This is a genomic window from Nocardia sichangensis (assembly GCF_047200615.1).
GTDB lineage: Bacteria > Actinomycetota > Actinomycetes > Mycobacteriales > Mycobacteriaceae > Nocardia > Nocardia sichangensis.
Map to the genome: position 1 here is coordinate 230,687 of NZ_JBJZOK010000007.1, position 94,880 is coordinate 325,566.

General features: G+C 68.3%; 87 protein-coding genes and 1 pseudogene (1 of these 88 cut by a window edge). 40 read left to right on the forward strand and 48 right to left on the reverse strand.

What is annotated here, in order from left to right:
- From ACL03I_RS12755 to ACL03I_RS12765, 3 genes are all read left to right on the forward strand, one after another.
- Nucleotides 1–752, forward strand: the 3' portion of a protein-coding gene (locus tag ACL03I_RS12755) for a phytoene desaturase family protein (protein WP_355075399.1). 655 nt of this gene lie to the left of the window's left edge; 752 of the gene's 1,407 nt are visible here — the last part of the coding sequence; its start codon lies beyond the left edge, outside the window; the stop codon is at nt 750–752.
- A gap of 115 nt (nt 753–867) precedes the next feature.
- Nucleotides 868–1,161 carry a hypothetical protein gene (locus ACL03I_RS12760; protein ID WP_412805994.1) on the forward strand — a complete coding sequence of 98 codons (294 nt, stop codon included), beginning with the start codon at nt 868–870 and terminating at the stop codon, nt 1,159–1,161.
- An 83-nt stretch (nt 1,162–1,244) separates the two neighbouring features.
- Nucleotides 1,245–1,817: a GNAT family N-acetyltransferase gene (locus ACL03I_RS12765; protein WP_355075402.1), complete on the forward strand. Its 573-nt coding sequence runs from the start codon at nt 1,245–1,247 to the stop codon at nt 1,815–1,817.
- 16 nt (nt 1,818–1,833) lie between these two features.
- On the opposite strand, the gene fadD11 is transcribed toward ACL03I_RS12765, so the two are convergent.
- Genes fadD11 through ACL03I_RS12795 form a run of 6 tightly spaced genes read right to left on the reverse strand, consistent with a single transcriptional unit; the run spans nt 1,834 to nt 9,601 of the window.
- Nucleotides 1,834–3,663 carry a fatty acid--CoA ligase FadD11 gene (fadD11, locus tag ACL03I_RS12770; protein WP_412805995.1) on the reverse strand — a complete coding sequence of 610 codons (1,830 nt, stop codon included), beginning with the start codon at nt 3,661–3,663 and terminating at the stop codon, nt 1,834–1,836.
- The gene (locus ACL03I_RS12775) at nt 3,660–4,625 is read right to left on the reverse strand and encodes a short-chain dehydrogenase/reductase (RefSeq protein WP_412806041.1); all 966 of its coding nucleotides are present in this window, start codon (nt 4,623–4,625) and stop codon (nt 3,660–3,662) included. The genes fadD11 and ACL03I_RS12775 overlap by 4 nt, the downstream gene beginning before the upstream one ends.
- Nucleotides 4,626–4,633: 8 nt before the next feature.
- Nucleotides 4,634–6,100, reverse strand: a complete 1,467-nt coding sequence (locus ACL03I_RS12780; protein ID WP_412805996.1) for a flavin-containing monooxygenase — start codon at nt 6,098–6,100, stop codon at nt 4,634–4,636.
- Nucleotides 6,097–7,599: an aldehyde dehydrogenase family protein gene (locus tag ACL03I_RS12785; RefSeq protein WP_412805997.1), complete on the reverse strand. Its 1,503-nt coding sequence runs from the start codon at nt 7,597–7,599 to the stop codon at nt 6,097–6,099. The genes ACL03I_RS12780 and ACL03I_RS12785 overlap by 4 nt, the downstream gene beginning before the upstream one ends.
- A 59-nt stretch (nt 7,600–7,658) precedes the next feature.
- A complete protein-coding gene (locus ACL03I_RS12790) occupies nt 7,659–8,711 on the reverse strand; it encodes a PDR/VanB family oxidoreductase (RefSeq protein ID WP_412805998.1) in 1,053 nt (350 codons plus the stop codon).
- Nucleotides 8,708–9,601, reverse strand: a complete 894-nt coding sequence (locus ACL03I_RS12795; protein WP_356965823.1) for a metal-dependent hydrolase — start codon at nt 9,599–9,601, stop codon at nt 8,708–8,710. The genes ACL03I_RS12790 and ACL03I_RS12795 overlap by 4 nt, the downstream gene beginning before the upstream one ends.
- A 96-nt stretch (nt 9,602–9,697) precedes the next feature.
- Between ACL03I_RS12795 and ACL03I_RS12800 the strand changes: the two genes are divergently transcribed.
- Both ACL03I_RS12800 and ACL03I_RS12805 read left to right on the forward strand, forming a co-directional pair.
- Nucleotides 9,698–10,330, forward strand: a complete 633-nt coding sequence (locus tag ACL03I_RS12800) for a TetR/AcrR family transcriptional regulator (RefSeq protein ID WP_356965825.1) — start codon at nt 9,698–9,700, stop codon at nt 10,328–10,330.
- A 563-nt stretch (nt 10,331–10,893) separates the two neighbouring features.
- Nucleotides 10,894–12,420 (forward strand): flavin-containing monooxygenase, encoded by a 1,527-nt coding sequence (locus ACL03I_RS12805; protein ID WP_412805999.1) that lies wholly within the window; start codon nt 10,894–10,896, stop codon nt 12,418–12,420.
- Between the two features lie 28 nt (nt 12,421–12,448).
- Here ACL03I_RS12805 and ACL03I_RS12810 read toward each other — a convergent pair whose 3' ends face one another.
- The 4 genes from ACL03I_RS12810 to ACL03I_RS12825 are packed head-to-tail and all read right to left on the reverse strand — an operon-like array spanning nt 12,449 to nt 15,742.
- A complete protein-coding gene (locus tag ACL03I_RS12810; protein ID WP_355075416.1) occupies nt 12,449–12,829 on the reverse strand; it encodes a VOC family protein in 381 nt (126 codons plus the stop codon).
- A gap of 34 nt (nt 12,830–12,863) precedes the next feature.
- The gene (locus tag ACL03I_RS12815) at nt 12,864–13,811 is read right to left on the reverse strand and encodes an alpha/beta hydrolase (RefSeq protein ID WP_412806000.1); all 948 of its coding nucleotides are present in this window, start codon (nt 13,809–13,811) and stop codon (nt 12,864–12,866) included.
- Between the two features lie 18 nt (nt 13,812–13,829).
- Complete coding sequence (locus ACL03I_RS12820) at nt 13,830–14,588, reverse strand: glucose 1-dehydrogenase (RefSeq protein ID WP_364436805.1); 759 nt, start codon at nt 14,586–14,588, stop codon at nt 13,830–13,832.
- Between the two features lie 26 nt (nt 14,589–14,614).
- Complete coding sequence (locus ACL03I_RS12825; RefSeq protein ID WP_355075421.1) at nt 14,615–15,742, reverse strand: LLM class flavin-dependent oxidoreductase; 1,128 nt, start codon at nt 15,740–15,742, stop codon at nt 14,615–14,617.
- A 218-nt stretch (nt 15,743–15,960) separates the two neighbouring features.
- Here ACL03I_RS12825 and ACL03I_RS12830 point away from each other — a divergent pair, with 218 nt between their 5' ends.
- From ACL03I_RS12830 to ACL03I_RS12845, 4 genes are read left to right on the forward strand one after another with little or no spacing between them, the layout of a single operon-like run.
- Entirely contained in the window at nt 15,961–16,716 is a 756-nt protein-coding gene (locus tag ACL03I_RS12830) for a glucose 1-dehydrogenase (RefSeq protein ID WP_355075423.1), read from the forward strand.
- 14 nt (nt 16,717–16,730) lie between these two features.
- Nucleotides 16,731–18,440, forward strand: coding sequence for a 3-oxosteroid 1-dehydrogenase (gene kstD, locus ACL03I_RS12835; protein ID WP_412806001.1), 1,710 nt, complete (start codon nt 16,731–16,733; stop codon nt 18,438–18,440).
- The gene (locus ACL03I_RS12840) at nt 18,440–19,171 is read left to right on the forward strand and encodes a glucose 1-dehydrogenase (RefSeq protein WP_412806002.1); all 732 of its coding nucleotides are present in this window, start codon (nt 18,440–18,442) and stop codon (nt 19,169–19,171) included. The genes kstD and ACL03I_RS12840 overlap by 1 nt, the downstream gene beginning before the upstream one ends.
- A gap of 58 nt (nt 19,172–19,229) precedes the next feature.
- Entirely contained in the window at nt 19,230–20,048 is an 819-nt protein-coding gene (locus tag ACL03I_RS12845) for an SDR family NAD(P)-dependent oxidoreductase (RefSeq protein ID WP_412806003.1), read from the forward strand.
- Nucleotides 20,049–20,393: 345 nt separating this feature from the next.
- Here ACL03I_RS12845 and ACL03I_RS12850 read toward each other — a convergent pair whose 3' ends face one another.
- Complete coding sequence (locus ACL03I_RS12850) at nt 20,394–21,980, reverse strand: FadD3 family acyl-CoA ligase (RefSeq protein WP_412806004.1); 1,587 nt, start codon at nt 21,978–21,980, stop codon at nt 20,394–20,396.
- Between the two features lie 366 nt (nt 21,981–22,346).
- Here ACL03I_RS12850 and ACL03I_RS12855 point away from each other — a divergent pair, with 366 nt between their 5' ends.
- Together ACL03I_RS12855 and ACL03I_RS12860 are read left to right on the forward strand one after the other, a co-directional pair.
- Nucleotides 22,347–24,509, forward strand: a complete 2,163-nt coding sequence (locus ACL03I_RS12855; protein ID WP_412806005.1) for a pyruvate, phosphate dikinase — start codon at nt 22,347–22,349, stop codon at nt 24,507–24,509.
- Nucleotides 24,499–25,284, forward strand: a complete 786-nt coding sequence (locus tag ACL03I_RS12860; protein ID WP_412806006.1) for a tyrosine-protein phosphatase — start codon at nt 24,499–24,501, stop codon at nt 25,282–25,284. The genes ACL03I_RS12855 and ACL03I_RS12860 overlap by 11 nt, the downstream gene beginning before the upstream one ends.
- A gap of 46 nt (nt 25,285–25,330) precedes the next feature.
- Here ACL03I_RS12860 and ACL03I_RS12865 read toward each other — a convergent pair whose 3' ends face one another.
- The 3 genes from ACL03I_RS12865 to ACL03I_RS12875 all read right to left on the reverse strand — a co-directional run bounded on the left by ACL03I_RS12865 (nt 25,331) and on the right by ACL03I_RS12875 (nt 29,310).
- Nucleotides 25,331–25,531, reverse strand: coding sequence for a DUF7489 domain-containing protein (locus tag ACL03I_RS12865; protein WP_364436780.1), 201 nt, complete (start codon nt 25,529–25,531; stop codon nt 25,331–25,333).
- Nucleotides 25,532–25,867: 336 nt separating this feature from the next.
- Entirely contained in the window at nt 25,868–26,773 is a 906-nt protein-coding gene (locus ACL03I_RS12870; protein ID WP_355075437.1) for a tyrosine-protein phosphatase, read from the reverse strand.
- An 80-nt stretch (nt 26,774–26,853) separates the two neighbouring features.
- Nucleotides 26,854–29,310, reverse strand: coding sequence for a PEP-utilizing enzyme (locus ACL03I_RS12875; RefSeq protein ID WP_412806007.1), 2,457 nt, complete (start codon nt 29,308–29,310; stop codon nt 26,854–26,856).
- A gap of 103 nt (nt 29,311–29,413) precedes the next feature.
- Here ACL03I_RS12875 and ACL03I_RS12880 point away from each other — a divergent pair, with 103 nt between their 5' ends.
- From ACL03I_RS12880 to ACL03I_RS12890, 3 genes are all read left to right on the forward strand, one after another.
- The gene (locus ACL03I_RS12880) at nt 29,414–30,895 is read left to right on the forward strand and encodes an FAD-dependent oxidoreductase (RefSeq protein ID WP_412806008.1); all 1,482 of its coding nucleotides are present in this window, start codon (nt 29,414–29,416) and stop codon (nt 30,893–30,895) included.
- A 97-nt stretch (nt 30,896–30,992) separates the two neighbouring features.
- Nucleotides 30,993–32,156, forward strand: coding sequence for a 3-hydroxy-9,10-secoandrosta-1,3,5(10)-triene-9,17-dione monooxygenase oxygenase subunit (gene hsaA / locus ACL03I_RS12885; protein ID WP_355075442.1), 1,164 nt, complete (start codon nt 30,993–30,995; stop codon nt 32,154–32,156).
- On the forward strand, nt 32,156–33,010 hold the full coding sequence (locus ACL03I_RS12890) for an alpha/beta fold hydrolase (protein ID WP_412806009.1): 855 nt from the start codon (nt 32,156–32,158) through the stop codon (nt 33,008–33,010). The genes hsaA and ACL03I_RS12890 overlap by 1 nt, the downstream gene beginning before the upstream one ends.
- Nucleotides 33,011–33,030: 20 nt before the next feature.
- Here the strand turns inward: ACL03I_RS12890 and ACL03I_RS12895 are convergent, their stop codons facing one another.
- The 4 genes from ACL03I_RS12895 to ACL03I_RS12910 form a co-directional block, all read right to left on the reverse strand.
- Entirely contained in the window at nt 33,031–35,310 is a 2,280-nt protein-coding gene (locus tag ACL03I_RS12895) for a helix-turn-helix transcriptional regulator (protein ID WP_412806010.1), read from the reverse strand.
- Nucleotides 35,311–35,448: 138 nt separating this feature from the next.
- Nucleotides 35,449–36,678 carry a bifunctional 3,4-dihydroxy-2-butanone-4-phosphate synthase/GTP cyclohydrolase II gene (locus ACL03I_RS12900; RefSeq protein WP_412806011.1) on the reverse strand — a complete coding sequence of 410 codons (1,230 nt, stop codon included), beginning with the start codon at nt 36,676–36,678 and terminating at the stop codon, nt 35,449–35,451.
- Nucleotides 36,679–36,739: 61 nt separating this feature from the next.
- Nucleotides 36,740–37,315 carry a PadR family transcriptional regulator gene (locus tag ACL03I_RS12905; protein ID WP_355075449.1) on the reverse strand — a complete coding sequence of 192 codons (576 nt, stop codon included), beginning with the start codon at nt 37,313–37,315 and terminating at the stop codon, nt 36,740–36,742.
- 37 nt (nt 37,316–37,352) lie between these two features.
- Entirely contained in the window at nt 37,353–38,186 is an 834-nt protein-coding gene (locus ACL03I_RS12910; protein WP_412806012.1) for an IclR family transcriptional regulator, read from the reverse strand.
- 224 nt (nt 38,187–38,410) lie between these two features.
- Here ACL03I_RS12910 and ACL03I_RS12915 point away from each other — a divergent pair, with 224 nt between their 5' ends.
- The 5 genes from ACL03I_RS12915 to ACL03I_RS12935 all read left to right on the forward strand — a co-directional run bounded on the left by ACL03I_RS12915 (nt 38,411) and on the right by ACL03I_RS12935 (nt 42,431).
- The gene (locus tag ACL03I_RS12915) at nt 38,411–38,917 is read left to right on the forward strand and encodes a flavin reductase family protein (RefSeq protein ID WP_412806013.1); all 507 of its coding nucleotides are present in this window, start codon (nt 38,411–38,413) and stop codon (nt 38,915–38,917) included.
- Nucleotides 38,918–39,010: 93 nt separating this feature from the next.
- Nucleotides 39,011–40,153: a Rieske 2Fe-2S domain-containing protein gene (locus ACL03I_RS12920; RefSeq protein ID WP_412806014.1), complete on the forward strand. Its 1,143-nt coding sequence runs from the start codon at nt 39,011–39,013 to the stop codon at nt 40,151–40,153.
- A gap of 10 nt (nt 40,154–40,163) precedes the next feature.
- Nucleotides 40,164–40,391, forward strand: coding sequence for a hypothetical protein (locus tag ACL03I_RS12925; RefSeq protein WP_412806015.1), 228 nt, complete (start codon nt 40,164–40,166; stop codon nt 40,389–40,391).
- A gap of 53 nt (nt 40,392–40,444) precedes the next feature.
- On the forward strand, nt 40,445–41,527 hold the full coding sequence (locus ACL03I_RS12930) for a 2Fe-2S iron-sulfur cluster-binding protein (RefSeq protein WP_412806042.1): 1,083 nt from the start codon (nt 40,445–40,447) through the stop codon (nt 41,525–41,527).
- Nucleotides 41,528–41,543: 16 nt separating this feature from the next.
- The gene (locus ACL03I_RS12935; RefSeq protein WP_355075457.1) at nt 41,544–42,431 is read left to right on the forward strand and encodes a VOC family protein; all 888 of its coding nucleotides are present in this window, start codon (nt 41,544–41,546) and stop codon (nt 42,429–42,431) included.
- Here ACL03I_RS12935 and ACL03I_RS12940 read toward each other — a convergent pair.
- From ACL03I_RS12940 to ACL03I_RS12950, 3 genes are read right to left on the reverse strand one after another with little or no spacing between them, the layout of a single operon-like run.
- Nucleotides 42,420–43,910 carry an AMP-binding protein gene (locus tag ACL03I_RS12940; RefSeq protein ID WP_412806016.1) on the reverse strand — a complete coding sequence of 497 codons (1,491 nt, stop codon included), beginning with the start codon at nt 43,908–43,910 and terminating at the stop codon, nt 42,420–42,422. The genes ACL03I_RS12935 and ACL03I_RS12940 overlap by 12 nt on opposite strands.
- Nucleotides 43,903–44,736 carry an enoyl-CoA hydratase gene (locus tag ACL03I_RS12945; RefSeq protein ID WP_412806017.1) on the reverse strand — a complete coding sequence of 278 codons (834 nt, stop codon included), beginning with the start codon at nt 44,734–44,736 and terminating at the stop codon, nt 43,903–43,905. Before ACL03I_RS12945 ends, ACL03I_RS12940 begins: the two co-directional genes overlap by 8 nt.
- The gene (locus ACL03I_RS12950; RefSeq protein ID WP_412806018.1) at nt 44,733–46,226 is read right to left on the reverse strand and encodes a carboxylesterase/lipase family protein; all 1,494 of its coding nucleotides are present in this window, start codon (nt 46,224–46,226) and stop codon (nt 44,733–44,735) included. The genes ACL03I_RS12945 and ACL03I_RS12950 overlap by 4 nt, the downstream gene beginning before the upstream one ends.
- Nucleotides 46,227–46,368: 142 nt before the next feature.
- On the opposite strand from ACL03I_RS12950, the gene ACL03I_RS12955 reads away from it, so the two are divergent.
- Nucleotides 46,369–46,974 carry a QsdR family transcriptional regulator gene (locus ACL03I_RS12955; protein ID WP_397277682.1) on the forward strand — a complete coding sequence of 202 codons (606 nt, stop codon included), beginning with the start codon at nt 46,369–46,371 and terminating at the stop codon, nt 46,972–46,974.
- A gap of 65 nt (nt 46,975–47,039) precedes the next feature.
- A complete protein-coding gene (locus tag ACL03I_RS12960) occupies nt 47,040–47,186 on the forward strand; it encodes a DUF1059 domain-containing protein (RefSeq protein WP_379253700.1) in 147 nt (48 codons plus the stop codon).
- A gap of 147 nt (nt 47,187–47,333) precedes the next feature.
- Here ACL03I_RS12960 and ACL03I_RS12965 read toward each other — a convergent pair whose 3' ends face one another.
- Nucleotides 47,334–47,933: a TetR/AcrR family transcriptional regulator gene (locus tag ACL03I_RS12965; protein ID WP_355075468.1), complete on the reverse strand. Its 600-nt coding sequence runs from the start codon at nt 47,931–47,933 to the stop codon at nt 47,334–47,336.
- 65 nt (nt 47,934–47,998) lie between these two features.
- Between ACL03I_RS12965 and ACL03I_RS12970 the strand changes: the two genes are divergently transcribed.
- The 3 genes from ACL03I_RS12970 to ACL03I_RS12980 all read left to right on the forward strand — a co-directional run bounded on the left by ACL03I_RS12970 (nt 47,999) and on the right by ACL03I_RS12980 (nt 52,695).
- Nucleotides 47,999–49,297, forward strand: a complete 1,299-nt coding sequence (locus ACL03I_RS12970; protein WP_412806019.1) for a YhgE/Pip domain-containing protein — start codon at nt 47,999–48,001, stop codon at nt 49,295–49,297.
- A gap of 187 nt (nt 49,298–49,484) precedes the next feature.
- Nucleotides 49,485–49,721 carry a TetR family transcriptional regulator C-terminal domain-containing protein gene (locus ACL03I_RS12975; protein ID WP_412806020.1) on the forward strand — a complete coding sequence of 79 codons (237 nt, stop codon included), beginning with the start codon at nt 49,485–49,487 and terminating at the stop codon, nt 49,719–49,721.
- A gap of 67 nt (nt 49,722–49,788) precedes the next feature.
- A complete protein-coding gene (locus ACL03I_RS12980; protein WP_412806021.1) occupies nt 49,789–52,695 on the forward strand; it encodes a UPF0182 family protein in 2,907 nt (968 codons plus the stop codon).
- A 25-nt stretch (nt 52,696–52,720) separates the two neighbouring features.
- On the opposite strand, the gene ACL03I_RS12985 is transcribed toward ACL03I_RS12980, so the two are convergent.
- The 5 genes from ACL03I_RS12985 to ACL03I_RS13005 form a co-directional block, all read right to left on the reverse strand.
- The gene (locus ACL03I_RS12985; RefSeq protein ID WP_412806022.1) at nt 52,721–53,302 is read right to left on the reverse strand and encodes a DUF2165 domain-containing protein; all 582 of its coding nucleotides are present in this window, start codon (nt 53,300–53,302) and stop codon (nt 52,721–52,723) included.
- Between the two features lie 301 nt (nt 53,303–53,603).
- Entirely contained in the window at nt 53,604–54,119 is a 516-nt protein-coding gene (gene msrA, locus ACL03I_RS12990; protein ID WP_356965888.1) for a peptide-methionine (S)-S-oxide reductase MsrA, read from the reverse strand.
- On the reverse strand, nt 54,116–54,571 hold the full coding sequence (gene msrB, locus ACL03I_RS12995; RefSeq protein ID WP_355075479.1) for a peptide-methionine (R)-S-oxide reductase MsrB: 456 nt from the start codon (nt 54,569–54,571) through the stop codon (nt 54,116–54,118). Before msrB ends, msrA begins: the two co-directional genes overlap by 4 nt.
- 139 nt (nt 54,572–54,710) lie before the next feature.
- Nucleotides 54,711–55,871 (reverse strand): hypothetical protein, encoded by a 1,161-nt coding sequence (locus tag ACL03I_RS13000; protein ID WP_412806023.1) that lies wholly within the window; start codon nt 55,869–55,871, stop codon nt 54,711–54,713.
- Nucleotides 55,872–55,882: 11 nt separating this feature from the next.
- Nucleotides 55,883–56,809, reverse strand: coding sequence for a metal-dependent hydrolase (locus tag ACL03I_RS13005; RefSeq protein ID WP_412806043.1), 927 nt, complete (start codon nt 56,807–56,809; stop codon nt 55,883–55,885).
- 230 nt (nt 56,810–57,039) lie between these two features.
- Between ACL03I_RS13005 and ACL03I_RS13010 the strand changes: the two genes are divergently transcribed.
- Nucleotides 57,040–57,675 (forward strand): TetR/AcrR family transcriptional regulator, encoded by a 636-nt coding sequence (locus tag ACL03I_RS13010; RefSeq protein WP_356965893.1) that lies wholly within the window; start codon nt 57,040–57,042, stop codon nt 57,673–57,675.
- Between the two features lie 51 nt (nt 57,676–57,726).
- On the opposite strand, the gene ACL03I_RS13015 is transcribed toward ACL03I_RS13010, so the two are convergent.
- Complete coding sequence (locus ACL03I_RS13015; RefSeq protein ID WP_412806044.1) at nt 57,727–58,077, reverse strand: hypothetical protein; 351 nt, start codon at nt 58,075–58,077, stop codon at nt 57,727–57,729.
- Between the two features lie 233 nt (nt 58,078–58,310).
- Between ACL03I_RS13015 and ACL03I_RS13020 the strand changes: the two genes are divergently transcribed.
- Together ACL03I_RS13020 and ACL03I_RS13025 are read left to right on the forward strand one after the other, a co-directional pair.
- Nucleotides 58,311–59,534 carry a cytochrome P450 family protein gene (locus ACL03I_RS13020; RefSeq protein ID WP_355075486.1) on the forward strand — a complete coding sequence of 408 codons (1,224 nt, stop codon included), beginning with the start codon at nt 58,311–58,313 and terminating at the stop codon, nt 59,532–59,534.
- A gap of 353 nt (nt 59,535–59,887) precedes the next feature.
- Nucleotides 59,888–61,690 (forward strand): CocE/NonD family hydrolase, encoded by a 1,803-nt coding sequence (locus ACL03I_RS13025; RefSeq protein ID WP_364436727.1) that lies wholly within the window; start codon nt 59,888–59,890, stop codon nt 61,688–61,690.
- An 86-nt stretch (nt 61,691–61,776) separates the two neighbouring features.
- On the opposite strand, the gene ACL03I_RS13030 is transcribed toward ACL03I_RS13025, so the two are convergent.
- Entirely contained in the window at nt 61,777–62,511 is a 735-nt protein-coding gene (locus ACL03I_RS13030) for a 2OG-Fe dioxygenase family protein (protein ID WP_355075489.1), read from the reverse strand.
- Between the two features lie 26 nt (nt 62,512–62,537).
- Nucleotides 62,538–62,657: pseudogene (locus ACL03I_RS13035) on the reverse strand (SDR family NAD(P)-dependent oxidoreductase); the annotation flags it as partial.
- Between the two features lie 65 nt (nt 62,658–62,722).
- Between ACL03I_RS13035 and ACL03I_RS13040 the strand changes: the two are divergent.
- From ACL03I_RS13040 to ACL03I_RS13050, 3 genes are all read left to right on the forward strand, one after another.
- Nucleotides 62,723–63,406 carry a TetR/AcrR family transcriptional regulator gene (locus ACL03I_RS13040; protein WP_355075491.1) on the forward strand — a complete coding sequence of 228 codons (684 nt, stop codon included), beginning with the start codon at nt 62,723–62,725 and terminating at the stop codon, nt 63,404–63,406.
- Between the two features lie 164 nt (nt 63,407–63,570).
- Nucleotides 63,571–64,866 carry an FAD-binding domain-containing protein gene (locus ACL03I_RS13045; protein ID WP_355075493.1) on the forward strand — a complete coding sequence of 432 codons (1,296 nt, stop codon included), beginning with the start codon at nt 63,571–63,573 and terminating at the stop codon, nt 64,864–64,866.
- Between the two features lie 95 nt (nt 64,867–64,961).
- Entirely contained in the window at nt 64,962–65,525 is a 564-nt protein-coding gene (locus tag ACL03I_RS13050; protein WP_355075494.1) for a hemerythrin domain-containing protein, read from the forward strand.
- Nucleotides 65,526–65,631: 106 nt separating this feature from the next.
- Here ACL03I_RS13050 and ACL03I_RS13055 read toward each other — a convergent pair whose 3' ends face one another.
- Entirely contained in the window at nt 65,632–66,522 is an 891-nt protein-coding gene (locus ACL03I_RS13055) for a manganese catalase family protein (RefSeq protein ID WP_364439009.1), read from the reverse strand.
- A 149-nt stretch (nt 66,523–66,671) separates the two neighbouring features.
- Nucleotides 66,672–68,297 carry a glycoside hydrolase family 13 protein gene (locus tag ACL03I_RS13060; RefSeq protein WP_355075496.1) on the reverse strand — a complete coding sequence of 542 codons (1,626 nt, stop codon included), beginning with the start codon at nt 68,295–68,297 and terminating at the stop codon, nt 66,672–66,674.
- A gap of 155 nt (nt 68,298–68,452) precedes the next feature.
- On the opposite strand from ACL03I_RS13060, the gene ACL03I_RS13065 reads away from it, so the two are divergent.
- Nucleotides 68,453–69,280, forward strand: coding sequence for an SDR family oxidoreductase (locus tag ACL03I_RS13065; protein ID WP_412806024.1), 828 nt, complete (start codon nt 68,453–68,455; stop codon nt 69,278–69,280).
- A gap of 81 nt (nt 69,281–69,361) precedes the next feature.
- Here ACL03I_RS13065 and ACL03I_RS13070 read toward each other — a convergent pair whose 3' ends face one another.
- From ACL03I_RS13070 to ACL03I_RS13095, 6 genes are all read right to left on the reverse strand, one after another.
- Nucleotides 69,362–70,711 (reverse strand): family 1 glycosylhydrolase, encoded by a 1,350-nt coding sequence (locus tag ACL03I_RS13070; protein WP_412806025.1) that lies wholly within the window; start codon nt 70,709–70,711, stop codon nt 69,362–69,364.
- Nucleotides 70,712–70,844: 133 nt separating this feature from the next.
- Nucleotides 70,845–71,426 carry a TerD family protein gene (locus tag ACL03I_RS13075; protein WP_355075501.1) on the reverse strand — a complete coding sequence of 194 codons (582 nt, stop codon included), beginning with the start codon at nt 71,424–71,426 and terminating at the stop codon, nt 70,845–70,847.
- A 123-nt stretch (nt 71,427–71,549) separates the two neighbouring features.
- Nucleotides 71,550–72,473, reverse strand: a complete 924-nt coding sequence (locus ACL03I_RS13080; protein WP_412806026.1) for a phytoene/squalene synthase family protein — start codon at nt 72,471–72,473, stop codon at nt 71,550–71,552.
- Nucleotides 72,474–72,484: 11 nt separating this feature from the next.
- Nucleotides 72,485–74,017 (reverse strand): phytoene desaturase family protein, encoded by a 1,533-nt coding sequence (gene crtI, locus ACL03I_RS13085; protein ID WP_412806027.1) that lies wholly within the window; start codon nt 74,015–74,017, stop codon nt 72,485–72,487.
- Nucleotides 74,018–74,034: 17 nt separating this feature from the next.
- Nucleotides 74,035–75,150: a polyprenyl synthetase family protein gene (locus ACL03I_RS13090; protein ID WP_412806028.1), complete on the reverse strand. Its 1,116-nt coding sequence runs from the start codon at nt 75,148–75,150 to the stop codon at nt 74,035–74,037.
- 65 nt (nt 75,151–75,215) lie between these two features.
- Nucleotides 75,216–75,710, reverse strand: a complete 495-nt coding sequence (locus ACL03I_RS13095) for a DUF6764 family protein (protein ID WP_355075507.1) — start codon at nt 75,708–75,710, stop codon at nt 75,216–75,218.
- A gap of 123 nt (nt 75,711–75,833) precedes the next feature.
- On the opposite strand from ACL03I_RS13095, the gene ACL03I_RS13100 reads away from it, so the two are divergent.
- Nucleotides 75,834–76,691 carry a MerR family transcriptional regulator gene (locus ACL03I_RS13100; protein ID WP_412806029.1) on the forward strand — a complete coding sequence of 286 codons (858 nt, stop codon included), beginning with the start codon at nt 75,834–75,836 and terminating at the stop codon, nt 76,689–76,691.
- A 145-nt stretch (nt 76,692–76,836) separates the two neighbouring features.
- On the opposite strand, the gene ACL03I_RS13105 is transcribed toward ACL03I_RS13100, so the two are convergent.
- The gene (locus tag ACL03I_RS13105) at nt 76,837–78,204 is read right to left on the reverse strand and encodes an NtaA/DmoA family FMN-dependent monooxygenase (protein ID WP_412806030.1); all 1,368 of its coding nucleotides are present in this window, start codon (nt 78,202–78,204) and stop codon (nt 76,837–76,839) included.
- Nucleotides 78,205–78,215: 11 nt separating this feature from the next.
- On the reverse strand, nt 78,216–79,430 hold the full coding sequence (locus ACL03I_RS13110) for an LLM class flavin-dependent oxidoreductase (protein WP_412806031.1): 1,215 nt from the start codon (nt 79,428–79,430) through the stop codon (nt 78,216–78,218).
- Nucleotides 79,431–79,797: 367 nt separating this feature from the next.
- On the opposite strand from ACL03I_RS13110, the gene ACL03I_RS13115 reads away from it, so the two are divergent.
- Nucleotides 79,798–80,829, forward strand: coding sequence for an aldo/keto reductase (locus tag ACL03I_RS13115; RefSeq protein ID WP_412806032.1), 1,032 nt, complete (start codon nt 79,798–79,800; stop codon nt 80,827–80,829).
- Between the two features lie 54 nt (nt 80,830–80,883).
- Here ACL03I_RS13115 and ACL03I_RS13120 read toward each other — a convergent pair whose 3' ends face one another.
- The 5 genes from ACL03I_RS13120 to ACL03I_RS13140 all read right to left on the reverse strand — a co-directional run bounded on the left by ACL03I_RS13120 (nt 80,884) and on the right by ACL03I_RS13140 (nt 86,123).
- Nucleotides 80,884–81,942 (reverse strand): LLM class flavin-dependent oxidoreductase, encoded by a 1,059-nt coding sequence (locus tag ACL03I_RS13120; RefSeq protein WP_412806033.1) that lies wholly within the window; start codon nt 81,940–81,942, stop codon nt 80,884–80,886.
- Nucleotides 81,943–82,354: 412 nt separating this feature from the next.
- Nucleotides 82,355–82,696, reverse strand: coding sequence for a hypothetical protein (locus ACL03I_RS13125; protein ID WP_355075516.1), 342 nt, complete (start codon nt 82,694–82,696; stop codon nt 82,355–82,357).
- The gene (locus ACL03I_RS13130) at nt 82,687–83,322 is read right to left on the reverse strand and encodes an MspA family porin (RefSeq protein WP_355075518.1); all 636 of its coding nucleotides are present in this window, start codon (nt 83,320–83,322) and stop codon (nt 82,687–82,689) included. Before ACL03I_RS13130 ends, ACL03I_RS13125 begins: the two co-directional genes overlap by 10 nt.
- Before the next feature lie 114 nt (nt 83,323–83,436).
- Nucleotides 83,437–85,380: a glycoside hydrolase family 15 protein gene (locus ACL03I_RS13135; protein WP_355075520.1), complete on the reverse strand. Its 1,944-nt coding sequence runs from the start codon at nt 85,378–85,380 to the stop codon at nt 83,437–83,439.
- A gap of 161 nt (nt 85,381–85,541) precedes the next feature.
- Nucleotides 85,542–86,123 (reverse strand): TetR family transcriptional regulator, encoded by a 582-nt coding sequence (locus ACL03I_RS13140; RefSeq protein ID WP_355075522.1) that lies wholly within the window; start codon nt 86,121–86,123, stop codon nt 85,542–85,544.
- A gap of 91 nt (nt 86,124–86,214) precedes the next feature.
- Here ACL03I_RS13140 and ACL03I_RS13145 point away from each other — a divergent pair, with 91 nt between their 5' ends.
- The 3 genes from ACL03I_RS13145 (at nt 86,215) to ACL03I_RS13155 (ending at nt 88,175) form a co-directional block, all read left to right on the forward strand.
- A complete protein-coding gene (locus ACL03I_RS13145; RefSeq protein ID WP_355075523.1) occupies nt 86,215–86,685 on the forward strand; it encodes a DUF4334 domain-containing protein in 471 nt (156 codons plus the stop codon).
- A 6-nt stretch (nt 86,686–86,691) separates the two neighbouring features.
- Nucleotides 86,692–87,780 carry an NAD(P)-dependent alcohol dehydrogenase gene (locus tag ACL03I_RS13150; RefSeq protein ID WP_355075562.1) on the forward strand — a complete coding sequence of 363 codons (1,089 nt, stop codon included), beginning with the start codon at nt 86,692–86,694 and terminating at the stop codon, nt 87,778–87,780.
- Nucleotides 87,781–88,034: 254 nt separating this feature from the next.
- A complete protein-coding gene (locus ACL03I_RS13155; RefSeq protein WP_355075525.1) occupies nt 88,035–88,175 on the forward strand; it encodes a hypothetical protein in 141 nt (46 codons plus the stop codon).
- Nucleotides 88,176–88,372: 197 nt separating this feature from the next.
- On the opposite strand, the gene ACL03I_RS13160 is transcribed toward ACL03I_RS13155, so the two are convergent.
- Together ACL03I_RS13160 and ACL03I_RS13165 are read right to left on the reverse strand one after the other, a co-directional pair.
- Complete coding sequence (locus ACL03I_RS13160) at nt 88,373–88,618, reverse strand: hypothetical protein (protein WP_355075527.1); 246 nt, start codon at nt 88,616–88,618, stop codon at nt 88,373–88,375.
- 487 nt (nt 88,619–89,105) lie between these two features.
- Complete coding sequence (locus ACL03I_RS13165) at nt 89,106–89,837, reverse strand: IclR family transcriptional regulator (protein ID WP_412806045.1); 732 nt, start codon at nt 89,835–89,837, stop codon at nt 89,106–89,108.
- A gap of 195 nt (nt 89,838–90,032) precedes the next feature.
- On the opposite strand from ACL03I_RS13165, the gene ACL03I_RS13170 reads away from it, so the two are divergent.
- The 4 genes from ACL03I_RS13170 (at nt 90,033) to ACL03I_RS13185 (ending at nt 94,131) form a co-directional block, all read left to right on the forward strand.
- Nucleotides 90,033–90,857 (forward strand): 2-keto-4-pentenoate hydratase, encoded by an 825-nt coding sequence (locus tag ACL03I_RS13170; RefSeq protein WP_412806034.1) that lies wholly within the window; start codon nt 90,033–90,035, stop codon nt 90,855–90,857.
- 4 nt (nt 90,858–90,861) lie between these two features.
- Complete coding sequence (locus tag ACL03I_RS13175) at nt 90,862–91,845, forward strand: acetaldehyde dehydrogenase (acetylating) (protein ID WP_355075533.1); 984 nt, start codon at nt 90,862–90,864, stop codon at nt 91,843–91,845.
- Nucleotides 91,842–92,867: a 4-hydroxy-2-oxovalerate aldolase gene (dmpG, locus tag ACL03I_RS13180; RefSeq protein WP_355075535.1), complete on the forward strand. Its 1,026-nt coding sequence runs from the start codon at nt 91,842–91,844 to the stop codon at nt 92,865–92,867. The genes ACL03I_RS13175 and dmpG overlap by 4 nt, the downstream gene beginning before the upstream one ends.
- Nucleotides 92,868–93,192: 325 nt before the next feature.
- Nucleotides 93,193–94,131, forward strand: a complete 939-nt coding sequence (locus ACL03I_RS13185; protein WP_355075536.1) for an undecaprenyl-diphosphate phosphatase — start codon at nt 93,193–93,195, stop codon at nt 94,129–94,131.
- Between the two features lie 49 nt (nt 94,132–94,180).
- Here the strand turns inward: ACL03I_RS13185 and ACL03I_RS13190 are convergent.
- Nucleotides 94,181–94,880, reverse strand: a 700-nt coding sequence (locus ACL03I_RS13190; protein WP_412806035.1) for an AMP-binding protein, incomplete at its 5' end; no start/stop codon positions are given.

Genomic DNA, 94,880 nt, shown 5'->3' on the forward strand with positions numbered 1-94,880 from the left:
CCGACGCCATGGCGGCGGCCCTCGGCGACCTCGGCGGAAAGATCGAAACGGGCGTGCGGGTGCGGTCGGTGTCCGATCTGCCGCCGGCGGAACTGACCATGTGGGACCTGGCGCCGACCGCGGTCGCGGAGATCCTCGGCGACCGCCTGCCGCCTCGAATCCGGAAGTCGTATCAAGAGTTTCGTTACGGCCCGGGTGCTTGCAAAGTCGACTTCGCGGTGCACGGCGGCGTGCCGTGGACGGCGGAGGCGGCGCGCCGGGCGGGGACGGTGCACCTCGGCGGCACGTTCGCCGAGATCGCCGCCACCGAACGCGAGATCCATCGCGGTCGCATGCCCGAACGACCTTTCGTACTGGTGGGGCAGCAATATCTCGCCGATCCGCAACGTTCGGCGGGCGACATCCATCCGATCTGGGCATACGCTCATGTCCCGCACGGCTATCCCGGCGACGCCACGGCGGAGATCACCGCCCAGATCGAACGCTTCGCCCCCGGTTTTCGCGACCGCATAGTCGGAACCAGCGTGCGCAGCGCGGCGGAATTCGCCGAATACAACCCCAACTATGTGGGCGGCAACATTATGACCGGCGCGAAGGACATCACACAGCTGCTGTTCGGTCCGCGTAGGACCCTGCAGCCCTATGACGTAGGCGTGCCGGGTCACTACCTGTGCTCGGCGGCCACACCGCCGGGCCCAGGGGCGCACGGGATGTGCGGCGTGAATGCCGCGCAGCGGGCGCTCCGGCGTTGACGAGCCCGGCCATCGTCTCGATCCTCGCCCTGGCCTGACGCTGCCGCGGCGACACCACCGGCTGGTCCGGGGTGACCAGCGGTTTCCCGCGGGATCACCCGGGCAATCGGTCACCATGGATGCGGAAAACACCAATGCAGCAGACACGTCGTCGAGCAGCGCACAGCGTTTCGGCCGAGTCACGGCGGATGATCTACGCCGGTTGCTGGCCACCGGCCAACCGGACGCGTACCTGGTCCTCGAGGAAGGGCAGATCAGAATCGAAGGTGCCTTCGGGTCCGAGCCGCAAGGAATGCTCATCCTGTCGCGGGCCGAACTGGCCGCCCGGATCGGAGGGGACCCGGACGCCGCCGCACTGACCGAGACCGCCGCCGAACTGGACACCGAAGTTCGTCTCCGGGGTGCCTGAAACGTCGGCGGCCCGTGCGGCCGGCTATGGATCTGCCGGAAATCGCTTTGCACGGTCACGTGCCGGATGGCCACGATATCGGTATGAGCATCGAACCGTGCTCGGCGCTCGCACCGGGCGTCGTGCCACCGGAACGGATCGAACTGGACGAGCTGCTGTTACGGCGATGGCAGCCGGAGGACCTGCTGCCGCGACTCGAGGCGATCAACGCCTCGTTCGACGAGATCCACCCCTGGATGGACTGGCTCGCCGAACCGGCGACACTGGAGAGTCAACGCGCTTTCGGCCGGGAGACGGACGAGAGCTGGCCCAGCGCCGCAGGCAGTTTCAACTTCGGCATCTTCGCCGCCGACGGCAGCGTGCTCGGCGCGGTCGGTCTGCACGATCGGCTCGGCTCGCGAGCTGTGGAGATCGGCTACTGGTGTCACACCGCGCACTCCGGCCACGGGGTGATCACTCGCAGCGCAGCTGCCTTGACCCGTATCGCCTTGGCACTGCCGGGCGTCGACCGTGTCGAGATCCACTGTGACGAGGCGAATGTCCGCAGTGCCGCGGTAGCCCGGCGGCTCGGCTACCGGCTGGACCGGATCGAGCCACGCGAAAAGCGTGCGCCCGCGGAGTCCGGTCGTGGGATGTACTGGATCAAGGAGCGATGATCAGCCGCCGGTTCGCTCAGCCGGTGGCAACCGGGGCGGCGACAGGCCCGGCGGGTTCGTGGACATCCAGGCCGAGGTCAGTTGCGTAGAGTCCGGCGATTTCGGTGGCGTATTTCTCGGCGATCACCCGGCGCTCGAGTTTCATCGTAAGGGTGACTTCGTCGCCGCCCGCTTCCCAGAAGGTGGGCAAGACGCGGAACCGCTTGACTTGCTCCACCCGCGAGAGCTTCGCATTGCCTGCGGCGATGCCTGCGGCGATCTGCTCGATGACGCCGGCGTCGGCCGACAAGGCCGCTGCCGAGCAATCGGGCAGGTCGTGCCGCTCGGCGTACGGTCCGGCGGTTTCGGCATCGAGGACGAGGAGCGCGGTGTTGTAGGGGCGGCCGTCGCCGATCACCGCGATCGCCCCGATCAGCGGTGTCGCCGCCTTGATCGCGTTCTCGATGTTGGTGGGGGACATGTTCTTCCCGGCGGAGTTGATGATCAACTCCTTCTTGCGGTCCACGACCCTCAGATATCCGGCGTCATCGATGGTGATCACGTCGCCGGTGCTCAGCCAGCCCTCGGAGTCGACGGCCTCGGCGGTCTTGCCGGGCTCACCGCGATAGCCCTTCATCACGAGCGGGCCGCGGACGTGGAGTTCACCGTCGTCGGCGATCCTGGCCCGCATGCCGGGCAACAGTTTGCCCACGGTGCCGAGTCTGGCGTCGCCGGGGTGGCTGACGCTGCAGATGCAGGTGAGTTCGGACATGCCCCAGATCTCGGCGATCGGGATCCCGAGCCCGGCGAAGAATCCGAGCGTTTCGGCGGGGATCGGCGCGGCGCCGGACATCGCCCAGCGGACGCGGTCGAGACCGAGTTTCGCGCGCAGCCCGGACAGGACGAGTCGATCGGCGCGTGTCCACTCGGCGGCGACGGATTCGGGCACCGCCTCCCCGGCCGATTGATGAGCGCTGCGCTGGGCGGCGACCGCCAACGCCCACCGCAACGCGGCCTGGCGCTGCTCGCCGGGCTCGTTGGCGACCGCGAATTCGATTGCCGCTTTGAGCTTTTCCCATACCCGGGGCACGGCGCCCCAGATCGTGGGGTGCAGGTCGGCCAAGGCGGCGCTGATCCCCGTCGGATCGGCGACGCAGGTCACCTGGGTACCGAAGACCTCCTGGAAGTACAGCGCGGTCAGCCGGTCGGCGATGTGCGCGGTGGGCATGTAGGACGTGATGGTGTCCCCGAACCGGATGCCAAGCACCTGATCGACGGCGTAGCACTCGAACATTAGGTTCGCGTGCGTGGTCTCCACCCCTTTGGGATCGCCGGTGGTGCCCGACGTGTAGATCAGCGTCGCGACGTCATCGGGCTGGACCGCGCGCCACGCGGCGTCGAAGTCGAAGTCTCGCTCGCCCGCGGCGATGACGTCAGCGACCGACAAAGTGCCCTCCGGGGCGTCGTCGACGCAGACGATGTGGTCGAGTTCGACGCCGCTCGCGCGGACCTGTTCGACATATCCGGGCTCACAGATCAGCACGCGCACACCGGCGTTGTCCAGAACGTACGCGATCTGCTCCGGCGACGCGGTGTTGTACACGGAGAAACTGGTGGCGCCGAGATGCTGCGCCCCGACCTCCAGCGGATAGAACTCGATGCGGTTGGACATCATCAGGGCCACCGTGTCGCCGCGCCGGACGCCCAGTCCCGACAGCCCGGCGGCGATCAGCCGGACCCGCGTCGCGTACTCGCGCCAGGTGAGGGTGGCGGCGTCGCCGGGAGTGCGGAGCGCGATCGCGTCGGGATCGACGGCCGCGTTGTGCTGGAAGGCGGCGGGGAGCGTGTCGAAGCGTGGAGTGCTCACGAGAGGGATTCCTTCGGGTCGGACGGCGCATGCTGCGGCCGGACCGTGCTGAGTGGAGATGCGATGGGCGACCTGGAGCCGTCGTGACCGGCATACGGCGACGCTGTCGTGCGTGCTTCGACCTTGCGCAGCAGGTCGTGCACGCGGCGGTCGTGAGCGAGTGCGCTGTCGAGCACGACATTGACCGCCCCGCGCAGCAGCGCGTAGGGCTCCCACCCTGCCGGTGCGATGGTGCGCGCGGCGCGACGCTCGATGCCGTCCGCGATGGTCCTGGCCGCTTGCGCCGCCGAGATGCGCGTGTTCAACGGCCACGGCAGCAGGTCGTCCAGCTCACGGCCGAGTTCGTCGTGATCGAGGGTGTCGTGGGTCATCCGGGTGTCGACGATGCCGAAATAGGCGATGCCCGCCGAAGCGCCGAAGGGCGCCAGTTCCACCCGCAACGCCCGACCCAGCTGTTCGACCGCGGCTTTGCTGATCATGTACGGGGCTCCCGCCATGCCGGGAGCGAACGCCGCGCACGACGACACCACGACCACATGACCTTCGGCGGCGACGACGTGGTCGAGCGCCGGGCGCACGGTGTTGAACACACCGGTGAGGTTGATGTCCATCACCCGGTCGAAGTCCTGCCCGTCGAGCGTGCGCACCGTCGCCGGGCGGGGCACCACGCCCGCATTGGCCACCACCACGTCCAAGCGGCCGAAATGGTCGGCGGCCCGGTCGATGACCGCCCGCATCGCCGAGCGGTCGGCGACGTCGGCGGCGATGGCGAGGGTTCGATCGCCCAATGCGGCGGCTGCCGCGTCGACCGCGTCCCGGTCGAGATCGACCAGCACGACCGAGGCCTGCTTGTGGTGCAGCAGCGCCGCCAGTTCGCCGCCGATGCCGCGCCCCGCGCCGGTGATCAGCACGGCCCTGCCCGCGACCGAATATCCGCGCCGCCCCCTGGCGATCCGGAGCATGTCGCCGATCACCGGGTCACCTCGTAGGCCGCGGTGTCGAATCGGCTGGTGCGCTGCCGGTATTCGAAGCTCCAGTTCGGGTAGAGACCGGCATTGAGCCCGTCCGGCGTCTGGTAGTAGCTCTGGCATCCGCCCGTGAGCCATACCGTCGACGAACTGCGGCGAGCCATCTCCGCGACGAAATCGGCCTGCGCTGCCGGTCGCACCTCGATCCGGCGCGTTCCGCGGGAGCGCGCGTCGCGTAAGGCGTCGACGATGTAGGCGATCTGGGATTCGATCATGTAGATCGCGGACTGGTTACCGGCGGCGCCGAACGGACCGAGCGTGCAGAAGAAATTGGGGAACCCGGACAGCGCGACACCGAGATAGCTCTGCGGTCGTTCCCGATAGAGCTGCGCCAGCGTTCGCCCGTCGCGCCCGACGTAGCGCTCGTAGGCGGTCGGGATCGAGGTGAAACCGGTTCCGAAGATGAGGGTATCCACCGCGTGCTCACTGCCGTCGCGCAGCAGAATCGAGTGCGGCCGGATCTCGGCGATCGGCTGGGTGACCACGTCGACGTTCGGCTGGTCGAGTGCCGGTAGGTAGGTGTCGGAGAAGATCGCTCGTTTGCAGCCGATGACGTAGTCGGGGGTGAGCTTCTTGCGCAGCTCGCGGTCGCGGACCTGCCGCAGCAATTGCAGTCGGCCCAGCGCTTCGTACGGGTGCCGGAAGCGCTGATCGACCAGCGAGATGAGCCCGAAGGTCTCGATCGCCGCGTAGAACCCGCCGCGAATGGCGCGCTGCGCCAGCGGGATACGGCGCAGCAGCCGTCGCTCGAGTTCGAGGGTGCTGCGATCCATGCGCGGGACGATCCAGGGGGCCGATCGCTGGAACAGCAGCAGCTGGGCCACCTTCGGCTGGATCTCCGGCACGAACTGCACCGCCGAGGCGCCGGTGCCGATCACCGCGACCCGCTCGCCGCTGAGATCGTGATCGTGGTTCCAGTGCAGCGAATGGAAGGACGTGCCCGCGAAGGAGTCGATGCCGGGCAGCCGGGGATACTTCGCCTCCGCGAAGAGCCCGGTGGCCGAGAGCAGGAAGTCCGCGGTCAGCGTGCCGCGCGAGGTCTCGATCCGCCAGAGCGAACCTTGCTCGTCCCACCGGGCGTCGAGCAGTTCGGCGCCGAACCGGATGTGGCGGACGACATCGTGTTCGATGGCCACCGAGCGGATGTAGTTCAGGATTTCCGGCTGCCGTCCATAGGTGCGCGACCACTCCGGATTGGGTGCGAAGGAGTAGCTGTAGAGGTGGGACGGCACATCGCAGGCACAAGCGGGATAGGTGTTGGCCCGCCAGGTGCCGCCGAGGTCGTCGGCGCGTTCGAGGACCACCAGATCGTCGAATCCGGCCTCGCGGAGTTTGATCGCCAGGCCGATGCCGCCCAGACCCGCGCCGACGATCGCGATGGGGGTGTGTTCGATCGGATCGGAGGTCACTGGCGCTTCCTTCCGTGTAGGACCGCGATGAGCAGGTCGACGACCATGTCCACGCGGTGGTCGCGCCGGAACGAGGTGAGCGGCAACGGGGACGGGAAACGCTGGCGCGTGGTGGCTTTGGCGTAGGTGAATTCCCTGAGCCCGTCCGGCCCGTGCACGCGGCCGAATCCGGAGGCGCCGACGCCGCCGAGCGGCAGCGCGGGAATGGTGGCGTGCGCGACGAACGCGTTGATGGAAATGCCGCCCGCCCGGATGCGGTCGGCGATGTCGCGCCCGTTGCGGCGGGCGAACACGGTGCCGCCCAGCCCGTAGGCGCAGCGGTTGACCAACTCGACGGCCTGGTCCATGTCCCTGACCTTGGTGACCGTCAGGGTGGGACCGAAGGTCTCCTCCGTCACCGCGGACGCGTCCTCGGGGACGTCGACGAGGATGGTCGGTTGGACGAACTGACGATCGATGGCATCCGGGCCGCCGAGCACCGCCCGGGCGCCGCGCGCGACCGCGTCCTCGATGTGGCGGCGAATGATCGCTAGTTGCTTCGGCATCGTGATGGGGCCGATCTTCGAATCCGCCCTACCGGCGTCGATCTGTCCCGCCGCCGCCACCAGTTCGACGAGGAAGTCGTCGTAGACGTCGGCGTGGACGTAGACCCGCTCCACGGCCAGACAGGTCTGCCCCGCGTTGGACAACCCGCCCCACACCGCCGCGCCGGCGGCGGCGGAGAGGTCGGCATCGGCGTCGACGATCAACGCGTCCTTGCCGCCGCACTCCATCAGCACCGGCGTGAGGTTCTCCGCGCACGCCGCGAGGACGAGTTTGCCGGTGGCCGTGGATCCGGTGAACCCGATTTTGCCGACGCCGCTGCGGCACAGAGCGTTTCCGGTGTCGCCGAGCCCGGTGATCACTTGCAGCACCGGCTCGGCGGGCATGGTGCGTGCGAATGCCTCCGCGAGCCACAGCCCGACGCCGGGGGTGTATTCGCTGGGTTTGAACACCACCGCGTTCCCGGCGGCCAGCGCGAAGGAGATGGAGCCGAGCGGAGTGAAGACCGGGTAGTTCCACGGTCCGATCACGCCGACCACGCCGAGGGGGAGGTATTCGACCGTGGCCGCGTGGTTGAGCGTCAGCATGCTCGACGGCACGGAGCGACGGCCGAGCACCTTCTCGGCGTTGCGGGCCGCCCATCGCAAGTGTTCGAGGGCCATCGCGATCTCCAGTTTGGCGTCGGAGACCGGCTTGCCCATTTCCCGGTGGATGATCTGGGCCAGTTCGTTACGGCCGGTGGCGATCTGGGCGCGCCAGGCGTCCAGATGCCGAGCGCGTCCGGCGAAGCCGAGATCGTGCCACCAGGTCGCGGCCTCGTGGGCGGCGGCGACGGCGGTGTCCACGGCATGGCGGTCGTGGACCGGGTAGGTTCCGACCACCTCGCCGGTGGCCGGATCGCGCACGTCGAAGGTCGACACGGCCGACGGTGCGTGGTTGTCGGTGGAGACGCTCATCGGGTCGTCTCCCTCGATCGGCAACGCATAGACAACGCTGTCCCTTTCGTATGACGGTCTCAGAGGTCGACCACGAGGTGTTCGCCCGCGGCGCGGGAGACGCAGACCAGCATCTGGTTCTCGCGTTCGGCCGCGGTGAGCACACGATCCCGGTGGTCCACGGCGCCGGAGACGACCGCGACTTTGCAGGTGCCGCAGAAACCCTGTCGGCAGGAGTAAGGAGTGTCCGGCAGTGCGCGATGAATCGCGGTGAGCGCCGTTTCGTCGGCCGCGACCCGGACGGTGGTCGCAGTGCGCGCCAGAGTGAGGTCGAATTCCGCGCCGTCGGCGACCGGAAGCGCGGAGAACCGTTCGGTGTGCAGCGAGGCCGTCGGGTCGAGTTCGAACAGGCACCGTTGCGCCGCCTCGAGCATCGGCGGCGGCCCGCACACGTACACCGCCGCACCGGGTTCTGCGCGCGCCAGCAGTGCGGCGACATGCGGAGGGCCGAATTCGTCGTCCGGCCTGACGTCGGCGCCGGGCAGGTCGGCCAGGAACGGCATGGTCTCGCGTGAGCGGCCGACGTACACCAGGCGTCCACGCGCGCCCGCCGCCTCGACCATCGGCATGATCGGGGTGATGCCGATGCCACCGGCCAGGAACAGATACGACGGCGCCTCGACGAAGGTGAACGCGTTGCGCGGCCCGCGAATGCGCAGACGGTCGCCGACTCGCAGCGAATGATGGATCTCCCGCGATCCGCCGCCCCCGTCGGGAATGAGCCGCACCGCGATGCGATACCGGAACCGGTCGCTCGGGTCGCCGCACAGCGAGTACTGGCGCTGCCGTCCCGAGGGCAAGAAGACATCCACGTGCGCGCCCGGCCGCCAGGTGGGCAGCGGACCGCCATCGGCCGCGCGCAGTGTCAGGCTCACCACGTCGGCGGCTTCGCGTTCGATCCCGGCGATCGTTACGTCCGTATCGAAGCCCGTGCGGCGCACCGTGTTCGGGCGGGACAGGAGTGCGGCGGTGCGTCCGGTGACGAACACCTTCCGATAGATGTCCATGACATCGCCGATCAGGCGCAGTCCCCCGGTCGCCGAGCGCTCGGCCAGGGTGGGTGATCCGTTCATCGGTGCGCCGCCCGCGCGGCAGGCGAGTGCGCCAGATAGCGCAGGGCCTTGTCCATCGGACCCAGCTGGGACGGATGGAAACCCGGCCGCAGGTACCGCGGCATCTCGGTGACGAAGACCGTCCACTTCGGGATGACGCCACGCCGGGTCGCGCTCCAGAACTGCAGGCCCCAGAACCGGCCCTTCTGCGGCGACGGATCCTTCCGGTAGAGATAGGCGGTGGAGACGATGAACAGCGGAAGCAAGGTCGCGCTGGCCAGGATCGCCGTGCGGGCTTTCCGTGCGTAGCTGCCGTCGATATGCATGAAAGCGTCGTAGACGACGCTGCGGTGCTCCACCTCTTCGGCGCCGTGCCACCGGACCAGGTCCAGCATCGCCGGATGCATGCCCTTCTCCTCGAGGATGTCCGCGTTGAGCAGCCATTCCCCGAGCACCGCTGTGTAGTGCTCCATGCCCGCGAACAGACCCAGCCGTTCCTTGAGCCACTCCTCCCGCGCCCGGCCGGTCAAGCCGTGGTCACCGAGGATGCGATCGACCAGCCAGGCGACTTTGCCGACGTAGGAATCGACGTCCAACCCGATCGATCGCAGGTGGGCGCGCGCGGCTTCATGACTGTTCGCGTGCATGGTCTCCTGCCCGATGAACCCCGTGACCTCCTCCCGCAATCGTTCGTCATCGATGTGCGGCAGGGCTTCGGCCAGTGCCTGCGCCATGGCTCGTTCCCCTTCGGGCAGCACCAGGTGCATCACATTGACGATGTGGGTGGCCAAGGCCTCGCCCGGCACGTAGTGCATGGGCACGGAGTCGAAATCGAAATGGACGTCGCGCGCATGGATGGCATGCGCTTCGTCGCGATACCGGCGCTGCGTCGCGCCTGCCTGCTCAGCCATGACCCGACCGTACAGAACAACAAATTGCATTGCAATGTTGCAGCAACAACTCGGGCTGAATGTTGCACGATGGATCCGTTTTGCTAGCGTTGGCCCATGCCCACCGCGTCGAAGGCCACTGCGAGCAGCGAGAACGTCGCCGGCACCCTCGTCACCCGGATCCTGGACGCGGCTCTGGTCCTCTTCGAGCAGGTCGGCGTCAAGAAGACGACGATCGAGGAAGTGGCGCGGAAGGCGGGCGTGGACCGGGTGACGGTCTATCGCCATGTCGGTGGTCGCGACGACTTGGTGCAAGCCGTGATCAGCCGAGAGGTGGCCGCGGTGCTCGCCGAGATCACCCAGATCGCCGACCGGCACGACGAGCTCGGCGATCTCGTCGCCGACATCTTCGTCACCGTGATCACCCGCTGGCGCACGAATCCGCTCGTCGACCGCATGCTGGCGCTGGAACCGGCGCGCGTTGTCCTGAAACTCACCGTCGATGGCGCGGGCCCGTTCGCGATGTCCGTCCACGCGACGGTCACCGCGCTCGAGCGCGCTGTCGAACGGGGAATCCTGCCGCCCGCAACGGATCTGACCACTCGTGCGGAAATCGTGTGCCGGATCGTCCACTCGCTGATCCTCGCGCCGCACGGGCTCACCGAACTCCGGACCGACGGGCAACTCGACGATTTCGCGCGCACATACCTGGTACCGGTGGTGGCCGGACCGAACGTCGCGCCCCGCTGACACCGGACGCGCCGGGCCGGTCGCTCCGTGGAATGCCGCGCGCGGATGTCCAACGGGCGAACGCTCAGTTGTATCGCGGCAACCGCATTCGCCGGCTTGTAAGGCGTGTCTGTCGATTCGTCCGGTGTCCCCGCGAAAAACGCTGCGCCGCAATTCGTTCAGAAGACGCCTTCGTCCACTTGGCGATCCCGGATGTGCCGTTGACCAGCGCCACGTCGAATCCGTCGCGTTCGGCGAAACGGTCCTCGGCATCTCCCGCGCTCTCGTTGCGACGGGACGATCGGCCGTACCTGCGACAAGGCCCGGCAAATAGCGGAGAGTGTGCTATTTGACGGGCGATCGATCGCGAATGACCGCGTGGTGAATGGAGGACCGCGACAGTCAGCGGATCGTCGAACATCGTCCCGTTGATCATGTGATGCGCGGTGTTTCACTGTGGCCCCGTACTTCTGGCCTACGCCGTCCAGCGGTCAACCACTCGGAAGTGTTTCCATCCAGAAGCCTTCAGCCAACGAAGAGATGAGGTAGCTGCATGTTGACTGTGTGACGATGAAGGAGGAGGGGTGGCGATCTCGATGACCTACAAGGTGGCTGTCGTCGGAGCGGGCTTCGGCGGCATCGGGATGGGAGTCGGGTTGCGGCGAGCCGGGATCACGGATTTCGTGATCTTCGAGCGGGACGGCGACGTCGGCGGGGTTTGGCGAGACAACACCTATCCGGGTTGCTCCTGTGATGTGCCGTCCCACTTGTATTCGTTCTCGTTCGCGCCCTACCGAAGTCGGCGCATCCGATATCCGCGCCAGGCGGAGATCCTGGAGTATCTGCGCCGGGTCGCCGCCGACCACGGTTTGGTTCCGCATCTGCGATTGGGCACCGCGATAAGGGAAGCCAGCTATCTGGAAACCGAGGGCGGGTGGGAATTGACCACCTCCGACGGGCGGCGTGTGGTCGCCGAGGTGGTGATCTTCGCCGTGGGCCAGCTGCACCGGCCGAGCATTCCCGATCTCGCGGGCCGGGCGGATTTCGCCGGACCGTCGTTCCATTCCGCGCGCTGGGACCACGACCAGGACCTGCACGGCAGGGACGTGGCGGTGATCGGCACCGGCTCCAGCGCGGCACAGATGTTGCCGACCCTGGCCACGAAAGCCCGGCGGGTCCGCGTCTTCCAGCGCACGCCGCACTGGGTACTGCCCAAACCACCCGCCGACTTCGGGCCGCTCGCTCGAACGGCGCTGCGGCTGCCCGGCGCTCACCATCTCTATCGCCGAGTCCTGTACTACGGCTCCGATGCCGTGCTCGCGCCGATCATGCGCCGAGGTTGGTCGGCGCGGCCCGCCGAATGGGCTGCCCGGCGGTACCTGCACAACCGGATCGCGGACCCGCGGCTGCGGGCGAAACTCACCCCCGACTATCCGATCGGGGGCAAGCGCATCATCTTCGACAGTCACTATTATTCGGCCTTGGCCCGCGAGAACGTCGAGCTGATCACCGACCCGATCGCCCGGATCACCCGTGATGGAGTGCGCACCGCCGATGGTGCACACCATGCCGCGGATGTGATCATCTACGCCACCGGTTTCCGTGCTCCGGAGTTCCTGGTCCCGATCACCGTGCGTGGACGCGGGGGCGTGCTGCTGCACGACCAGTGGCGTTCCGGTGCGACCGCGCTACTGGGCATGGCGGTCCCCGGCTATCCGAATGCCTTCCTGATCGCCGGGCCGAACAGTTTCAACCCCGCGGGCAGCAATCCGGGAATGAAGGAGTGTCAGGTGGACTACATCGTCCGTTGCCTGCACTGGCGTGATCGGATCGGCGCGTCCGCCATCGAGGTCAGGGAAACCGCGATGCGGGAACATCAGCAGTGGCTCGAGCAAGCGGTCACCAAGACGGTGTGGCCCGCGATGGGACCGAACTGCTGGTACAAACACGACAGCGGGCGCGTCACCAACCCGTGGCCCGCCTCGGCGCGTGCCTTCGATCGCGCCTTACGGCGACCGCCGTCCGAATCGTTCCGTGCGGTTCCCCCCGATCCGGCGAACCCGACAGATCCGGCCGCATCGGAACCGGCCGCCGGAATCCACTCCGAGTGACAATGCCCGGCCGAGCCGTATTTCGTTGCTACTCGGATGTTTCCGCTCGCTGGGCCGGATTCGCACCCGAGATCGGTTCATAGAGGGCGATGTGCCAGGCGGAGCCGGGCGTCGGCCGTATCACGGCGCGGCGTTCGTGCGGTCCGATGACCGGCTGCGCGGCTTCGAAACCTCCGGCGCGCAGCCGGTTCAACGCGGCATCCAGGTCGTCCACCTTGATCGCGAGGAACGGGCTGTCGTCCTCGCGGTCGGTGCCCGCGAGCATCACGCGGACGCCATCGCTGTCGAACTGGGCCCAGCGGTCGCCGTCGACGACGGTGGGTTCGGTAGCGAGGACGGCGGCCAGCAGTGCCACCGTGGCGGGCAGGTCGTCGGTGGGGTAGGCGGGGCCGATCCGTTGGATGGTCATGGGTGGGTCCTAACAGTGCGTGGTGCGGGCTCGTTCAGGAACGCCGCTCGGCGTGGGCGGCGCGTACGACCTCGTAGGTGGCGGTGTTGGCCCGGACCGCCTCGGGCAGGTCGTCGGCCATGCTCAGGAAGCCGTGGAACATGCCGTCGCAGCGGTGGATCGCCGCCGGGACACCGGCTCGCCGCAGCCGCTGCCCGTAGTCCTCGCCCTCGTCGCGCAGCGGATCGAACTCCGCGGTGACGATGTGTGCGGGCGGGAGCCCGGCCAGGTCGGCGGTGAGTGGGTTGGCGTACGGATCGGCGCCGTCGTGCGAGCCCAGGTACTGACGCCAATACCAGCGCAGGTGGGCGGCGGTGGTGAAATAGCCGTCGGCGTTGTCGCGGTAGGACGCCGTGGCGCAGGCCGGATCGAGCATGGGATACAGCAGCAGTTGCCGGGCGATCTCGGGGCCGCCTCGATCGCGTGCCATCAACGTGGTCACCGCGGCGAGGTTGCCGCCCGCGCTGTCCCCGGCCACGACGAGGCAGGCGGGATCGCCGCCCAGCGATTCGGCGTGGTCGGCGACCCAGCGCAGCGCCGCGTACGCGTCCTCGGCCGCCGCGGGGAACCGGTGCTCGGGCGCCTGCCGGTAGTCCACCGACACCACGATCGCCTCCGCCCCGACGGCCATGGCCCGGCAGAACCGGTCATGGCTGTCGAGACTGCAGATCACGAATCCGCCGCCGTGGCAGAAGATCACGATCGGAGGCGGCTGCACCGCCGCGGCGGGACGATAGACGCGGACGCGGATCTCGGGTGTGCCCGGCGGGCCGGGAATCAGTCGATCCCACACCTCGGCGACGGGAATCGGATCGATGACCGGCGCGGGACGGGCGGCGAGCAGCCGCCGGGCCTCGGCGGCATCGAGCACTTCGGTGCCCAATTTCGGGAACGCGGCGCCCGCGGCCTCGACGATCGCCCGCGCCTGTGGTGTCAGCGGCATCGCGGCTCGCCCCTTTCGCTACTGCTCGAGGTCCGGTGGCAGGAACTTGCCCGCCGCCAGGCCGCCGTCGATCGTCACCTCGGCGCCGGTGATGTAGGCCGAGGCGTCGGAAGCAAGGAACGCGACCAGCTCGGCGACCTCCTCCGGCGCGCCGGTGCGTTGCAGCGGCAGGGAGGGGAAGCTGCCGGGGCCGGTGGTCAGGTACGGGACCATCGGGGTCGCGATCGGGCCAGGATGCACCGAGTTGACCCGGATTCCGGCCGGGCCCAGTTCGAGCGCGGCGGTCTTGGTCAGCCCGCGCAGGCCCCATTTCGAGGAGCCGTAGGCGGAGTGACCCATCAGCCCCTCGAGGCCCGCCTGCGAGGAGATGTTGACGATCGAGCCGCCGCCCGCCCGCGTCATCGGCCCGATCGCCGCCTGGATGCCGCGGAACGGACCGACCAGATTCACCCGCAGGATTCGCTCCAACTCCTCCGGCGCGGTGTCGCTCAGCGGCTTCGCGGTGTAGATGGCGGCGTTGTTCACCAGGACGTCCAGCGTGCCGAACGCCGAAACCGCCGTGCCGACGGCGGCCTCCCAGTCGTCACCGCTGCCGACGTCGTGCCGGACGAAACGTGCGGCGGCGCCCAACGATTCGGCCAGTTGCGCGCCTTCGGCTTCCAGCACGTCGGTGATCACCACCCGGGCGCCGCGCTCCACGAACAGCCGCGCCTCGGCGGCGCCCTGTCCTCGGGCGGCGCCGGTGATCAGGGCGACCTTCCCACTCAGGTCAACCATGTCGAACTCCTCGTTGTCTTGCGGGGTCAGCTGTTGCGGAAGTGGGGGATGACCTTCTCGCCCCAATGCCGGATGGTCTCCAGGCAGGCCTCCTGCGGCACGGTGCCCATCTGGATGAGGCAGAGGATCTCGTCGGCGCCCGCCGCCTGCAGACGCTCGACGTAGGCGATGGCGTCCTCGGGGCTGCCGTAGGCGTGCTCGACGTTGAAGACCGAGGTGGCGCCGGTCTTCACGGGGATCTTGGCCTCATGCAGGTAGGCCACGTGGTCGTCGGCGGCCTGCTTGATGGCGGCGACTTCGTCCGCGTTCGGGTCCACGGCCTCGTCGGGAGCCGGACCCGCGCCGTAGTAGTGCTTGATGGACTGGGCGAAGAAGCGCTGTCCGCGGGCGCCGATCTGCTGGGCCTTCTCCCGGTCGTCGAGGACGATGGTGGGGCACAGCGCCGCGAAATGATCGTTCACGACGGTCGAGACGAAACGCTCACCGGTGCGCGCGGCGATCGCCTCGTCATAGGTGCGCCGCAGTTCGGCGATCTCCTCCACGCCCGCGAAACCCAGCACGAGCGCGCCGATTCCGTAGTCGGCGGCCATTTTCAGCGTGTCCTTCTTGGTGCACGCCATGAACAGCGGCGGATGCGGCAGCTGCTCCGGCCGCGGCAGCAGCGAATGCGGCGAGACCTGCAAGAGTTCGCCGTTGTACTCGAATTCGGCCTCGGGATCCTGCCATGCCTTGCCGATCATGCGCAGCGACTCCTCGACCTCCTGGTAGGTGCGCTCGGGGTCGACACCGCACATGGAGGTCTCCACCGGCGTCGCGCCGCGGCCCGCGCCGAGGTTGAGCCGGCCGCCGGACAGCACGTCGAGCATCGCGGCGCGTTCGGCCGCCCGCACGGGGTGGTTGAAGTTGAACGGCATGCACACCACGCCGTGCCCGATCCGGATCCGTTCGGTCTTGGCGGCCACCCAGGTCAGGAAGACCTCAGGGGCGCTCATGTGCGCATACCACTTCAAGCCGTGGTGCTCGACCGCCCAGACGGTGTCGAATCCCATCTCGTCGGCGAGTACCGCCTGCTCGACACAGTCGCGCAGCACCTGGTGCTCGTGCTCACGCGAGGGGTTGGCCATCTGGGCCTCGAAGATCATCGAGAACTTCATCCGGTCTCCTTCTCGACGCCCGATCGGGCGTTTCCGGTTTCGTCGGGGTGATTCGTCCCGCTGCGGGACAGTCGGAAGCTGTATGCCTAATCGAAATATGACCGCTGGAATTTCTCAGGTCAGGAGCTAGTCCCGGTGGCCGGGACCGTCCGGTGCCGTGCCCCCGGTGGGCGACCTAGCGTCGGTGCGCAAGGGACGGTCAGAGAGGACGGAAATCGGTGGGACAACTCGACGGCAAGGTGGCGCTGGTCACCGGCGGGGCGCGCGGGATGGGCGCCGAGCACGTACGGCAGTTCGTGGCCGAGGGCGCGCGGGTGGTGTTCGGTGACGTGCTCGATCACGAGGGAACGGCGCTGGCCGCGGAACTGGGTGACGCCGCGCGGTACGTGCACCACGATGTGACCAGCGAGGCCGATTGGTCCGCCGCGGTGTCGGAGGCGGTCGGCCACTACGGGCGGCTGGACGCGGTGGTGAACAACGCGGGCATCCTGCGGTTCGTGCCGATCGCCGAAATGGCTCTGGCGGATTTCACCGCGATCATGTCGGTCAACGTGACCGGCACCTGGCTGGGCATCAAGACCGCCGCACCGGCGCTGGCCGAGACCGGCGGCGGTGCGGTCGTGAACGTCTCCTCGGTGGAGGGGTTCGTCGGCGCCGCGGGCCTGTCCGCCTACAGCGCGAGCAAGTTCGCGATCCGCGGCATCACCAAGTCGGCCGCCCGCGAGCTCGGCCATCTGGGTATCCGAATCAACTCGCTGCACCCGGGCGGCATCGCCACGCCCATGACCGCGGCGGTGTCCGGTGCGTCCGGCGTCGACGGCGACGGTTTCTTCGCGAGCCTGCCGATCCCGCGCTGGGGGCAGCCCGTCGAGGTCTCCCATGTGGCGGTGTTCCTGGCCTCGGACGCGGCGAGTTATTGCACCGGAGGCGAATTCGTGGTCGACGGCGGCATGCTCACCGGCTGCGGCTACTGACGGGAAGCGACGCGATGACTCAGGAATTCGAATTCGACGTGGTGGTCGTCGGTTCCGGCGCCGCGGGCATGACCGCCGCCCTCACGGCCGCCTACCGTGGACTTTCGGTGACGCTGATCGAGAAAGGCCGAGCGTTCGGCGGCTCCACGGCACGGTCCGGCGGCGGCATCTGGATCCCGAACAACCCGGTACTCCAGCGCGAAGGCGTGCCCGACAGCCCGGAACTTGCCCGCACCTATCTCGCGGCCGTGGTGGGCGATCGGGTACCGGAGGCCAGGCAGCGGGCGTTTCTCGAGCGCGGACCGGAGATGATGCGCTACCTCGGCGCTCGCAGCAAATATTGGGAATTCGTCTACGACCGTGGCTATTCCGACTACCACCCCGAGTTCCCCGGTGGTCTCGCCCAGGGACGCAGCATCGAGCCGGCCCCGCTGGACGGACGGCTGCTCGGCGGCGACCTGCACAAGATCAACCAGCCGACCATGTCCGGTCCCAAGGGCATCGCCTTCACCGTCAGCGACTTCCACGATCTGAACATGATCGCCCGCACCTGGGCCGGGAAGCGCACCGCGATCAAGGTCGGTATCCAAGCGGTGGGGAACAAGCTGCGCGGACGGCTGCCGCTGAGCCTGGGCAAGGCCCTCGCGGCCCGGCTGTGGCTGTCGCTGCGCGACGCCGGGGTGCCGGTGTGGCTGAACACGCCGCTGACCGAACTGATCACCGAGGGCAACGCGGTGGTCGGCGTACGCGCCGAACGCGACGGGACGCCGGTGGTGATCAAGGCGCGCCGCGGCGTGGTGCTGGCGGCGGGCGGCTTCGAGCACAACCTGGAGATGCGTCGGCAGTACATGAGCGGCCCCCAGTCCACCGAATGGACGGTGGGCGCCACCGAGAACGTCGGTGAGGGCATCGTCGCGGGCCAGAAGGCTGGCGGCGCGGTCGATCTCATGGACGACGCCTGGTGGGGACCGTCCGTGCGCAATCCCGACGGGCCGCCGTTCTTCTGCCTCGCCGAGCGCTCCCAGCCCGGCGGCATCATGGTGAACCACGCGGGCGAGCGGTTCGTCAACGAATCGGCCCCCTACGTCAACGTCGTGCACAAGATGTACGAGCAGGAAGCGGCGGGCGTCGGGCACATCCCGGCGTACTTCATCATGGACCAGCGGTTCCGGGACCGGTACCTGTTCCTGGGCAACTTCCCGAAGCGTCCGCTTCCGCAGAAGTACCTGGATGCCGGGATCATCCAGCAGGCAGACACTTTGGCCGAGCTCGCGGCGAAGATCGGCGTGCGGCCCGCGGCGCTCACCGCGACGGTGGAGCGCTTCAACGGTTTCGCCCGTGCCGGTCGCGACGAGGACTTCCGCCGTGGCGATTCCGCGTACGACCGCTACTACGGCGATCCGACCGTGCGCCCGAACCCGTGTCTGGCGCCGCTCGAGCAGGGGCCCTTCTACGCCGTCGAGATGGTGCCGGGAGATCTGGGCACCAAGGGAGGTCTGGTCACCGACGAGCACGCGCGCGTCCTCGACAGCGACGAGCAGCCCATCCCCGGCCTGTACGCGGCGGGGAACAACTCGGCCTCGGTGATGGGCAACGACTACGCCGGCGCGGGCGCGACCATCGGTCCCGCGATGGTGTTCGGCTACATCGCGGCCGGTCATATCGCAGGGAACCAGCCGGGAACGACCGAACGTCGGGCGCAGACATCGGAAGGAGCGCGTTGATGGGACGCGTCGAGGGTAAGAACGTGATCGTCACCGGCGGCGCACGGGGAATGGGTGCGGCCTTCGCGCGGCGGCTGGTCGCCGAGGGCGCCAGCGTGGTGATCAGCGACGTCCTGGTGGACGATGGCGTGGCTCTGGCCGCCGAGTTGGGCGACGCGGCGACCTTCCTCCCGCTCGACGTCACCGACGAGTCGGCCTGGAACGACGTGGTCACCTACACCGAGAAGGTCTTCGGGCCGGTCTCGGGCCTGGTCAACAACGCGGGGATCGTTCATGTCGATCCGATCGAGAAGCTGTCGGAAGCCGATTTCCGCAAGGTGATCGACGTCAACCAGGTCGGGGTCTTCCTCGGCATGAAGGCGGTGCTGGGGTCGATGCGCCGGGCCGGAGGCGGCTCCATCGTCAATATCTCCTCGATCGGCGGCATCATCGCCTTCTCCAACATCCTCGGCTACACCGCGTCCAAATGGGCCGTGCGCGGCATGACCAAGACCGCCGCCCAGGAGTTCGCCGCCGACGACATTCGCGTCAACTCGGTGCACCCCGGTGTCGTGGTCACCGAGATGACCGCGGATTCCGCACGCTCACAGGGCATGTCGGGCAATCAGCCGATCCGCAGGGCCGGCCGTCCCGAGGAACTGGCGAACCTGGTGCTGTTCCTGATCAGTGACGAGTCGAGCTTCAGCACCGGCTCGGAATTCGTGGCGGACGGCGGCTACACGTGCCTGTGAGGACCACCGGCAGAGCAAACCGGCGGGCCGACCGCCGAGCGAGACAAGGAAATCGACCGTGAAGAATTTCGAGGGCAGGACCGCGGTGATCACCGGCGCGGGCGCGGGAATCGGCCGGGCGTTGGCGGTCGAACTCGCCCGCCGCGGCGCTCGGCTGGCGCTGTCGGGCCGCAACGTGGAGAACGTCGCCGAGACCGCGGCGCTGTGTAGCAAGGAAGGCGCGCAAGCCCGCGCGTACAAGCTGGACGTGACCGACCGGGCGGCGGTGTACCGCCACGCCGACGAGGTGGCCGAGGACTTCGGCGGGATCAATCTGGTGGTCAACAACGCCGGAGTCTCGCTGACCGCGAACGTGGAAGAACTCGGCTGGGCCGACTTCGAATGGATCGTCGGCATCAACTTCTGGGGCGTCGCCTACGGCACGAAGGCGTTCCTGCCTCATGTCATCGCCTCCGGTGACGGCCATATCGCGAACGTGTCGAGCATGTTCGGCCTGGCCGCCTGCCCAAGCCAGGGCGCCTACAGTGCGACGAAATTCGCCATTCGCGCCTTCACCGACGCGCTGCGGCAGGAGATGAACATCGCCGGGCACGCGGTGGGCGTCAGCAGCGTGCATCCGGGCATGATCAAGACCGAGATCGCCTGGAAGGCGCGGGCGGGCGGCGATCGCGATCGCGACGCGCTGGCCGCCAACTTCGACCGCCTGGCCAAGACCACCCCGGAGCACGCCGCGCGGGTCATCGTGAACGGTATCCGCAAGAACAAGGCGAAGATCTTGATCGGCGCGGACGCCCACGTCATCGATTGGTTGCCAAGGCTTTTCGGATCCGGATACCAGAAGATCCTCACCGCGCAGATGAAGAACGAGGTCGCCTGACACGCGGCGCGCAGATCCTGTGGGCGGCAGGTGCGTGTCAGCAGCCGGACACGTTCTCGCTGATCACCCACTGCACAAGGTGGTCCTACCGAACCGGGTCCTTCGCGACCTGGGCGGGTAGGACCGCCTTGCTCGTTTCCGGCGCTTCGACAAGAAGGACGGCCCATGCTGAGGGGATGGCAATGGAGCGGGCTCGAGACGGTGGCGCTCCAAGAGGCGATGCAGCGGTCTCCTGACCCATATAGCTATCCTGCCGCGTGGGGGATGGTGCAACGGTGGATTGGGGTCACCTATAGGTTCGCCAGCGGCCTGGGAGGCGATTACCGGGGTAGAGGCCGGGAATGCTCAGGGCTGGGCACCCTGCGAACGCAGGACCCGTTTGAGGACCTTGCCTGCAGCGTTTCGAGGTAGTGCCGCTACGACCTCGATGCGACGCGGGGCCTTGTAACCGGCGATACGGGTCCGGGCCCAGGCGAGGATCTCTGTCGGGTCGATTTCGACGGGGCCGTCGGGGACGACGAAGGCGTGGCCGACTTCGCCGAGACGAGCGTCGGGGACACCGACTACTGCGGCTTCCGCGATCTCGGGATGGTCGAGGAGGATTCGCTCGATCTCGGCGGGGTGGACGTTGAACCCGCCCACGATGAACATGTCCGCGCGGCGGTCGGCGATGCGCAGGTAGCCGTCGGTGTCGAGGGTGCCGATATCGCCGGTGTGCAACCAGCCGCCGGAATCGATGGCCGCTGTTGTCGCTGCGGGGTCGTCGAGGTAACCGTGCATCACGTTGGGACCGGAAATCACGATCTCGCCGGGCTCACCCGCCCGCACCCGTCGCCCGGAATCGTCCACAACCCGAATCAGCGTGCCGGGCAGCGCTTTTCCTACGGTGTGCGCCAGGAGGTGCGCCGGTGCATCGGGTGCGCAGATCGTGGCGACGCCGGTCGACTCGGTCAGTCCGTACCCGGTGAAGATGTTCTCGGCACCCAGTTCACAGCGGATCCGCTCCACCAATTCGGTCGGCACGCTCGAACCACCCGTGCCCGCCAGCCGCAGGGAACTCAGATCGTGGGCGGCGCGTCGGTGCGTGAGCAGGTCGTGGAAGAGGGTCGGTGGGCCGGTCAGCACGGTGATCCGCTCGCGCTCGATGGCGCTGAACACACGCTGCGGATCGAATCGGTCCACCGGCACCATGGTGGCGCCGCGTAACAGGCACGCGATGATCCCGGCCTTGTAGCCGAAGGTGTGGGAGAACGGGTTCACCAGCAGATACCTGTCGTCGCCGGAGAGAGTGACCGCATCGGCCCAACGGCTGAACGCCTCGATGGTCTGCCGGTGGGTGGACGGCACGCCTTTCGGCACTCCCGTGGTGCCGGAGGTGAACAGGATGTCGGAGACCGACTCCGGGTCCACGGACGCGATCCGCGCGTCGGCGTCCGCGACGGGAACTTCGGCGCCGAGTGCGAGAAATCGGGACCACGAGAGTTCCGCGGCGGTGTCGTCGAGCACGACGGTGGTGTGCAACTCCGGCAGCGCGCCCCCCGACTCCCGCAGCATCCCCGGGTAGTCGGTGCCGAGGAATCCGGCCACGGTGAGCAACATGCGGCACCGGCCGCGAGCGAGGATGTCGGCCGCCTCGCGACCGCGCAGCCGAGTACTGATCGGGACGAGCGTCGCGCCCGCACCGAGCACGCCGAGCGCGGCGGTCACCCAGCGCGCGGTGTTGGGCGCCCAGATCGCCACCCGATCGCCGGGCCGCACCGATCGTGCCAGCAACGCCCGTGTGACCCGCCGCGCCGCGACGGCGAGTTCGGCGTAGGTGAGCTGACCCTCCGGCGCCACCACCGCGACCCGCGCGCCGTGCCGCCGTGCCCGGTCGGCCAGTACCGCCGGAATGATCGCGAGCTCACCGGTCGCCGCGCGCCGTCGATCCATGCCCCGATCGTGCCGTACCAGTCGTTCGCTGCGGACCGATCGCCGCCGAACATCCCGCTGACCGGGAATTCTCTCCCGGTCAGGAGTTCGCAGGTACCGCGTATCGCCCATCGGTACCGGCGCGGTCGCCATATGGCACGTCGAGCGGTCGAGGGCGGCGACGACCGGCATGCCGCCATCCGGTCGGCTCACGCGGGATCGCTGGTCCTGCTCAGCGGGACCACGGGTACGGCAGGTGACCGGTGGCACGGCAGGCTCGAAACGAGCGACAGGTGTGTGCGCCGCGGTTCGCGCCGCGCACGGCCCGGTGTACGAGATCCGAATCGCGCTGAGGCGCGGAACGTTCAGTGATTGCCAAGGAGTGACATGACGGCCGGAGCAGAGCTAGTGGAGCGAAACGACGAGGCAGCGGGCGCGGGGCCGGTCGTCGAACTCGACGGCGCCTGTTCGCTGTCCCGGGAACGCATCGGCGGCAAGGCGTGGAGCGTCAACCGCATGCGCGCGCTCGGCCTCTCGGTGCCGCCCGCGTTCGTGATCACCGTCGAGGGCTGGGCCGACTTCTCCGCGCGCGGGGAGATCGGCGAGGACATCTGGCACGGTGTCCGGGCGGGCATCGCCGCTGTGGAGCGCGGCACCGGCCGCATCTTCGGATCCGGCACCCGCCCGCTGCTGGTGTCGGTCCGCTCGGGCGCGGCGGTGAGCATGCCGGGGATGATGGACACGGTACTCAACCTCGGCATGAACGAGGCGGTCGAGCGAGCGCTGGCGGCGGAGACCGGGAATCCGGGCTACGCGGCCGATACGCGGGAGCGGTTCCGTACCCAGTATCGCGAAACGGTGCTGGGTGATCCCGCCGGTGCGGTGCCGGAGGACCCCTGGGAGCAGTTGCGGGCGGCCATCAGTGCGGTGTTCCGGTCCTGGGATTCGCCACGGGCGCAGACGTATCGGCGCAATCGCGGCGTGTCCGCAAGCCTCGGCACGGCGGTGACGGTGCAAGCCATGGTGTTCGGCAATCTCGACGAGAAGTCCGGTACCGGTGTGCTGTTCAGCCGCAACCCGAACACCGGAGAGCGCGCGACGTTCGGCGAGTGGCTGGTCGGCGGACAGGGTGAGGACGTGGTGTCCGGCCGGACCACCCCCCGGCCGCTCGACGAACTGGCGACGCTGTCACCGCAGGTGCACGCCGAACTCATCGCGGCGGCCGACCTGCTGGAACGCGACGGTCGCGATATCCAGGACATCGAATTCACCGTCGAGTCCGGCGCCCTGTGGCTGTTGCAGTCGCGGTCGGCCAAGCGCTCGGCGCGGGCGGCGGTGCGTGCCGCGGTCGCGATGGCCGAGGAAGGGCTCATCGGCACCGACGAGGCGCTGAACCGGGTCACCGCCGACCAGGTGCGCACCGTGCTGCGCCCGGCGACCGGGGAGTACACCGGGACACCGCTCGCACGCGGCGAAGCGGCGTGTCCGGGCCTGGCCTCGGGTGTCGTCGTCACTGATCCGCACGAGGCCGAGCGTAGGGCGGAGACGGGCGAGGACGTGATCCTCGTCCGCCCGACCACCAGCCCCGACGACCTGCACGGCATGATCGCCGCCCGCGCGATCGTCACCGAATTGGGCGGCGCCACTTCGCATGCCGCACTGGTCGGCCGCGAGATCGGCAGGCCCTGCGTGGTCGGCTGCGGCCCCGGCGTCGTCGCGGCCCTCGCCGGTCAGGTGGTGACCGTGGACGGCGGTGCGGGCAGCGTCTGGCCGGGCCGGGTCGAAGGCAAACCCGTCGATGCGAGCACCCTCGCGGACGTCGGCCGATTGGCCGGGTGGGCGGGCACCGACGCCGACCGGTTGGCGGCGTGGCTCGACGCGCGCGCGACCGATGTCTCGGTGAAAGTAGATGTGGCATCCCCGGCGACCGTGACGGATATTCCCGACCTCGATTTGCTGCGGCTGATCGGGATCAAAGGCCGGGCCGCCCATGACGCGCTGGCCGCGGGCGTAGCTGCGTCTGCCGAGACGGTCGCCGCTCGATGCGAACAGCTGGTAACCGCGGGATGGTGCGCCGCGACACCGATCGGAGTGCGCCTCACACCCGAGGGCAGACAGCACCTGGACGGCCTGCTGGCGGCGGAGCGACGGACCGTCGACCGTGCCGCGATCGCCTCTGTCTACGCCGAATTCTGCGATTTCAACGGTGTTTTGAAAGAAGTCGTCACCGCCTGGCAGATGAAGGACCCGGCCACCGTCAACGATCATGCCGACGCCGACTACGACGGTGCGGTGCTGACCCGGCTGACCGACCTGCACGGCGCCGTGCAGCCACTGCTGCGGCGGATCGGCGACGTCGCGCCCCGGCTGGCACGGTACCGCGCCCGCTTCGCACACGCCGTCGAGCGGATCGCCGATGGTGACCACGCTTGGGTCGCACGTCCGGTGCTCGACAGCTACCACACCGTGTGGTTCGAGTTGCACGAAGACCTGATCGGACTGTGCGGCCTGAGCCGCGCCGACGAGGCGGCGGCCGGCCGTGCCCACTGACAGCACGGGCGAAGCCACCGTGCCCGGTGACCGGTGGGTCGAGTTCGCCCAGATCGACAACGTCCGCGACCTGGGCGGGCTGCCCGTGCAGAACGGCGGCACAACCCGTTTCGGCGTCGTCTACCGTTCCAGCACGCCGCAGAATCTCACCGAGTCCGACATGGCGAAGCTGCTCGGACCGATCGGTCTGCGCACACTGATCGATCTCCGGCTGCCCGACGAGGTGGAGCGCGAGGGCTACGGCCTGCTGGCCACCGCCGACGTCCGGCGGGTCTGCCTCCCGGTGCGGAAATCACCGCAATCCTCGCTCGCCGCACGAGATCTGGTCCCCGACTCGAGCCGGGTGGATCTGGTCGACTTGTACGACAAGCTGCTGGCGGGCAGCGCCGAGTCCATCGTCGCGGCGGTCCGGCTCGTCATCGACGCAGGCCACCACTCGGTGCTGTTCCACTGCGCCGCGGGCAAGGATCGCACCGGAGTGCTCGCAGCGGTGCTCCTGGACGCGGTGGGCGTGCCGCCGGAGGCGATCGCGGCCGATTACGCCCTGACCGGCGAACGCATGCACCTGGTCCGTGACCGGCTCGACGCGCTTCCGTCCTACGCGGGGCTGCCCCCGGTCAGCACCGGCATTCTCGGCGTCGAGGCCGAAGTGATGCGGCGTTTTCTCGCGAAACTGTCCGCGGACCACGGCGGCGCGGCCGAGTGGTTGCTGGCCGGCGGGCTCACCACAGGGGAGCTGGCACGACTGCGTGCCGTGCTGATCGCGCCGGAATAGGACATCGCGGCCCGGTCCGGCGCGCTCACCGAGCCGCTCCGGCAGGTCAGTCCTTGACCGGGTCGGCTCCGGCCCGCTTGATCACCGAGTCGCCGACCTCCAGCACCTTCCACAACGTCCGGTCCACGCGGATCTTCATCGTGCTGCCATCCTGCAACCGGACGTGCAAGCGCCGATACAGATTCGCGCCGTCCAGCAACCCACGCGACTTCTTCACGACCGTCCCGCGCCACTCCTGCTGTGTCACTGATCGACTCCTCACTCGACTGGGCGCCGACGCTGTAGCGATTCCCCGACCGGCGTGGTTCCAGTGTCGCCACCCACCGCGCTGGAAACATCACCATTCAGAAGTAAGTCCGCTGTGCCGGAAGTCGCACACCCCATCGAACGGTCGGTTGATGCCGCATGCCACCGGAGGGTGGTTATGGGTCCGGGCGACACCCTCCGCGTGCTGATGGCGGCCCGATCCTCGAGCGCGAATTCGTGACCCGCATCCGCTCAGCGGCGCGGTCGTCCGGTGGGTCCCGAAACGACTGAGCGGGTCGGGTGGGTCACGATCCACCCGACCCGCTCCGGTCGTCGACTACCGCGGCAACAGTTCGGCTTTCAGCGCTTCCAGCGTGGCACCATCGACGCCGAGTCCGTCGGTGACGAACCGGTCGAACGATCCGAAGGACGCGGCGGCCTGGTCGAAGGCAGCGTCGAGGTATTCGGCGCGCACGCCGAGGATCGGATCGAACAGCGCCGGATCGGTGACCAGCCCCTTGGCCACCAGCCCGTCCATCGTCGTCTTGTTGCTCGCGGCCAGGTTGTCGTTCGATTCCAGATAGTCCTTGTACACCTGGCCTTTCGGCACACCGAGCGCCGTCATCAAGATCGCGGTCATCCAACCGGTGCGGTCCTTGCCCGCGGTGCAATGGAACAACACCGGTCCGTTCGCGTTCACGATGTCCCGGATGGCGGCCCCGAACTGCGCGCGAGCCGCGGCGTCGGTGACCAGCCAGCGGTAGTAGTCGCGCATGATGCCCGCGGCCTTGCCGTCGCCGAACATCTGCTGCTGCACGGCGGGACCGCCCTGCACCGCCTTGCCCACCATCAGGTAGAAGTCGTTGCCAGGGTCGTACACCGGACGCGCGAGCGCGGGAATCGACGCCGGAAGCTTGTCGGGGTTGGCCCCGGACTCGTTCGGGCTGCGGAAATCGATCACCGCGGTGATGCCCGACGTGACCAGCTTCTGCTGGTCGGCGGCGGTGAGTTTGTCCAGGGCGTCGGTGCGGAACACCACGCCGGTACGGAGTTTGCCGTTGCCCTGGGTGGGATAGTCACCGATGTCCCGCGCATTCGGCGCCGACGACAACTGCATGGAGCGGTCGTGCACAGTGTGCACCAGTCCGGGCCCCGCCACTGCGGTGGTGGTGGACGGGAACACGGCGATCAATGCGGCGGCGACACCGGTCACCGCCCCGCGAACAACACGCGAAATCGTCACTGGCTCATTCCTTCCATAGAGTCGCGGCCCGGCGACGCCGAGCCGGCAAGTGGGCCGGAGTGTGCGACCCCGGCCACGGCTCAGGCGTCGGCGAGCAGGGTGACCGTGCCGGCCGCCCCGTCGACCCGCACCCGTTGCCCATCGGCCAGCCGGGTGCTGGCGGTCTTGGTGTCCACGACGCAGGGGATGCCGAATTCCCGGGCCACGATGGCCGCGTGCGAGGCGGAGCCGCCGATGTCGGTGACCACCGCGGCGGCGTAGGCGAACATCGCGGTGTGCCCGGTGTCGGTGACCGATGCCACCAGGATGTCGCCCGGCTCGATGTCGTCGTCCAGGGACAGGACGCGTTTCACCGTGCCTTCCACGACGCCGGGGCATACCCCGATGCCGGTCAGGCCGTCTCCGGGCGTCAACGCGTCCGCGTTCGGCAGCGGCTCCCAGTCACCTGCGATCACGTCCGGCATGCGGACGCCGCGCAACCGGCTCAGCTCGGCTCGGCGGCGTGCCACCCGTTCGGTCAGATCGGCTGGCGCCCAGAGGATTTCGTCGAGCGTGAGAAAGCAGGCGTCCTCGGCCTGCTGTAGCAGCCCCTGCCGGATCAGCCGTTCCGCCCGCTCCCGCACGGCGAGGCGCAGGCAGTGGGTGTACCGGACCACGGCGTCGCGGACGCGTTCGCGCGCCATCGTCGCTCCTGCCGCCATCCGTGCGGTGCGGCTCGGCGCCGGGTCGACCGGTTCCCGCTTGGGCGCGGGCATCCGAGCGGCGCGTGCGGCGGCGGTCACCAGCAGCTCCGGCCGGTCGCCGAAGGTCGGGTTGAGCAGCTCGCACTCGCCCGGTCCGCGATGTCCGATCCGCCGCAGCTCCTCCTCCAGCGCGGCGGCGAACGCCGGGGAGATCGTCCGCGCCGCGGTGACGTCGCCCGCGTGCGCCGCGTCGTGCAACGCGGTGTCGGCCCGGCACAAGGCGGCGAGCCGTTCTACCGCGAGCATGGTCCTGGCCGACTCCAACCGCTCCAGATCGATGGGCACGGTCGCCGCTTCCTTGCCGCGGGAGTGGATGGCGGTGGCCGCGCCGGTCATCATCACCCCGATGGACGCCGCCGCCCAGGACTGATTCAGCCGATCCCGCCACAGCAGGGCGCGGGCGTGCAGTTGTTCATCGGTGAGCTCGCGAATCGCCGCGGCGCCAAGGGATTCCTGATGCGCGGCGGCATTGATGCCGTCGGTGGTCTCGCGGTAGCGCAGCGCGGTGCGCAGCACCCGGCCCGCCGCGCGCCAGGTGGCGCGGGTACTGGCGAATCCCGTCGGTGTGGGTGGCTTGCCGTGCGGGGTCAGCGAGATCTCGGGCGGGATGTTGCCGTAGACGTCGCGGCGGATGCTCTGCTCGTCCCAGCCCGGCATGTTCTCCGCGGCCAGCACGCCGATGGAGGCGTTGATGTAGATGTGGTGCCCGAGCACCGTGGTGACCCGGCTGGTCCAGTGCTCCAGCGCGATGCCGTCCAGCGCGATCATGGTGCCCATCGCGGCATTGGCCAGCCGGATAGCGCCCGCTTGGAGATCCACCGTCAGCGGGGTGAGCGGTCCGGGCAGCGCCTCGGATGTATTGGTCGCGGTGTGCACCGGATAGGCCGGGTCGACACGATCGTCGAACTCGCCCTCGAGACCTTCCGGCGCGACCGACACCAGCGCGTGTCCGTCCGAGGTGGCCGCGCGGGTGGGTATCAGGTAGCCGGGCAGCGGGATGGCGCCGGGCCTGGCGACGAACTCGTCGCCGTCGAGTCTGCGACCGGTCAGTCCGCGGACGATGTCGGTCGCCACTTCGGACGCGGTCCAGCCGCACCGGAATCCCCATTCGTCGCGTGCCACCCTCGGATCCACCTGCGGTGGCGTGCCGGACGTCCGCCGCGACTGCCGTGTTCGGGCCGCCTGGCGGATGCGATGCGCGTCCGCACTCGAGACCACCCCGGGCGCGGCCAGTTCGACCAGGCCGGTGCGCTCGGATTGCGCGGCCAGCACCAGGAAACGTTCGAAGTCGTCGGTGTGCAGCACCTGGAATCCGCCCGCTCGGCGGGAACCGAGCAGCCCGCGCAGGATTCGCCAACTCGCGCCATCGACGCGCCTGCCCGCGACCGGCGCGGTGCGCACGATCAACGCCGCCGCCCCGCTGGACCGCACGACGTCCTCGGCGATCGATTCCGGCCCCGCGATCACCGGAACGACGATTCGCGCCCCGGCCGCTCGGGCCGCCGTCGCGATGGCGGCGAGCGAACCGCCCAGATGCACTACCGACGCGCAGTCGGCGACAGCCCGTGCGCACAACGCGGGCTCGGCGGGGTCACCGGTGATCACCTCGACCCGAGGGTCGACGTACCGGTGCCGCGCGCGGTCCAGCCCGACCACGTCGTGGCCCGCGGCCAGCAGCATGCGCGCCACCGCGCGACCGGTCGGATCGGAAACTCCGGTGACCAGGACCCGCATGAAATCTTCCTCCTCGCTGGCGCCCATACAGACGTGACGCCGTTCACACACCATCGCCATACGGCGAGCCTGCGGCCGACCACAGTCCCGATGAACGGGACCGGCGGGTCGCTCACCAAGACGGGCGGCCCGCCATCGCGACCGGCGCGGGAAGGTCGACCCCATGAGTGATCGGTATTCGGTCGCGCCTCGGGAGGCCGCCGACGTGCGCGCCTACGACCTCGAGACCGATGTGCTGGTGGTCGGTTACGGATGCGCCGGAGCGGCGGCGGCATTCGAGGCGGCGGCGAGCGGCGCGCAGGTGCTGGTGCTGGATCGGATGAGCGGTCCCGGCGGCGCATCCGCCCTCTCGGGCGGTGAGATCTATCTCGGCGGCGGCACACCGATCCAGCGGGCCTGCGGATTCGACGACGACCCGGGAGCGATGGCCGCGTTCCTGTCCGCCGCGCTCGGTCCGGGGGCGGATTCGGCCAAGATCGCTCGCTACAGCGAGGACAGCGTCGCGCACTTCCACTGGCTCGCCGACCGCGGCGTGCCGTTCAAGCCCACACTGTGGGACGCGCCGACGTGGGTACCGCCGACGGATGACGGGCTGATGTGGCTGGGAGAGAACAGCAAGCCGTTCTCCGACCTCGCCGGTCCCGCGCCCCGCGGGCATCGCCCGGCCACCGCCGACTTCGGCGGCAAGCTGCTCATGGACTGTCTGGCCGAGGCCGCGCGATCCGCCGGCGCGACAGCGCTTTTCGATACCAGGGCGACCTGCCTGATCCTGGCGGCCGACGGCACCGTCGTCGGTGTGGTGGCCCGGCGGTACGGAACCGAGCTGACCATCCGGGCACGTCGCGGCGTCGTGCTGACCACCGGCGGATTCGTGGACAATGACGCCATGCTCGCCGCTCACGCACCGAAACTGCTGGGGCACACCAAGGTCAGCGCGGGCACCGACGACGGAAGCGGGATCCGGATGGCGCAGGCGCTCGGCGCGGCCGTGCGGCACATGTCCACGGGCCAGGTCGGCATCTCGCTCGTTCCCGGCCTCGCCGCGCGCGGCATGGTGGTCAACGGGCACGGGCAGCGGTTCGTCAACGAGGACACCTATCCCGGCCGGATCGGCCAGGCGGCGCTGTTCCGGCACGGCATGCGGACCTGGGTCGTGCTGGACGAACGAGCCTTCGAGGAAGTGCCGGAACCACAGCGGTGGGGTGTGCAGCCGACCCATGTGGCGGAGACCGCCGAGGAACTCGCCGACCTGATGGGCGTACCGGCGGCCGCGCTGGCCGACACCGTCCGCCGGTACAACGACTTCGCCTCGGGCGGGGTGGATCCCGAGTTCGGGAAAGCGCCGCGCTGGGTGCGGCCCCTCACGCCGCCGCTCGCCGCGATCGACGTGCGGGCGGGGGTGCGGCCACCGTCGGAATCCGGTGATCGCCGTGGGACCGGTGCGTCCGTGTTCACCCTCGGTGGTCTGCACACCTCGCTCGACGGCGCCGTACTCGATGTCGACGGCGCCCCGATCCCCGGTCTGTTCGCCGCGGGCCGTGCCGCGAGCAACCTGCACGGCGAGGGCTACATCAGCGGCACTTCGCTCGGCGACGGCACCTTCTTCGGCCGCCGCGCAGGTACCGCCGCGGCCCGCACCAGCTGATCCGGACGGCGGGTTCCGGTCATCGGGATGGATCGGACCGGACGGCGCCGCACCGGCCTAGCGTCGAAAGACGGCACTACCAGGAGGACTACCGCATATGACCAACAAGGTGCTCGATCGGGTACGGGATCTGCTGCCCGCGATCCGGGAGCGAGCCGCCGACGCCGAACTGCAGCGCAGAGTGCCCGACCAGAGCATCCGGGAGCTGACCGAGGCCGGGGTGTTCCGCATGCTGCAGCCGTCCCGTTTCGGCGGCGACGAATCCTCACCGGTCGCGTTCTATGAGGTGATCCGCGCCATCGCGACCGCCTGCCCGTCCACGGCCTGGGTGTCCTCGGTGCTGGGCGCGCACCCGTGGCAACTGGCGTTGTTTCCGCTGCGGGCACAGGAGGACGTCTGGAGTGCCGATCCGGACACACTGGTCTCGTCGTCGTACGCGCCGACCGGCAAGCTGACACCGGTCGAGGGCGGCTTCGAGATCAGTGGTCGGTGGAGCTTCTCCTCCGGGTGCGATCACGCCCGCTGGGCCTTCCTGGGCGCGGTCGTGCCGAACGACGAAGGCGGAGCGGAGTATCTGACCGTTCTGGTGCCGCGTGCCGATTACCGCATCGAGGACGTCTGGCACGTGTCGGGGCTGTCCGGCACCGGCAGCAACGACATCGTCATCGAGAAGGCGTTCGTACCCGCCCACCGGACCTACAGCGCGAGTGAGCAGGCCGAGCTGCGCGGACCCGGACAGGAGGTCAATACCGCTGCACTGTACCGGATTTCGTTTGGCGCGGTGTTCTCCAACACCATCACCGCACCGATCATCGGCGCCGCCCAAGGCGCGTACGAAGCGCACATCGAGCGCATGCGCGAGCGGGTGCGGATCTCCTACGGCGGGCAGAAGGCCGCCGAGGATCCGTTCGCGCACGTCCGCGTCGCTCGCGCCGCCTCCGAGATCGACGCCGCCGTCCTGCAGATGGAGCGCAACATCGGCGAACAGCTGCGCTACGCCGAGGCGGGGGAGGAGATCCCTCTCGAACTGCGGGTCCGCAGCCGCCGCGACCAGGTGCGCGGCACCGAACGCGCCATCGAGGCCATCGACCTGCTGTTCGACAACTCCGGCGGTCATGCGATCCGCAAACCCAATCCGATCGAACGGCACTGGCGTGACGCGCACGCCGGGAGCGTGCACGTGATCAACGACGTGGAGCGCGCGCTGGTCCTGTACGGCCGGGACGCGTTCGGCCTGCCGGTCACGGATCGGATGATCTGATGACGCTCACCGCGGAGAACACCACGCGCCGGATCACGACGGGCGGGCTGGAACTGCGCTACCACGAAGCGGGGTCGGGCGCGCCGCTGGTGCTGTTGCACGGCTCCGGACCGGGCGTCTCGGGATGGGCCAACTTCGGCGCCAACCTGCCGGTGCTGGCCGAGCGTTTCCGTTGTCTGATCGTGGATCAGCCTGGCTTCGGCGCCAGTGGCCGCCCGCCGGTGTACGAACGCAACTATCTGCGCATCTCCGCCGACGCGGTGCTGGGCCTGCTCGATGACCTCCACCTGGAACGGGTACACCTGCTCGGCAATTCGATGGGTGGCGCGGTCGCGACGCTACTGGCGCTGGAACATCCCGACCGGGTCGATCGGCTGGTGCTGATGGCGCCCGGCGGCGTCGGGGTGAACGTGCTGGGGCCCGAGCCGTCCGAAGGCATCACGCGCTTGCTGGAGTTCAGCGCCGCTCCCACCCGGGAACGGCTGCTGCCCTGGCTGCGTGCCATGGTGTCGGATCCGGCGACCCTCACCGAGGAGTTGATCGAGACCCGGTCGGCCGCCGCCTCCGATCCCGCCGCTATCGCCGCGCTGCGCGACGCGTACGCGACCTTCGCCGATCCCGCTCTCGCCGAACCGGTTCCGCTGTGGGCCCGGCTGCGCGGCCTGCGCGCCGAGACGCAGATCCTGTGGGGGCGTGACGACCGGGTGACACCGGTGGAGGCGGCGTTGTTCCCGGCACGGCAGATCCCGAACGCGGATCTGCGCGTCTTCGCCCGGTGTGGTCATTGGGTGCAGATCGAACGCAAGTCGGCGTTCGAGCGCGCGGTCGTCGATTTCCTCACCGCCGGTCTCTGACCGCCCGCCGCCCGCGTCGATCACACCTCGTGATCGCGGACCCACCCCGCGATCTGGGTTCGGGAGGTGAAACCGAGCTTGGTGAGAATGTGCTCGACGTGGGTCTCAGCGGTGCGCACCGAGATCACCAGCTCGGCGGCGATGCGTTTGTTGCTGTGCCCCGCCGCCACCAGCCGGGCGACGTCCTTCTCCCGGCGTGTGAGGACGTCCGCTGCCTGTGCCTCGACCGGAGCGGCCTGCGGCGGTCGCGCCGTGGCGGGTGCGCGTCCCAGCGCGTAATCGATCGCCTCGCTCAGCGACAGCGTCGCGCCGCTGTCGAAGATCTCCTCGAACTTCCGCTCGCCCAGTTCTTCTCGCACGCGACCACGCATCCTGTCACCGAGTACGCCGGTGATGGCGTGGGCGAGGCGTACCGTGCTGCGCGCCAGGATCTCCGCGGCGCCGAGCAGACGGGCGGCTCGCTCGAAGTCGGCGCGCGCGACCGCCGACCACGCCAGCCCTTCGAATCCGGAGGCGAGCCAGACGCATCGGTCGAACAGGCTGAACATCTCGACGGAGCGGGCGAGATATCCGGTCGCGGCACGCTGATCGCCGCGCCGCCAATGATCCAGCCCCATCGACCACTGCGCCAGCCCGCCGAGCAGATACGGTCCGCGCTCTGTGGTGACCTTCAGCAGCCGCTCGGCGAAGGCGGTCGAGCGTTCGTCGGCGAGCACCAGCGCGCACACGAACGCGAACGCGAGGCTGTCCATCTCCATCGCGTGATGGCCGCATTCGGCTGCCAGATGCGTGGCGGTCTCGGCCAATTCGAGCGCGCGGGCGGTGTCGCCGTCGTTGAAGGCGAGCAGCGCCGAATCGAGCATCGCCTCCGCGAGGATGTCGGGGGCATTGACCCGGCGCGCCAGGGCAACGCATTCGTCCACCAACTGGCGCGCCGACCCGCGATCGGACAGCAACGCCGCGAGCGAGGCCGCCGCGGACAGCCCGCGTGCGCGCAGCTCGGTCGGTTCGCTCGACCTCGCCAGCGCGTCGGTCAGCCAGCGGTAGCCCTCGGTGAGGAAGCGATTGTGCTCCCAGAACGGCCGCAGCACCGCCGCCATCTCGAGCGCCGACTCGGGTGCGTCGGTCAGGCTGAACTGTAGCGCCGCGCGCAGATTCGCGTGCTCGCGGTTCAGTTCGCGGAACCAGGCGACGTCATCGGGACTCCAATACGCGGTGCGGCCGCGCAGTGCCAGCCGCCGGTAATGATCGCGGTGGCGGCCGCGCACCTCGGGCTCCTCGCCCCGCTCGGCCAGCCGGTCGCTGGCGAACTGCCGGATCGGCTCCAGCATCGAGTACCGCCCGACGTCGCCGTCGTAGCGCAGACTCAGCACCGACTTGTCGACCAGGCCGGTCAGCGCGTCGATCACCGTGCGCCCGTTCGGTGCGGGCAGGCACACGGCTTCGGCGGCGTCGATGTCGAAGCCGCCGGAGAACACCGACAGCTGCTCCCACAAGCGCTGTTCGGCCGGGATGCACAGGTCGTAGCTCCAGCGGATCGCGCCCTCGATGGTCTGCTGTCGTTCCGGCGCGAGTCGCGGTCCCGCGCTGAGCAGTCCCATGGTGTCGTCGAGCCGGGTGAGGATCTGTTCCGGAGTGAACACGCGGAACCGCAACGCGGCCAGCTCCAACGCGAGCGGAATGCCGTCCAGCCGGCGGCAGATCGCGGCCAGCGCATCGCGATTCGCGGGGGTGGCCGCGAAGCCGGGGTTGGCGGCGCCGGCCCGCTCGGCGAGCAGTCGCATCGCATCGCTGTCGGTGGTCCCCGCGTCCGGTAGCGGCAAGGGCGCGACGGGCATGACCTGTTCGCCCTGCACGCCCAGCACCTCCCGGCTGGTCGCCAGCACGCGGACCTCCGAGGTGGTGGCCACGATCCTGCCCACCAGCCGCGCGCAGGCGTCGATCAGGTGCTCGCAGTTGTCCAAGATCAGCAGCAGCCGCTTGGCCGCGAGGAAGTCGGTGAGCCGCCGCAGCGGCGCCGCCGTGTCGTCGCGCAACGCGAGGGCCTCCGCGACGGTCACCGTGACCAGATCCGGGTCCTGGACGTCGGCCAGCTCGACCAGCCACACCCCGTCCGGGAACGCGCGTGCGACCGCGACGCCGACTTGGCGGGACAGCCGGGTCTTGCCGACGCCGCCCGGACCGAGCAGGGTCAGCACGCGTGTCGTGGGCAGCAGCCGCTTCGCGGCGGCGAGTTCCTCCCGGCGCCCGACGAAGCTGGTGACCTCGGCAGGGAGGTTGCCGATGGGACGCCGCGCCATGGGTGTCAACCCTAGGTACCGCGCGGGGCGCGGAAGAGCGTTCTGGACAAATTCAACTCCGATGAACGTGCCCGCGGGTCCGGCACGCGCAGGATCGGCGGCGTTCCGGTGACCGCGAAGGGATCGAACCGGCGCCGCTCACCGAGCGGCGGCAGCGGCGTCGACGTCGCTGAGCTGATGGCGCATACGGTCGCGCTTGGCGCGCAGGTACCGCACGTTGTGCTCGGTGGGACTGGTCTGCAGCGGAATCCGTCGTTCGACGGCGATGCCGTATTCGGTCAATCCCGCCTGCTTGGCCGGATTGTTGCTGAGCAAGTGGACCGACCGCACTCCCAGGTCGGCCAGGATCCGCGCCGCGGCGCCGTAGTGACGGGCGTCGACGGGCAGCCCGAGTCGCAGATTCGCGTCGACCGTGTCGGCGCCCTCGTCCTGGAGCGCGTAGGCGCGCAGCTTGTTCAGCAGTCCGACGCCGCGCCCCTCTTGTCCGCGCAGGTACACCACGACCCCACGGCCCGCGGCGGCCACTGCCCGCATGGCGGCGTCGAGCTGCTCGCCGCAGTCGCAGCGCAGCGAGCCGAACGCGTCGCCGGTGAGGCATTCCGAATGCACCCGGGTCAGTACGTCGCGCTCGCCCGGCGCGCCGAACACCAACGCGAGGTGTTCGGCGTGGTCGGTCGTGTCCCGGTAGCCGATGAGCCGGAATTCGCCGAAGCGGGTGGGCAGCCTGGTCTCGACGACGCGCACGACGCCCGGCTCCAGCCTGCGGCGATGGTCGATCAGGTCGGCGATGGAAATGATCGGGATTCCGTGCACCCTGGCCATGGTCAGCAGGTCGGGGAGCCGGGCCATCGAGCCGTCGTCGCGCACCACCTCGGCGATGACCGCGGCGGGGCGCATGCCCGCCATCCGCACCAGGTCGACCGCGGCCTCGGTGTGCCCTTGCCGACCGAGCACGCCACGCGGGTGCGCTCGCAGGGGGAACACGTGCCCGGGGCGAGTGAAATCCCGGGGTGTGGCGCCGGGATCGGCGAGCAAGCGCATGGTGTGCGCGCGGTCGGCGGCCGATATGCCGGTGGTGATGCCCGCCGCCGCGTCGACCGAGACCGTGTACGCGGTGCCCTTCGGGTCCTGGTTGATCGCCGTCATCGGCGGCAGCTCCAGCCGGTCCAGGTCGCTGCCCGTCATGGGCACGCACAGCACGCCGCTGGTGTGCCGCACCAGGAACCCGATGTTCGCCGCGGTCGCCCGCTCCGCGGCGAGCACCAGATCGCCTTCGTTCTCGCGGTCCTCGTCGTCCACGACGAGGACCATGCCGCCGTTCGCGATGGCCGCCACCGCGGCAGGCACCGAGTCCAGTTCACCGGTCATCGTCCGCCACCTCCATATGCCTAATAGAAATATGGCGGGGCCGGAACAGCCAGGTGGCGTCTCACTGAGTGAGGCGGTCGATATCCGCCAGCAGCTCGCGGGCGAAATCGCGCTCCGCCTCGTAGTGCCGCACGCACCAGCGCAGCACCAGTTCGGGATAGGCCCAGTCCGGATTCGCCTCGGCGCCCTGCGCGTCGGCCTCGGCACGCCTGCGCATCTTCTCGGCGTACTCGATGTGCTCGGTGAGTATGTCGCGCATCCGGTCGGGTTCGGCGAGGTTGCCGAGCCATGCGCGCAGCATCACGCTGTGCTTGAGCACCGGCGCCTCCACCGGTGCGTGATTGACCCAGTTCGCCGCGGCCGCACGGCCTTCCGACGTGATGGCGTACATCCGCTTGCCGCGCACGCCGTCCTCGTGCACCACCGTGCGGGAGCTGGCGTAGCCGTGCTTCTCGAGGCGTTTGAGTTCGGCGTAGATCTGGCTGAACGACGGGCTCCAATAGAAGAACTGCAGACTCCAGTCGGCCCATTTCTTGAGGTCGTAGCCGGAGAGTTCGTCGGCGTGCGAGAGCATGCCGAGTACGGCCCACGCGGTGGTCGGCAGGTCGGGCACCGCGGGTGTGACGCCATCGGTCATGGTCGGACTGTACCGCTCAGGCATATTCGGATTCGAACTATCGCCAGCGCGCCCGGCGCCCGAACAGCGTCCGTCCGGCCTCGTGGGAGATCTCGAGCAGCACCCGCGCCAGCTTGTCGAAGCTCATCGCCTCGGCTCGCCCGGACAGCGACAGGGCTGCGGGGGCGGTGCCGTGGCCCCGGAGTGGCGCTGCGACACAGGCGATTCCGTCCATCGCTTCCTCGCGGTCCAGCGCCACGCCCTGGCGCAGCCGGACCTGGGCCAAGGCGCGATGCAGCGCGTCGGGCTCGGTGATGGTGTGCGCGGTCCGGCGCGGCAGCCGGGAATGGAACGCGGCTTCGGCGATAGTCGGCTCGAGCGTGGCCAGCATGGCCTTGCCGAGCGCGGTGCAGTGCGCGGGCATGCGGCCGCCGAGGCGGGTCGGCAGCATCGCGGCCAAACGCCCGCCCGCCTTGTCCAGGTACACCACCTCGCGCCCGTCGAGCACCGCCAGGTGTCCGACCATGCCGGTGCGCTGGCACAACTCGTGCAGCAGCGGGCTGACCGCGTCGCGGATCTCGTTGTGGTCGGCGGTGAGCCCACCCAGTTCCAGGGTTCGCATGCCGAGCCGGTATCCGCCGGACGTGTGGGCCAGCCACCGGAGCCGGATCATCTGGTCGAGGATCCGATGGACGGTCGACCGCGGCAGGCCGGTGCGCTCCACCAAGCCGAGCAGCGTCAGCGTCGGGGTGGCCGCGTCGAACGCGTCCAGGATGAGGGTCATCCGCTCGATCATCGACACCGGCACCTCGGCTTCCACCCCCTTGGCGCGGGTCCGCCGCGGGACCCGGTCGGTGCGCGGCTCGCTGTCGGGCAGCATGGTGACGGTCATTCGAACCTCCGTCGGTCACAGTCGGTCAACGTCGACCAGGCATTACGTGCTCGATCGTTTGTGTCTCCCATCACACTGACGACTTCGCAGCCGAGATGAATCGGGAGAACTACGTAGCTTCTACGGATCCGCATCTCGGTGACCGGACTCCGATCTTGACGACCCTCCGGCGAGCGCTGCTGTCATAGCTGACAGGTATATGCCTGATCGAAATAGGAGGCCCGATGGAACCGGTGCTCGAGATGGACGGATCGCCACTGGAGGTGCGCGACTTCAAAGCGGTGCTGGGTCGCTTCTGCACAGGCGTCACGGTGATCACCGCGCACGCGGAGGACGGGCCGGTCGGATTCACCTGCCAGTCGTTCTCGGCGCTGTCGCTGGAGCCGCCCGCGGTCTGCTTCTGCCCCGCGCGCACGTCCACATCGTGGCCGCGCATCCGGGCCGTGGGCCGGCTCTGCGTCAACATCCTGGCCCACGACCAGCAGGAGATCTGTCGCCGTCTCGCGCGCAGCGGCACCGACAAGTTCGCGGGGGTCGACTGGGAGCCCTCGCCCAACGGCTCGCCGCGGCTGGCCGGAGCCATGGCCTGGCTCGACTGCGAGATCGAGCAGGAGGTCGACGGCGGCGACCACACCATCGTCATCGCACGCGTCACCGCGCTGTCGGAGCATCGCGAGGCGCCTCCGCTGCTGTTCTACCGCTCCGCCTTCGGGCGGCTCGATGAGGCCTGAGCACCTCCCGGCCAGTGGGACTGCACATTTCCGGGGCGGGACGGCGAACCGAAATATCGAAGTGACAACCGTGCGCGAATCGTGGAGGAACCGATGACTACCGACACCGAGGTCCGAGTGATCGACGCGGGCGCTCCGCCCGCCCGCTACGCGCGCGGCTGGCACTGCCTGGGTCTCGCGCGGGACTACCGGGACGGGAAACCGCATACCGTCGAGATCTTCGGCACCGAACTGGTGGTCTTCGCCGGTGCGGGCGGAGAGTTGTACGTGCTGGACGCCTATTGCAGGCACATGGGCGGGAACCTCGGGGACGGCCGGATCAAAGGTGACTCCATCGCCTGTCCTTTCCACGACTGGCGGTGGGGCGGCAATGGACGCTGCACCGGCATCCCCTACGGCCGCCGAGTTCCACCCCGGGCTCGGACTCGCTCGTGGCCGACGTTGGAGCAGAACAAGCAGCTGTTCGTGTGGAACGACCCGGAGGGCGATCCGCCCCCGGCGGAGGTCACCATCCCGCGCATCGACGGGGCGTTCAGCGACGAGTGGACCGACTGGACCTGGAACACCATGACGATCGACGGCGCGAATTGCCGCGAGGTCATCGACAACGTGGTGGACATGGCGCACTTCTTCTACGTGCACTTCGGGTTCCCGACCTACTTCAAGAACGTCTTCGAGGGTCACATCGCCAGCCAGTACATGACCTCGGTGTCGCGCGAGGACATGATGGGGGAGACCGCGAAGGCGTTGGGCGGCAAGAACGTCCTGCACTCTGATGCCTCTTACTACGGCCCGTCCTACATGATCGATCACCTGCGCAGCGAGAGCGCGGGCCTGACGGTGGAGGGCATCCTCATCAACTGCCACTACCCGGTGTCACCCACGAAATTCGTGCTGCAGTACGGCGCGATCGTGAAGAAGCCACACGGCGTGCCCGCGGAGCAGGCCGAGGAGATCGCGGCGAAGTTCGCCGGTGGCCTGGGCCGCGGCTTCGAACAGGATGCCGCGATCTGGCAGCGCAAGACCCGCATCGACAACCCGCTGCTGTGCGAGGAGGACGGACCCGTCTACCAGCTGCGCCGCTGGTACGAGCAGTTCTACACCGACGTGGCCGACATCGATCCGAAGATGACCGACCGCTTCGAGTTCGAAGTGGACACCACCAGGGCGGTCACGGCGTGGGAGGCGGAGGTCGCCGAGAATCTCGCCGAGCAGCGCGCCGCCGCCGGAGCCTGAGCGGGGCGCGATGGAACGGGTTACCTGCCGTATCTGCGCGACGTGTGTGCTCGTCGAGAAGTTCAGTCCGCAGCACACCAGCGTGCAGTGGAGCACGGGCGCGGTGGCGGCGTGCGCCGAGTTCGCCGGCGCGGACAGTGCGCGGGTACGGACCTGCGTCGCGCTGCGCGACAGCATCGATGCCGCCGTCGCGGGCGGTCTCATCGACGTCAGCACCCGGGACGGGGACGTGCCGTGACAGCCGTGGAGGACCGAAGAGGAGACGCAGCAGTGGATCGAGCCCGAGCGGCCGTGGCGCCGGGGAGCCGGGCCGAGGTTCCCGACGACACCGAGAGTCGCCCCAGCGCATTCCTCACCCTGCGTGTGGCGCGGGTGATCCGGGAGACCCACGACGCGGTATCGCTGGAGCTGAGTCCGACCGCGGAGCAGTCGAATGCGATCGACTATCGGCCGGGCCAGTTCCTGACCCTGCGGATTCCGAGCGAGCTGACCGGCTCGGTGAGCCGCTGCTACTCGTTGTCGAGCGCGCCGCACGAAGCGGGGCCGCTGAAGGTCACGGTCAAGCGAACGTCCGACGGCTACGCGTCGAATTGGTTGTGCGACAACGCGGTTGCCGGCATGGATTTCCACGCGCTGCCGCCCGCGGGTGTCTTCACCCCGGCGTCGCTGGACGAGGACGTGCTGTTGTTCGCGGCGGGCAGCGGGATCACCCCGGTGCTGTCGATCCTGAAATCGGTGCTGGCAGACGGAGCCGGGCACTGCGTGCTGATCTACGCCAACCGCGACGAGCGCTCGGTGATCTTCGCCGACGAACTCGCCGACCTGTCCGCCCGGCATCCCGGCCGCCTGGTCGTGGTGCACTGGCTGGAGAGCGTGCAAGGGCTGCCGTCGCGGCCGCAGCTCGCGGCGCTGGCCGGACCGTGGCGCGAGCGCGAGGCGTTCGTGTGCGGGCCCGGCCCGTTCATGGACGCCGTCTCCGCCGCACTGATCGGGTCGGGCGCCGACCGCAAGCGCGTGCACGTCGAGAAGTTCGTGTCGCTGAACGGCGATCCGTTCGATACCGCCACGCCCGATGTCGTCGACTCCGGCGACTCCGGCGACCACGCGGCGGTCGAGGTGGAACTCGACGGCGAGACGCGCGCACTTCCGTGGCCCCGCCACCAGGTCCTGCTCGACGTCCTGTTGGCCAACGGGCTGGAGGCGCCCTATTCCTGCCGCGAGGGCGCGTGCAGCGCCTGCACCTGCCGGGTCGTCTCCGGTCAGGTGGCGATGCGGCACAACGAAATTCTCGACGAGTCCGATCTGGCCGAGGGATACGTGCTGGCCTGCCAGGCGGTCCCGGTCACCGACACGGTGCAAGTCACCTATTCCTGAGGAGTACGACGAATCAATGGCTGACATCGCCTCGCTCGGCTACGTCCGAGTCGCCATCGCCGATGTGGCGGCCTGGCGCGCCTTCGCCTTCGACGTGATGGGTTTCGCGCAGGCCACCGGGCCGAATCCGGACAGTCTGTACCTGCGCATGGACGAGCACGCCTACCGTTTGGAACTCGTCCCGGCGGAACAGGACCGGGTGCTCGCCGTCGGCTGGGAGGTGCGCGACTACCGCGCGCTCGCCCGCGTGCGGCAGGCGCTGGAGCAGGCGGGCGTGGCGGTCACACCGCTCGCTCAGGAGCAGGTCGACGCACTACGCGTCGAGGAAGCCTGCACCTTCACCGACCCCGCCGGGTTCACCGTCGAGGTCTTCCACGGCCCGGTGCTCGACCACAGCCCGGTCGTCACTCCCCACGGAAACCGTTTCGTCACAGCGGGATCGGGACTCGGCCACGTCGTGCTACCGGTGCCCGATCTCGAGGAGGCGAACCGTTTCTACTGCGAGATACTCGGATTCCTGCCACGCGGCTCCTTCCGAGTGCCCACCCCACCCGGTGTGGGACCGGTGCGCGTACGGTTCCTCGGCGTCAACCAGCGTCACCACAGCCTCGCCCTGATCCCCGGCACCCGTCTCGACGGCCCTGGCCTGGTGCACATCATGGTCGAGGTCGACGAACTCGACGCCGTCGGCCGGGCGCTCGACCGCGTCATGCGGGCGGGTCTCCCGTTGTCGTCGACCCTCGGCAGGCACACCAACGACAAGATGATCTCCTTCTACGTCCGCACGCCCGGCGGCTGGGATCTCGAATACGGCACCGAAGGTCTGCTGGTCGACGAGTCCACTTACAGTGCGGAGGAGATCACCGCCGACAGCTACTGGGGCCACGAATGGTCACGTGGCTGATCCGGTGGCCCGGCTCGTCAGCCGCGCCTCGAGATCGAGCAGTTCGGCGCGGCGCAGTTTTCCCGCGTCGTCGCGCAGCGGGGTATCGGTGAACCGGTAGGTGCGCGGGCATTTGTAGCGGACCAGTCGCGACTCGACGTGACCGCGAAGCCGCGCCTCGTCGAGCGGGGCGTCGGTCTCGACCACGGCGTGAACGCGCCTGCCGAGGTCGTCGTCCGGCAGCCCGACGACCGCACACCCGCGCACGCCGGGATACTCGGTGATCACGGCCTCCACCTCGGCGGGGAAGACGTTGGCGCCACCAGTGACGATCAGGTCGGTGCGGCGGTCGCTGAGATAGAGGAATCCCTCGTCGTCCACGTGGCCCAGGTCGCCGAGAGAATCCCAGCCCGGCCAGTTGGCGTGGGTGCGCGGTTCGGCGCCCACGTAGCGATAGCTGGGTCCGTCGCCCTCGGCCGGGCGCATGAAGATCTCGCCGACCATGCCGGGCGGGCACGGGCGTCCGTCGGCATCCAGGACGACGAACTCGCCGAAGACGGCGCGTCCGACCGAGCCGGGGTGGGTCAGCCAGTCCCGGCCGTCGATCAGCGTCATCATCTGATTCTCGGTGCCGCCGTACATTTCGTAGATCTTCTCGGCGCCGAGCAGCTCGATCCAGGCCCGCTTGAGCCACGGCGGGCAGGGCGCAGCCATGTGCCAGAGCCGCCGGACGGAGCCGAGGTCGTAATCCTTCGGCCGATCACGCACCTCGGTGAGCATGCGCGACATCATGGTCGGCACCACGGTCAGCCAGCTGACTCGGTGGCGAGCGATCGCCCGCAACGCCGTGCGCGCCTCGAATTTCGGCAACATCACCAGGTGCTGGCCCGCCATGAGACCGAAGAACGAGGTATTGAACGGCGCGTTGTGATAGAGCGGGCCGCTGACGAGCTGGACATCGTCCGGTCGCTGACCGAGCACGGCGTTGAGCGGCGCGACGTCGAGCAGACCCGCCTGGCCCGACACGATCAGCTTCGGGCGTCCGGTCGTCCCGCCGGAAGTCGGCGCCTTCCACGCGGGCGCGACCGGATAGTGGTCGAACGGCGCGTCGGAGAACTCTGCCGACAGCGCGTCCTCGTCCGGCGCCGCGGGCAGGCCGGGTTCCGCGGCGCCGATTACCAGCCGCGGTCGCGCGAGCCGGAGCACGGCCGATCGCTCCGGTGCGGGAAGCCGCGGCGAGATGAGTTGCGGCACCGCGCCCAGCTTCCAGACCGCGAAGACCGTCGCGAAGTAGGACGGTTTGTTGGCCAAGGCGACGGTCACGTAATCGCCTCGGCGGACACCGAGTTCGGCGAAGTGCCTGGCTCGGCGATTGGCGGCCGACTCGAGGTCCTGCCGCGACCAAGTGTCGCCTTCGAACGTGATGGCCGCGGCGTGCGGGTCGGCGGCGGCCAGGTCGGTGAGAATCTGCCCGAGCGGCCGGGCGAGTGGATCAGGCACGGCGGGCGAACCTCGCTAGGAAGTCCGGGTCAACGATGTCGCCGTGGACTTGGACGTTGTGGCTGTGCGCGAGCTGATGCAGCGCGAAGGCCGTCTGCTGTGCCGTCGCGCGGCCCTGCGCGTCCTGCGCGGCGTTGACCGACCGCTTGGCCAGTTTCAGCGCGAACAGCGGCATGGCGGCGATCGTCGCGGCCAGCCGCATGGTGTGCTCGGTCAGCTCCGCTCGCGGGACGACCCGGTTGACCATGCCGATGCGTTCGGCGTCGGCCGCCGTGAGAGTCCCGGCGGTGAACAGCAACTCCTTCGCTTTCCGTATGCCGAATTCCCACGGGTGGTTGAAGAACTCCACCGCGTTGGCGCCCATCGCGACGACGTTGTCGACGAACTCGGCATCCTCGGACGCCACGATCAGATCACACGGCCAGACCAGCATCAGCCCGCCCGCGATGACCTTGCCGTGCACCTCCGCGATGGTCGGTTTGGGGATGTTGCGCCATCGCTCGCTGAACCCGGCGTAGATCTCCTCCTCGCGGGCCATGAGTCCCTCGGCGCCCTGGCTGCCGAAGCCGGCCCAGGTGCCGACCGGCGTGCGCGGACCCATGTTGGCGCGCCAGTCGTGTTCGCGCAGATCGTGTCCCGAGGAGAAGTGCGGGCCTTCGGCCGCCAGCACGATCACGTGGATGCCGTCGTCGCGGGCGGCCCGGTCGAACGCGTCGTTGAGGGCGTAGAGCAGCTCGGTGTTCTGCGCGTTGCGTGTGTCGGGACGGTTCAGGACGATCCGGGCGATCCTCGGCGTGCTGTCGTCGTAGCGGACCAGATCGCTCATCGCACACCCGCCCACAGCAGTCGCTCCGCGGCATCGGGATCGTTCGCCACGGTGACGGTGTCGGCGATCAGGCCGGTGGTCCGCCGCTGCCGCTCGTACCGCGCCCAGCCCGGATCGGCGTCGAGCACGAAAGCCCGATACATGCCGTGCAGGTTGTCGGCGACCGCGTCGGGGGCATGCGCGCCGACCAGGGTGTGATTCTCCGGACGGGTGTGCGTTTTGAAGACGAATGGCAGGTCCACCGCGTGCGCGGCGCCGAGCCGCCCGCCGAGCCGCGGTGAGCGCCAGTCGAATCGGAAGGCCCACGCCGCGCCGCCCGCGTCGGTCTGCGCCTCGGCCAGGCGAATCGCCGGGATGCGGAAGAACCAGTCCGTAACGACCGCCGACAGCAGATCGCCCGCCGAGGCATCCGGCCGGGACGCGCGATAGCGGGGAAGCGCGACGGCGGGGTCCAATCCGTATCCCGCGGCTCCGGCGGCCAGGGTCGGCTCATCGATCTGATCGATGGCGCCGGAAGCGACCAGGATGAGCCGGGCGTCCTCGGCATTGCTCCCGGCCAGGATCGCCACGTCGGTGGTCGCGCCGGAGGCGACCGCCCCCAGCGGATCGTCGACGACGATCGCGCCGTCCACCACGGGCGCGAACGGCAAGGTGGTCAGCGCCAATCGTCCCCATTTCGCCGGATCAGCGGCGGTTTGCACTTCGTGCAGCACCGCCCTGACGTGCGTGGACAGTTCGTCGATCGGCACGTCCGCGAAGGCGTCGAGCGAGGGCTCGATGCCGATGTGCGCGGCCACGTTGTCGATCAGCAGGCGCGCCTCGTCCGGGGTGACGGTGTTGGCCGCCGCTCCGGAGTGCGCGATCAGACCGCGGAACAGGCCACGAGCGCGCGGCACGGCGAGCAGAGTGGTGGCGAGCATGGCGCCAGCGGACTGTCCCGCGATGGTCACCCGCGCCGGGTCGCCGCCGAAGGCCGCGATGTTGTCGCGCACCCACTCCAGCGCCGCCACCACGTCCAGGATGCCGAGATTGACTGTGTCCGCGCCGAAATGCAGCCACCCTTCGCCGCCGAGGCGATAGTTGACGGCCACCACGACCACCCCGCTCGCCGCGAACGCCGTGCCGTCGTAGGTCGGCAGGGCGTTGGAGCCATTGGTGAACGCTCCGCCGTGGATCCACACCAGGACCGGGCGCGCACCCTCGGTCGCGGAGGTCCAGACGTTGAGGTTGAGCACGTCGTCGCCCGGGATCGACACTTCGGGAACGAGCCCGTCGTAAGCGGGCACGTACGGCGCGCGTGCCGCGGTCGGGCCCGGATCGGTCGCGTCCCGGACCGTGGCCCACGCTTGCGGCGGCACCGGTGGAAGGAACCGATGCTTCCCCGCCGGGGCGGCGGCGAAAGGGATACCGAGGAATTCGTGCACCGGCCCACGGGTGCGTCCGCGTACCGGTCCGTATTGGGTTTGGACGGTTTGCAACATATCTGACATCTGTTTCATCCTTGATTGGAATTCAGCACATGTTGCAATCAAGCCCTACGGGATCTCGCTGGTCAAGAGCATCGTCATGACCAATTAGTTGCACATGTGCAACCTAGTGACTATTTGTTACATCGGCGGTACGCTGGCCCGCATGACATCTCGAACGCCTTTGCAGCGGGCGCTGGGGGACGGCGCGGAGCGGCGGCCCGAACCGATGGACGCTCTCCGTCTGGCGAAGCGAAAGTTCCTGCGCGGCGAGCGACTCGACGTCGGCCAGCTCGCGACCGAACTCGCGGTCAACCGGGTGACGCTGTACCGCTGGGTCGGCAGCCGCGACCAGTTGTTGATAGAGGTCATCTGGTCGCTCACCGAAGCGACACTGCGCGACGAGTGGGAGCGGGTGCGAGACGAGCCGGGCGCTCGGGTGCCCGCGCTGCTCGCCGCCTATCTCCGAGCGGTGCTGGCGCAACCGGGAGCGCGCAAATTCGTGTTGGAGGAGAACGAGCGTGCCATGAAGCTGCTCACTTTGGCGAGCAACGGGTTCCAGCCGCGCCTTGTCAAAGCCGTGGCCCGGTATCTCGCGCGGGATCTCGAGGACGAGCGCATCGCCACGACGCTCACGCTCGACGAACTGGCCTACGCCAGCGTCCGGATCGCCGAGTCGTTCCACTACCTGCCGACGATCGCCGGGGCGCCCCCCGATCCGGACCGGGCGGAACGGGTCTTGAGCGCGCTGCTGCACAAAGGGTCGGGGTGACCGGCTGACTCGCGCTCGATCACCTCGGTGTGCATAGACTGTCGGATCGAGGAGGAAGGACGCTGATGAAGCGAAAGCTGAACTGCCCCTGCGGAGAACTGATCGTCGGAACCGACGAGGATGATCTCGTGGCCAAGACGCAAGCCCATCTGGCCGAGAAGCATCCCGGCCACGACTACTCGCGCGACGAGATCCTGTTCATCGCGTACTGACGAACAGCCTGCGTGGACGCCGCCGAGCGCTCCGGCACCCTGATCCTCGGGCCGGGTGAGGTTCGAGGAACGTGCCGCTGCCGACCGGCCGCTGCCACACCGACCGGCATCCACCGCCGGCGCTCGTGCCGCGACAATCGCGGCGCATCACGGGCGGGGGCGCAAGCCTTCGATCATGTGTGTGGTCGTCTCGTCCACCAATTCGTCGGCGGTCTCGGCGGCGATCACGCCCGAGCCGACGAAGGTGGCCAGACCTTGTAGCGCGGCGACCGCGGACAGCGCGATCCGGCGCGGGTCGCCGTCGATCACCTCCCCCCGCTTCTGTGCTTCGGTGATGAGCGCGACCGGCGTCGCGAACGCCGCGTCCACGGCCCGGGACATGGCATCGCCCGCGGCGGGGCTGTGCCTGCGCGCGAACATCAACGCGACGAGCGCCGAGTTCTCGGTCGCGAAATGGAGATAGGTGCGGGCCAGGGCGCGGATGTGCCCATCGGCCGAGTCGGCGGCCGCGGTCTGTGCCAAGGCGGCGGCGAGGCGTTGGAAGCCGGACACCGCGATGGCATCCAGTAGCGCCTGCTTGTCCTTGAAATGCCGGGTCGGAGCGGCGTGACTGACTCCGACGTCACGCGCCAGTCGGCGTAGCGACAAGCCGTCGACGCCGGACTCGCGCAGCGTGGCCTCGGCCCGCTGCAACAACTCGGCGCGCAGGTCGCCGTGGTGATAGGACCGGCTTCGAGTGATCGGCATGGTGTAGGCAGGATAACAAAATGTAGTCATTGCCTACTTTGTAGGCGGTGACTACATTGACTCGCATGACGGTTCGGACCTTCACCGCCCCGATCGCAGTGCTGACGGTCTTCGCGGCGCTGCTCGCCACCATGTATCTCGGCTACGCCAGCAATACCGAGAAGAACCTGCACGACTTCCCGGTGGCCCTGGTGAATCAGGACGTCGGCGACACGCTCGACGGCAAACCCGCCAATTTCGGCGCCCAGGTCAGCGACGCGCTGGTCGCGGGCATCCCGGCGGAGAAAATCGACCTGCGCGTCGTCGGCATCGCCGAAGCGCGCAAACAATTGCAGAACGGTGAGGTCTACGGCGCGATCGTGATCCCGTCCGACTTCACCAAGCGGCTCGCCATCCTCGGCGCCGCCGCCGTGGTGCCCGGTGCGGTCGAGCGCCCGGTGATCACCATCCACACCAACCCGCGAATCGGCCCCTACACCACCGGCATCATGCAGCGCATCGCCGACCGCGCGTTGCGTCAGGTGGACGAGACCGTCGGCAAGAGCCTGACCGATCAGGTGAACGCCGCCCTCGCCGCCGGGCCGGGCGCGCCGGTCGAGCCCAGCGGGGCCGCCCGGCTGATGCTCACCGATCCCGTGCAGATCGTCACCGCGCCCTACCGGCCGATGGACGACGGCGCCGGGCAGGGCCTCGTCGCGTTCTTCTACACCTTGATCCTGCTGCTGGCGGGCTTCACCGGCGCCATGATCATCCACACGCTCGTCGACTCGGTGCTCGGTTTCACGCCCACCGAATACGGCCCGTGGTTCGTGCACCCGCCGTCCACCGGCATCTCCCGGTTCCGCACGCTGCTGATGAAATGGGCGGTCATCGTCACCGCGGCTCCGGTTCTGTCGGGGATATTCCTCGGGGTCGCCTCGGCATTGAATGCCCCACTGGGCAGTCCGCTGCTGTTGTGGCTCTACGGAACACTGGCCATCGTCGCGGTCGGAGTGACCGCGCTCGCCGTGCTCGCCACCTTCGGCACCGCGGGGCTGCTGGTCAATCTGATCCTGTTCGTCGTCCTGGGCCTGCCCTCGTCGGCCGCCACGGTCCCCCTGGAGGCGACGCCCGCCTACATCGCGAACCTCGCCGCCTTCGAACCGATGCACCAGATCTACCTCGCCGTTCGCGCCATCCTGTTCTTCGACGCCCACGCCGAAGCCGGTTTCGGCCAGGGCTTGTGGATGACGGTGCTCGGCCTCGGGATCGGCCTGCTGCTCGGTGTGACCGCGACCTACGCCTACGACCGCCGCGGCCTGCACCGGGCTTCGGCTCCGACCGAGAACGCGCCGGTCATCGCGGTACCCGCCCTAGCTCGATAAAGCGCGCCGCGCGGTGGTCAGCGTGGGCTACCGCAGGTGTGAACCTCCCCGGCTTCTTGATCAGTAGAAGATCGAGCGTCGTGCGGATACCGGGCTGGGCGGCCACCACCGTCAGTGGTCACCGGCCGCCAGCAGCGCGTCCAGCTTCTCCGGGTCGACGCCGAAACCGGCGAGGCGGTTCAGCGGGATGGAGCACCCGGCCCACGAATACTTCCGCGACCGCTACCGCACTGCCCGGGACGCTCTCACCCGCGCCATCGCCGACCTTTGCGAATCCGGCCGCGTACCGGCCGATCTGGATCCCGACCGCTTCGCCGTCCTCGCCATGGCCGTCCTCGACGGCCTGCAGACGCAGTGGCCGTACGACCCGGCCGATCACGTGGCGTACCTGTGGGAGCTGATCGAGCGCTCCGGGACGTCGTAGTATCGAGCTTGGTAGTCCGCCCCGGCCGTCCATCGTCGAGCCGGGCGGCAGCCACGGGGAGTGCAAGATGAGCGCACGCGAGGGCCTCCGCCCGCGACGGTTGCATCGCAGCACCCGGGTGCTGGTGGTCGCCGCCACGGTGTTCGTCGTGTCGCTGTTGGTGGTGCCTCGGCTGATCCGAGGCTACGTCAGCTGGCTGTGGTTCGGCGAAGTCGGCTTCCGTGGTGTCTGGCTGACCGTGCTGTTCACCCGGCTCTCGCTGTTCATCGCGGTCGCGCTGATCATCGGTGGCGTCCTTTTCGCGGTGCTGTGGCTCGCGTTCAGGTTCCGCCCGCTCTTCGTTCCCGAGTCCGAAGAGGAGAACAGTCTTCGGCCGTATCGGGCGGCGGTGCTCCGGCATCCGGTGCGGTTCGGTCTCGGCATCGCGACCTCGCTGGGGCTCGTCTGCGGCCTTGCCGCGGAGTCGAACTGGATGACCGTCCAGCTGTTCGTCCACGGCGGGTCCTTCGGCGTGTCCGACCCGCAATTCGGGCACGATGTCGGGTTCTTCGTCTTCGACCTTCCCTTCTATCGATTCGTACTCAACTGGCTGTTCATCGCCGTGGTCCTCGCCTTTGTCGCGAGCCTCGCCGCGCACTACCTGTTCGGTGGCCTGCGGCTGTCCAGAAAGACGGGCGGCCTGACGCACGCGGCCCGCGTCCAGCTCGCGTTACTGGCCGGCTCGTTCATCCTCTTGAAGGCTGCCGCCTATTGGCTCGACCGGTACTCGCTGCTATCCAGCCGCAGCAAGGAACCCACTTTCGCGGGCCCTGGCTACACCGACATCAACGCGGTGCTTCCCGCCCGCCTCATTCTCTTCGCGATCGCCGTGATCTGCGCCGTGGCGGTCTTCGCCGCCATCGTCGTGCGGGACCTGCGAATCCCGGCGATGGCCGCGGCGCTTCTGCTGCTGTCGTCGATCCTCGTCGGAGCCGTCTGGCCATTGGCCGTCGAGCAGTTCTCCGTCCGCCCGAACGCCGCCGACATGGAGCGTGTCTACATCCAACGCGACATCGCGGCCACCCGCCAGGCGTACGGGATCGGCAGCGACCGGGTCGAGTACCAGCCCTATCCCGGCGTCGGCACCAGGTCGCCGCCCGAGGTCCCCGCGGACGTCACCACGATCGGTGACGTCCGCCTGCTGGACCCGAGCGTGCTATCCCGGACGTTCACCCAGCAACAACAGCTGAAGAATTTCTACAGCTTCCCACCGCATCTGGACCTGGATCGCTACCGGGTCGGTGGGCAACTGCGCGACTACGTGGTCGCGGCGCGCGAGCTGACCCCGACCGCGCTGAGCGGCAACCAGCGCCATTGGGTCAATCGGCACACCGTCTACACGCACGGCAACGGGTTCGTCGCCGCACCGGCCAACCGGGTGAACGCGGCGGTCCGCGAGGCCGCGGGCGATGCCGCGAGCAGCAACAGCGGATATCCGATCTACGCGGTCGGTGACATCGCGTCCCAAGCCTCCGGGCACCAGGTGATCCGAGTGGATCAGCCGCGCGTCTACTTCGGCGAAGTGATCGCCCATGCGAGCCCGGACTACGCCATCGTGGGCGGCGGCACCGAGCCCCGCGAGTACGACACCGACACCACCACCTACACCTACGCCGGCGCGGGCGGCGTCCCGATCGCCAACTGGGTCAACCGCCTCGCCTTCGCGGTGACCTACACCGAGCGCAATATCGTCTTCTCGAAGGCGATCGGTCCCGGTTCGAAGATCATCTTCAACCGCGATCCCCGCCATCGTGTCGAACTCGTCGCACCGTGGTTGACCACCGACAACGACCCCTACCCGGCGGTCGTGAACGGCCGGATAGTCTGGATCGTCGACGCGTACACCTCGATCGACGGCTACCCCTACGCCAAGCGCAGTTCGCTCGAAGCCCTCGAGCCGGGCGACGAGACCCAGCGGGAGTCGCCGCGAGAGATCTCCTACGTGCGCAACTCCATCAAGGCGACCGTCGACGCATACGACGGCACGGTCACCCTCTACCAGGTCGACCGGCAGGATCCGGTGCTGGCGGCCTGGATGAAGGTCTTCCCCGGCACGGTCCGACCGGAGGAGTCGATCAGCCCGGAGCTACGGGCGCACTTCCGGTATCCCGAAGACCTGTTCACGATCCAGCGCGAGATGCTCGCCAAATACCACGTCGACGAACCGCGCGAATTCTTCACCACCAACGCGTTCTGGTCGGTGCCCAGCGACCCCACCGTGGAGTCCAATCCGCATCAGCCTCCGTTCTACGTCCTGGTCGGCGACCAGGCCGGCGCGGAACCGTCGTTCCGGCTGGCCAGCGCGATGGTCGGCTACAACCGGGAATTCCTCTCCGCCTACGTCTCCGCCCGCTCCGACCCGGAGGGCTACGGCAAGATCACCGTCTCGCAGTTGCCCACCGACACCCTCACTCAGGGTCCGCAACAGATCCAGAACTCGATGATCTCCGACACCAGAGTCGCTTCCGAGCGCACCCTGCTCGAGCGCTCGAACCGGATCCAGTACGGCAATCTGCTCACCCTGCCGATCGCCGACGGCGGCGTGCTATACGCCGAGCCGCTGTTCACCGAACGGATCTCGACGGCACAGAACGCGTCGACATTCCCGCAATTGGCGCGAGTGCTGGTCAGTTACCGCGATCCCGGCACCGGCGGTGTCCTCGTCGGCTACGCGCCGACCCTCGCGGAGGCGCTGGAGCAGGTGTTCGGTCCGGCCACCGGCAGACTCGCCACGCCGCCCGGCGGCGGACCCGGCGCCCCACTGCCGCCGGGTCAACAGCCCGCCGCGCCACCACCGGTCGCGTCACCGCAGGCGCAGCCCCCGCCGGTGGATCAGGCGAAGATCGCCGAACTCAACGCGCAGATCGACCAGATCCGGGCCGCACTGGAACGTCTGCAGAAACAGCTGGGCGAACTCGAACGCAACGGTCGCTGACGCTCGCGTCGTCGGCCGCCCGCTACTAGTCGGATTCCGCTGCTGCCGAGTCACTTTCGAGGACCGCGCTGCGTTGCGAGTCCGGCAGGTGAACCAGAATCAGGCCGACGCCCGCGATGAGGAAGTTCTGCAACGCGGCCGACGAGGCGTTCACGTCGTCATTGGCCCACATGCGGAACCATTCGCCGCCGATGGTCAGGAACCCGCCCAAGAACAGCAGCACCGCCATGGTCCAGCCCAGACTCGACAGTTTCACGGCCGCGTCCCGACCGGCTCGCAGCCTGCGCGGCCGTCCGGTCAGCACCCGGCCCCATACGGCTCCCGCCGTGAGGAGCACGAAGGCGATCAGGAATTCCCAGATCACCACGAGGATGTAGGCGACGAGCGCGACATTGCCATTGGTGATCGCGCGCCAGTCCGTGCCCGGATTGTGGATCGTCGCTTTCATCGACAGCACAGCGGCCACGCCGTTGCGATTGGTGTCGGTGTCGACGCAATTGGTGAACGCGACGAACAGATAGTAGAAGCCGGTGATGGTGGCCAGCGTCGCCACGGCCATCCGGCGACTGCCCACCACATCGAGAATCTTTGTGCCGCTGCGCGTCATCTGCCTACCTCGGGTCGACCGGCCAGGAGCTCCAAGCGTCGACGATCATATCGGTGCCCGATCACGCATTCTCCCCACGGCGGGGAGCCCGGCACGGCCGGGGACGAGTCGAAATGTTGTCTACCGCATGAGGTTCCGTTTTGTATCGCCCGGAGTCTGTGCGCGAGGCTTCCGGCGGTACGACCGGCGGCGGCGGGCGGGGGACGTCGTGAAACGCGGCGACTGCGCCACCCGGGTGTGGTGGCGCAGTCGTCAACTGTGCGCTCCGAAGGCTCGGCGGAAGTGCCGAACCCACCGGCTTCTACTGGGCGGTGGTCTGCCGCTTCGGCAGCTTCCACCCCGGCCGGGGGAAGTGGCAGGTGTAACCGTCCGGGTAACGCAGCAGGTAGTCCTGATGCTCCGGCTCGGCCTCCCAGAACTCACTCGCCGGGGTCACCTCGGTGACCACCTTGCCGGGCCACAGACCGGAGGCGTCCACGTCGGCGATGGTGTCCAGGGCGACGCGCTTCTGGTCGTCGTCGAGATAGAAGATCGCCGAGCGATAGCTGCTTCCGATGTCGTTGCCCTGGCGGTCCTTCGTCGTCGGATCGTGGATCTGGAAGAAGAACTCCAGCAGTTGCCGGAAGTCCGTCCGGGCCGGGTCGTAGACGATCTCGATCGCCTCGGCATGGCCAGGGTGGTTCCGGTACGTGGGATGGTCGTTGCGTCCACCGGTGTAGCCGACGCGTGTCGATATCACTCCCGGCTGCTTGCGGATCAAGTCCTGCATGCCCCAGAAGCATCCACCGGCCAGAATCGCCTTGCGCGTGTCGGTCACGCCTCCTCCTTCGCGAAGAGAGTCCTGTACTGCCCATAGCCTTCCGCCTCGAGGTCGTCGAGGTGGATGAACCGCAGCGCAGTCGAATTGATGCAGTACCGCAAGCCGCCCGCCGCGCGGGGACCGTCGGTGAACACGTGCCCGAGATGGCTGTCGCCGTGTGCCGAGCGCACCTCGGTGCGGACCATCAGATGGCTGAAGTCCCGCTTCCGCACCACGTTCCCGGCTTCGATCGGCTTGGTGAAACTCGGCCATCCACTTCCGCTGTCGAACTTGTCGACCGAGGCGAACAACGGCTCACCCGACACCACATCCACATAGATGCCCGGCTCGTGGTTGTCCCAGTACTCGCCCGTGAACGCCCGCTCCGTGCCGTTCTCCTGAGTGACGTGGTACTGCTCAGGCGTCAAGGCGGCGACCGCCGCGGGATTCCGGTTGTACTCCCGTGCCACATGACCTCCTCATATCGGCCCCTGGTACAACCAGGGCACCGGCATGGAAAATCCCGTGCGAGCCGGGCGTCACACTCCGGTCCGGGCAGCCGGGCCCACGGCGGCCGCCCGTCGTCACCGACGGCGTCGGTCGTCCCCGCTATACCGTGGAACTCGCGGTGGCTTCCGGGGCGGGAGGGGCGACGCTCGGGGGCGCCTTTCTCCGGGGCACCGTGAATACGGCGACCAGGCAAAGAACCGCGACAACGAAGCACGCGAGGGTGTACCACAGATTCCCGATCGGGTCTCCTTCGCTGGTCACACCGTCGACGGCGGCGAAGAAATCGGGCAACGCGGTCGCCCAGAGCAATGCCATCACGCCCAGGTACACCACGCCGTAAATTCGGACGAAGTCGTTCGTATAGGGCGCCGCGTCCGAGTCGCCGCGCCGCAGCCGGAGCCACTGGCGGGTCAGGATCACCACGGCGGCGATGGAGAGGACGACCAATTCGGCGGCGTAGAGCGCGCCACGCACCGTGGTGCTACCCATGCCGAAGACGGTCGCGGGGATGGGCAGCACCGCTGTGCCCAACGACGCGAGGATGCCGATGACGATCGTGCGCCCGACCAGCTGCCCTCCGGAGAGGATCCGGCCCTGGTCGACGTGGCGGCCGACGAATAATTGGACGCAGAAGGCGAGCGACATCGGCCACAGGGCGGCGAAGACGACCACGCTCGGAAGCGGTACCGAATCGAACATCGGTTGATTGATCGGGTTCTCGACCGACCATTCCCACCAGCGCAGCTGCGGGCCGAGATGATCGAAGATCTCGTAGAAGGCGTGGTGGACGAAGCCCACGCACACCGATCCGGCGAGCACCCCGTAGTGCCGGAAGACCCCGAGAATCCTGACCAGTTCGAACGCGAGGGTGGCCATGAACGGGTAGATCGCGATGATGTAGAGCGGTAATCGGCCCCAGAGGAATTCCACGGTGAACAGGTTGTGCGCGAACATCGTGTCGACGTGTGCGTCGATGCCGAACGCCGCGGGGAAGTACAGCGGCGGCTCGATGATGAACAGATACGCGGTCGCCCCGAACCAGAGCACCAAGTTGGTGGGATCGCCGTGGCGGCGCAACCGCACGATCGCGTAGATCAGGGCCAGGACCGCGCCCAGGACGATCGTGAATTCGAGGACGGGCAGGGTCCAGTTCTCCAACGCGAAAGGGTTCCGCACCTCGACCGGCCCGCCCGCCTCCTCGCAGGAGAAGCCGAGCGCGGTCGCGAGACGGTCGAAGGTGGGTGCGCAATGATCAGCCATCGGTCCGGCTCCTAGCGTGCGACCGTGTCGGCGGTGTACCAGTGCGAGACGTCGTAGCCGGCGTCATAGCGTTCGAACCACACGGCGGCCAGTTCGGGTAGTTTCTCGTGGTCCGGATTGTGCTTCGGCAATTGACTGCGGATGACGCCCACCAGTGCGACGAGTTGTTCACCGAGCGGCAGGTGGTCGAACGCGCGCGGCATCGGGCCGTTGTCCTCGGCCTGCAGAAACGGCAACCATTTGCGCAGCTTCTGCCTCCGCCGGTAATTCGCGAACATGGACAGCGCGTCGACCTTTCGCTCCTCCAGCGGGACATGCTTGTTGAAGCCCGCGCAGGCCAACCGGATCACCTTCATCACGTGACGGAAGATCGACGGCGCCATGCGCATCCGATACACATCGCTCCCGACGACGGAATCGAAGATGATCAGCGCGGAACTGCGATGTTCGACCTCTTCGACGAAGTGCCAGATGAACAGCGACGCCACTCGGTCGTCGCCCGGCCGGAACAAGGTCGAGTCGTTGTCGAGCATCAGTTTGAACACCGGAGTGAACGTCGCTTCGAGATCGGCGGTGTAGGCGAGGCGGTAATCGACCGAAGTGTTCACGGTGAGGCGGTCGAATTCCGCGATCACTTCGTTGAGCGTCTCCTGCAGTCCCGGGTGGCGCCGGATCAAGGCATTGGCGTGCTGGCGGTGGGCGGTGGAGTGCTGCCCCTCCTGGCGCACGAACGCGTCGGCTTCCTCGGCGACCTCGGGATCGGTGATCAGGGGCATGGCCTCGCGGATCATGTTGACGATCATCTTCTCGAAGCCGATCGCCAGGAAGGACACCGCATTGGCCATGGACGAGAAGGCCGGATTCTCCTCGTTCCACAAGAAGGGCACGTCGTAGTCCGCGAATGCGAAGCGCATCTTCCGTACTTGAAGATCGGTCACTGGGCTAAACCTCGACTTTCCGAAAACGAACCGGTCCGGCGGCACCATCCCGATGCGCCGAGCCGCGTTGCAGTGATCATACATACGGCTGTCCAAGTGTATGATCAGAATCGCGCTCGAACCGGAACTCCGGGGCCCTTGTGATACGGTCGAACCCTTGATACGGAGGGTCGGCAGGCTTTCCATCAGGGGGTTCGCAAGCGACGGGCTTCGAGTCGAGGAAGCGGGCAGTGGCAGGAAGGCGCGGGTGGGGCGGGAGTCCGCCGAAGGACGACGAGGAAGCCTCGCGTCGCATCGTCGCCGCCGCGGTCGAACTGATCGGACGGACGGGTTCGGAGATCGGCATCGCCGACGTCGCCGAGTCGCTCGGCGTCATCCGGCAGACGGTCTACCGGTACTTTCCCAGCGCGGACGCGCTGATGACCGCGGCGGCGATCGCCTCCGTCGACGGGTTCCTCGATCGGCTGACACAGCACGTCAGCGGGTTGGAGGACGCCGTGGAAGCGATGACCGAGGGGGTGGTCTACACCCTCGCCGAGGTCCGTCGAACACCCCACCTCGGCATCTTGCTGTCGAGCACGTACTCGAACGTCCATCCGGAGAGCCTGACCTCCGAAGAGGCGCAAGCCTTCGGCATGACGATGATCAAGCGCTTCGACGTCGACTGGGCGCGTTACGGATACGACGACGAGTCGCTGCACGAGCTGGTCGAATACGTCCTGCGCACGATGCAGTCGTTCTTCATTTCCCCGGGCAATCCACCGCGCGGCGAAGATGACCTGCGACGGTATCTACGGCGCTGGATGGGCGCCGCGATCATCGCCCAGACGAAGCCCTCCGCGAGCGTCCAGGGGTTTGCGCCGTAATCCGTTGCGGCACTTGTGGTGTGCCGCCGATGGCGGACGAGGCGAGTCGGATCAGCTCGCGTCGTCGAGCCGTACCGTCACGAAGACGCGGCCGCGTTCGTCGCGTCGCGCTACCGCGTGCCCGGGCCGGTCGGCGCCGTTCAGATGGAGCGTGATGGGGCCGCCCTCGCCCAAGAAGTTCCGCCACCACGTCTTCCGGTCCGGCAACGCGACTCCGATGACGAGCTCGTCCGCTTTTCGCCAGTAGTTGACCGGTGTGCTGAACGTCCGCCCGGACCGTCGCCCCACATAGGTGATCACCACGAATCCTCTGCCCAGCAGGCGCCCGAGTACCGGCGCGTCGAGCATGCCTGCCACCCCGGCGTTCATCGCTCGCACGACGCGTCTCAGCACCGTCTTCAGTTCCACGAATTCCTCCAGCCACCCACGGACATCTCCCGAACCCTAACCGTTTTCGCGGTGACGAGCCCGCCGCAGTGGGCCGGACGGTCACCGAAATGTCGTTTTGCGACGCTCGACTTCCGGTTGTGGGCAGGATTCGCCAATTGACCGGCACCTCGAACGGACCCGCTTCGATACTCGTGCAACGACCGTCATCACGGCGGCCGGAGGGTTCATGCGCAGAAGGGAAACCGATGACAACCAGCCTGCCCGCATTCCCCGCGGCGAACGAGGATCTGCTGGACACCTGCATCCGGCTCCGGGAGATCGCGCCGGTGGTCGAGGTGGAGTTCCCCGGCGGCGTGCCCGCCTACCTGGCCCTGACGCACGACGCGGTGCGTGAGATCCTCGCCGGGGACAACAAGACCTTCGCGCGGGATCCGAAGCATTGGCCGGCCCTGCACGACGGTTCGATCGCGGAGGACTGGCCGCTGCGCGCCGTCGTGCAGGGTGATCACCTGTCCACCAAGGACGGTGACGACCACCGGCGGCTGCGGGGTCTGATCAGCAAGGCGTTCACGCCGGGCCGGGTGCAGGCGCTCGAGCCGCGCATCCAGGCGATCATCGACCGATTGCTGGACGACGTGATCGCCGCCGGTGACGGCGTCGATCTGGTGCCCACCTTCACCGAAGCGCTGCCGATGGCGGTGATCTGCGAACTGTTCGGGGTGCCTGAGCCGGAGCGGGACCGGCTGCGACGCTGGACCGCAACCCTGCTGGCCCACACCACACCGCCGGAGGAAGCATTCGCGACGCAGAACTCGCTGATGACGTACCTGTACGAACTGGCGGACCGGAAACAGGAAAAGCCCGGCGACGACCTCACCACCGGTCTGGTCCAAGCTCGCGATCGGGACGACAAACTCACGGCCGACGAACTGGTCGCCGTTCTGTGGATCATGCTGGTGGCCGGGCACGAGACCACGGTGCATCTGCTCGGGCACGCCATTCTGGCGCTGTCGCGACACCCTGAGCAGCTCGCCCTCGCGAAGGCGGAAGACCGCTGGGGTGATGTGGTCGAAGAGACTGTGCGCTATCGCCATTCGGTGATGATGACGAGCTGGCGATTCACGCTGACGGACGTGACCGTGGCCGGAGTCGCCATACCCAAGGGCCAGGCGGTCGGTGTCGCGTACCAGGCCTGCGGGATCGACCCGGCCGAATACGGCGAGACCGCGAACGAGTTCGACATCACCAGGGAGCAGCGCGGCGGACATCTCGGATTCGGTCACGGGCCGCGGTACTGCATCGGCGCGGGCCTGGCCCGCCTGGAGGGCCGTCTCGCGCTCGCCTCGCTGTACCGTCGGCTGCCGAACCTGGAACTCGCCATCGACCCCGACGAAATCCCGTACTCGCCGTCGTTCTTCACCGTCGGACCCCTGTCCATTCCGGTGAAACTGGGCGCCGAGAAGCAGTAACCCTTGCCCGGCGCGGCAGCCGAACCACGAGGTCTCGGGTCCCGACTTTCGTGCCGGTTGCCGCGCCGGTCGACCCGCAATTGCCGATAATCGGTCGTGGTGAACGACTCGCTGGGCGCCGGCCACGGCGCACTCGATGCATGTTCACATGGTCGGCAAGTTTGCGCGGATGGTGCCCGGGCCGTTCGCGATGGTCGCGGCGGATAGTCGAATCTTGCAACGTTTCCGCTGGTCAACGGTCTATTGCGAACGGGAAACGCATTGTCGGATCTGGCGAGATCGGATCATGTGTCATGTCACGCTGCTGCGGTCCGCAGTTCCGTAGCAACTGGCAGGAAGGATCGATGACGCCGATGTCACAAGGAGATCCGATCGTCGGGACCACGTCCGAACAGCTCGCCCGGATCGCAGTCCAGGGGCCCTGGGACGCCCAAGGGCAGGTGCGCCCGGAAGCGGTGCAGTTCGCGTCGAACTTGGTGAGCGCCGTGCGTAAGCGCAGTGGCAAGGGGCTGGTGCCCGATGACGTGGACGACCTGGTGAACCGGGCGCTGAACGTCGCCGTGCCGACGTTCCCGCGCATCGAAGGGGCGGGCGGGATCGGTCTGTCGGCGCACATGCTGCGTCAGACCACCACCCGGCCGTGCCCGCTGGTGGTCTTCCCCGCCGGGTGGACACCCGTCGGCTGGCCCTTGTTCGAGTACGCCTATCTCACCCTCGCGTGGAAGGGCTATCACGTGCTGGCCTACACGCCGCGCGGAATCGGCTGGACCGCCACACCAGGAACGAACCTGCCGTGGTTCGGCACGTCCGAAGGCACCGTCGATGTCGCTGGTCCATGGGATCGGGCCGACGGCAAGAAGGTGCTCGACTACGCGATAGACGAACTCGCCCCCAGCGGCATCGCCTTCATGGGTGAGTCCTATGGCTCGGGCATCAGTCAGCTCGTGGCCGCGCACGATGACCGGGTCGACGTCGTCGTCGCGCTGAGTACCTGGGGCAACCTCGCCACCAGTCTGTACGACAACGGCACCCGCCATCTGAAGGCCGTCGAGGCACTGATCGGCCTGACCGGTGGCGAGCAGGCGGAGAAGTTCGACGAAGAAGCACTGGAGATCCTGGCGAAGTTCGCCGAGGGTGTGGACATGGATCCGGTTGTCGAGTGGGGCACCGAACGCGCACCGGAACGCTATGTCGGCTCCCGTGATATTCCGACCTTCTTCTCGAATACCTGGCACGAGGGGCTTTTCCCGGTGAACCAGGTGCTGGAGACCTTCGAGAAGCTTCCGCGCCCGAAACGGCTGAACATGTGGATCGGCGACCACGCGGCGCCGGAAGGCCCCGGCCTGATCGCTCCACCCATGCCCGGTGCGGGCCCGAACGAGCCACTGCGCGAGGCATACGCCTGGCTCGATCACTACCTGAAGGACGAGGACAACGGCGTCGACGCGTGGCCGGAGATCAGCAATCAGGTCATGTTCACCTACGTGACCACTCCAGGCGCCGGGAACGGCCAGAACGTGATCGTCGAACCGGCGCGGCGCGAGGAGAAGGCCTCGTGGGCGGACGTCACCACCGATACGGAAGTGCTGGTCTTGACCGATGAGCGTGAGGGCGGCGACGGTGTGCTGACCCCCGATTCCACGGGCGGTTGGCAACGCAGTTTCACGGTGGGCGAGGAGCCCGAGGTCGTCGCCATGGACAAGCTCATGACGACGGGCCAGGAGGAGTGGTCGGGCAATCCCAAGGTCTACCGGATCGATGAGATCGACCGCGGTCATGCCCTCGTCTGGTCGACGGGGCCGCTGCTCGCAGCACGAGGCGGCGTCGCCAGGCAGATCCGCGGGATCCCGCGGTTGCAAGTGACCATCGACAGCACCCACGAGTCCGCGACGGTGGTCGCCTATCTGCTCGATGTCGACGAGAACGGCTCGGCGAGAATCATCACCCACGAACCGAAGACGACGGAGTCCGGTCTGCCCGCGACCGTTTCGTGGGAGCTGCAAGCAGCCGCCTACGATCTCCCCGACGGCCATCGGTTGATGCTCGTCCTCGACGGCATGGATCCGCTGTATTCCAGCGCGAACAAGGTCGGTTCGACGATCACCGTCAGTGCACCGGATGGCGCCCCGTCCTGCCTGGAGTTGCCGCTCGGCTGACCGTTGCGCGTGGCCCGGGCAGGCAAACCACCCGGGCCACGCCATGGTCGACGACGGATCGGGCCATGACCACGATTCGGCGGTCCTCAGCCCGGCGCGAACGTCACCACCAAGACATCGCGATAGGCGGGGCGGCTCCGATCCACCGGACGCACCGGCGAAACACTGTGCAAGGTGCGGCGGTCATCGCCGAGCAGCAGCGTTCCCGGCCGATCGAGGGTGGTCCGCAGCAGTCGTCGTCCGCTCGGATCGAACACCGAACTCGCGCCGCCCAGGGCATTCTGCCGTCCAACCAGAAGCGAGGAGACCAAGGTGACGCCGTCGCGGTGGCGGCCTTCCGGTGTAGGCAGGCCGTCCGCGTCCGCCGAGGCGATGACCCGGAAGGGATGTACTTTCGCGCTCCACCGCGCCGGGCCGTCCAGCGCCGTCGCCAATCGCGCGAGCAGTCGCAGCACCGCCACGAAAACAGGGTCGGTCACGAATGCATCGGTCAAGGGCTCGAAAGTGCGGTCCACGCCGATATAGAGCGGGTTGGATTCCTCGGGCTGCACGAACGAATCCGACGACAGCAGGCCGATGCGACCGGCCGAACCGGTGAGCGAGAACCGGCCGTACCGGCGCAGCCTGCGCGTGCCACGGGCGTCGGCGTAGACGTCCGGGTGCAAGTCTTCCCAGTGTCGGCGAAATCGTTCCCAGTCGGCCGGCTCCAGGTCGAGGCTCGCGGTCGTGACGTCAGCGGGCAGGAGGTGCACGCCGTCGGCGACCAAGGCGTCGCTCGCGGTCCGTTGTACCTGCTCCGCCGTCTGCCCTTCCGGATTCAACGGACGTGGGGCCGGGTGGGCGCGGAGATGGCGTCGTCCTCCGCCGCGATCACGACGTCGTGGTCGTGTTCGGTGAACCGCCGGGCCAGTTCCAAACCGATACCGCTGGAGGCTCCCGTGACGAGTGCGAGTGGTGTGTCGGTCATGTGCTGGGGCTACCCAGTGAAGCCGCACCCATACCCGGGTCCGACCGGCTCGGTAGTCTGCAGGGGTGTCCGCCGCGCCCGCCGACGCTGACGCACCGATCGTTCCGGTGCGAGACGGAGTGTTCTTCACACTTCCCGCCGCGTTGCCGCGGGGGCGCCACAATCTGGGGCGGGAGCAGGTGATGGCGGCGCAGCGGGAACGGTTGCTGGTCGCCGTGACCGAACTGCTCGCCGCCCGCGGTTACGCCGGATTCGGTCCCACCGATGTCGCCAAGCGGGCCGGAGTGTCCTTGGCGGCGTTCTACGACGCTTTCGCCAACAAGGACGAGTGCGTATTCGCGGGCTACGACCGCTTCATCCAAGTGCTGCTGACCCAGCTGACCGCCGCGGACCTCAAGGGCCGGGATCGCAGATCCATCGTCGCCGACGCCCTCGGCCAGTACCTCGGCTCCCTGCAGAACGACCTGGTCGTAGCGCGGGCCTACCAGGTGGAGATCGACGGGCTCGGGCCGGCCGCCCGGCGACGCAGGCGCAAGTCGATCCGGCTGTTCGCCGAGTACATCCGCGGTCTGGTGCAGAGCGCCAGCGGGAATCGGCAGCCACTGTTGTCCGTCACCGCGTACATGGGCGTCGTCTACGCCGTACGCCAGCTCACTGCCGATGCGCTCGACGAGTCGGGCGAGCCGGATCTGACCGCACTGAGCGCCGACCTGGAGCCCTGGCTCACCGATCTGTTCCGCGAACACTGATCCGGCGCGCGGCCGCGAGCCCGACTTGACATGACAGCCGCCGTCGCGCAGCATTGGCGTAAAGCTCGTTACTTCGATACCGCCCGCATCGGCGTGGCACGCCGCCGAATGTCCGATTCGCCGTCGTCGATCCCGCGACGGATGCCTGTCGTCGAAAACCTCGAATGGCCGTAACAATCGCACTCTTCACCCGTGACCTGCGCGTCCACGACAACCCGGCCTTGTTGGCCGCCGTACACGAGGGCGCGGCAGTGGTTCCGCTGTTCGTCGTCGACGACCGGCTCGTCGGCAGCACTCGCCCGGCCGCCAACAAACTGCGTTTCCTCTCCGCCGCGCTGGCCGAACTCGATGCCGAGCTTCGCTGCGCCGGTGGGCAACTGGTGATTCGGCACGGTGACTACGTCGAGGCGGTGGATCGGGTGGCGGCACAGGTGCACGCCGACAGCGTCCACATCGCCGAGGACGTCACCTGGTACAACCGATGCCGACTTCGGGCACTGGGCGAACGGCTGGCGCGGCGCAGCTGCCTGCTGCACACCCATCCCGCCACCCTCACCGCCGTGGATCCCGCCGATTGCGGACCGTATCGGCCGGACGACGAGGTTCCGGACTTCGCGACCTATTTTCGCCGATGGTTGTCGGCGCCGAAGCGACGACCGCTGGAAAAGCCCACGGAATTGATCGTTCCTCGCATCGAGAGTGATCCCGTGCCGAGATTCGACGAACTCGGCGACGCGGCCGTTTCACCGCAGTTGGCGGTCGGAGGCGAGATCACGGGTCGTGCGCTGTGGCGAGGCTGCACCGCCGACCGGCGACAACCACGCGGCCGGTCCAAGGGTGACCTCACGGGCGAGGGATGCTCCCGGCTGTCGCCGTACCTGCATTTCGGTTGCCTGTCGGCCGCCGAAATGGCGTACCACACCGACATGGCGACGCCGGATGGCCGCGCTTTCGTCCGGCAGCTCGCTCGGCGCGACTTCCATCTCCAGTTCCTCGTCGCCCGGGCCGATCTCGCGCGGTCCGGCGCTGGTACGGATGTGCGGCAGGCGCACGATCCGGTCGTCGTCGGCGCCTGGCGCGACGGCCGCACCGGATACCCGATCGTCGACGCGGGCATGCGGCAGCTGGCCGCGCAAGGGTGGATGCCGGAGCGGGCACGGGTGATCGCCGCCAGTTTCCTCACCACGACACTGCAGGTGGACTGGCGGGTCGGCGCCGAGCATTTCCGCCGGTGGCTGCTCGACGACGCGGCGAGCGACCGCTTCACCTGGCAGCAGGCGGGCCGTTTCGACCCGAGAGCGGTCGGCACCGCCGAACGCTACGACCCCGAGGGGAACTACGTGCGGCGTTGGATACCGGAACTGGCTTCCCTGCCGGGTTCGGAGATCCATCGCCCGTGGTGCCACAGCGTGCCGCCCTCGGTATATCCCGCTCCCATCGCGGGCAGCGCGAGCACGTAACCGGCCTGCCGGGCGGTTTCGCGTGCTCGCTGCCGGGTACCGCGGCGACGGACGTAATTCGTCAGTCCGTCCCGATTGCCCGAGGGAGGTCAACCATGGCAACCACGATCGACTCGACCACCGACGCCGTCGATTTCCTCATCGACCAGCACGGCCGGATCCGGCAACTGTTCATCGAGACCGCCGACACCTCCGACCCTGTTGAGCGCGAAAGCAAGTTCTTCGAATTGCGACGCCTGCTCGCCGTGCACGAGACCGCCGAAGAAGAGATCATTCACCCGCGCGCCCGGCGTGAACTGGGCGATGGCGCGTCTGTCGTCGACGCGCGGCTGGAAGAGGAGAACAAGGCGAAAAAGCAGCTCGCCGAAATGGAGTCGCTCGACATCAGCTCGATGGAATTCCAGGTGAGACTGGCCAAGCTGCGCGAAGCGGTGCTGGCCCATGCCGACCATGAGGAACGCGAGGAATTCAACCGGCTGCGCGAGGAACTCGACGACGAGACGCTGCGACGACTGCGCAAGACCGTCGAGCTCGCGGAGGCGATGGCGCCGACCCGGCCGCATCCCGGCGTGGAATCCGCCGCCGCGAACGTTCTGGTCGGCCCGTTCGCCGCGATGATGGATCGTGCCAAAGACATGATCAGCAAGCCGCGGCATTGATCCGTGCGGCAGTGCAAGACGCGCGGCGCGCGGCACCTGGTGCCGCGCGCCGCGTCGCTCAACGCCTGAACAGCCGTGTTCCGTTCCGGGCGTAGGCGTGGGGGAGTCAGTCCGGTATGTGTGATTCGTGGGTGAACGGTTTGGTGCCGTGCACCGCGGGCTCGCCTTGCGGGTTGGTCTGCGCGCCATGGTTCACGCGTTCGTCGGAATCGAGCCATTCGCTGACCGGATTGTCGATGTAGCGCCATTCCGTGCCCGAGGGCCACGGCCCCTGCCCTTCGTTCCATGGGCCGCGGGCGCTCGCGGAGCCGTTGGACATGTTGAAGGCCACGTTCTGGAATCGATCGTCGCCGGGCAGTGCTCCGGGCGGAAAGTTGACCGGCAATTCGTTCAGCGCCGCGGTGAACTGCTGGAAGTGTGCGATCTCGCGGGTCATCAGGAACGAAAGCGTGTCCTGCACACCGGGATCGTCGGTGAACTGCTTGAGATATTCGTACACGATCTTGGCGCGCGACTCCGCCGCGAGGTTGCTGCGCAGATCGACCGAGGGCTCACCGTTGGCGTCGACGTACGACCCCGACCAGGGCACGCCCGCGGAGTCCTTGACGACGGGTCCGCCGCCGCTGAGCGCGAAGTACAGGGGGTTCACCGCGACCTGATGGATCACCTGGTCACGTCCGCCGGGCGTCGCCACCATCGGCATCCAGTCGCACCGCTCGTTGGCTTGCTTCAAATCGTCGTTGAGCCCGTCGAGCAACATGGTGATCATCGCGCCGACGATTTCGAGATGGCTGAGTTCCTCCGTGGCGATGTCCATGAACAGGTCATAGGTTTTCGGGTGCTTGCCACGCAGCATGAACGCTTGGTTGAAATATTGCATGGCGGCCTTCAATTCGCCGTTGGCGCCGCCGAACTGCTCTTGCAGCAGGGTCGCGAAACGCGGATCGGGACGGTCGACGCGAACTTCGAACTGGAGATCCTTGTTATGGGTGAACATCGCTCTCCTTACCAATATGGTCGGCTGACGAGATGGCTTCTACTGCCTAACCCAGCGCACGACGAGCAAGAGACGCGTTGCTTGTTCGGTGGCGACGATACGGGTTCGAATTGCCGGTCGTGCGCAGCGACACGAGGGGCGACCATGCCCTACCCCACGCCGGGGACCTCCAGCCAGGCCGCGCTGTCGGCGGGCAGGACGCTGTCCTGCAAAGGCTCGCTGGACAACAACAGCCGCTCGTGCCTGGGCAGCGTGGTCGGCGCGTTCGAAACGTTCACGATGCACACCAGGCCGGGAGAGCGTCGGAGAAGCAGAACACCCGGCGCACTGGGCAGCCAGGACCAAGAGCCCTCCCCGAGTGCCGGATGGTCCCGGCGCAGACGCAGCGCCCGGTGATAGAGGTCGAGCATCGAATCTGGTTCCCGCTTCTGCAATTCGGCGGTCAGCGACACCCAGCGCTGTGGCTGCGGCAGCCAGGGACGGGTGTCGACCGGGCCGAATCCGAATGGCGGCCGGAATCCGCTCCACGGCAGTGGCACACGGCACCCGTCGCGGCCGCGGGCGGTGTGGCCGGAGCGCTCCCAGGTCGGATCCTGTAGCACCTCTGGCGGGAGATCTTCGACCTCCTCCAAGCCGAGTTCCTCGCCCTGATAGAGGTAGGCGCTGCCGGGGAGCGCGAGCATCAGCAGCAGCGCCGCCCTGGCGCGGCGACGACCCAGCCCGACATCGACGGGACCGTGCGGTTCGTGCTGTGAACCGCCGCCGCGGGTGGAGGCCCGCCCGTAGCGGGTCACATGCCTGGTGATGTCGTGGTTGGACAACACCCACGTGGGTGGCGCGCCCACCGCGTCCAACGCCTCGGTCGTGCAGTCGACCACGGCACGCAGCGCGTCGGCATGCCAGGAGCACCGCAGAAAGTCGAAGTTGAATGCCGTGTGCAGTTCGTCGGGACGCACGTAGCAGGCGAGGCGCTCGGGTTTGGCCACCCACGCTTCGGCGACGAAGACCCGATCCGGCCCATAGGAATCCGCGATCTTGCGCCAGCCGCGATAGATCTCGTGTACCTCCTGCCGGTCCCAGTGCGGATGGTCGGTCCGATCCGGCGGCTCCATCATGTCCTCGTGATCGGTTTCGATATCCGGTAGATCGGGGTGTTTGACCAAACCGTGCGCCACGTCGATGCGGAAGCCGTCCACGCCCCGATCCAGCCAGAAACGCAGGATCGACTCGAACTCGGCACGGACGTCCGGGTGCTCCCAGTCCAGGTCCGGCTGGTGGGCGTCGAACAGGTGCAGATACCACTGCCCGTCCGCCACTCGGGTCCACGCAGGGCCACCGAACACACTCCGCCAATTGTTCGGCGGACCGCCGGAGGACGCGCCGTGCCGGAAGAGGTAACGGGCTCGCTCCGGCGAGTCCGGCCCGGCCGCCAGTGCCTGCTGAAACCAAGGATGCTGATCCGAGGTGTGGTTGGGGACCAGATCCACGATGATGCGCATATCCTGCGCGTGCACCTCGGCGATCAGCTCTTCGGCCTCCGCGAGCGTGCCGAACCGGTAGTCGATGTCGCGGTAGTCGGAGACGTCGTATCCTCCGTCCGCCATCGGCGACGGATACCAGGGCGTGACCCATATCGCGTCCACTCCGAGGTCGCGCAAATAGGTCAGTCGAGACCGGATACCGGCGATGTCGCCGAGGCCGTCGCCGTTGCCGTCGCCGAAACTGCGGATGTAGATCTGATAGATCACGGCATCGCGCCACCAGGGAGCAGTCATCGTGGCACCCTCCTCTCGGCTCGTTCCAGGGCGGTTACCCGCAATCGGAATCCTCGTAACGTCGCGTCGGCGCTACGAGGTCGAGGAGGAATCGTCACGCGCGGGGTGGCGGCGGGAGGCGGTGTGGTCCGTGCCCGCGCGGGTAGTCGCTGGACATGGCTACCACAGCTCCACTACCGGAACAACGAGCAGGCACGCCGCGGCGAGCCGTGGTGACCGGGGGAGACTCCGGAATCGGTGCTTCGATCGCCGTCGCGCTCGCGGCGGGCGGGACCGATGTCGGGCTGACGTTCCACAGCGACCAGCGCGGCGCGGAGGGCACCGCGACGCAGGTGCGCGAACAGGGCAGGACCGCCGCCGTGCGCCGTCTCGACTTGGCGGCCCCGTCGTCCGCCGGGTCGGTGATCGACGAACTCGCCGACGAACTCGGTGGCCTCGATGTGCTGGTGAACTGCGCGGGTACCGGGTCAGCGCGGAAGGCGATGGACATGGACTTCGACACCTGGCGGCACGTGCTGTCGGTCGACCTCGACGGCGCGTTCGTCTGTTCCCAGCGCGCGGCCGGACATATGATCGCCGCGGGCAACGGGGGCAGGATCATCAACATCACCAGCGTGCACGAACACGTTCCCCGGGTGGGCGCCGCACCGTACTGCGCGGCCAAAGCGGGGCTCGGCGCACTGACGAAAGTGTTGGCGCTGGAACTCGCCGAATACGACATCACCGTCAATTCGGTCGCGCCGGGGGAGATTTCGACACCGATGACCGGCCAGGAAGACGTCGATCCCCGAGCGCAGTCGCGTCCCGGCGTGCCGCTGGGCCGAACGGGGCACGCGAAGGAGGTCGCTGCCGTCGTGGCGTTTCTCGCCGCACCGGAGGCGAGCTATGTCACCGGCGCGTCCTACGTGGTCGACGGCGGCATGCTTCTGATGGGCCCGCAGGCCAGCACCTTGTTGACCGACGAGAAATGGCGCACGCCGTGACCACGGATTCGGTTACTTCGCGTCGTCGCGGGGCAATGCGCTGAGTTCGAGCAGACCGTCGACCAGGGTGCGGGCGTCCGTCTATCGCTCCGCTACCGGAGTCATGCAGCTGGCCGGGGGATCGACGAACAAGCAGAGGGCCGGACCGCGGGTAGGACGGTAGCCGTCGGGCACTCCGCCCGCGTCGATGACCTGCGTGTAGGCGCCGACGGCGTCGGTGGGGCGGCGGGTGAGGGAGGGGTCGGTACGCACGTCCACGGTGTAGAGGCCGAAACGGGGCGTGTAGCTTCCCCATTCGTAGTTGTCGGTGAGGCTCCAATAGTTGTAGCCCATGATGTTCATGCCGTCGGCCTTGGCGCGCTGGATCCAATAGACGGTGTCGCGAAGGTGATCGCCGCGAACATAGCCATCGGCGCGTGGACGGCCGTCTTCGGTCGGCATCCCGTTCTCGACGACGTAGAGCGGTTTACCGGGCAGCCGGCGCGAATAGTATTGCAGCGCATAGTAGATGCCTTCGGTGCGCAACGGCAGCTCCCAGATGTGCGGTCCGGGTAGCGTGGGCATCGCCGAACCGCTGGCCCGCAGGATGGACTCGATCAGCGACTGCGCGGGGTCGAAGGCGAAGTAGTAGTCGACACCCACGTAGTCGAGCCGATCGGCGATGCGGTCCATCAGCGGGCCGTTCACCTGCGCCTCCGAACCGGCGACGTAACCCATGTTGCTGGTCACCTGTGCGCCCGGCTGCTTCTGGTGGATGTAGTCGTAGCTGGCATTGTGTGCCTGCGCGACCCGCTCGAGCATTTCGCCGGCATCCGCGGCGCCGTGGCGGACCTCGTGCATGATGTAGGCGACGGGCTCGTTCACGGTGACCCACAACGGGTTGCGTGCCGCGTAGCGGTCCACGACGTTGCGCATGTTGGCCAGCCAATCCTCGACCATGCGGGGATTTCGCCAGCCCCCTCGGTCGGCGGCCCAGCCGGGGTACACCCAGTGGTCGAGCGTGATCATCGGTCGCATACCGGCCCGCTCGACGCTCGAGATCACCGCGTCGTAGAAGCGGAAGGCTCCTTCGTCCCACACTCCCGGCGCGGGTTGCACTCGGGCCCATTCGATCCCGATCCGGAACACCCGCACGCCCAGGTCCGCCGCGAGCTGAATATCGGAGGCATAGCGGCCGTAGAAGTCGACGGAATCGCCTAGGGCGTCGTAGCCAGGGGTCGCGCCGACGTATCGGGTCCAATTGCTGTCCGGCGCATGACCTTCGGACTGGAAGCCGGAGGTCGATACGCCCCACAGGAAGTCTCCGCCCAGCGCCGGTAGGCCGGCGACCGGCTGTATCGATGGGATGGCCGCGGATTGCGTGGCGAGAAGCAGGGTGGATGCCGCGGCGGCGAGCGCGGCCAGGACGTACCGACGGAACCGAGATCGCATCGACCCAGAGTAACTGGGTGCTGTCCACTGATTGCCGGAATCCGCTTATCGCAGCGATTCGAAGACGTGGACACTTGTTGCGATCGGTTTGCGGGTGGGCCACGCGGACCGCGACGCGTGGCACCCGCAGGTGCTATTGCATGGCGAAGCGCAACAGCGCCTGCATGTCGCCCTGCTTGATCTTGCCTTGGCGATTGAGGACTTCCAGCTGCCACACAGCGCCGTTGCGGAAGGCGCGAGCGACCGCGTTGGCGTTGTCGGTGCCGAGCAGCGAGGGCCAGATGTCGGCGACTTGCTGGCTGTTGCCGCCGGTGGCGTCGTAGATCTTGAAGGAGATGTTGTTCGCCTTGTCGAAAGAACTGCCCTTCTTGAAGGCGGCCGCGACGAAGACGATGGCGTCGATCGCGGTGGGGACGTCGGCGAAGGTGACGTGGATGGTCTCGTCGTCACCGGAAGCGGCGCCGGTCTGCTCGTCACCGGTGTGCGCGACCGAGCCGTTGCCCAACGGGTCCAGCGAATCGAGTCCCGCGAAGCGCACCGGGTCGTTGCCCTGCATGAGGACCGCGATCAGATCGAGGTCGACACCGCGTTTGCGGCGTGCCCAGCCGAGTGCGCCGCCGCTCGTTCCGGACGACGGATCCCAGCTCACTCCCACACTCAATTTCGTGATACCCGCGAGGTCCGCGGCACCGTCTTCTTTTCTGAGCGTAATCACGACATCAGGATACTGACGACCAGCCGCCGCGCTCGGGACAACGAATCCGTCTCCGGGACAGGCAGGTCCGCACCGGGTGGTGGAAGTCCATCGCGCGACGCGGCACCGTTGTCGCCGCAGCGATCACCGGCCCGCTCGGCGTGCCCACCACGCCTCGACCAGGCCGGTCGCGCCGACTCTCGCTCGCCGCCGGTTCGGCACGGCGGCGCGGTGATCGAACACCGCGAAGTCGCTGTCCTCGATGCGGTCGAGGATCTCCGAGTACAGCGTCGTCGCCGTCGCGACGCAGGGGCGCGAACGGCGGTGCAGCAGGGCGATTCCGGCAGCGGCGAAGCGGTAGATGTCGCGAGTGCGGGCGATTTGCGCCGCCAGGGCGCTGCGTACCCGGGGCTCGGTACGCCGCCGGGTAACGCACCAGCGCAAGAGATCGCGATCGACGTCGAACGCGGCCAGTTCGTCGGCGGGTAGATACACCCGGTCACGCAGCAGGTCTTCGCCGACATCCCGCAGGAAGTTGGTCAGCTGGAATGCCTTGCCGAGCGCGGCGGCATGCGGAGCGGCCGCATCGGCGCAGCCGGTGCCCAGAATCGGCAACAACTGCAATCCGATCACTTCGGCCGACCCGTAGACGTAGGTGTCGAGCGCGGCGCGATCGGGATAGTCGGTCACGGTCAAATCCAAATGCATCGATGCGAGGAAGGCGTCGAACAGCTCCGCTGGAATGCGATAGCGATCGGCAGTGTCCAGAACCGCCGGGAGAACGGCGTCGGTGTCGGCGGCGCGGGCGCGGAAGCGGCCCGCGAGTTCCTCGAGCCGCCGGGCACGTTCGGCGATATCGAGACGCGGGTCGAACTCGTCGAGGATGTCGTCAGCTCGGCGGGCGAATCCGTATAGGGCGTGGACCGCGGGGCGCTGATCCGGTGCGAGCAAACGGGTCGCGAGGAAGAAGGTCTTTCCATGGCGTGCGTTGAGCCGGCGGCAGTACCGGTAGGACCGGTGCAGTCGCTGGTCGCTGAGCCGGGTGGTGTCGAGGTCGGTGCGGGTCATCTCGATTCCGATCACAGTTGTCGATCGATGCGGCTGGTGGCGAACGCGGCGCCGATGCGGCGCGGCCGCACGGGCTGGAGGCCGCTGATGCGATCCGCGGCCAGTCGGCCGGAGATCAGCACCGGCGGGATCCCCACCCCCGGCACGGTAGAGCCGCCGGCCAATACGGCATTGTCGACACCGCGGATCATGTTGGCCGGTCGGAACGGACCGGTTTGGGCGAACGTATGCGCCAGCGCGAACGGGCTCCCGGCGAGCATGCCGCGGCGAGCCCAGTCGGCCGGTGTGTCCACGCGCAGTATCTCGACATCACCGAAGACCGAGCCGAGACGCTCCTGAGCGACCTCGAGTAGTTGCTCGGCATAGCTGGTTCCCGCCCGGTCCCAATCGATCCGGCCGCGTTCCAGGTTCGGCACCGGGGCGAGCACATACAGCAGGTCCCGTCCGGGCGGAGCCGTAGACGGAACGGTAGCCGAGGGACGGGTGACCAGCAGCGAAGGATCGCGCATCACCTGCCCGCGGACGATGATGTCGTGGAACGACTCCTCCCAGGCGGCGCCGAACAGCAGATTGTGGTGCGCTATCCCGGTCGTGGGCGCACACCCCAGATGGACGATCACCGCCGAGGGCGCGGAGGTCAGCGGCACCGGTCGACGTGGTGTGCGCGCGATCAGGCGATAGGCCTCGTGCAGTTCGGTCGTCAAGATCACTGCGTCGCAGGAGATTCGGTCGCCGTCGTCGGTGCGAACCCCGGTGATCCGCGAGCCCGTGCGCTCCAGGGCGGTCACGGTGGTGCCATAGCGGAATCGGACACCGGCCTCGGTCGCCGCGGCGGCCAGCGCCTCGGGGAGCGCACGCATCCCACCGCGCGGAAAGAACACACCGCCGACGGTGTCCATGTAGGCGATGACCGCGTAGGCGGCCCGCGCCCGGCTGGGCGCGACGCCCGCGTACAGCGATTGAAAGGTGAAGACACGCCGCAATTCCGGGTCGGGAATGTAGCGCGCGACGGCGCGATCCCAGCGGCCGAAACCACCCAAGGCGATCAGCCGGGCGAGAGCGGGGGTCACCATGGACAGCGGTGAGTCGAAGTTCGCCGCGATGAACCGGTCCATCTCGGCTCGGTACAAGCGGGTCAGCCAACGCCGCAGGCGGCGATAGCCGTCGGCCTGGTCGGCGCCGGCGAACCGGCGGATCTCCGCTTCCATCCGCGCGGCGTCGGTGTGTACCTCCAGCCAACGGCCTCCGGCGAAATGTGCCCGATACGCCGGTTCCACGGGCGCCAACTGCAAATAGTCAGCGCTGCGCGCCCCGGCGGCCGCGAAGACGCTTTCGACGATATCGGGCATGGTCAGAACCGTCGGGCCGGTGTCGAGGCGATAACCTGCCGGATCGGCCTGCCCGGCGCGGCCGCCCGGTACGGCTTCGCGTTCCACGACGATCACTTCGCGGGAGCGGCCTGCCAAATGCAGGGCCGCGGACAATCCCGCGAGCCCGGCTCCGACGACCACCACCCGGTCGGTCGGGCCTTCGACGGTGCGCATCGAGGAAAACCTCCCGGTCAGGCAACGCGTTCGGTGCATGCGGTGGCCATGTGCTTCAGTGTCGCGCGCATCGGTGCGCTGAAATTCGCTGTGTGCAAAGCGTTTTCGGCGCAAGCGAGCAAGTCGGCGATCATCGTCTCGATCCTCTCGGGCGCCCCGGACTCGATGATCAGCATCCTGGCGCGGTCGACCTCCGCGGGACCGAGGTGGAGCCGATGGAGGAGCCGGGACAATTCGGTTCGGGCCGAGGGGGCCGCCATTTCGCGTGCGAGGACCACGACGCTGGTCGCGGTGCGTTCCCCGAGATCGCCGTCCGCGGGTTTGCCGGTCACGGCCTGCGACCCGAAGATGCCCAGAATGTCGTCACGCAACTGGAATGCCTCGCCGACCGCGGCGCCGTACCGGCCGAGCGCGTCCAGGACGGCCGCATCGCAGCCCGCCATCGCGGCGCCCATCTCCAACGGGCATCGCACCGTGTAGTTGCCGGACTTGACCCGCGCGATCGCCAGGACCGAGGCCAGCGCGGGCTCGGTGCGCGCGTCGTTGAGCAGATCCGCGAACTGGCCTGTCGCGAGTTCCACCCGCATGTTGTCGTAGCGCGGCCACGCGTGCGCGAGCGCGGACTCGGCGAGCCCGCTTTCGCGGAGCATCTGCTCCGCCCACACCAGGCACATGTCCCCGAGCAGGATCGCCGCGGACTCGCCGTACCTGGTGGAAGAGCCGGGCGCGCCGATGCCGCAGTGCGCCCTGGCGAACCGGACATGGGCGGACGGGGCGCCGCGTCGCGTCGCGGACCGGTCCATGACGTCGTCCTGGAGCAACGCGAACGCGTGCAGCAGTTCCAGACCGGCGGCCGCACGCAGCGCTGCCGGATCGTCCGGTCCGCCGCACAGCCAGCCGAGGTACATGAACGTCGACCGCAAGCACTTCCCGCCTGTGGCGTATTGCCGCAGAACGTCGTGTGCGCCGAGGCGATGAAGCGGCGCGGGGCATGCCCGCAGGAGGAAATCTTCCAGCTCGCCGAGTACTGCCCACCGCACCGCTTCCCGCCACTGCGAGAAGGGGGCGGCTCCCAGTGCCGGGATGCCGCCGACCGGTTCGGTCGCTGTCGATTCGGACCACGTGATGCTCATTCCCGATCCCCTTCCACGCCTCGGGCAACTACCCGCATGTCTGAGATGCTACGCATAACGATGCACTATCGAGGCGAAAAGCAGCCCTGCAATGTCTGGAAGTCGCCCGCGAAGCCGAACCCGCCCGCGCAGGTCGGCGTCGAGGTGCCGGTAACCGTGACCGTCGCACCGGGACCGGCGATGCCGATCGACAACCCTGGGCGCGCGCCGGTGGTCGTGACCGTCGCGCCGGGTCCGACGGCGATCGCGGCCGGTCCGGACAGGTATGTCGAGTTCGAGGTCGCCACCCCGCCGTTCTGCGCGATGGCCAGGGACAGGCTGTTCGGTGCGGCGTCCGCGGTGGCGTCCGCGTCGAAGCCGTAGGCCGCCGCGGCGCCGCCCGCGCCACTGCTCGCGGAGCAGGAGGCGGTGCTGTCGGCGGTCTGCGTCGCGGCGAGGCCGGGTGCGGGGCACTCCGCGGGGGCGGCGGTGGCGGCGGGTGCGGCGAACAGCATGCCCAGCCACGCCGCGCCGACGCCGGTCGTCAGCCCCACCGATCGCGTGAGAGTGGGTCGATCCATGACGTCCTCCTTTGGTGCTCGGGCTTGCAAGGCTTCACGCTACGCCATTTTTGATGCAAAATCGATGCATCATTCGAATTCCTCCGAAAGGAGCGGGAGACATGCGGCGGATGCGGTCCCGCGATGGTTGACCAGGGGTCCGCCCGGTACGCGGTGGGCGCGGTGGCGAAGCGGCTGGGCGTTCCGGTCGCCACCCTGCGCAGCTGGAACCAGCGGTACGCGATCGGCCCGCCGAGGCATCGGCCGGGAGCGCACCGCCGCTATTCCGAATCCGACATCGCGACCTTGCGGAGGATGATCGCGCTCATCGAAGCGGGCGCCACACCGGCCGGTGCGGCACAGCAGGCGCTCGCCGAAGCTCCGCGAGTATCAGAGGGTCGCAGCGCTCTCCTGGTCGCCGCCGAACAACTGGAACCCGATGTCGCGCTGACTCTGATCATGGCTCGGCTGGCGCGCGACGGTGTGGTCACGACGTGGAACAGGTTGTGTCGTCCGGCATTCGAGACGATCGTCGCGGCACAGGACGCCGGTCGGGGGCTGATCGAAGTGGAACATCTGTTGTCCTGGGCGGTGATCGCGGGATTGCACCGCATGTTCCCGCCGGTCCGGCGTCCGGGTTCGCAACCGCCGGTGCTCTTGGCCTGCACCGCGGGGGAGAACCACGTGCTGCCCCTGGAAGTATTGCGTGCCGCGCTGGCCGAGCGGGGCGTCGTCGCGTTGTTGCTGGGCGCGGCGGTGCCCGACTCGGCTTTGACCGAAGCCTTGGCGCGCCATGATCGGCCCTGCGTACTCGTGCTCTGGTCGCAGCTGCCCGCGACCGCCACCGCGGGAACGCTTCGGGCAGTGCGAGAGGCGGCGGCGCGGCTGCTGGTCGCCGGGCCGGGCTGGTCCACGGTCCGGCTACCGCCCGAGGCTCCCTACGTCGCCACTCTCGAGGAGGCCTTGGAGGTTCTCGGCGAACCCGGACCCGACGGGGCGTGATCCCGGGTCACTTCCGGCCCTGCCACCGATGGCGGGTGTCCACGCTCCCGCGCCGCCACGTCCGGCATCGGTGGCGTTCGATGCCGGACGTGGCAGGCGTGGGCGGCGGCGCTCGCGGTCGATACCACGGGCCGCCGCCGCGAACTCAGGCGTCGGCCGAAACCGTCTTCGCCGAGCGCACGTTCGGGAGGCCGAGATTGTCACGCAGGGTGGTCCCGGTGTACTCGGTGCGCAGTGCACCACGGTCCTGCAACAGCGGCACCACTCGGTCGACGAATTCGTCCAGGCCCCATGGCACGAGGTGCGAGCCGAGAATGAAACCGTCGGACCCGTCGTTCTGAACGAAAGTGTCGATCTTCTCCGCGACCTGTGCGGGGGTTCCGACCAAGGGACCGCGCTCGAATTGGTCGATCACCACCTCGCGCAGCGAGAGCTTCTTCGTCTCGGCGACCTGGCGCAGACGTTCGGCGGTGGCGAAGCGGTCTTGATGCACGAAGGCGCGGCCCTGGATGATCGGCGGAGCGTCGGGGTCCGGATCGATGTCGGGCACCGGCCCTTCCGGATCGTAGCCGGACAGGTCGCGGTTCCAGATCTGCTCCAGCAGAATCAACGCGGTCTGCCCGGTGACCTGCTCGTTGCGGACGGCATGGTATTTCTCGATCGCCTCGGCCTCGGTGTCCCCGAGAACGAAACTCGCCGACGGCAGAATCTTGATGTCGTAGGCCGCCCGCCCCGCCGCTACCGCGCGCGACTTGATATCGCGGTAGAAGTCCGCCGCCTCGGGCAATTTGCCGTACGGGGAGAAGATGGCGTCGGCATTGGCGGCGGCGAAGGCTCGCCCTTGCGGCGACACACCGGCTTGCAGGATCACCGGCCTGCCCTGCGGGCTGCGCGGCACCGTGAAACGACCGGAGATGTCGAACTGGCTGCCGCGGAAAGCGAATGCCCCGGCATCCGGCCGAGCCAGAAACCGTCCGGCGTCCTTGTCGGCGACGATGTCGTTCGCGTCCCACGAATCCCACAGGGCACGAACGGCATTCAGCGTCTCCTCGGCGCGGGCGTAGCGGTCGGCGGGATCGAGGAATCCGCCGCGCCGGAAGTTCTGGCCGGTGAATGCGTCGAACGAGGTCACGACGTTCCAGGCGGCGCGGCCGCCGGAGAGATGGTCCAGGCTGGCGAACTGCCGGGCCAGTTCGTAGGGCTCGTTGAAGGTGGCGTTGATGGTGCCCGCGAGCCCGAGATGCTCGGTGACCGCGGCGATCGAGGCGAGCACGGTGAATGTGTCGGGACGGCCGATGATGTCCTGATCGAAGATCTTGCCCGCGCGTTCGCGCAGGATGAGCCCTTCGGCGAGGAAGAAGAAATCGAACTTGCCGCGTTCGGCGGTGCGCGCGGTGTGTTCGAAACTGCTGAAATCGATCTGGCTGCCCGCCTCCGGATGCCACCAGGCGGTGTGATGGTTGACGCCGCCGAGATAGGCGCCCAGGATGATCTGCTTACGGGGGGTGCTCATGGTGACCTCGCTCAGGCAGTCGCGTAACGATTGGGGACGTCGGTGGGCAGGCCGAGCAGCGCGCGCAGCGAGCCGTCCGGGTAGCCGGTGCGGAACACACCGCGCCGTTGCAGCGCGGGCACGAGCCGGTCGGCCACCGCTGCCAGATCGTCGACCGCCACGCCGGGACGCAAACGGAACCCGTCGATCCCCCGCTCGCTCCAGTCGGTGAGCAGATCGGCGAGTTCGTCCGCACTTCCCGCGAAGACAGGGGCGTCGGAATCGAATTCGGCACGCGCGAGCTCGCTCAACCGGGACAGCCGCTGCGGACCCGGCTCCTCGTCGGTGTCGAGGAAGACGGTGATGTCGGCATAGACCCGCAGCGGCTCACCGGCGCGTCCCACTCGGGCCGCGGCGGACGCGACTTGCTCCAGGATCGGGCCGGGGCCTTCGTCGCGCGTGGGCGTGACGAAGACCAGATCCGCACCGCGGGCGGCGAATTCGTAGATCAGCGGGCCGTGCGCCAGAGCCGCCACCACCGGCTGCCCTTGGGGCGGACGCGGCGTGATCGATGGCCCACGGACGCTGAAGAAGCGGCCCTCGAAGTCGATGTAGTGCAGCTTGTCGCGATCGATGAACCGGCGGGTGGCCACATCGCGGATCTCCGCGTCGTCTTCCCAGCTGTCCCACAATCGCCGTACCACTTCGACGGCGTCGGCGGCTTCGTCGAACAGATCATGGACGTGGCCGGGAAAGCTCCCGGAAGCGATCGCTTCCGCGATTTCGGCGGTGCTGAGGTCGCGCACCGAGCGACGTCCGAAGTGGGCCGCCTCCTCGGCCGTCCCGGACACGCGCGCCTGCCAGCCCGCCCGGCCACGCGACGTGTAATCGAGCGTGGCGATCGACTTGGAGACGTGGAAGGGTTCGGTGTGCGTGGTCGTCACGGTCGGGATGAGCCCGATGTGCCGGGTGACCGGGGCGACCCGCGCGGCGATCAGATGGGCGTCGAGCCTGGCTCGCACCTGATCGACGGCGTCGTCCGACGGTGCGTGCCGCTCACCGGGGATTCGCAGGCTGTCCTCGATGCTCACGAAATCGAGCAGTGCCCGTTCGGCCGTCGCGACCAATCCGGTCCAGTAACCGGGGCTGAACAGCTCGGCGGGCCGGGAGTTCGGCTCCCGCCATGCGGCCGGATGCCAGCCCGCCCCGTCGAGCGCGACGCCGAGGTGCAGTGGGTTCGGTGCCATCGTCTCCCGTTTCTCTCCATGCGCGAATGTCGTGCCGTGCAACGCGCGAACCTGCGCGTACCCGCCCGACGATGACCATGGCGGGAATCACCGGCCTCGGCCGGATCAATGGCGGGTCGCCGCGCGGGAATCAGTGGCTTCGGATAACACATGGCCACGGCGGTGAGCGGCGCTACGGGCACGGGCACGACCGTCATCGCGCACGGGGTGTCAACGATTCGGATCAGCTCGATCGATGGGAAATACCCCGGGTGGCCGTGCCCGGCGACCATGGGTTTCGATCAGCGTGAGCCGACCGGTCGCAACGGCGGGGACGGAAGTGGTCCACTCTCCGTGATCACGCATCGAAAGGAAGAGATACACACCGATGAGTTATGGCCCCTTCGATCTGACCTACGCCGCCGCCGACGACCGGTACGAGAAGGTCCCGTACCGCCGGACCGGCAACTCCGGCCTCGACCTTCCCGCCTTCTCCTTCGGCTTGTGGCAGAAGTTCGGCACCGATTACCCGTTCGCGACGCAACGCGAGATCATCCTGCACGCTTTCGATCTCGGCATCACGCATTTCGACAACGCCGACCGCTACGGTCCCCCGCATCGCGCCGCCCAGAAGAACTTCGGGGCGGTGCTGGCCAAGGACCTCGCTCCCTATCGCGACGAGCTGATCCTCTCGACCAAGGCGGGCAACCCGATCGGGCCCAGCCCTTACCTCAGGGGCGGTTCGCGCAAGTCGATCCTCACCTCGCTCGAACACAGCCTGCGCGACCTGGGCACCGAGTACGTCGACATCTTCTACCATCACAGCCCGGATCCGAGCACGCCGCTGGAGGAGACGGTCGGCGCGCTGGTCAGCGCGGTGCAACAAGGCAAGGCGCTCTACATCGGCCTGTCCAACTACGCGCCCGACCGCACCCACGAGGCCGCCGAGCTGCTCCGGAAGGCGGGCGTCCCGCTGCTGATCCACCAGGCGCGCTACTCGATCTACGACCGCCGCCCCGAACGAAACGGCCTGCTGGACACCGCCCGCCAGGACGGCTTCGGCGCGATCGTCTACTCGCCGCTGGCCCAGGGCCTGTTGACCGACAAGTACCTGGAGACGATTCCCGACGGGGCGCGGGCACACAACAGCAGCTTCCTGTCGCCGGACGTCATCGACGAGACCTACCGGCAGCGCACCGCCGCGCTCGACAAGATCGCCCAGGCGCGGGGTCAGTCGCTCGCGCAGCTGGCGCTGCAGTGGGTGCTGCGGCGCCCCGAAGTGACTTCGGCGCTGATCGGCGCGAGTTCCACCGCGCAGCTCGACCACAACATCGCGGCGTCGAACTTCCCCGCGTTCACCGACGACGAACTCGCCCTCATCGACGAGCACGGCGTGCACGGGACCGGCCTGAAACTCTGACCCCGCGCAAGCGGTCGGGAGGGGCAGCGCGGGCGCTGCCCCGTCTCGGTCTCGTCACTCTCGCAGCAACGGAAGCAGCTGGTTGCCTTGGCGCTCGATCTCGCGCAGATACGGGGTGTCGGAGAGCACGAAGTGCGTGATGCCGAGATCCTGGTACTTGCGCAGCGACTTGGCGACGTCTTCGGGGGAGCCGACCAGCCAGGTGGTCCCGGCGCCACCCGCGCCGAACTTCCCGGGTGTGGTGTAGAGGTTGTCGTCGAGCACCTCGCCCTTCGCGGCCAGATCCAGCAGTCGCTGCTGTCCCACGGCCGTCCGGCGATGTGGGTTCGGCACGGGGGCGTGGTGGTTGTCGGCCATCTCCGCGACCTTCGCCTCCGCCTCGGCCCAGGCCTGCTTGGTGGTGTCGCGGACGAAAGTGGTGACCCGCAGGCCGAACTCCAGTGGCGCATGCTGGCGACCGAGTTCTTCGCTCAGCGACCGCAGGCGTTCGATCCGTTCCCTGACTCCCGACAGGGGCTCGCCCCAGAAGAGCTGGACGTCGGCCTCGGTCGCCGCTACCCGCTCCGCGGCCTCCGACGCACCGCCGAAGTAGAGCTTCGGGTGGCGGCGCTCGCCGCGCGGGACGATCCTCGGCAGCGCGGTGGAATTGCTGACCTGGTAGTACTCACCCCGGTAGGTGACGTTCTCCTCCGTCCACAGCCGACGGACGAGTTGGAGGAACTCTTTCGTGCGGGCGTAACGCTCGGCCTGATCGCCCTCGGTCTCGCCGTAGGCCGCGAGATCGTCCTTGCCCGACACGATGTTTACCCGCACCCGGCCGCCGGAGAGGTGGTCGAGGGTCGCCGCGGCCGATGCGAAGTTCGCCGGACGCCAGTAGCCCGGTCTGATCGCGATCAGCGGCTCAAAACTCGTGGTCCTGGCGGCGAGAGCCGTTGCGACGGTGAGGGTGTCCGGGCGACCCCACCCGGTGCCGAGCAACGCGCCCTGCCACCCGTGCTCCTCGAGCGCCTTCGCCTGAGCGGTCAGGGTGTCGAGGCTGTTGTGGTCGGCCACGATGGTGTCGCCGCGGTGTCCCGGCGTGACCTGATTCGGGATATACCAAAGGAAACTCATCGGCGGCTATTCCTGTTCGGCGGGCGTGATCAACGGCGAATCACCCGGCTGGCGGGTCGACCAGCCTTCGGACATCGGAATTATCGACCTCGAACGAGGCCGTAGGCCGTTCACAGCCCGCGTCGTTCACCCTGGACGACCGCTCCTGAGCTGCGACGATTCGCTGCGATGAGCAATAAATTCATCCAGATTCCAGCGCGGCCGATATGCCCTGCGGGATATCGGTTCTCGGTGGATCACAGTCCCGGAGAGATCCTGGTGCCGACCGGGGGAGAAGCGGCGGAATCACACCGCTGTGCGAGCGAGTGGGCGGAGCCGATCTGTGCGCGCATGTCCCGCGGCGATCCTGCTCGCGGTGAATCGACGAGGCCGATCGCCGTGCCCGGCGGAGCAACGGCGACCGGCCCGTTGGCTATCCGACCGGAACGATCGGGGTGCCCGAGCCCGGTCCCGGCGCGGGCGGAACCAGCGCACCTGCGGGGGTATTGGTATTGGGTGCCGACTTGGCGGGCGGGGGCGCCAGCACTTGCAACGGCAGTGCCGGTGGCGGCGCGGCGGGCCCGCCGCGCGTCCCGGGTACGGGCTTGTCGTTGCCGCAAGCGGTGGCGGAGGAGGGTGGTTCGCCGCAGCTCGGTCCCGGGCCGACCGGCACGATCGGATCGGCGGAGGCGGTTGCCGCGGCGATGATCAGCGAAACCGACACGCCGATCGGCGCCATCCAGCGTCGCGGCGCTCGCCCGTGCGTCACAGCCATATCGGGTCACCGTAGAGCGCGACCGAATTGTCCGCCGTGGCCGTGGATATCGACACGATCGCGAACGAGCGCAGGCTCACCGCGCCCGCGCACGCATCGATCTTGATTTGGATCTGATCGACGGAGATCGAACCGTGCGGTCCGGCAAGCGGTTTCGTCCCCAGCGTGATGCTGTTGATGGTACCCGGCTTGATGGTCGTCGACATGCTCGGCAGGGCCAGCGCGCTGCCGCCGACCCCGAGGCCGGGTGAGGGGGCGACGGTCACCGTGGCGCTCGGGCCGATAGCGGCGGAGATGCCCACGGTCAGGCCGTTGGAAACGTCTATCTGGCAGCCGATCTGGTATCCCAATTGCAGCGTTCCGGAGTTCACCGCCTCCCGGCCCTCGCCGCCGATGTCGGCCGCGGCCGACAAGGTGACGAATCCTTCCCTGGTGAACGGTGTCGCGGCGAGATTGGGTACGCGCTGCACGTCTTCGGCGGTCTTGCTGATCCGCAACTCCCAGCCGTCCTCGGTGCCGACGACACGAGATTTGTCCGCCACCGGGTCAGCGGTCGCGGGGGCGGCGGTCATGCCGAATGCCGCGGTCGCGGCGATGCCGAGCATCGCCATCGTCGAGCCCTTCAATGCAATCCTTAGTCCTGTTAACAGTCGAACGCGATAGTACTGACTCCGCTGACGTGGCGGTGCGAAGGCCGCCCACCGTTGGGGTGCAGCGGGTTTCGCCGATCGGGTTTCTGGTCAGCGGTGGATGTATCCCCGGGTGAGCGATGCGTCGTCCAGTCGCGGTGCGATCGATTCACCGCCGAGCGCCTGCCGCAGGAGTGTTTGCTCGTCCTGGATGACGTGCATGACCGCATTGATCAGGGCGAGGTGGGTGAACGCCTGCGGATAGTTGCCCCAGTGTCGGCCGGTTCGGGGATCGATCTCCTCGGCGTAGAGGCCGAGGGGGCTGGCGTAGCCGAGCAGTTTTTCGCACAGCTGCTTGGCTTTCTTCTTCTCGCCGACCTCCGACAGCGCCGACACCAGCCAGAACGAGCAGATCGTGAAAGCGCCTTCCTCCCCGGCGAACCCGTCGTCGGTCTCGTCGACGCGGTACCGCAGGACGAGACCGTCTTCGGTCAGTTCCTCGGCGATGGCCAGCACCGTGTTGCGCACCCGCTCGTCCTCGGGTGGCAGGAAACGTACCAGTGGGATGAGCAGGGTCGAAGCGTCCAGCGAGGTGCTGCCGTAGTACTGGGTGAACACCCCCCGGGAGTCGACCGCGTGTGCGCAGATGTCGGCGTGGATCTCGTCGGCGGCCTGTTGCCACCGGTGCGCGCGGGCGAAGTCCTGGTGGATGCGGGCCAGCCGGGCGCCGCGGTCGGCGGCGACCCAGCACATGACCTTGCTCGAGGTGAAGTGCCTGGGCTGTCCGCGGACTTCCCAGATGCCGTGGTCGGGCTCACGCCAGTAGGTGAGGGCACTCTTGACCGCACGGCCCAGCAGCGGCCAGGCCCGCGCATCGATCTGATCTTGATGACGGCCGTAGAGATAGACCGCGTCCAGCGCGGCGCCCCACACATCGTGCTGACGTTGCCGGTAGGCCTCGTTGCCGATGCGCACCGGGCCCGCGTTGTCGTAGCCGCGCAGGTGGGGGAGGGTCTGTTCGGCGAGATCGGTCTCGCCGCCGATGCCGTAGACGATCTGCATGTCGCGGGCTTCTTCGGTCAGGTCGAGAATGTAGGAGAAGAAGTCGTTCGCCTCCCAGGTGAAACCCAGCGTGTACAGGCCCCACAAGGCGAAGGCGGAGTCGCGGATCCAGGAATAGCGGTAGTCCCAATTACGCTCACCACCAGGTGTTTCGGGTAGTGACGTGGTGGCGGCGGCAGCGACGGCCCCGGTGGGAGCGAAGGTCAATCCCTTGAGCGTGAGCGCACTGCGAGTGAGTTCGGCGGTCCAGGGATGGTCCGGAAATCGCCCGCCCGCCAGCCAGTGCCGCCAGTGGTGGATCGTGCGCAGCAGCCGCTCTTCGGCCTCCGCGACGTCGCGGGGAGCGTCACGACTGCCCCAGGCGAGCGCGCAGAAGCGGGTGTCTCCCTTCTTCAACAGGGTGCGGGCGACCGCGTGCGTGCCCTCCAGGCCCAAGCGCATGTCGGTGCTCAAGGTCAGTTGCAGATCGGTCCCGTCGGCGCCGGCCTGTGCGAGGTGATAACTGCCGAGGTACTCCCACCGCGCGCGATGCCTGCCGTAGTCGAAGGCCGGTTGGCAGTCGAGCCCGAACTGGATCTGCCCGGTCTCGCAGTGCACTGTGCGCAGCAGGATGTGCTCGGCGTCGTAGTCCGTGGGCGTGCGCCGGTGGGCGCTGCGGCCGGGTTTCTGGTGCCGCCACGGTCCGACCAGCAGCACGTCGCGCACCGTCGCCCAGCCCTCGCCGCTGCGCCAGCTCGTCTCCATGACCATCGTGCCCGGGATGTAGCGACGATCGGTGGGCACCACGAAGTCGGCGGGAGCGAACCGGAACGAGCCGGCGGAGCGATCGAGTATCGCGGCGAAGACGCTGGGAGAGTCCATGCGCGGCAGGCACATCCACTCGATGGCGCCGCTGGGCGCGATCAAGGCGGTGACCTCGCAATCGGAGATGAACCCGTAGTCGTCGATGCGTGGGAACGCTGTGAGCCGCGGTGTGCCTTCGATCTCGTCCATGCGTTTCTCCGTCGTGGTCTCGGGGCTTACCGTCCGGCGGTCGTCCACCGGCGAGTACCTGGTGCACCGCCTTTCTTCGGGAGAACACTGTGCGCGGTATGAGCGCTGCGACGCTCCCATCAGCCCACCACCTCGTGGGCCGGATCGGCAAGCCCCGAGATCTAGCGACCGCCGTCGGCTCGGGTCGCCTCCGGGCTGACCAGCCGTCGTGCGGCCAGAACGGTGGCGGCGCGGCGTTCGGTGATGTTGTGCTGTGTGGTGCGGGTGGCGTGCATGGCCGCGGTGCGGGCGAGGTCGGTCAGCATGACGATCAAGGTGATGGGCGCGAACGCCCCGGTGATCAATCCCTGCTCTTGGCCGCGGCGGATCTCGGCGAGTTTTCCCGCGATGGTCCGGCGGATGGCGTCTTCGGCGGCGGGAATGTGGGTCTGCTCGATCTCCGCCCATGCCTGCAGCCGGGCGTTGTCCGGGTGCGCGACGTAGTGGTCGAAGAGCCGGCCGACGTAACCGGGCAGATCCGCGGCGTCGAGGGCGGTCTCGTCGGTGGTCTGGGCGACCCATTCCTCGGTGACCGCGGCGTAGAGCTCGTCTTTGCTCGCGAAGTACGCGTAGAGCCGGTCCTTGCTCGCTTTGGCCGCGTCGGCGATGCGGTTGATGCGCGCTCCCGCGATGCCGTACCGGGCGAACTCCGCTTTGGCCGCGACGAGGATTCGTTCGCGGGTGGCCTGACCTGCTGCGCGCATTGCCGCATCCTATCTTGCCGAACCTTTTGGTTCGGCTATACAGTTGCCGAACCAAAAGGTTCTGGAAACGGCGGCGGGAACGAGGATGGTTATGGGCTCTGTGGGGGCTGGCTGGCGAGAACTCGTCGCGCGGGAGACCGGAGTGACCGCGGCGGAGCTGGACGCGCTGTGGGCCGGCCTGCCCACCGCGCGCGCCGAGGACATCCTCGGCGAGTGGAAGGGAGCGGCGTTCCCGACCGGGCATCCGCTGCGCAAAGCGTTGTCGGTGAGCCGCTGGTACGGCAAGACGTTCCACAGTGTGCTGGACGCCAAACCGTTGATCTGCCGCGCCGAGGACGGATCGCTGTTCTCCGATGTCGAACTCGGCGGCGGTGGGGAAGCGACATTGTGGAACATCGAGTTCCGCGGCGAGGTCACCGCCACCATGGTCTACGACAAGCGCCCGGTCTTCGACCACTTCAAATGGCTCGACGAGAACACGCTGATGGGCATCATGAACGGCAGGCCGGAGCTGGTGCTCGCCGACGGCGAGTACTTCTACTTCCTGCTCGAGCGGATCTGACCGATGGTGACCACCACCGCGGTGCTGTCGCGCGACCCCGCCGCGCCGTTCACCGTCGAATCCGTCGAGATCGACGCCCCCCGCGAGGACGAGATCCTGGTCCGGGTCCAGGCCACCGGCATCTGCCACACCGACCTGGTCACCCGGGCGGCTGGGGCCGCCGACCGTCCCGTGCTGCTCGGCCACGAGGGCGCCGGAGTGGTGGCGGCCGTCGGCGCGGCGGTGACCGGTGTCCATCCCGGTGACCGTGTCGTATTGACCTTCCGGCACTGCCGGTCGTGCCGCAGTTGCCGAGCGGGACGCCCGGCGTACTGCGTGCGAGCGGTGGAACTCAACCAGTTCGGCGCGCGGGCGGACCGGTCGCGCCGGGTCACCGTCGCCGGAACCGCGGTGCGGGACGGGTTCTTCGGCCAGTCCAGCTTCGCCGCGTACGCCTTGACCACCGCCGACAACACGGTGGTCGTCGATACCGAGGTCGATCCGGCTGTGCTCGCCCCACTGGGCTGCGGGTTCCTCACCGGCGCCGGAGCGGTGCTCAATGTGCTGCGGCCGGATCACGATGCCCGCGTCGCGGTCTACGGCGCAGGCGCGGTCGGTATGGCGGGTGTGCTGGCGGCGGTGGCGTGCGAGGTCGCCGAACTGGTTGTGGTGGAGCCGTCACCCGTCCGGCGGGCGCTGGCGCGGGAACTCGGCGCGACCGCGGCCCTGGATCCGGCGGCCGACGACATCGTGCCCACGATCCGGAAGCTGACCGACGGCGGGGCGACCCACGCGCTCGACACCACGGGATCGGCGGACGTGCTCGCCACGGCGGCAGGCGCGGCGGCGATCGGCGGCACGGTGGTCGCGGTCGGATTGGGCGCCGGGGTCCCGGCGATCGATCTGCGCGATATCGTGTTGGGCGGCAAGGTGATCCGCGGTTGCCTCGAAGGCGACGCGGTGCCCGCGACCTTCATCCCGCAGCTGCTGAACCTGCACGCCGCGGGACGGTTCCCCATCGACCGTCTCGTCACGACCTACCCGCACGCCGACATCAATGTCGCGCTCGCCGACCAGCGCGCGGGCACGGTCGTCAAACCGGTCCTCACCTGGTGAGGTGACCGAAGTCAGGCGGCGGCTGCGCCTCGGCACGCACGGCGGTTCCGGCAACTGGCACCGAAAGAACGGTTTGTTTGTGGTCGCGGGTGGTACCCGGTGCACGTATCGGCTCGACAGCGCGGTCGCGCCGGTACGCGATCGGGGGATCCCCGCTGCTCGACCACCGGCCGGTTCGACAAATGTCATCAAATCGTTTGCGCCGCACGAGAACGAGGGGCCCCTAAGGTTGAATGGCGCAAAGGAATTGCATCGTGATCGAGGACGCGAACGTGCCCGGCACCGACGATGAAGACCGAGACCGGATCATCTGGCCCGAGTCGCGTTTGAGCGCATGGTGGGCGGATGTCATGGGCCACCGCTTTCCCCGAACTCAGACGACGACATCGAGTTGATCCCCGGCCGCCGGTTCGCCGGGTGCGAGTACGAGCAGCGGGGGAGATGTCCCGGTGGACTGAACTCCTCAGTGCTCACGGCACGTGCGGCCGGGGGAGCGTGCGGTCCGGTTTCCATGTCCGGGCCCACGCGGAGCGGATCCGCGGACGTCCTCTGAACTACCTTATTCCGGTATGACGGCGCACGTGCGCGTGTGCTACGCCCCGTCCGGTTGTGGCGTCCGGCGCAGCGCGAGGAGTCCGTCGATGATCTCGATCGCCGTCAGCGGAGCCGTCGCGGCGTTGTGGATCTGTGCGGCGAGACCCGCGGGGCAGCCGGGCCCAGGTCTGGCGGTCGTGGCGCACGCGGTACAGCCCGCGACGGCCTCGGCGAGATGCGCTTCGACATTGCGCACGTCGAGTGCGGTGATCAAATCGAACCCGGTCGAGAAGGGGATCGGCATGTCGATGGGTTCCTCCGGCTCAATGTCCGATCGGGTGGCACGTCGCCGCGAGTGGTCCGTCTCCGTGCCGCGCGGCGCGAATCGGCCGGAACGTCGGACGGCCGCGCGAGCAGGCGCCGACCGCTGCCGGGCCGTCGCGAGCGATGCATGGGCGAGAACTCGAGGCGCTGTCTGGTGGATGGGATCCGTTTGTGGCCGACCCCGTTGTCGGCCTGCCGACGTCGTTGTCGGGTCGGATGTCCGGTGACGTCGTTGTCGTTCGGACGAAGGAGCAGCACGTGTTTATATAGGCTCCGCATCGGTAATGTAACAGATGGATATACCTTCTGGGAACCCGTCAGCTAACTCGGATTCGCCGACCTTTTACCCTGCCTGTGCCTGCTTTCGTACGCGTGCGGCGGAGCGCGGGCTGCGGTTCAGCGACGAATACGCGTTGGGGGACTACCGACCCCGTCCGGCCTCGTGCCGGGCGGGGTCTTCCTCGTGCTCAGGCGGGAGGCGCGGACAGCAACCGGGTCCGCCGGGTCAGGGTCGCTCCGATGCCGTCGGCGGCCGCGCGAACCGATGCCGCGTGGGTCTCGGGATTGAACCGATGGGACGGGCCCGCCACGCTGATCGCTGCGACCACCTCGTCCACCTCGCGAACGGGGGCGGCCACGCAGACGATGCCGGGCGCGGATTCCTCGAATTCGAAGGCCACTCCGTCGGCCGCGATTCGATCGAGCTGGGTGCGCAACGTGCCCGGTAGGGCCATCGTCCGGGGGGTGTAGCGGCGAAGCGGCCCGGCCAGCACCTCGTCCCGAAGCGCCGCGTCGGCGTTGGCCAGTAATACTTTGCCGATGGCCGTGCAGTGCACCGGCATACGGCCCCCGATCCGGGACGGGGCACTGGCCTGCCTGCGTCCGCCGATCTTCGTCAGGTACACGACATCCGTGCCGTCGAGAATGCCCAGATGCACGGTCTCGTGGATACGCGCGTTGAGTTCCTCCAGAAATGGAATGGACACTTCGAGCAGACTCCGCTCGACCGATGCGCGCATCCCGAGCTCGAACACATAGCTTCCGAGCCGATACCCGGCGTCGGTCCGGTCCAATAGTCGGACCGCCACCATGTCGGCGAGGACCCGGTGCAGAGTGCCCTTCGGAATGCCGGTGCGCCGTCCCAGCTCGGCCAGGCTCAACGCGGTGTCGTCGATCGAGAACGCCTCGAGCACGGCCATGATCTTGCCGAGCACGGTCGAACCGTCTATCGCACGACCAGCGAACGCGGATGACACGGTCGACCTCCAACCTCCGGACCCGCTCACTCTACCGCGGCGGCGTTCGGCTCAGTGGAACGCAATGCTGGCGGATGCGTCCCACCTGCGGCGACAGTGAGAGCACTGTTTCACCCCTCACGAGATCCGGGACTTCTGATGCCAACACCCCCAGGCCTTGACCGACGCTCCGTGGCTGCCGACGCTGCCACGATCGCCGCCGCCGACCTGCTCAGCGCGGCCGCCCGCTCGGGCACCCCGTGCGGACCGGTGCGCGATCTGATCGGTGCCGACGACGTGACCGCCGCGTACGCGGTGCAGGAACTGCTGACCGCCGAGCGCATCGCGGCGGGCGCCGAGGTGGTCGGCCGCAAGATCGGCTTGACCTCCGCGGCGGTGCAGCGGCAGCTCGGTGTCGATCAACCGGACTTCGGAGTGTTGTTCGACGACATGTACTACGGGCAGGACGCACCCGTGCCGCTGAGCCGGTTGTTGCAGCCGAAGGTCGAAGCCGAGATCGCGTTCGTGCTCGGCGCGGACCTGGCGGAGGGGCCGCTCGATGACGAGCAGGTCCGCGGCGCGGTCGACTACGCCGTGGCCGCGCTCGAGATCGTCGACAGCCGCATCGCCGGTTGGGACATCACCTTCGGTGACACCGTCGCCGACAACGCTTCGAGCGGTTTGTACGTGCTCGGCGCCGAACGCCGCACCCTCGATTCCTTCGAGCCCGTCACGGCACAGATGCGGATGTCGATCGACGGTGTCGAGGTGTCGACGGGAAACGGCGCGGCTTGCCTCGGCGATCCGCTGCACGCACTGGCCTGGCTGGCGCGGACCACTCGCGAGTTCGGCAGGCCACTGCGCGCCGGGCAGACAGTGCTCTCCGGAGCGCTCGGACCGATGGCACCGATCCAGGGCCCTGGAATCGTCGCCGCGGACATCACCGGTCTCGGATCGGTGACCGCGACCTTCATTCGGGAGTGAAACCATGAACGACAGCCCCGCCAAGCTCAAAGTCGCGGTGATCGGATCGGGCAATATCGGCACCGATCTGATGATCAAAGTGATCCGGCACTCGACCGTCCTGGAGATGGGCGCGATGGTCGGCATCGACCCGGAATCCGACGGTCTGGCCCGCGCGCGCAGACTCGGCGTGCCCACCACGTCCGACGGCGTGCAAGGCCTGCTGGAACTGCCGAACTTCGGCGAGATCGACGTGGTCTTCGACGCGACTTCCGCCAAAGCCCACGCCGCCCACGCCGCGGTGCTCGAACCGCTCGGCAAACGCCTGATCGATCTGACACCCGCCGCGCTCGGCCCGTTCGTCGTCCCGGCGGTGAACCTGGACGCGCATCGCCACGCGCCCAACGTCAACATGGTCACCTGCGGCGGGCAGGCCACCATCCCGATCGTCGCCGCCATCTCGCGCGTGGCGCCGGTCGCCTACGCCGAGATCGTCGCGTCCATCGCCTCGAAGTCGGCGGGGCCGGGCACGCGGGCCAATATCGACGAGTTCACCGAAACCACCGCGCACGCGATCGAAACGGTCGGCGGCGCGCGGCGCGGCAAAGCCATCATCATCCTCAATCCGGCGGACCCGCCGCTGATCATGCGCGACACGGTGCTGTGCCTGGTCACCGCCCCGGATCCCGGCACCCATGAGGCGATTCGCGAATCGGTGGAGCAGATGATCGCGCACGTGGCCACCTACGTCCCCGGCTACCGCCTCAAGCAGCAAGTCCAGATCACCGCCGTCCCGCAGGACCAACCGGTGCACACCCTGCTCGGCCCGGACACGGCGACCGTGCCCACCCATCAGGTGACGGTGTTCCTCGAGGTCGAAGGCGCCGCCCACTACCTCCCGGCCTACGCGGGAAATCTGGACATCATGACCTCGGCGGCCGTGCGCTACGCCGAATCCATCGCCGACACGATCGCCGCGGCGCCGGCGGGACAGGAAGCGCTCCGATGACCACCCAACTGTTCATCCAAGACGTCACACTCCGCGACGGCATGCACGCGGTGCGCCACCGCATCACTCCGGACGACGTCGGCCGGATCGTGGCGGCGCTCGACACGGCCGGTGTCGACGGCATCGAAGTAGCCCACGGCGACGGTCTCGCCGGAGGCAGCCTGAACTACGGTCCGGGAAGCAACACCGACTGGGAATGGATCGAAGCCGCCGCGGACAATCTCACGCACGCCCGGCTGACCTCGCTGCTGCTGCCCGGCATCGGCACCATCGAAGAACTGAAGCACGCCTACCGGCTCGGTGTGCGCTCGGTGCGCGTAGCCACCCACTGCACCGAAGCCGACGTGTCCGCCCAGCACATCGCCACCGCACGGGAACTCGGGATGGACGTCTCCGGATTCCTGATGATGTCCCACATGGCCGAACCGGCTCGCCTGGCCGAACAGGCGAAACTGATGGAATCGTATGGGGCGCACTGCGTCTACGTCACCGATTCCGGCGGCCGGCTGACCATGAACGGAGTCCGTGACCGGGTCCGCGCCTATCGCGAGGTGCTGGACCCCGGCACCGAGATCGGGATCCACGCGCACGAGAATCTCTCGCTGTCGGTGGCCAATTCCGTCGTGGCGGTGGAAGAAGGCGTCACCCGGGTCGACGCCTCGCTCGCCGGGCACGGCGCCGGAGCGGGCAACTGCCCGATCGAGCCTTTCGTCGCCGTCGCCGACCTGCACGGCTGGAAGCACAACTGCGATCTGTTCGCGCTACAGGACGCCGCCGACGACTTGGTGCGGCCCCTGCAGGATCGCCCGGTCCGCGTGGACCGCGAAACACTCACGCTCGGCTATGCCGGGGTCTACTCGTCCTTCCTGCGGCACGCCGAAACCGCCTCGCGGCGTTACGGCATCGATGTGCGCACGATCCTGCTCGAGGTGGGCCGTCGCGGGTTGGTCGGCGGGCAGGAGGACCTCATCGTCGACATCGCGCTCGACCTGGTCGCCGAATCCTCCGGCGCCACCGCCTGAAAAACGGCATCGAGCTCGCCGACGGTGATCAAATGATCGACGTCACAGATCCTCTGTGATGTGTTCGGGACCAGCTGCTTTGCCGCGCCGGTGCGGCTTCCCCCACCTGGATCCCGGCCATACCGCCCATGGATTCCGAAGCCGCGTGCCCTCTTCGTCTCGTCGATCCTCTGCGAGCTCCGACGGTCCTTTCGCGGCTTTGGCTGCCGCACAACGACATTCCGGTCCCGCCGCGACAGCGCCACCGCCGCGGCGGGACCGCCGTCGTCGCCGGCCGCGAGAGGCCCTCACGCGGTTGCGTTGTGTGCGTGCGAGACTCGGGGCGATGCTCACTTACTTTCAAGCGACAGTCATCGGGGCGGTGCAAGGTGTCACCGAACTGTTCCCGATTTCCAGCCTGGGGCACTCCGTGTTGGTCGCGGCATGGCTCGGAGGCGACTGGGAGAAGTTGACCGGCGAGGGCGAGTCCGGTGCGGGCACACCGTATCTGGCGTTCGTGGTGGCGCTGCACGTGGCGACGGCGGTGGCGCTGCTCGGCTACTACTGGCGCGACTGGTGCGTCATCGTGGCGGGCTTTTTCACCACGCTGCGCACCGGCCGCCTCGACACCATCCCCCAGCGGCTGGCCTGGTCGATCGTCGTCGCCACCATTCCGGTCGGCGTGCTCGGCTTCCTGCTGGAACATCCGCTGCACGCGCTGTTCGGGACGCCTTTCTACGCCGGTATCTTTCTCGCGCTCAACGGCATCGTGCTGATCGTCGGCGAGGGATTGCGCCGGCGGAACGAGCCGTCGCTGGCCGAATACGGGCGGCGGTTCGCTCGGCGGGAAGCCCGCAGAGGCACCCTCACGGCCGAGGCGGAGACCCGGCGCCAATCCGACCGGCCGCTGGCCGCCCTCGGGACAGCGGACGCTCTCGGCATCGGCTTCGCTCAGGTCGGCGCGCTGCTGACCGGCTTCAGCCGTGCGGGCCTGACCATGGTCGGCGGCCTGTCGCGGGGTCTCGCGCACGAGCACGCGGCGAAATTCGCCTTCCTGCTGGCCACTCCGGCGATCCTCGGCGCGGGAGTCCTGGAACTACCGGAACTGGTCGGCCCGCAAACCGAAGGCATCCGTGGACCGGTGTTGTTCGGAGCCATCGTCTCCGGGGTGTCGTCGTGGCTGGCAGTACGGTTCCTGGAGCGCTACTTCCAGACCCGGACCCTACTGCCGTTCGCCATGTACTGCATCGTCGCAGGCACCCTCTCGGTCGTCCACTTCAGTTGAGCTCTGCTCGGCCGAAGTCGCCGATCCGGCTCCGGCGCGGCCGGAACGATCAACCGGTCACGCATTCGTCGGCCTGCACCTCCTCGTCGGTGTCCAGGACGACCGCCGCGCCGACCATCCCGGCGGCGACCAGTTCGATGACAACGGCGGAGGATCTCGGTTCGCCGCGGTAGGGGATCTCGGACTCGTAGGTGAGTTCGTCCCGGTCGCGCAGTTGCGCGGCCGCGATGGCGAGATCGTCGTAGCTGAGGGTCTGGTCCCCGACGAAGGCCGGGTCGGTGCCGGTCAGTGCCCGGGTGCGGTGTGCGTAGGTGACCGGGCGGGGTGATTCGGCGGCGATCTCGGCGATGACGGCGGGGTCGTCGAGGGCGAGCCAGTCGAGGGTGCCGGTGGGTGGATCGCCGAGGGTGAGGCCGACTTTGGCCTCGAGGTCGTCGGGCAGTGCGGTGTCGGGGACGACGGCGGCGCCTGTTTTGAGGACGGCCCAGGTCGCGATGACCGCTTCCATGCCGCGATCCAGACGGAGTGCCACGCCCGCGCCGGGGCCGCAGCCCCGCGCGATGAGTACCCGCGCCAAACGCGACGAGCGGGTCTCCAGATCGTGGTAGGACAGCTCGTCGTCGCCGGACAGGATGGCGGGGGCGTCCGGATCGTCCTCGACGGCGGCCACGAGTGTTTGGGCGAGTGTGGTGCCCGCGGTCGCCGCCGAGTTCGGCGGCGGGGTGGGAACGCTTCTGGCCGTGCCCATT

Coding starts and splice junctions, on each gene's coding strand:
- ACL03I_RS13055 (WP_364439009.1), bottom strand. CDS start 66,522: ATGTTCACCCATAACAAGGATCTCCAGTTCGAAGTTCGCGTCGACCGT.
- crtI (WP_412806027.1), bottom strand. CDS start 74,017: ATGCGCACCGTCGAAGGCCCGACCGACCGGGTGGTGGTCGTCGGAGCC.
- ACL03I_RS12840 (WP_412806002.1), top strand. CDS start 18,440: ATGGGACGCGTCGAGGGTAAGAACGTGATCGTCACCGGCGGCGCACGG.
- ACL03I_RS12765 (WP_355075402.1), top strand. CDS start 1,245: ATGAGCATCGAACCGTGCTCGGCGCTCGCACCGGGCGTCGTGCCACCG.
- ACL03I_RS13125 (WP_355075516.1), bottom strand. CDS start 82,696: ATGGCTGTGACGCACGGGCGAGCGCCGCGACGCTGGATGGCGCCGATC.
- ACL03I_RS13160 (WP_355075527.1), bottom strand. CDS start 88,618: ATGCCGATCCCCTTCTCGACCGGGTTCGATTTGATCACCGCACTCGAC.
- ACL03I_RS12910 (WP_412806012.1), bottom strand. CDS start 38,186: ATGACCGTCACCATGCTGCCCGACAGCGAGCCGCGCACCGACCGGGTC.
- ACL03I_RS12800 (WP_356965825.1), top strand. CDS start 9,698: ATGCCCACCGCGTCGAAGGCCACTGCGAGCAGCGAGAACGTCGCCGGC.
- ACL03I_RS12855 (WP_412806005.1), top strand. CDS start 22,347: ATGACGGCCGGAGCAGAGCTAGTGGAGCGAAACGACGAGGCAGCGGGC.
- ACL03I_RS12900 (WP_412806011.1), bottom strand. CDS start 36,678: ATGACCGGTGAACTGGACTCGGTGCCTGCCGCGGTGGCGGCCATCGCG.
- ACL03I_RS13175 (WP_355075533.1), top strand. CDS start 90,862: ATGAACGACAGCCCCGCCAAGCTCAAAGTCGCGGTGATCGGATCGGGC.
- hsaA (WP_355075442.1), top strand. CDS start 30,993: ATGACCAACAAGGTGCTCGATCGGGTACGGGATCTGCTGCCCGCGATC.
- ACL03I_RS12785 (WP_412805997.1), bottom strand. CDS start 7,599: ATGAGCGTCTCCACCGACAACCACGCACCGTCGGCCGTGTCGACCTTC.
- ACL03I_RS12925 (WP_412806015.1), top strand. CDS start 40,164: ATGGAACGGGTTACCTGCCGTATCTGCGCGACGTGTGTGCTCGTCGAG.
- ACL03I_RS13165 (WP_412806045.1), bottom strand. CDS start 89,837: ATGGCCGTGCTCGAGGCGTTCTCGATCGACGACACCGCGTTGAGCCTG.
- ACL03I_RS12985 (WP_412806022.1), bottom strand. CDS start 53,302: ATGACGCGCAGCGGCACAAAGATTCTCGATGTGGTGGGCAGTCGCCGG.
- ACL03I_RS12810 (WP_355075416.1), bottom strand. CDS start 12,829: ATGACCATCCAACGGATCGGCCCCGCCTACCCCACCGACGACCTGCCC.
- ACL03I_RS12980 (WP_412806021.1), top strand. CDS start 49,789: ATGAGCGCACGCGAGGGCCTCCGCCCGCGACGGTTGCATCGCAGCACC.
- ACL03I_RS13070 (WP_412806025.1), bottom strand. CDS start 70,711: ATGCGATCTCGGTTCCGTCGGTACGTCCTGGCCGCGCTCGCCGCCGCG.
- ACL03I_RS13095 (WP_355075507.1), bottom strand. CDS start 75,710: ATGGATCGACCCACTCTCACGCGATCGGTGGGGCTGACGACCGGCGTC.
- ACL03I_RS12970 (WP_412806019.1), top strand. CDS start 47,999: ATGACGGTTCGGACCTTCACCGCCCCGATCGCAGTGCTGACGGTCTTC.
- ACL03I_RS12920 (WP_412806014.1), top strand. CDS start 39,011: ATGACTACCGACACCGAGGTCCGAGTGATCGACGCGGGCGCTCCGCCC.
- ACL03I_RS12880 (WP_412806008.1), top strand. CDS start 29,414: ATGAGTGATCGGTATTCGGTCGCGCCTCGGGAGGCCGCCGACGTGCGC.
- ACL03I_RS13110 (WP_412806031.1), bottom strand. CDS start 79,430: ATGGCACCGAACCCACTGCACCTCGGCGTCGCGCTCGACGGGGCGGGC.
- ACL03I_RS13145 (WP_355075523.1), top strand. CDS start 86,215: ATGGGCTCTGTGGGGGCTGGCTGGCGAGAACTCGTCGCGCGGGAGACC.
- ACL03I_RS12775 (WP_412806041.1), bottom strand. CDS start 4,625: ATGCTCCGGATCGCCAGGGGGCGGCGCGGATATTCGGTCGCGGGCAGG.
- ACL03I_RS13065 (WP_412806024.1), top strand. CDS start 68,453: ATGGCTACCACAGCTCCACTACCGGAACAACGAGCAGGCACGCCGCGG.
- ACL03I_RS12945 (WP_412806017.1), bottom strand. CDS start 44,736: ATGAGCGATCTGGTCCGCTACGACGACAGCACGCCGAGGATCGCCCGG.
- ACL03I_RS12935 (WP_355075457.1), top strand. CDS start 41,544: ATGGCTGACATCGCCTCGCTCGGCTACGTCCGAGTCGCCATCGCCGAT.
- ACL03I_RS12965 (WP_355075468.1), bottom strand. CDS start 47,933: ATGCCGATCACTCGAAGCCGGTCCTATCACCACGGCGACCTGCGCGCC.
- ACL03I_RS12815 (WP_412806000.1), bottom strand. CDS start 13,811: ATGCCGCTGACACCACAGGCGCGGGCGATCGTCGAGGCCGCGGGCGCC.
- ACL03I_RS12955 (WP_397277682.1), top strand. CDS start 46,369: ATGACATCTCGAACGCCTTTGCAGCGGGCGCTGGGGGACGGCGCGGAG.
- ACL03I_RS12875 (WP_412806007.1), bottom strand. CDS start 29,310: ATGGCGATGGTGTGTGAACGGCGTCACGTCTGTATGGGCGCCAGCGAG.
- ACL03I_RS13140 (WP_355075522.1), bottom strand. CDS start 86,123: ATGCGCGCAGCAGGTCAGGCCACCCGCGAACGAATCCTCGTCGCGGCC.
- ACL03I_RS12790 (WP_412805998.1), bottom strand. CDS start 8,711: ATGAACGGATCACCCACCCTGGCCGAGCGCTCGGCGACCGGGGGACTG.
- ACL03I_RS13185 (WP_355075536.1), top strand. CDS start 93,193: ATGCTCACTTACTTTCAAGCGACAGTCATCGGGGCGGTGCAAGGTGTC.
- ACL03I_RS12825 (WP_355075421.1), bottom strand. CDS start 15,742: ATGAAGTTCTCGATGATCTTCGAGGCCCAGATGGCCAACCCCTCGCGT.
- ACL03I_RS12905 (WP_355075449.1), bottom strand. CDS start 37,315: ATGACCGATGGCGTCACACCCGCGGTGCCCGACCTGCCGACCACCGCG.
- ACL03I_RS12895 (WP_412806010.1), bottom strand. CDS start 35,310: ATGGCGCGGCGTCCCATCGGCAACCTCCCTGCCGAGGTCACCAGCTTC.
- ACL03I_RS13135 (WP_355075520.1), bottom strand. CDS start 85,380: ATGGACGAGATCGAAGGCACACCGCGGCTCACAGCGTTCCCACGCATC.
- ACL03I_RS12960 (WP_379253700.1), top strand. CDS start 47,040: ATGAAGCGAAAGCTGAACTGCCCCTGCGGAGAACTGATCGTCGGAACC.
- ACL03I_RS13025 (WP_364436727.1), top strand. CDS start 59,888: ATGTCACAAGGAGATCCGATCGTCGGGACCACGTCCGAACAGCTCGCC.
- ACL03I_RS13045 (WP_355075493.1), top strand. CDS start 63,571: ATGGCCGTAACAATCGCACTCTTCACCCGTGACCTGCGCGTCCACGAC.
- kstD (WP_412806001.1), top strand. CDS start 16,731: ATGACTCAGGAATTCGAATTCGACGTGGTGGTCGTCGGTTCCGGCGCC.
- ACL03I_RS13050 (WP_355075494.1), top strand. CDS start 64,962: ATGGCAACCACGATCGACTCGACCACCGACGCCGTCGATTTCCTCATC.
- ACL03I_RS12795 (WP_356965823.1), bottom strand. CDS start 9,601: ATGGCTGAGCAGGCAGGCGCGACGCAGCGCCGGTATCGCGACGAAGCG.
- ACL03I_RS13100 (WP_412806029.1), top strand. CDS start 75,834: ATGGTTGACCAGGGGTCCGCCCGGTACGCGGTGGGCGCGGTGGCGAAG.
- ACL03I_RS13115 (WP_412806032.1), top strand. CDS start 79,798: ATGAGTTATGGCCCCTTCGATCTGACCTACGCCGCCGCCGACGACCGG.
- ACL03I_RS12760 (WP_412805994.1), top strand. CDS start 868: ATGGATGCGGAAAACACCAATGCAGCAGACACGTCGTCGAGCAGCGCA.
- ACL03I_RS13090 (WP_412806028.1), bottom strand. CDS start 75,150: ATGAGCATCACGTGGTCCGAATCGACAGCGACCGAACCGGTCGGCGGC.
- ACL03I_RS13020 (WP_355075486.1), top strand. CDS start 58,311: ATGACAACCAGCCTGCCCGCATTCCCCGCGGCGAACGAGGATCTGCTG.
- ACL03I_RS13060 (WP_355075496.1), bottom strand. CDS start 68,297: ATGACTGCTCCCTGGTGGCGCGATGCCGTGATCTATCAGATCTACATC.
- ACL03I_RS13000 (WP_412806023.1), bottom strand. CDS start 55,871: ATGGCTGATCATTGCGCACCCACCTTCGACCGTCTCGCGACCGCGCTC.
- ACL03I_RS13080 (WP_412806026.1), bottom strand. CDS start 72,473: ATGACCCGCACCGACCTCGACACCACCCGGCTCAGCGACCAGCGACTG.
- ACL03I_RS13120 (WP_412806033.1), bottom strand. CDS start 81,942: ATGAGTTTCCTTTGGTATATCCCGAATCAGGTCACGCCGGGACACCGC.
- ACL03I_RS12890 (WP_412806009.1), top strand. CDS start 32,156: ATGACGCTCACCGCGGAGAACACCACGCGCCGGATCACGACGGGCGGG.
- ACL03I_RS12975 (WP_412806020.1), top strand. CDS start 49,485: ATGGAGCACCCGGCCCACGAATACTTCCGCGACCGCTACCGCACTGCC.
- ACL03I_RS13170 (WP_412806034.1), top strand. CDS start 90,033: ATGCCAACACCCCCAGGCCTTGACCGACGCTCCGTGGCTGCCGACGCT.
- ACL03I_RS12850 (WP_412806004.1), bottom strand. CDS start 21,980: ATGGATCGACGGCGCGCGGCGACCGGTGAGCTCGCGATCATTCCGGCG.
- ACL03I_RS13105 (WP_412806030.1), bottom strand. CDS start 78,204: ATGAGCACCCCCCGTAAGCAGATCATCCTGGGCGCCTATCTCGGCGGC.
- ACL03I_RS12915 (WP_412806013.1), top strand. CDS start 38,411: ATGGAACCGGTGCTCGAGATGGACGGATCGCCACTGGAGGTGCGCGAC.
- dmpG (WP_355075535.1), top strand. CDS start 91,842: ATGACCACCCAACTGTTCATCCAAGACGTCACACTCCGCGACGGCATG.
- ACL03I_RS12820 (WP_364436805.1), bottom strand. CDS start 14,588: ATGGTTGACCTGAGTGGGAAGGTCGCCCTGATCACCGGCGCCGCCCGA.
- ACL03I_RS12950 (WP_412806018.1), bottom strand. CDS start 46,226: ATGTCAGATATGTTGCAAACCGTCCAAACCCAATACGGACCGGTACGC.